The sequence below is a fragment of the Streptomyces sp. NPDC054047 genome, from assembly GCF_055585065.1.
Genome location: NZ_JBVJKV010000002.1, coordinates 601216 through 715672, shown reverse-complemented (window position 1 = coordinate 715672; position 114457 = coordinate 601216). Strand labels below are relative to the sequence as shown.

Annotated in this window: 93 protein-coding genes and 1 tRNA gene (2 of these 94 running past the window's edge); 42 read left to right on the top strand and 52 right to left on the bottom strand. The window is 71.4% G+C overall.

Annotated elements, in window-relative coordinates; translation table 11 throughout:
• The 6 genes in view from ACZ6ZP_RS09785 to ACZ6ZP_RS09760 are tightly spaced (at most 5 nt apart) and all read left to right on the top strand, a layout consistent with a single transcriptional unit that may run on beyond the window.
• On the top strand, window positions 1-454 hold the 3' portion of the coding sequence (locus ACZ6ZP_RS09785; RefSeq protein WP_469406257.1) for a hypothetical protein. 362 nt of this gene lie to the left of the window's left edge; the window shows 454 of its 816 coding nt (coding positions 363-816); its start codon lies beyond the left edge, outside the window; it ends in the stop codon at window positions 452-454.
• Window positions 455-459: 5 nt separating this feature from the next.
• The gene (locus tag ACZ6ZP_RS09780) at window positions 460-2316 is read left to right on the top strand and encodes a B12-binding domain-containing radical SAM protein (RefSeq protein ID WP_469406256.1); all 1857 of its coding nucleotides are present in this window, start codon (window positions 460-462) and stop codon (window positions 2314-2316) included.
• On the top strand, window positions 2313-3350 hold the full coding sequence (locus ACZ6ZP_RS09775) for a TauD/TfdA family dioxygenase (protein ID WP_351160823.1): 1038 nt from the start codon (window positions 2313-2315) through the stop codon (window positions 3348-3350). Before ACZ6ZP_RS09780 ends, ACZ6ZP_RS09775 begins: the two co-directional genes overlap by 4 nt.
• The gene (locus ACZ6ZP_RS09770) at window positions 3347-7291 is read left to right on the top strand and encodes a non-ribosomal peptide synthetase (protein ID WP_469406255.1); all 3945 of its coding nucleotides are present in this window, start codon (window positions 3347-3349) and stop codon (window positions 7289-7291) included. The genes ACZ6ZP_RS09775 and ACZ6ZP_RS09770 overlap by 4 nt, the downstream gene beginning before the upstream one ends.
• On the top strand, window positions 7284-9122 hold the full coding sequence (locus tag ACZ6ZP_RS09765) for a non-ribosomal peptide synthetase (RefSeq protein ID WP_361461705.1): 1839 nt from the start codon (window positions 7284-7286) through the stop codon (window positions 9120-9122). The genes ACZ6ZP_RS09770 and ACZ6ZP_RS09765 overlap by 8 nt, the downstream gene beginning before the upstream one ends.
• Complete coding sequence (locus ACZ6ZP_RS09760; RefSeq protein WP_361461708.1) at window positions 9119-9961, top strand: phytanoyl-CoA dioxygenase family protein; 843 nt, start codon at window positions 9119-9121, stop codon at window positions 9959-9961. Before ACZ6ZP_RS09765 ends, ACZ6ZP_RS09760 begins: the two co-directional genes overlap by 4 nt.
• Window positions 9962-10058: 97 nt before the next feature.
• Here the strand turns inward: ACZ6ZP_RS09760 and ACZ6ZP_RS09755 are convergent.
• Window positions 10059-10143: transfer RNA gene (locus ACZ6ZP_RS09755), tRNA-Leu, on the bottom strand.
• 141 nt (window positions 10144-10284) lie between these two features.
• On the opposite strand from ACZ6ZP_RS09755, the gene ACZ6ZP_RS09750 reads away from it, so the two are divergent.
• Entirely contained in the window at window positions 10285-11619 is a 1335-nt protein-coding gene (locus ACZ6ZP_RS09750; protein WP_366462646.1) for a DUF2254 domain-containing protein, read from the top strand.
• Window positions 11620-11678: 59 nt separating this feature from the next.
• Here ACZ6ZP_RS09750 and ACZ6ZP_RS09745 read toward each other — a convergent pair whose 3' ends face one another.
• The 3 genes from ACZ6ZP_RS09745 to sucC all read right to left on the bottom strand — a co-directional run bounded on the left by ACZ6ZP_RS09745 (window position 11679) and on the right by sucC (window position 15427).
• The gene (locus ACZ6ZP_RS09745) at window positions 11679-13247 is read right to left on the bottom strand and encodes an aldehyde dehydrogenase family protein (protein ID WP_469406253.1); all 1569 of its coding nucleotides are present in this window, start codon (window positions 13245-13247) and stop codon (window positions 11679-11681) included.
• A gap of 117 nt (window positions 13248-13364) precedes the next feature.
• A complete protein-coding gene (sucD, locus tag ACZ6ZP_RS09740; RefSeq protein ID WP_469406252.1) occupies window positions 13365-14276 on the bottom strand; it encodes a succinate--CoA ligase subunit alpha in 912 nt (303 codons plus the stop codon).
• An 11-nt stretch (window positions 14277-14287) separates the two neighbouring features.
• Window positions 14288-15427 (bottom strand): ADP-forming succinate--CoA ligase subunit beta, encoded by a 1140-nt coding sequence (gene sucC / locus ACZ6ZP_RS09735; protein WP_469406250.1) that lies wholly within the window; start codon window positions 15425-15427, stop codon window positions 14288-14290.
• A 210-nt stretch (window positions 15428-15637) separates the two neighbouring features.
• Between sucC and ACZ6ZP_RS09730 the strand changes: the two genes are divergently transcribed.
• From ACZ6ZP_RS09730 to ACZ6ZP_RS09710, 5 genes are all read left to right on the top strand, one after another.
• Window positions 15638-17332: a thiamine pyrophosphate-binding protein gene (locus ACZ6ZP_RS09730; RefSeq protein ID WP_399974361.1), complete on the top strand. Its 1695-nt coding sequence runs from the start codon at window positions 15638-15640 to the stop codon at window positions 17330-17332.
• Between the two features lie 12 nt (window positions 17333-17344).
• Window positions 17345-18577 (top strand): formyl-CoA transferase, encoded by a 1233-nt coding sequence (frc, locus tag ACZ6ZP_RS09725; RefSeq protein ID WP_351160803.1) that lies wholly within the window; start codon window positions 17345-17347, stop codon window positions 18575-18577.
• A gap of 3 nt (window positions 18578-18580) precedes the next feature.
• Window positions 18581-20725 (top strand): acetate--CoA ligase family protein, encoded by a 2145-nt coding sequence (locus ACZ6ZP_RS09720; protein ID WP_361461725.1) that lies wholly within the window; start codon window positions 18581-18583, stop codon window positions 20723-20725.
• 125 nt (window positions 20726-20850) lie between these two features.
• The gene (locus ACZ6ZP_RS09715) at window positions 20851-22239 is read left to right on the top strand and encodes an OFA family MFS transporter (RefSeq protein WP_361461728.1); all 1389 of its coding nucleotides are present in this window, start codon (window positions 20851-20853) and stop codon (window positions 22237-22239) included.
• Between the two features lies 1 nt (window position 22240).
• Window positions 22241-23617 carry an OFA family MFS transporter gene (locus ACZ6ZP_RS09710; RefSeq protein ID WP_469406247.1) on the top strand — a complete coding sequence of 459 codons (1377 nt, stop codon included), beginning with the start codon at window positions 22241-22243 and terminating at the stop codon, window positions 23615-23617.
• An 87-nt stretch (window positions 23618-23704) separates the two neighbouring features.
• Here ACZ6ZP_RS09710 and ACZ6ZP_RS09705 read toward each other — a convergent pair whose 3' ends face one another.
• The 20 genes from ACZ6ZP_RS09705 to ACZ6ZP_RS09610 form a co-directional block, all read right to left on the bottom strand.
• Window positions 23705-24874, bottom strand: a complete 1170-nt coding sequence (locus tag ACZ6ZP_RS09705; RefSeq protein ID WP_351160792.1) for a sugar phosphate isomerase/epimerase family protein — start codon at window positions 24872-24874, stop codon at window positions 23705-23707.
• A 118-nt stretch (window positions 24875-24992) separates the two neighbouring features.
• Window positions 24993-26369 carry a nucleotide pyrophosphatase/phosphodiesterase family protein gene (locus ACZ6ZP_RS09700; RefSeq protein ID WP_469406245.1) on the bottom strand — a complete coding sequence of 459 codons (1377 nt, stop codon included), beginning with the start codon at window positions 26367-26369 and terminating at the stop codon, window positions 24993-24995.
• Window positions 26366-27535 (bottom strand): metabolite traffic protein EboE, encoded by a 1170-nt coding sequence (gene eboE / locus ACZ6ZP_RS09695; RefSeq protein ID WP_351160787.1) that lies wholly within the window; start codon window positions 27533-27535, stop codon window positions 26366-26368. Before eboE ends, ACZ6ZP_RS09700 begins: the two co-directional genes overlap by 4 nt.
• 3 nt (window positions 27536-27538) lie before the next feature.
• Window positions 27539-28387, bottom strand: a complete 849-nt coding sequence (locus ACZ6ZP_RS09690) for a TatD family hydrolase (RefSeq protein ID WP_351160784.1) — start codon at window positions 28385-28387, stop codon at window positions 27539-27541.
• Window positions 28387-29070 (bottom strand): EboA domain-containing protein, encoded by a 684-nt coding sequence (locus ACZ6ZP_RS09685; RefSeq protein ID WP_351160782.1) that lies wholly within the window; start codon window positions 29068-29070, stop codon window positions 28387-28389. The genes ACZ6ZP_RS09690 and ACZ6ZP_RS09685 overlap by 1 nt, the downstream gene beginning before the upstream one ends.
• Window positions 29067-30005, bottom strand: a complete 939-nt coding sequence (locus ACZ6ZP_RS09680; protein WP_351161659.1) for a sugar phosphate isomerase/epimerase family protein — start codon at window positions 30003-30005, stop codon at window positions 29067-29069. Before ACZ6ZP_RS09680 ends, ACZ6ZP_RS09685 begins: the two co-directional genes overlap by 4 nt.
• 203 nt (window positions 30006-30208) lie before the next feature.
• Window positions 30209-31270 carry an SCO3242 family prenyltransferase gene (locus ACZ6ZP_RS09675; protein WP_469406242.1) on the bottom strand — a complete coding sequence of 354 codons (1062 nt, stop codon included), beginning with the start codon at window positions 31268-31270 and terminating at the stop codon, window positions 30209-30211.
• 308 nt (window positions 31271-31578) lie between these two features.
• Window positions 31579-32682, bottom strand: a complete 1104-nt coding sequence (locus ACZ6ZP_RS09670; protein WP_351160779.1) for an inositol-3-phosphate synthase — start codon at window positions 32680-32682, stop codon at window positions 31579-31581.
• A 169-nt stretch (window positions 32683-32851) separates the two neighbouring features.
• Entirely contained in the window at window positions 32852-34222 is a 1371-nt protein-coding gene (locus ACZ6ZP_RS09665) for a ThuA domain-containing protein (protein ID WP_361461742.1), read from the bottom strand.
• Window positions 34223-34235: 13 nt separating this feature from the next.
• The gene (locus ACZ6ZP_RS09660) at window positions 34236-36731 is read right to left on the bottom strand and encodes a PQQ-dependent sugar dehydrogenase (protein ID WP_469406240.1); all 2496 of its coding nucleotides are present in this window, start codon (window positions 36729-36731) and stop codon (window positions 34236-34238) included.
• 215 nt (window positions 36732-36946) lie between these two features.
• A complete protein-coding gene (locus ACZ6ZP_RS09655) occupies window positions 36947-37948 on the bottom strand; it encodes a sugar phosphate isomerase/epimerase family protein (RefSeq protein ID WP_351160772.1) in 1002 nt (333 codons plus the stop codon).
• Between the two features lie 12 nt (window positions 37949-37960).
• A complete protein-coding gene (locus tag ACZ6ZP_RS09650; RefSeq protein WP_469406237.1) occupies window positions 37961-39178 on the bottom strand; it encodes a Gfo/Idh/MocA family protein in 1218 nt (405 codons plus the stop codon).
• A 48-nt stretch (window positions 39179-39226) separates the two neighbouring features.
• Window positions 39227-40276 carry a substrate-binding domain-containing protein gene (locus ACZ6ZP_RS09645; protein WP_351160768.1) on the bottom strand — a complete coding sequence of 350 codons (1050 nt, stop codon included), beginning with the start codon at window positions 40274-40276 and terminating at the stop codon, window positions 39227-39229.
• Window positions 40277-40303: 27 nt separating this feature from the next.
• Complete coding sequence (locus tag ACZ6ZP_RS09640) at window positions 40304-41323, bottom strand: ABC transporter permease (protein WP_351160765.1); 1020 nt, start codon at window positions 41321-41323, stop codon at window positions 40304-40306.
• On the bottom strand, window positions 41320-42837 hold the full coding sequence (locus ACZ6ZP_RS09635; RefSeq protein WP_383817818.1) for a sugar ABC transporter ATP-binding protein: 1518 nt from the start codon (window positions 42835-42837) through the stop codon (window positions 41320-41322). The genes ACZ6ZP_RS09640 and ACZ6ZP_RS09635 overlap by 4 nt, the downstream gene beginning before the upstream one ends.
• 192 nt (window positions 42838-43029) lie before the next feature.
• On the bottom strand, window positions 43030-44211 hold the full coding sequence (locus ACZ6ZP_RS09630) for an ROK family transcriptional regulator (RefSeq protein WP_351160760.1): 1182 nt from the start codon (window positions 44209-44211) through the stop codon (window positions 43030-43032).
• Between the two features lie 298 nt (window positions 44212-44509).
• A complete protein-coding gene (locus ACZ6ZP_RS09625) occupies window positions 44510-45190 on the bottom strand; it encodes a GntR family transcriptional regulator (RefSeq protein ID WP_351159310.1) in 681 nt (226 codons plus the stop codon).
• 99 nt (window positions 45191-45289) lie between these two features.
• A complete protein-coding gene (locus ACZ6ZP_RS09620; RefSeq protein WP_351159308.1) occupies window positions 45290-46237 on the bottom strand; it encodes a beta-ketoacyl-ACP synthase III in 948 nt (315 codons plus the stop codon).
• Window positions 46238-46359: 122 nt separating this feature from the next.
• Window positions 46360-46503 (bottom strand): MFS transporter small subunit, encoded by a 144-nt coding sequence (locus tag ACZ6ZP_RS09615; protein WP_454429241.1) that lies wholly within the window; start codon window positions 46501-46503, stop codon window positions 46360-46362.
• Window positions 46472-47806 carry an OFA family MFS transporter gene (locus ACZ6ZP_RS09610; protein ID WP_351159305.1) on the bottom strand — a complete coding sequence of 445 codons (1335 nt, stop codon included), beginning with the start codon at window positions 47804-47806 and terminating at the stop codon, window positions 46472-46474. The genes ACZ6ZP_RS09615 and ACZ6ZP_RS09610 overlap by 32 nt, the downstream gene beginning before the upstream one ends.
• Before the next feature lie 216 nt (window positions 47807-48022).
• Here ACZ6ZP_RS09610 and ACZ6ZP_RS09605 point away from each other — a divergent pair, with 216 nt between their 5' ends.
• The 7 genes from ACZ6ZP_RS09605 (at window position 48023) to ACZ6ZP_RS09575 (ending at window position 58167) form a co-directional block, all read left to right on the top strand.
• Window positions 48023-49000, top strand: a complete 978-nt coding sequence (locus tag ACZ6ZP_RS09605; RefSeq protein ID WP_351159302.1) for a 2-dehydropantoate 2-reductase — start codon at window positions 48023-48025, stop codon at window positions 48998-49000.
• A 22-nt stretch (window positions 49001-49022) separates the two neighbouring features.
• The gene (locus ACZ6ZP_RS09600) at window positions 49023-50957 is read left to right on the top strand and encodes a molybdopterin oxidoreductase family protein (protein WP_399973641.1); all 1935 of its coding nucleotides are present in this window, start codon (window positions 49023-49025) and stop codon (window positions 50955-50957) included.
• A gap of 14 nt (window positions 50958-50971) precedes the next feature.
• Window positions 50972-53038 carry an NADH-ubiquinone oxidoreductase-F iron-sulfur binding region domain-containing protein gene (locus ACZ6ZP_RS09595; protein ID WP_469406231.1) on the top strand — a complete coding sequence of 689 codons (2067 nt, stop codon included), beginning with the start codon at window positions 50972-50974 and terminating at the stop codon, window positions 53036-53038.
• The gene (locus ACZ6ZP_RS09590) at window positions 53035-53895 is read left to right on the top strand and encodes a 2Fe-2S iron-sulfur cluster-binding protein (protein WP_351159294.1); all 861 of its coding nucleotides are present in this window, start codon (window positions 53035-53037) and stop codon (window positions 53893-53895) included. The genes ACZ6ZP_RS09595 and ACZ6ZP_RS09590 overlap by 4 nt, the downstream gene beginning before the upstream one ends.
• 5 nt (window positions 53896-53900) lie before the next feature.
• Window positions 53901-54764: a formate dehydrogenase accessory sulfurtransferase FdhD gene (gene fdhD, locus ACZ6ZP_RS09585; RefSeq protein WP_351159291.1), complete on the top strand. Its 864-nt coding sequence runs from the start codon at window positions 53901-53903 to the stop codon at window positions 54762-54764.
• Window positions 54765-54992: 228 nt separating this feature from the next.
• Window positions 54993-56897 (top strand): sialidase family protein, encoded by a 1905-nt coding sequence (locus ACZ6ZP_RS09580; protein WP_366461798.1) that lies wholly within the window; start codon window positions 54993-54995, stop codon window positions 56895-56897.
• Window positions 56898-56907: 10 nt separating this feature from the next.
• The gene (locus ACZ6ZP_RS09575) at window positions 56908-58167 is read left to right on the top strand and encodes a DUF4185 domain-containing protein (RefSeq protein WP_366461799.1); all 1260 of its coding nucleotides are present in this window, start codon (window positions 56908-56910) and stop codon (window positions 58165-58167) included.
• Here ACZ6ZP_RS09575 and ACZ6ZP_RS09570 read toward each other — a convergent pair.
• A complete protein-coding gene (locus ACZ6ZP_RS09570; RefSeq protein WP_399973631.1) occupies window positions 58103-59170 on the bottom strand; it encodes a bile acid:sodium symporter family protein in 1068 nt (355 codons plus the stop codon). The two genes, ACZ6ZP_RS09575 and ACZ6ZP_RS09570, sit on opposite strands and share 65 nt — an antisense overlap.
• A gap of 116 nt (window positions 59171-59286) precedes the next feature.
• Between ACZ6ZP_RS09570 and ACZ6ZP_RS09565 the strand changes: the two genes are divergently transcribed.
• On the top strand, window positions 59287-60162 hold the full coding sequence (locus tag ACZ6ZP_RS09565; RefSeq protein ID WP_469406230.1) for a LysR substrate-binding domain-containing protein: 876 nt from the start codon (window positions 59287-59289) through the stop codon (window positions 60160-60162).
• Window positions 60163-60185: 23 nt separating this feature from the next.
• Here the strand turns inward: ACZ6ZP_RS09565 and ACZ6ZP_RS09560 are convergent, their stop codons facing one another.
• Window positions 60186-61199, bottom strand: a complete 1014-nt coding sequence (locus ACZ6ZP_RS09560) for an Lrp/AsnC family transcriptional regulator (protein ID WP_469406227.1) — start codon at window positions 61197-61199, stop codon at window positions 60186-60188.
• 123 nt (window positions 61200-61322) lie between these two features.
• Between ACZ6ZP_RS09560 and ACZ6ZP_RS09555 the strand changes: the two genes are divergently transcribed.
• The 5 genes from ACZ6ZP_RS09555 (at window position 61323) to ACZ6ZP_RS09535 (ending at window position 69817) form a co-directional block, all read left to right on the top strand.
• Complete coding sequence (locus tag ACZ6ZP_RS09555; RefSeq protein ID WP_361461778.1) at window positions 61323-62828, top strand: MFS transporter; 1506 nt, start codon at window positions 61323-61325, stop codon at window positions 62826-62828.
• Between the two features lie 204 nt (window positions 62829-63032).
• Window positions 63033-64856, top strand: coding sequence for an AMP-dependent synthetase/ligase (locus ACZ6ZP_RS09550; protein WP_361461781.1), 1824 nt, complete (start codon window positions 63033-63035; stop codon window positions 64854-64856).
• 111 nt (window positions 64857-64967) lie between these two features.
• Window positions 64968-66230, top strand: a complete 1263-nt coding sequence (locus tag ACZ6ZP_RS09545; RefSeq protein ID WP_351159271.1) for an ABC transporter substrate-binding protein — start codon at window positions 64968-64970, stop codon at window positions 66228-66230.
• A gap of 18 nt (window positions 66231-66248) precedes the next feature.
• Window positions 66249-69038 carry an ABC transporter permease subunit gene (locus ACZ6ZP_RS09540; RefSeq protein WP_469406226.1) on the top strand — a complete coding sequence of 930 codons (2790 nt, stop codon included), beginning with the start codon at window positions 66249-66251 and terminating at the stop codon, window positions 69036-69038.
• Window positions 69035-69817, top strand: a complete 783-nt coding sequence (locus ACZ6ZP_RS09535; protein WP_469406224.1) for an ABC transporter ATP-binding protein — start codon at window positions 69035-69037, stop codon at window positions 69815-69817. The genes ACZ6ZP_RS09540 and ACZ6ZP_RS09535 overlap by 4 nt, the downstream gene beginning before the upstream one ends.
• Here ACZ6ZP_RS09535 and ACZ6ZP_RS09530 read toward each other — a convergent pair.
• From ACZ6ZP_RS09530 to pqqA, 7 genes are all read right to left on the bottom strand, one after another.
• The gene (locus tag ACZ6ZP_RS09530) at window positions 69814-70911 is read right to left on the bottom strand and encodes a PQQ-dependent sugar dehydrogenase (RefSeq protein ID WP_469406223.1); all 1098 of its coding nucleotides are present in this window, start codon (window positions 70909-70911) and stop codon (window positions 69814-69816) included. The genes ACZ6ZP_RS09535 and ACZ6ZP_RS09530 overlap by 4 nt on opposite strands.
• 3 nt (window positions 70912-70914) lie before the next feature.
• The gene (locus ACZ6ZP_RS09525; protein WP_469406221.1) at window positions 70915-71958 is read right to left on the bottom strand and encodes a chitinase; all 1044 of its coding nucleotides are present in this window, start codon (window positions 71956-71958) and stop codon (window positions 70915-70917) included.
• A gap of 121 nt (window positions 71959-72079) precedes the next feature.
• Window positions 72080-73225 (bottom strand): pyrroloquinoline quinone biosynthesis protein PqqE, encoded by a 1146-nt coding sequence (gene pqqE, locus ACZ6ZP_RS09520; RefSeq protein WP_469406219.1) that lies wholly within the window; start codon window positions 73223-73225, stop codon window positions 72080-72082.
• Window positions 73222-73494 carry a pyrroloquinoline quinone biosynthesis peptide chaperone PqqD gene (pqqD, locus tag ACZ6ZP_RS09515; RefSeq protein ID WP_366461806.1) on the bottom strand — a complete coding sequence of 91 codons (273 nt, stop codon included), beginning with the start codon at window positions 73492-73494 and terminating at the stop codon, window positions 73222-73224. Before pqqD ends, pqqE begins: the two co-directional genes overlap by 4 nt.
• A 20-nt stretch (window positions 73495-73514) precedes the next feature.
• Window positions 73515-74231, bottom strand: a complete 717-nt coding sequence (gene pqqC, locus ACZ6ZP_RS09510; RefSeq protein ID WP_351159251.1) for a pyrroloquinoline-quinone synthase PqqC — start codon at window positions 74229-74231, stop codon at window positions 73515-73517.
• Window positions 74228-75130 (bottom strand): pyrroloquinoline quinone biosynthesis protein PqqB, encoded by a 903-nt coding sequence (pqqB, locus tag ACZ6ZP_RS09505; protein ID WP_366461807.1) that lies wholly within the window; start codon window positions 75128-75130, stop codon window positions 74228-74230. Before pqqB ends, pqqC begins: the two co-directional genes overlap by 4 nt.
• Window positions 75131-75140: 10 nt before the next feature.
• On the bottom strand, window positions 75141-75266 hold the full coding sequence (gene pqqA / locus ACZ6ZP_RS09500) for a pyrroloquinoline quinone precursor peptide PqqA (RefSeq protein WP_361044163.1): 126 nt from the start codon (window positions 75264-75266) through the stop codon (window positions 75141-75143).
• 325 nt (window positions 75267-75591) lie between these two features.
• On the opposite strand from pqqA, the gene ACZ6ZP_RS09495 reads away from it, so the two are divergent.
• Complete coding sequence (locus ACZ6ZP_RS09495; RefSeq protein WP_351159405.1) at window positions 75592-76383, top strand: aldo/keto reductase; 792 nt, start codon at window positions 75592-75594, stop codon at window positions 76381-76383.
• A 119-nt stretch (window positions 76384-76502) separates the two neighbouring features.
• Here ACZ6ZP_RS09495 and ACZ6ZP_RS09490 read toward each other — a convergent pair whose 3' ends face one another.
• The 3 genes from ACZ6ZP_RS09490 to ACZ6ZP_RS09480 form a co-directional block, all read right to left on the bottom strand.
• Complete coding sequence (locus tag ACZ6ZP_RS09490; protein WP_469406216.1) at window positions 76503-77384, bottom strand: class I SAM-dependent methyltransferase; 882 nt, start codon at window positions 77382-77384, stop codon at window positions 76503-76505.
• Window positions 77385-77515: 131 nt separating this feature from the next.
• Window positions 77516-78259, bottom strand: a complete 744-nt coding sequence (locus ACZ6ZP_RS09485) for a class I SAM-dependent methyltransferase (RefSeq protein ID WP_361461807.1) — start codon at window positions 78257-78259, stop codon at window positions 77516-77518.
• A gap of 6 nt (window positions 78260-78265) precedes the next feature.
• The gene (locus tag ACZ6ZP_RS09480) at window positions 78266-78571 is read right to left on the bottom strand and encodes a 4a-hydroxytetrahydrobiopterin dehydratase (RefSeq protein ID WP_351159237.1); all 306 of its coding nucleotides are present in this window, start codon (window positions 78569-78571) and stop codon (window positions 78266-78268) included.
• 178 nt (window positions 78572-78749) lie between these two features.
• Here ACZ6ZP_RS09480 and ACZ6ZP_RS09475 point away from each other — a divergent pair, with 178 nt between their 5' ends.
• On the top strand, window positions 78750-79571 hold the full coding sequence (locus tag ACZ6ZP_RS09475; protein ID WP_351159235.1) for a helix-turn-helix domain-containing protein: 822 nt from the start codon (window positions 78750-78752) through the stop codon (window positions 79569-79571).
• Window positions 79572-79592: 21 nt separating this feature from the next.
• Window positions 79593-80003 carry a winged helix-turn-helix transcriptional regulator gene (locus ACZ6ZP_RS09470; protein ID WP_351159232.1) on the top strand — a complete coding sequence of 137 codons (411 nt, stop codon included), beginning with the start codon at window positions 79593-79595 and terminating at the stop codon, window positions 80001-80003.
• Here the strand turns inward: ACZ6ZP_RS09470 and ACZ6ZP_RS09465 are convergent.
• Complete coding sequence (locus tag ACZ6ZP_RS09465) at window positions 80000-80425, bottom strand: hypothetical protein (protein WP_351159229.1); 426 nt, start codon at window positions 80423-80425, stop codon at window positions 80000-80002. The two genes, ACZ6ZP_RS09470 and ACZ6ZP_RS09465, sit on opposite strands and share 4 nt — an antisense overlap.
• A gap of 230 nt (window positions 80426-80655) precedes the next feature.
• Between ACZ6ZP_RS09465 and ACZ6ZP_RS09460 the strand changes: the two genes are divergently transcribed.
• Genes ACZ6ZP_RS09460 through narI form a run of 4 tightly spaced genes read left to right on the top strand, consistent with a single transcriptional unit; the run spans window position 80656 to window position 87249 of the window.
• On the top strand, window positions 80656-84348 hold the full coding sequence (locus ACZ6ZP_RS09460; protein ID WP_469406212.1) for a nitrate reductase subunit alpha: 3693 nt from the start codon (window positions 80656-80658) through the stop codon (window positions 84346-84348).
• On the top strand, window positions 84348-85961 hold the full coding sequence (gene narH, locus ACZ6ZP_RS09455) for a nitrate reductase subunit beta (protein WP_351159224.1): 1614 nt from the start codon (window positions 84348-84350) through the stop codon (window positions 85959-85961). The genes ACZ6ZP_RS09460 and narH overlap by 1 nt, the downstream gene beginning before the upstream one ends.
• A complete protein-coding gene (gene narJ / locus ACZ6ZP_RS09450; protein WP_351159221.1) occupies window positions 85958-86527 on the top strand; it encodes a nitrate reductase molybdenum cofactor assembly chaperone in 570 nt (189 codons plus the stop codon). The genes narH and narJ overlap by 4 nt, the downstream gene beginning before the upstream one ends.
• Window positions 86527-87249, top strand: a complete 723-nt coding sequence (gene narI, locus ACZ6ZP_RS09445; RefSeq protein WP_469406209.1) for a respiratory nitrate reductase subunit gamma — start codon at window positions 86527-86529, stop codon at window positions 87247-87249. The genes narJ and narI overlap by 1 nt, the downstream gene beginning before the upstream one ends.
• 18 nt (window positions 87250-87267) lie before the next feature.
• Here narI and dnaK read toward each other — a convergent pair whose 3' ends face one another.
• A complete protein-coding gene (dnaK, locus tag ACZ6ZP_RS09440) occupies window positions 87268-89139 on the bottom strand; it encodes a molecular chaperone DnaK (RefSeq protein WP_351159215.1) in 1872 nt (623 codons plus the stop codon).
• A gap of 150 nt (window positions 89140-89289) precedes the next feature.
• A complete protein-coding gene (locus ACZ6ZP_RS09435) occupies window positions 89290-89715 on the bottom strand; it encodes an OsmC family peroxiredoxin (protein ID WP_361461820.1) in 426 nt (141 codons plus the stop codon).
• A 225-nt stretch (window positions 89716-89940) separates the two neighbouring features.
• On the opposite strand from ACZ6ZP_RS09435, the gene ACZ6ZP_RS09430 reads away from it, so the two are divergent.
• A complete protein-coding gene (locus tag ACZ6ZP_RS09430; protein WP_383817771.1) occupies window positions 89941-91578 on the top strand; it encodes a DUF6345 domain-containing protein in 1638 nt (545 codons plus the stop codon).
• 43 nt (window positions 91579-91621) lie between these two features.
• Here the strand turns inward: ACZ6ZP_RS09430 and ACZ6ZP_RS09425 are convergent, their stop codons facing one another.
• The 3 genes from ACZ6ZP_RS09425 to ACZ6ZP_RS09415 form a co-directional block, all read right to left on the bottom strand.
• Window positions 91622-93034 (bottom strand): amino acid permease, encoded by a 1413-nt coding sequence (locus ACZ6ZP_RS09425; protein WP_399973595.1) that lies wholly within the window; start codon window positions 93032-93034, stop codon window positions 91622-91624.
• Window positions 93035-93116: 82 nt separating this feature from the next.
• Window positions 93117-95294, bottom strand: coding sequence for a phage holin family protein (locus ACZ6ZP_RS09420; protein WP_469406205.1), 2178 nt, complete (start codon window positions 95292-95294; stop codon window positions 93117-93119).
• A 55-nt stretch (window positions 95295-95349) separates the two neighbouring features.
• Complete coding sequence (locus ACZ6ZP_RS09415; RefSeq protein WP_351159403.1) at window positions 95350-95754, bottom strand: hypothetical protein; 405 nt, start codon at window positions 95752-95754, stop codon at window positions 95350-95352.
• 117 nt (window positions 95755-95871) lie between these two features.
• Here ACZ6ZP_RS09415 and ACZ6ZP_RS09410 point away from each other — a divergent pair, with 117 nt between their 5' ends.
• On the top strand, window positions 95872-96660 hold the full coding sequence (locus ACZ6ZP_RS09410) for an MBL fold metallo-hydrolase (RefSeq protein ID WP_351159202.1): 789 nt from the start codon (window positions 95872-95874) through the stop codon (window positions 96658-96660).
• Complete coding sequence (locus ACZ6ZP_RS09405; protein ID WP_383817764.1) at window positions 96657-97274, top strand: DedA family protein; 618 nt, start codon at window positions 96657-96659, stop codon at window positions 97272-97274. The genes ACZ6ZP_RS09410 and ACZ6ZP_RS09405 overlap by 4 nt, the downstream gene beginning before the upstream one ends.
• Here ACZ6ZP_RS09405 and ACZ6ZP_RS09400 read toward each other — a convergent pair.
• The 3 genes from ACZ6ZP_RS09400 to ACZ6ZP_RS09390 form a co-directional block, all read right to left on the bottom strand.
• Entirely contained in the window at window positions 97271-98329 is a 1059-nt protein-coding gene (locus ACZ6ZP_RS09400) for an MBL fold metallo-hydrolase (protein WP_469406203.1), read from the bottom strand. The genes ACZ6ZP_RS09405 and ACZ6ZP_RS09400 overlap by 4 nt on opposite strands.
• The gene (locus ACZ6ZP_RS09395) at window positions 98326-99573 is read right to left on the bottom strand and encodes an aminotransferase class I/II-fold pyridoxal phosphate-dependent enzyme (protein WP_366461816.1); all 1248 of its coding nucleotides are present in this window, start codon (window positions 99571-99573) and stop codon (window positions 98326-98328) included. Before ACZ6ZP_RS09395 ends, ACZ6ZP_RS09400 begins: the two co-directional genes overlap by 4 nt.
• Before the next feature lie 67 nt (window positions 99574-99640).
• Entirely contained in the window at window positions 99641-100354 is a 714-nt protein-coding gene (locus tag ACZ6ZP_RS09390) for an ANTAR domain-containing response regulator (protein ID WP_351159195.1), read from the bottom strand.
• 77 nt (window positions 100355-100431) lie between these two features.
• Between ACZ6ZP_RS09390 and ACZ6ZP_RS09385 the strand changes: the two genes are divergently transcribed.
• Window positions 100432-101589, top strand: coding sequence for a PAS domain-containing protein (locus ACZ6ZP_RS09385; RefSeq protein WP_361461839.1), 1158 nt, complete (start codon window positions 100432-100434; stop codon window positions 101587-101589).
• A 14-nt stretch (window positions 101590-101603) separates the two neighbouring features.
• Here the strand turns inward: ACZ6ZP_RS09385 and ACZ6ZP_RS09380 are convergent, their stop codons facing one another.
• Window positions 101604-102401, bottom strand: coding sequence for an RNA polymerase sigma factor SigF (locus tag ACZ6ZP_RS09380; protein WP_351159190.1), 798 nt, complete (start codon window positions 102399-102401; stop codon window positions 101604-101606).
• 310 nt (window positions 102402-102711) lie between these two features.
• Here ACZ6ZP_RS09380 and ACZ6ZP_RS09375 point away from each other — a divergent pair, with 310 nt between their 5' ends.
• Window positions 102712-103083 carry a CBS domain-containing protein gene (locus ACZ6ZP_RS09375; RefSeq protein WP_351159186.1) on the top strand — a complete coding sequence of 124 codons (372 nt, stop codon included), beginning with the start codon at window positions 102712-102714 and terminating at the stop codon, window positions 103081-103083.
• Between the two features lie 396 nt (window positions 103084-103479).
• On the opposite strand, the gene ACZ6ZP_RS09370 is transcribed toward ACZ6ZP_RS09375, so the two are convergent.
• The 3 genes from ACZ6ZP_RS09370 to ACZ6ZP_RS09360 are packed head-to-tail and all read right to left on the bottom strand — an operon-like array spanning window position 103480 to window position 106778.
• Window positions 103480-104469, bottom strand: coding sequence for an AraC family transcriptional regulator (locus ACZ6ZP_RS09370; protein WP_351159183.1), 990 nt, complete (start codon window positions 104467-104469; stop codon window positions 103480-103482).
• Window positions 104470-104514: 45 nt separating this feature from the next.
• Complete coding sequence (locus tag ACZ6ZP_RS09365) at window positions 104515-105126, bottom strand: TIGR03086 family metal-binding protein (protein WP_351159180.1); 612 nt, start codon at window positions 105124-105126, stop codon at window positions 104515-104517.
• A 32-nt stretch (window positions 105127-105158) separates the two neighbouring features.
• Window positions 105159-106778, bottom strand: a complete 1620-nt coding sequence (locus ACZ6ZP_RS09360) for an ABC-F family ATP-binding cassette domain-containing protein (RefSeq protein ID WP_351159178.1) — start codon at window positions 106776-106778, stop codon at window positions 105159-105161.
• A gap of 72 nt (window positions 106779-106850) precedes the next feature.
• Here ACZ6ZP_RS09360 and ACZ6ZP_RS09355 point away from each other — a divergent pair, with 72 nt between their 5' ends.
• The 3 genes from ACZ6ZP_RS09355 to ACZ6ZP_RS09345 all read left to right on the top strand — a co-directional run bounded on the left by ACZ6ZP_RS09355 (window position 106851) and on the right by ACZ6ZP_RS09345 (window position 109495).
• Window positions 106851-108308, top strand: coding sequence for a bifunctional phosphatase PAP2/diacylglycerol kinase family protein (locus tag ACZ6ZP_RS09355; protein WP_383817756.1), 1458 nt, complete (start codon window positions 106851-106853; stop codon window positions 108306-108308).
• Between the two features lie 104 nt (window positions 108309-108412).
• The gene (locus ACZ6ZP_RS09350) at window positions 108413-109222 is read left to right on the top strand and encodes a class I SAM-dependent methyltransferase (RefSeq protein ID WP_361461847.1); all 810 of its coding nucleotides are present in this window, start codon (window positions 108413-108415) and stop codon (window positions 109220-109222) included.
• Window positions 109223-109324: 102 nt separating this feature from the next.
• A complete protein-coding gene (locus ACZ6ZP_RS09345) occupies window positions 109325-109495 on the top strand; it encodes a hydrophobic protein (RefSeq protein ID WP_190080846.1) in 171 nt (56 codons plus the stop codon).
• Between the two features lie 64 nt (window positions 109496-109559).
• Here the strand turns inward: ACZ6ZP_RS09345 and ACZ6ZP_RS09340 are convergent, their stop codons facing one another.
• Together ACZ6ZP_RS09340 and ligD are read right to left on the bottom strand one after the other, a co-directional pair.
• Window positions 109560-110384 carry a GvpL/GvpF family gas vesicle protein gene (locus ACZ6ZP_RS09340; RefSeq protein WP_469406199.1) on the bottom strand — a complete coding sequence of 275 codons (825 nt, stop codon included), beginning with the start codon at window positions 110382-110384 and terminating at the stop codon, window positions 109560-109562.
• 65 nt (window positions 110385-110449) lie between these two features.
• A complete protein-coding gene (gene ligD / locus ACZ6ZP_RS09335; protein WP_469406197.1) occupies window positions 110450-111418 on the bottom strand; it encodes a non-homologous end-joining DNA ligase in 969 nt (322 codons plus the stop codon).
• Window positions 111419-111655: 237 nt separating this feature from the next.
• On the opposite strand from ligD, the gene ACZ6ZP_RS09330 reads away from it, so the two are divergent.
• Window positions 111656-112114 (top strand): hypothetical protein, encoded by a 459-nt coding sequence (locus ACZ6ZP_RS09330; RefSeq protein WP_469406195.1) that lies wholly within the window; start codon window positions 111656-111658, stop codon window positions 112112-112114.
• A gap of 6 nt (window positions 112115-112120) precedes the next feature.
• Here the strand turns inward: ACZ6ZP_RS09330 and ACZ6ZP_RS09325 are convergent, their stop codons facing one another.
• Complete coding sequence (locus ACZ6ZP_RS09325) at window positions 112121-113968, bottom strand: transketolase (RefSeq protein ID WP_361461859.1); 1848 nt, start codon at window positions 113966-113968, stop codon at window positions 112121-112123.
• Window positions 113969-114284: 316 nt separating this feature from the next.
• On the opposite strand from ACZ6ZP_RS09325, the gene ACZ6ZP_RS09320 reads away from it, so the two are divergent.
• Window positions 114285-114457, top strand: partial view of an enolase C-terminal domain-like protein gene (locus ACZ6ZP_RS09320; RefSeq protein WP_361461862.1) — the beginning only. 928 nt of this gene lie beyond the right edge of the window; 173 of the gene's 1101 nt are visible here — the first part of the coding sequence; its start codon is at window positions 114285-114287; its stop codon lies beyond the right edge, outside the window.

The window sequence follows — 114457 nt, the reverse complement described above, 5'->3', positions numbered from 1 at the left end:
CCTGGGCGAGGACTACCGCACCGCCGTCCGCACGCTCGCCGCCCAGCTCTCCCCGCAGGACCTCGAGACCGCCCTCGCGGCGGCCCTGCCGTGCGACGGCGAACCCGCGGCGACCGGAGCGGACGTTCTGCCGCTCGCCGCGGCGCTGGAAACGGCCTACCAGGAGGCGGTGGCCGCCGCCAGCCGGCGCCTAGACGTCGCCCCCGCGGTGCGGCAGCAACTCGCCGACCGCTTCTCGCACTACCTCGCCTACCTGGCCGCGGCCGCCTGGACGGACGCGCAGCCCCCGCCGCCGGACGCGCCCCCGGCGACGACCGTCCTCTCCGCCACCGGGGGCGTCGGCACCTGCGCCGCCGACCCGCGCGGCACGACCACCGGGTTCACCGTGGACCGGACCCGACTGCTCGCGGACCCCGAGGTCGCCGCGTACGTCTCCCGTGTGATGGGCGGGTGACACCCATGGACCCCGCACCGCTCGCCGTCCCGGAAGCCCTGGCGCGCCGTGTGCGCCAGGCACGCGCGGACCGAATAGACCGTGAGCTGTACGAGGAGGAGAAGCACTGGCGTCTGCGTCCCGGCGACGGCGAGGACCCGCGCACCGTCTCGCAGGAAGCGCTGCTCCGCGAGGCCGCGGTGGAGGAGGAGATCACCGCCCGGCTCGGGCCGGCCACGGCCGGTCCCGAAGACCCGCGTCGCCGGGAAGAACGACGGCGCCTCAAGTACTTTCCGGTGCTCTTCGTCAGCGCCCCGCACATCGAGGAAGGCGCGACGGGTTCGTTCCCCGGCATGCCGACCCCGCTGCTCTACGCGACCTGCGTCCTCGACCGGATGCTGCGCATCGACGAGTTCCCCGGCACGCGGGTCCCCGAGGTCGTCGCCGTCCTCAACCCCCATGCCTACTCCCCCGCCTTCGAGGAGGAGCTCGTCGCCTGCCTGCGCGAGCACCGCCCGGTGGTGGTCGGCATCAGCAACCTCTCCGAGGGCCACCACTTCGCCCTGCGCATAGCGGAGACGGTCAAGAAGGAGTGCCCGCAGGCCCTCGTCCTGCTCGGCGGCCAGCACGAGGACGCCGTGAACCCGGACGCCTACCGCGCGGCCTCGCACCGTGTGGCCAAGATGAGCGGCCGCCGGCAGGAGAGCCACGACGACTTCCGGATCGGCGAGGAGGAACTCGGCCGCCTCACCGCCCTGCAGACGTTCGCCCGCCCCGAGGAACGGGAGTTGATGGACATCGTGTTCGCGGGCGACTCCGCGTTCGCGCTGCCCGAGGTGCTCAAGGTGGTGGCGGACTGCCTGCCGGCCGACACCGAGACCGTCAAGAAGCGCCTGCTCGCCGACCAGGACCGGATCGCCGAACTGCCGGGCGTGGGCAGCCTGTTCCTGTACGACTGGAGCACGCGCCGCATCGAGTCGATGCCGCTCAGCGGCGTGCCGATCGACGGCGACCGGCTCCCGTACATCGACGTGACCCGGCTGACGCACGAGAACCGCTTCCCCGTCTTCGGACACCGCCTCACCGCGCAGGTCATGGCCTGTCTGGGGTGCAAGTACGCGTGCTCCTTCTGCCATGAATCCGCGGACGCGTTCCTCTACGAACAGCCCAAGATCCGCCAGCGGTCCCCGCAGCACGTCATCGGGGAGATCCGGCTGCGCGTCGACCAGGGCTTCGAGGCGGTGTTCTTCGACGACAGCACCTTCACCCAGAATCCTCGCTGGCTCGCCGAGTTCCTGACCCTCCTGGAGGACCTCGCGGCCGAGCACGGCACCTTCGAGTGGGGCTGCCAGACCACCGTCAACGACGTGGACCGCGCCCTCCTGCGGCGCATGGCGGCGGCCGGCTGCAGCTACGTGTACTTCGGCGTCGAATCGGCCGAGCCCGACGCCGTACGCGTCCAGAAGGTCCGGCAACTGCTGCTGGTCTCCGAGAGCGACTGGACCGGACGCTTCCGCAGCGTGGCGCACTGGTGCCGCGAGGCCGGGATCCGGGTCGGCACGTCCTTGCAGTTCGGACTCGGGGAGACGGCCGAGCAGCGGCTGATGACGCTCGACCTCATCGCCGAACTGCACCGGGCGGGCTGCATCCCCGACGGCTGCGTCGCCCTCAACGTCAACAGCCCCTACCCCGGCACCCGCCAGTGGCTCCAGATGCTCCAGTCGGGCGCCACGCTGCCCGACTACCGCGAGAAGCTGGTGCGCCACCCTGCCTTCGAGACGGCGCATCAGTTCTCCTCGATCACCGGCCAGGACGTCGAAGCCCTGTATCTGCTCGCCGCCGACCGCCTCGGCCGGGCCCTGCACCAGGAGGAGCCCGCGTGAACACACCGCGCGGAGGCATGCCGGGCCCCGAGGGCCTCCGGCAGGCCGTTCCCTCCCCCCTCACCTTCACCTCCGACTCGCTCGTCACCCACGCGCCGCTCGCCGCCCCGGGCGAACCGCCCCTGCTCATCCGGCCCACCGCCGCCGGCGTCGATGTCGCGGCCTGGGCCTCCCGTTCGAGGGCGTGGCTCGACGAAGCCCTCGACGACCACGGCGCCGTGCTGCTCAGGGGGTTCTCGGTCACCACCACGAACGACCTGGAACGCCTCGCCGACGCGCTCATCGACCAGTTGTACCGCGACAACGGCGAGCATCCCCGTGCCTCGCTGAGCGGCAGCATCGTCTCCCCGGTGTTCTTTCCGCCCGAGGAGAAGCTGCTGTGGCACACCGAGAACTCCTTCAACGACACCGGGCCCGCCCGCATCATGTTCTGCTGTGCGCGGCCCGCCGCCTCCGGCGGCGAGACCCCGATCGTCGACAGCCGTGAGGTGTTCCGGCGGCTCGACGCGGACCTGCGGGCGGAGTTCCTGGCCAAGGGCGTGATGTACGTCCGGAACTACGGCACCGGGCTCGGTCTCGACTGGCGTGACGTCCTGCGCACCGACGACCGGCACACGGCCGAGGCACGCTGCGCCGAGCAGGGCCTGCGTTCCACCTGGGACGGCGACCGGCTGCGCACCGAGGCGGTACGCCCGGCAGCCGTCCGGCATCCGCGAACCGGCGTGTGGTCCTGGATCTGTCAGGCCCAGCACTGGCACCCTGCCTGCCTGGCCCCCGCGACCCGGGCGGCGCTGGAGGCCACCCACACCCCGGAGACGCTGCCGCGCCAGTGCCACTTCGGCGACGGCTCCGTGATCCCGGACGAGGCCATGGCCGAGATGTGCCGGGTGTACGCCGAGCTCGAAGTCTGCTTCCCCTGGGAGAGGGGCGATGTCCTGGTGCTCGACAACATCCTGGTCGCGCATGCCCGCAACCCCTTCCGCGGCCCACGCGAACTCCTGGTGGCCATGGGCGACATGGTGCGGTTCACATGACGGGGCAGGAGACCGCCGAAGACGGGAACCGGGGCGGGACGGCCGACCGGGTCGAGGGGTTCCGGCTCTCGTTCCAGCAGCAGCGCACCTGGCGGGCGTACGGATTCTCGGACCTCGGAGGGGCGCAGGCGCCGGGAGGGGCACGAGCGCCGGGGTGGGCACAAGCTCCGGGGTGGGCACAGGCGCTTCTCCACGTCGACGGCGCCGTCGACCCGGACCGGCTGGCCGACGCGCTGCGCGCGGTCACCGCCCGCCATGGTGCGCTGCGGGCCCGGTACCGCCGTGTACCGGGGGCGAACACCGCGCTCGCGGACCTCGACGGAGGGAACGGCGGAAGCGTCGAGTGGACGGTGCGGGACCTGCGGGCGTTCGCGCCCGCGGACGTCCCCGCGCAGCTGGACGCCGAGGTACGGGCCGAGCGTCTGCGGCCTGCGGGCATCGACGACGCCGCCCCGCTGCGCGCCCGCCTGCTCAGGCTCACCGACCAACGGCACGCGCTGCTGATCACGGCCTCCGGTCTGTCCGCCGACAGCCGGACCCTGCGCGCACTCCCGGCCGAGCTCGCCCTCGCCCACGACGGCCGTTCACCGGACGCCGAACCCCTGCAGTACATCCAGTACGCGCAATGGCAGCACCAGGTCGACGCCGCCGAGCCGGTGTCCGACGACGCCGCCCATGGCGTCGACACACCGCACCCCGGCCCACTGGCCCTGCCCCTGCGCCGTGCTCCGCGGGCCGGGCAGGACACCGGGACCGACGTCCTGCGCCTGGACCGCACGGTGCCGCCCCTGCTGGCGCGGGCCGTCCGGGCCTGTGCGAAGCAGCACCGCGTCACGCCCGACGTCGTGCTGCTCACCTGCCTGCTGGCTCTCCTGCGCAGGGTCACCGACCGGCCCGACGTCACCGTCGCCGCCGCCCTGCCGGGGCGCCCGTACGACGATCTGAGCGATTGCGCCGGGCCCTTCGCCCACTGGTCGCCCGTACGCACCGGGCCCGGCTCGGCCACCACGTTCTCCGGTCTCCTGGCCCAGGTCCGGAGCGAGCGTTCGCGCGCCGAGCGTGCAGCGGAGCGCCTGCCGGCTGCGTACGCCACCGCCCCGGCCGACCGGACGGCCGCGTTCGAGGCGAAGGAGGAGACACCCGCCGAGCATGCCGACGGCGTCACCTTCACCTTGGTCTGGGACGACGTCGAGGCCGAACCGTGCGCGCTGAAGCTGGAGAGCATCACGGGCTACGACTGCCTGCGGCTGGTGTGGCGCCACCACCAGGGCGAGTTCCCCGCCGACTACGTGCGGAGCATCGCCGGGCAGTACCTGACCCTGCTGGAAGGTGCCGTCGCCGCCCCCTCGGCCCCGCTCGACACCCTCAGCGTGCTCGACGACCACAGCCGTGACCTCGTACGGGCCGCGGTCGACCACGGCCGTGCCACCCGGCAGACGCCCTCGTGCCTGCACCGGATCATCGAGCGGCAGGCCCGGCGGTCACCGGACGCCGTGGCGGTCGTGGACCCCGGCGCCCGGCTGACCTACCGGCAGTTGGACGAACAGGCCGGCCAAGTGGCCCTGATGCTGCGGAAGCACGGGGTCGGGCCGGATCGGCCGGTGGCGGTGTCCATCGGGCACACCCGTCACCTTCTGGTGGCGATGCTGGGCGTGCTCAAGGCGGGCGGCGCGTATCTGCCGCTCGATCCGGAGCTGCCCGCGGCACGGACCGAGGACATGCTGGCGCGCTCGGGGTGTTCCCTGATCCTCACCGCACCGGACACTCCGCAGGACCAGGCGGGCACGATCCGCTGCCTGCGTGCCGACGGACAACCGGCGCCGGAGCAACCGGTCGGACCGCTGCCCGAGGTGACGCCGGAGAACCTCGCCTACATCCTGTTCACCAGCGGCTCCACCGGCGTCCCCAAGGGCGTGATGCTGCCCCACCGGGCCCTGGCCAACTACGTGCTCTGGGCGGCCGGAACCTACGTGCACGAGAACGGCACGGGGGCCATGGTCCACTCCTCCGTGGCCTTCGACATGACGGTGACCAGTCTGTTCGTGCCGCTGGTCAGCGGACGCACGGTGCACCTGGACCCGGCCTGGCGCGACGTCTTCGGCCTCACCGGTGAGCTGGGCCGACGGGCCGGTCTGGACGTGCTCAAGATGACTCCCTCCCATCTGGGCGTGATCAACCACGCGCTCGATCCCGCCGACACGCACGGGGTCGCGCACTCGCTCGTCCTCGGCGGCGAGAACCTCTCCTGGGAGCACATCGCGCCCTGGCGCGAACACGCGGCGACCACACGGATCTTCAACGAGTACGGGCCCACGGAGGCCGCGGTGGGCTGCGCCGTCCACGAGATCACGGCCGACGACCCGGCGGTCGGTGACGTGCCCATCGGCCGGCCCGTGGACGGCGGCGACATCCACGTCCTGGACAGCCGCCTGGACCCGGTGCCGGTCGGAGCGCTCGGGGAGATCTGCGTGGGCGGCATCGGCCTCGCGCGCGGCTACGTCGCCGATCCGGCCGGATCGGCCGAACGCTTCGTACCGCATCCCTTCTCCGATGTGCCGGGCGAACGCCTCTACCGGACCGGTGATGTCGGCTACTACGCCCCTGACGGGTCGCTGCACTGCCTCGGGCGCCGGGACGAGCAGATCAAGGTCCGCGGTGTCCGCGTGGAACCGGCCGAGATCGAGCGGGCGCTGCTCGACCACCCGGCCGTCCGCGACGCGGCGGTGGTGCTCGGGCCCGACGGTGGCGACGGCGGCCTGCTCACCGCGTTCCTCTCGCCGTCGGCCGAAGGCGCGGTCGCGCCTTCCGAACTGCGCGGCCACCTCGGCGGGCGGCTGCCTGCCGTCATGGTCCCCGCCTCGTACGTCTGGCTCGACCGGTTGCCCCTCACGGCGAACGGCAAGACCGATCGCGACGCGCTGCTCGCCGCCGACGCCCCGCGCGACCCCGGCGCACGGACAGCGGTCCGGCCGCCCGGCGACAGCCTGGAGGCGCGTGTCGCGGCCATCTTCGGTGATCTGCTCTCGGTCCCGTCCGTCGGAGCGGACGACGTCTTCTTCGATCTCGGCGGCCACTCGATCCTGGCGGTGCGGCTGATCGCGAGGATCAACGCGGCCTTCTCCGCCGAGCTGCCGGTGTCGGTGCTCTTCGAGGAGACGGCGGCCCTCGACGGACCACCGCTCGACCCCGCGACGCCGAGGGCACTTGCCGCACTGCTCCGAGACGCAGGCGCAGGCACAGGCACAGGCACAGGCGAGCGTCCACGTGACCTCGTCACGCTCCAGACCCGGGGCGAGGGAACCCCGCTGTTCTGCGTCCACCCCGGCGGCGGGGACGCCATCGGCTTCCGGAACCTCACCGATGGGTCCGTGCTCCGGCGCCCGCTGTACGCCCTGCACGACGGCGCCGATGGCTCCGATGGCACCGATGGCGCGCAACAGGGAGACACCGGGCAGGGGCGGACTCCGGAGACCGACGTCGAGGCACTCGCGGAGCGCCACCTCGCGGTGGTCCGCGAGGTCCGGCCGCACGGCCCGTACCTCCTGATGGGCTGGTCCATGGGTGGCCTCGTCGCCTACGAGATGGCCCGGCGGCTCACGCGGCTGGGAGAGCGGGTCGCCATGCTGATCCTCGTCGACAGCTACCTGGGCGGCCAGCTCCCGGCCGACGCCGGATCGGCGCCGGAGGACGCGCACGGGCGCGCGGCCCTGCGCTACCGACCGGCGCCCTACGACGGTCCGACGGCCCTGTTCCAGGCGCAGGAGAGCGATCCACGGGTGCGGGCGGCGGCGGGTGCGGCCTGGGCGGACCTGTGCTCGGCCCTCGCCCCGCCACGGGTCCTGGCCGGTGACCACTACTCCATGCTGGACGAGCCGTTCGTGTCCGGCCTGGCGGCGGAGATGGAGAAGACCCTTCAGGAGGCGGACGTCCCTCATGCCTGACGAGACCCGTGCCACGCCGTCCCCGCCTCAGGGAACAGTGCTGCGGTACTTCGACGACACGCGGCGCGCGTGGCCCGACCTGCCCGCGGTGGAGTACCGGGGGCGCCGGCTGTCGTACGAGGAACTCGGCCGTGCGGCGGACGAGTTGGCCACGCGCCTGCGACGCCTCTCCGTCGCGGGCACGGTCGTCGGCGTCCGCACCGACCGGTCCTTCCGGCTCCCGGTCGCCATCCTGGCCGCGCTGCGCGCCGACGCCGCGTACATGCCTCTGGATCACGCCTACCCGGAGGCCCGGCTCGACTTCATGATGCGGGACAGCGGCATGCGCGTCCTGCTCACGCACCGCACCCCCACGGGGCTGCCGCCCGCGCCCCTCGGAACGGAGGTCGTGCTGCTCGACGACGACCTGGCGACCGGCCCGGACCCGAGCCCGAACCCTCCGGAGGCTCCGGTCTCCACAGCCGGCACCGACGACCTCGCGTACGTCATCTACACGTCGGGGTCCACGGGCACGCCCAAGGGCGTCGCCATGCCGCACGGCCCGCTGCGCAACCTGATCAGCTGGCAGCGCGAGACGTTCACGTGCGGCATCGGCGACCGGACCCTCCAGTTCGCGGCGGCGAGCTTCGACGTGCACTTCGAGGAGATGTTCAGCACCTGGGGCACGGGCGGCTGCCTGGTGCTGATCGACGAGGAGATACGCCGGGACTCCCACCGGCTGCTGCGCTTCCTCGACGAGCAGCGGGTGCACCGCGTGTTCATGCCGTTCGTGGCCCTTCAGTCGCTCGCCCACACCGCACAGGACGTGGGTGGCCATCCGCGCTCGCTCCGCGAGGTCGTCTGCGGCGGTGAGCAGCTCTACGTCACTCCCGCCGTGCGGCAGTTCTTCGGCGCCCTTCCGGATGTCGCGCTGCACAATCAGTACGGACCGTCGGAGACGCACAACGTGACGGCCCTGCGGCTGCCCGGCGAGCCCGCGTCCTGGCCGGAGCGCGCTCCCATCGGCCGGTCCATCGACGCCGCGCGCGTGCGGGTCGTGGACGGGCAGGACAACCCGGTCCCGGCGGGGGTCACCGGTGAGATCGTCATCGGCGGCCCGGTGCTCGCCCGCGGCTACCTCAACCGGCCCGGCCTGTCCGCGGAGCGTTTCACGCCCGATCCGCTGGGGCCCGCGGGATCACGGGTGTACCGGACCGGCGACATGGGCCGGGTCGACGCGCAGGGGCGGATCCACTTCCTCGGCCGCGACGACGGGCAGGTCAAGATCCGCGGCTACCGCGTGGAGCTCGGTGAGATCGAGTCGGCGGTCAGGGCCCTGCCGGAGGCGGCCGACGCCGCGGTCGTGGTGAACGAGAGTCCCACGGCGGGCAAGCGTCTCGTCGCCTACGTCGTGGGAGAGACGCCGCTGCCCGGCGACCTCAGGGACCGGCTCGCCGAGGCCCTGCCCGAGTACATGCTGCCGGTGGCGTTCGTCCCGGTGGACCGGCTGCCGCTCACCCCCAGCGGCAAGCTCGACCGCCAGGCACTGGCCGCGCGCGAGCTGACGGTCACGGGCAGCGGCGCCAGCTCGGCCGAGGACGGCGTACAGCAGGGGCTCAGGCTCCTGTGGGAGCACGTCCTGGATGCGAAGGACATCGCGTACAACGACAACTTCTTCCAGCTGGGCGGCACTTCGCTGCTGGCCGCGGTGCTGATCTCCCGGATCAACGAGCGCTTCGGCGCGTACGCGGATCTGGAGACGTTCGTCTCGCGGCCGACGATCTCCGCGATGGCCGAGTGGATCGGCGAGCGGTCGGACCTGTCCCAACAACCGGTGAGGCTGGATTCGTGATCGACACTGACGACGGACATCTGGCGGACGACGGGCATCTGGCGGACCTGATCGCGGAGTACGAGGCGAAGGGCTGGTGCCGCTCTCCGTACCGTTTCACCGCCCCCTCGGTCGACCTGCTCCGCGACAGCCTGGAGGCCGTCATCGACCGAGGAGGGCCGGAGGTGGTGCACGAGAGGGGCAGCACCGCTGTCCGCGCGGTGCACGGCTGCCACGAGTTCGACGAGGCGTACGCGGCGCTCGTCCGCCACCCCTATCTCCTCGCGCTGGCCGAGGCGCTGACGGGAACGCCCGTCTACGTCTACCAGTTCAAGGTGAACCTGAAGCAGGCCCGTGAGGGCCAGGCATGGCCGTGGCACCAGGACTTCGCCTTCTGGAACGCGGAGGACGGCTTGCCGCGGCCCGCGGCGGTCACCCTCGCCGTCCCGCTGGACGACGTCCACGAGAACAACGGCCCGCTGATCCTCGTACCAGGATCCCATCGTCTGGGGTACCTCGGCCCCGGCAAGATCACGCCGGGCGGCAAGGGGGACTGGCGCAAGAACTTCGAGGCCGATCCCGAGCACACGATGGAGCCCGACCGCGCCCGAGAGCTGGTCACGTCCTTCGGCAGCGAGCGTGCGACGGGCCGGGCGGGCGCGATCCAGGCCTTCCACCCGAACATCGTGCACTCGTCGTCGGACAACGCGTCGGCGGACCGGCGGGCGCTGCTGATGGTGTCGTACAACTCCGTCGACAACGCCCCGCCTCGTCCGACGCGCCCCGAGTTCCTGGTGGGCCGCAAGACGGACCAGCTGAAGCCGAAGTGGGACGACCGTCTCACCCTGGAGACGGGCTGAGGCGGGCCGCCTCGGGGTTGAGCATGGATGCGGGGTTCCGCGAGCACGACAGAACCCCGTGGCCTCTTTGAGACCACGGGGTTCTGGTTGCTACTTGTGTCCGAGGGGGGACTTGAACCCCCACGCCCGATAAAGGGCACTAGCACCTCAAGCTAGCGCGTCTGCCATTCCGCCACCCGGACTAGGTGTCTGCCGTTCGCGGGGTGTTCCCCGCGGCGACATGGACAACAATACCAAGCTTTCGGAGTGCCTTTCACCTGCGTTATCCGTACGTCGGCGGGCGGATGCCCGGCGGCCCTCTCCGCCACATCTACAGTCTCACCATGAGTGACGGGCTGATTACTGGAGTGCTCGGTGACGTGAAGGTGCGGCGGCCTCGGCTGCTGTCCCCGCTGCGCGAGCATCTGCGGGACACCATGTGGTTCGCGCCGACCGCCGGGCTCGTGGGGGCCATGGTGCTGTGGGTGGCCGCGGCGGAGCTGGACAGCCGGATCGTGGCGGCGGCGCAGGACGCCGGGGACTACGACACCGTCGAGAGCCTGATGGGGATCGCCGACGACGCCAAGGCGGTGATCAGCACCATCGGCTCGGCCATGATGACCTTCATCGGTGTCGTCTTCAGCATCTCGCTGGTGGCCGTGCAGATGGCCAGCGGGCAGTTCAGCCCGCGAGTGGTGCGGCTGTACGTCAGGTCGCGGATCACCAAGATCACGCTCACCGTCTTCCTGGCGACGTTCCTGTTCTCCCTGATGACGCTGACGTCCTTCGACAGCGAGACCGATCCGCGGCGGCTGACGAGCGTGCCGCTGGTCGAGTCGGTCCTGGCGATGGCGATGGTGTTCCTGAGTCTGCTGCTGTTCGTCGCGTACGTGAACGGCACGCTCCGCATGATGCGGATCAGCTTCGTCATCGACCGGATCGCCCGGGAGTCGCTGCGGGTGGCCGTGAAGCACCCGACCGAAGGCGCGGTGGACGACGAACGCCTCGGCCCCGTCACCGCCCGGATCACTCACCACGGGCGGGCCGGAGTGCTGCGGGACGTGCACATCGCCCGGGTCGTGCGGGCGGCGAGACGGCACGGTGTGGTGCTGCGGCTGCTGCCGCGCATCGGGGACTTCGTGGTGCCGGGGACCCCGGTGTTCACCGTCCACGGCGGGGCGGCGCCGCCGCCGCGCGCGCTGCGGTACACGGTGTCGGTGAGCGTGGAGCGCACCTTCCACCAGGACCTCGGCTTCGGTCTCCGCCAGCTCGCGGACATCGCCCTGCGGGCCCTGTCCCCCGCGGTGAACGATCCGACCACCGCCGTGCAGGCCCTGGACCGCATCATCCAGTTCCTGGCGTCGGTCGCCGGATATCCGCTGGGCGCCCTGCGCCACCGCGACCGGCGCGGGGCGGTGCGGATGGTGCAGCCCGTGCCGGACTGGACCGCTCTGGTGGATCTCGGGTTCACCGAGATCCGGGGGTGCGCCATCGGCAATCCGCAGGTGACCCGGCGCATGCTGGCCGGCCTCGACGATCTGCTGCGGCTCGCGCCCGAGGAGCGCAGAAAGCCGCTCCTGCGCCACCGGGAGCTGCTCGGGCAGGCGGTGGAACGCACCGTCCCGGAGGCCGCGGACCGCGCGTTCGCCCTGCTGCCCGACCGGCAGGGCATCGGCTAGGGGCCTCTCCCCTGCCGGTCGGTGAAGGAGCTCACACCCAGGAGCTCACGCCGAGGAGCTCACGCCATCAGGTGGTAGCTGGGGAAGTTCCCCGGTGGCCGTTCCGTCGCCGGGCCGTGCGTGACCGCCCGCACAAGCAGCTCACCGCCGACGAACGCGCCGCGCCAGGACGCGCCGAACCCGCCGAACAGCTCGTCCCGGTCGCCGCGCGAGCGGGGCTTGCCGTGGCCCGTCTTGAAGGCGCGGATCTGCGGTGCGAGCCGTTCGTACGTCGCGGTGTCGTCCGTCGAGAGCGTGGCGACCAGCGCGCCGTTCGACGCGTTCATGGCAGCGAGCAGCTCTGCCTCCGTGTCGACCAGGACGATGGTGTCGACCGGGCCGAACGGCTCCGCGTGGTGCAGCGGGGAGGACGGGGGCGGGTTGAGGAGCGTGACGGGGTGGACGTACGCGTCCGTGTCCTGGCCCGGCAGGAAGAGGTCCGCCGACCGGGCGCCGCGGTACAGCGGCACGGCTCCGCGGTCGATCGCCTCCGTCACCTGGTCGCCCAGCTCCTTGGCCTTGGCCGCGTTGATCAGCGGGCCGAAGTCCAGTTGCGGGAACGGGTCTTCGGCGTGCGCGACCGCCAGGGGGTGGCCGACGCGGACGGTGCGTACGGCCGGGAGGTAGGCGGCGAGGAACTCGTCGAAGAGGCTCCGTTGGACGACGAAGCGCGGATACGCCGTGCAGCGCTGCTTGCCGTAGTCGAAGAGCTTGGGGACGACGGCGCCGAGCGCGTCCCAGTCGCTGTAGTTCCAGATGCCCCAGGTGTTGAGTCCTTCCTGTTCGAGGATGTGCCGCTTGCCGAGGTCGGCGACGGCGGTGGCGACGGCGGCGCCGGTGTCACGTCCGCCGACGAAGGAGACGCAGCCGATCTCCGGGGCGCGGACCAGCGCTTCGGACAGCTCTCCCCCGCTGCCGCTGACGAGGGTGACGGGAATCCCTTCGCGGGCGGCCAGGGCGCAGGCCAGGGTCAGACAGGCGACGCCGCCATCGGTCGGGGTCTTGGCGATGACCGCGTTGCCCGCGAGTGCCTGTACCAACACCGCGTGAACGAGCACGCTCATCGGGTAGTTCCAGCTCGCGATGTTGGACACCGGGCCATCCAGCGGGGTCCGGCCTTCGAGCATCGGCTCGATGCCCTCGACGTACCAGCGCACGCCGTCGATGGCCCGGTCGACGTCGGCCTGGGCCAGCCGCCAGGGCTTGCCGATCTCCCAGACGAGGAGGAGGGCGAGCAGTTCGCGGTGTTCGGTGAGGGCGTCGAGGGTGGCGGCGACGCGGGCGCGCCGCTCCTCCAACGGGACGTGGCGCCAGGCGCGGTGCTGGTCGAGCGAGGCGCGTACGGCCTGGTGGGCGGTGGCTGCGTCGAGGCGTGGCGGGCCCGCGATGGGGCTGCCGTCGACGGGGGAGGTGGCGGGCAGGGTCCGGCCGTCCGCGTGCCAGGTCCCGTTCCAGAGGTTCAGGACGCGGTCGTCGCGGAAGGCCTCGGGCGCGACGGCGACGCAGCGTCGCCAGGCCTCGGCCCAGGCCGTACCGGCCTTGAGGACGAGGGGGTTGGTGAGGGCGGGATGGTTGAGGGTGGGTGCCATTCGAGGTTCTCCGCTCACGGTGCACAAGTCGGGGCGGGAGGTGCATGGCTCGCACGGCGCCGCTCGGTTCGCGGTCCGCGCGTATGTGCTGGGGGACGCTAGTGCAGTCGGGGCCTGTCACCTATGAGTGACGTCACGCCCCGAGTCGGTTGAGAATCCGGGCCGGTGGAGAACGAGGCGGGCGGTTTCCGTCGGTGTGGCGCCGACGCGCACCCCGGCGGCCTCCAGGGCCTCCTGTTTCGCGCGGGCGGTGCCGGACGATCCGGAGACGATGGCGCCCGCGTGCCCCATGGTCTTGCCCTCGGGAGCGGTGAAGCCGGCGATGTAGGCGACGACGGGTTTGGTGACGGCGCGTTGGATGTAGGCGGCCGCGCGTTCCTCCGCGTCGCCGCCGATCTCGCCGATGAGGACGATCAGTTCGGTGTCGGGGTCGTCCTCGAAGGCGGCGAGGCAGTCGATGTGCGTGGTGCCGACGACGGGGTCGCCGCCGATGCCGACGCAGGTGGAGAAGCCGAGGTCGCGCAGCTCGTACATGAGTTGGTAGGTGAGGGTGCCGGACTTCGACACCAGGCCGACGCGTCCTGGTTTGGTGATGTCGGCGGGGATGATGCCCGCGTTGGCCTGCCCCGGGGTGATGAGCCCGGGGCAGTTGGGTCCGATGACGCGGGTGCCGCGCTCCTTGGCGTACGCGTGGAAGGCGACGGAGTCGTGCACGGGGATGCCCTCCGTGATGACCACGGCCAGGCCTATCCCGGCGTCGGCCGCCTCGGTGACGGCCGCCTTGCAGAAGGCGGGCGGCACGAAGACCACGGAGACGTCGGCGCCGGTGGCCTCGATGCCGTCACGGACGGAGCCGAAGACGGGGACGGCACGGTCGTCGAAGTCGACGGTGCGGCCCGCCTTGCGGGGGTTGACGCCGCCGACGACGTCCGTGCCCGCCGCGAGCATGCGGCGTGTGTGCTTCATGCCCTCGGCGCCGGTCATGCCCTGGACGAGGACCTTGCTCTCCTTGGTGAGGTAGATCGCCATGTCCCGGCTCCTTAGGCTGCGTTGGTGTGTCCGGCGAGTTCGGCGGCCCGGCGCGCGGCGCCGTCCATGGTGGTGGCCTGCTGGACGAGGGGGTGGGAGCGCTCGTCGAGGATGGCGCGACCGCGCGCGGCGTTGTTGCCGTCGAGGCGGACGACGAGGGGTTTGGTCAACTGGACTGATTCCAGGGCCTGGACGATGCCGTCGGCGACGGCGTCGCACGCAGTGATGCCGCCGAAGACGTTGACGAAGACGGACTTGACGGCGGGGTCGGAGAGGATGACGGAGAGGCCGTCGGCCATGATCTGGGCGGAGGCGCCGCCTCCGATGTCGAGGAAGTTCGCGGGGCGCGCTCCACAGCCCGCGACCACGTCGAGGGTCGACATGACCAGGCCCGCGCCGTTGCCGATGATGCCGACCTCGCCGTCGAGCTTCACGTAGTTGAGGCCCTTGGCGGCGGCGGCCGACTCCAGCGGGTCGTCGTGCGCGGAGTCGTCGGCGCCCCAGCGTGCCTGGCGGAAGCGGGCGTTGTCGTCCAGGGTGACCTTGCCGTCGAGGGCAAGGATCTCTCCCTGGGTGGTGCGGACGAGGGGGTTCACCTCGACCAGGAGCGCGTCCTCGCGGATCAGCACCTGCCAGAGCTTGACCAGTACGTCGGCGGCGGCTTCGGGCAGCCCCGCCGCGGCGGCGATCTCGGCCGCCTTCGCCTCGCCCACTCCTTGCGTCGGGTCGATCTCCACGCGCGCGACGGCCTCGGGGCGGCTCGCCGCCACCTCCTCGATCTCCATGCCGCCCTCGGCGGAGGCGATGGCGAGGAAGCGCCCCGCCGCGCGGTCCAGTACGTACGAGACGTAGAACTCGCTCTCGATGTCGACGGGTTGGGCCAGCATCACCTTGTGCACGGTGTGGCCCTTGATGTCCATGCCGAGGATCTGGCGTGCCGTGATCTCGGCGGCGGCCGGGTCAGCCGCCACCTTCACACCGCCCGCCTTGCCGCGCCCGCCGGTCTTCACCTGAGCCTTGACGACGACGCGGCCGCCCAGGCGTTCGGCGCCCGCGCGTGCCTCCTTCGCCGTGTCGGCGACCTCCGCTTGCGGCACCAAGATGCCGTATTCCTCGAAGAGTTCCCTTGCCTGGTGCTCGAACAGGTCCATTCCGGCTCCTGACGCCTTGTCGTTCCGGGGAGCGAACCCCCCGCCTCCGAAAAGTGCCGCACGCCCCCTGGACACCACTGACCGGATGCGGGATAACAAGCTTCATACAGTATTCGTCGACTGTATGCAATCTACCGCGAGAGCACCTACGAGCAGCGTGTGAGCGTGTGTGAGCGCTCCAACTCCCCTACGAAGGGACAGGACTTCGCCATGCCCGACGGCAGCAGCGACACGAACCAGACCCACATCTCCGGTGGGCACCTGGTCGCCAAGGCACTCAAAGCAGAGGGTGTGGAGGTCATCTACACCTTGTGCGGCGGCCACATCATCGACATCTACGACGGCTGCGTCGACGAGGGGATCGATGTCGTCGACGTGCGCCACGAGCAGGTCGCCGCCCACGCGGCCGACGGCTACGCGCGCCTCACCGGAAAGCCGGGATGCGCCGTGGTGACGGCGGGACCGGGAACCACGGACGCCGTCACGGGCGTCGCGAACGCCTTCCGCGCGGAGTCCCCCATGCTGCTGATCGGCGGCCAGGGAGCGCACACCCAGCACAAGATGGGGTCACTTCAGGACCTCCCGCACGTCGACATGATGACGCCCATCACCAAGTTCGCCGCGACCGTGCCGGACACGGCGCGGGCCGCGGACATGGTGTCGATGGCGTTCCGCGAGTGCTACCACGGCGCTCCGGGGCCGTCCTTCCTGGAGATCCCGCGCGATGTCCTGGACGCCAAGGTGCCGGTGGAGAAGGCGCGGGTGCCGCAGGCCGGGCAGTACCGCGCCTCCACCCGCTCGGCCGGCGACCCCGAGGCCATCGAGAAGCTGGCCGACCTGCTCGTGCACGCCGAGAAGCCCGCGATCCTGCTCGGCAGCCAGGTGTGGACGACACGGGGCACCGCATCCGCCATCGAGCTCGTGCGCACCCTGAACGTGCCCGCCTACATGAACGGCGCCGGCCGCGGCACCCTGCCGCCCGGGGACCCGCACCACTTCCAGCTCTCGCGGCGGTACGCCTTCTCCAACGCCGACCTCATCGTCATCGTGGGCACGCCCTTCGACTTCCGCATGGGCTACGGCAAGCGGCTCTCCCCGGACGCCACCGTCGTACAGATCGACCTCGACTACCGCACCGTCGGCAAGAACAGGGACATCGACCTGGGCATCGTCGGTGACGCGGGGCTGATCCTGAAGTCGGTCACCGAGGCCGCGTCCGGGCGGCTCAACGGCGGTGCCGCCAAGCGCAAGGAGTGGCTCGACGAGCTGCGCGCCGCCGAGCAGACGGCGATCGAGAAGCGGCTGCCGAACCTGAAGTCCGACGCCTCGCCGATCCACCCCTACCGTCTCGTCAGCGAGATCAACGACTTCCTTACCGAAGACTCCATCTACATCGGCGACGGCGGCGACATCGTCACCTTCTCCGGGCAGGTCGTGCAGCCCAAGTCGCCCGGCCACTGGATGGACCCCGGACCGCTCGGCACGCTCGGCGTCGGCGTCCCCTTCGTGCTCGCCGCCAAGCAGGCGCGGCCCGACAAGGAGGTGGTGGCCCTCTTCGGAGACGGCGCCTTCTCGCTGACCGGGTGGGACTTCGAGACGCTCGTCCGCTACAACCTGCCCTTCGTGGGGATCGTCGGCAACAACTCCTCGATGAACCAGATCCGTTACGGCCAGAAGGCCAAGTACGGCGAGGAGCGCCAGCGCATCGGCAACACCCTCGGCGACGTCCACTACGACAAGTTCGCCCAGATGCTGGGCGGTCACGGCGAAGAGGTCCGCGACCCCGCCGACATCGGCCCGGCGCTGCGGCGGGCGCGCGAGTCGGGCAAGCCCTCGCTGATCAACGTATGGGTCGACCCGGACGCGTACGCCCCCGGAACCATGAACCAGACCATGTACAAGTGAGGAGCCCGTGCGATGACGACCAAGGCTCTTGAGGGCGTACGCGTCCTCGACATGACACACGTCCAGTCCGGGCCCTCCGCCACCCAACTGCTCGCCTGGCTCGGTGCGGACGTGGTGAAGCTGGAGGCGCCCTCCGGGGACATCACGCGCAAACAGCTGCGTGATCTTCCGGACGTCGACTCGCTCTATTTCACGATGCTCAACTGCAACAAGCGGAGCATCACCCTCAACACCAAGACCGAGCGCGGCAAGGAGCTCCTCACCGAGCTGATCCGGCGCTCCGACGTGATGGTCGAGAACTTCGGCCCGGGAGCCGTGGACCGGATGGGGTTCACCTGGGAGCGCATCCAGGAGATCAACCCGCGGATCGTCTACGCCTCGATCAAGGGCTTCGGAGAGGGCCCCTACACCAACTTCAAGGCCTACGAAGTGGTGGCACAGGCCATGGGCGGCTCCATGTCGACCACCGGCTTCGAGGACGGTCCGCCGCTCGCCACGGGCGCCCAGATCGGTGACTCCGGGACGGGCATCCACGCCGTCGCCGGGATTCTCGCCGCCCTCTTCCAGAGGGAGAACACCGGCCGCGGGCAGCGCGTGAACGTGGCCATGCAGCACGCGGTGCTCAACCTGTGCCGGGTGAAGCTGCGCGACCAGCAGCGCCTGGCGCACGGGCCGCTCGCCGAGTACCCGAACGACGACTTCGGGGACGAGGTGCCGCGCTCCGGCAACGCGTCCGGCGGCGGACAGCCCGGCTGGGCGGTCAAGTGCGCGCCCGGCGGACCGAACGACTACGTGTACGTCATCGTGCAGCCCGTGGGCTGGCAGCCGCTGACCGAGCTGATCGGCCGGCCCGAACTCGCCCAGGACCCCGAGTGGGCCTCTCCGGAGGCGCGGCTCCCCAAGCTCGGCAAGATGTTCCAGCTGATCGAGGAGTGGTCCGCCACGCTCCCCAAGTGGGAGGTCCTGGAGCGGCTCAACGCCCACAACATCCCCTGCGGCCCGATCCTCTCCACCAAGGAGATCATCGAGGACGCCTCGCTGGCCGCGAATGAGATGGTCGTCGAGGTCGCGCATCCGCAGCGCGGCTCCTTCACGACGGTCGGCTCCCCGCTGAAGCTGTCGGACTCCCCCGTGGACGTGGTCAGTTCGCCGCTCCTGGGCGAGCACAACGCGGAGGTCTTCGTCGGTGAGCTCGGCCTCGGCGACGAGGAACTGCGCCTGCTCAAGTCGAACGGAGTGATCTGATTGATGGCCGAAGACCGCGCACTGACGGTGCGGGCGCTCCTGGACACCGTGCGCGCCGAGGGACGGACCTCGCTGACGGCCCCGGAGGGCAAGATCCTCGCGGACGCCTACGGGATCGCCGTGCCGGGCGAGGAACTGGCGACGGACGTGGACGAGGCGGTGGCGCACGCGGCCCGCTTCGAAGGGCCCGTCGTCATGAAGATCGTCTCCCCCGACATCCTGCACAAGACCGACGCGGGCGGCGTCATCGTCGGCGTGGAGGGCGCCACCGACGTACGGGCCGCCTTCTGCACGATCGTCGAGAACGCGCGGGCGTACGCGCCGACGGCACGCATCGAGGGCGTGCAGGTGCAGGAACTGCTGCCCTCCGGCCAGGAAGTCATCGTCGGGGCGGTGACCGACCCGACGTTCGGGAAAGTCGTCGCCTTCGGGCTCGGCGGCGTGCTCGTCGAGGTCCTCAAGGACGTCACGTTCCGCCTCGCGCCGGTCGACGCGGACGAGGCCGCCTCGATGCTCGACTCGATCCGCGCGGCCGAGATCCTGCGCGGGGTGCGGGGCGCGCCGGCGGTGGACCGGTGGGCCGTCGCCGAGCAGATACGCCGGGTCTCCCAACTGGTCACCGACTTCCCCGAGATCGCGGAGGTGGACCTCAACCCGGTGATCGCCACTCCGGAGGGGGCCATCGCCGCGGACATCCGCGTCATCCTCTCCGAAGGGGTTCAGAAGAAGCGCCGCACGTACACGCGCGAGGAGATGCTCACGTCGATGCGGCGGCTGATGGAGCCGCGCTCGGTCGCCGTGATCGGTGCCTCCAACGAGCAGGGCAAGATCGGCAATTCGGTGATGCGCAACCTCATCGACGGCGGCTTCTCCGGCGAGATCCATCCGGTGAACCCCAAGGCCGATGACATCTTGGGCCGCAAGGCGTACAAGAGTGTCACGGACGTTCCCGGTGAGGTGGATGTGGCGGTCTTCGCGATCCCCGCCAAGTTCGTGGCATCGGCCTTGGAGGAGGTGGGCCGCAAGGGCATCCCCAATGCGGTCCTGATCCCCTCCGGGTTCGCCGAGACCGGTGAACAGGGCCTCCAGGACGAGATCGTGGAGATCGGCGAGCGGCTCGGAGTGCGGCTGCTCGGCCCGAACATCTACGGCTACTACTCGACGTGGCAGGACCTGTGCGCCACGTTCTGCACGCCGTACGACGTCAAGGGCGGGGTCGCCCTGACGAGCCAGTCCGGTGGCATCGGGATGGCCATCCTCGGTTTCGCGCGCACTACGAAGACGGGCGTTTCGGCGATCGTCGGGCTCGGCAACAAGTCCGACCTGGACGAGGACGACCTCCTCACGTGGTTCGGCGAGGACCCCAACACGAAGTGCATCGCCATGCACCTGGAGGACCTCAAGGACGGCCGCGCCTTCGTGGAGGCCGCGCGGGCGACCGTCCCCAAGAAGCCGGTCGTGGTCCTGAAGGCCGGGCGTACGGCCGCCGGGGCGAAGGCCGCCGGATCGCACACGGGGGCCCTGGCGGGCGACGACGCCGTGTACGACGACATCCTCAGGCAGGCGGGCGTCATCAGGGCCCCGGGGCTCAACGAGATGCTGGAGTACGCGCGCGCGTTGCCGGTGCTTCCCACCCCGCAGGGCGACAACATCGTGATCATCACGGGTGCGGGCGGCTCCGGCGTGCTGCTCTCCGACGCGGTGACCGACAACGGGCTGCGCCTGATGGAGATCCCCGACGACCTGGACGCGTCCTTCAAGGCGTTCATCCCGCCCTTCGGGGCGGCGGGCAACCCCGTCGACATCACCGGGGGCGAGCCGCCGTCGACGTACGAGGCGACGATCAGGCTCGGCCTGGAGGACCCGCGCATCCACGCGCTCGTCCTGGGCTACTGGCACACCATCGTCACCCCTCCCATGGTCTTCGCCGAGCTGACGGCCCGGGTGGTCGCGGAGTTCCGTGAGCGCGGCATCGAGAAGCCCGTCGTGGCATCCCTGGCGGGCGACGTCGAGGTGGAGGAGGCCTGCCAGTACCTCTTCGAGCGGGGCGTCGTGGCGTACCCGTACACGACGGAGAAGCCGGTGGCCGCGCTCGGCGCCAAATACCGGTGGGCCCGTGCGGCCGGTCTGTTGGGGGGCGGTCGATGAGGTGACCGGTGTTGGGGCCGGCCGGCGGTGCGCGTCGGCCGGCCCCGGGACCCGTGCGCACACGAAAGGAATTGGACAGGGGGCGCTGGCCAGGATCTTTTCGACGCAAGGGGTGCTAGAGCGACATGACGACAACCGACATACCCACAGCCGTCCCGTACCGGGAGGTGACGGACGCCAACGGCCGGATGTACCGAGTCGGCGAGACCGACATCGACATCATGGGCCGCAGGCGCAAGTGGATGGTCATCCTGCCGTGGATCGGCATGATGGGAATCAGTTCGGCCGAGTACGCGTTCGCGTCGGCCGAGGACACCCTGCACACCGCGCACTCCTGGGGCGACACCCACATCTTCTGGATGCTGGGGGTCTGGGTCTTCTTCCAGGCCGCGGTGGCCTTCCCGGCGGGCAAACTGCGTGAGAGCGGCAGGCTTCCGGCGCGCTGGGCGATGATGTGCGGCGCCGTCGGGACGCTGCTGGGTTATGTGTCACTGGCGTTCGCACCCCATGTCGTCGTCGCCTACGTCGGCTTCGGCATGTTCAGCGGAATGGGCGCCGGCATGGTGTACGCGACCTGCGTGAACATGGTCGGCAAGTGGTACCCCGAACGAAAGGGAGGCAAGACCGGATTCGTCAACGGCGGATTCGCCTACGGGTCGGTTCCGTTCGTGTTCATCTTCACCGGCTTCATGGACCTGACGAACTTCCGCTGGGTGCTCGTGAGCGTCGGCCTCTTCCTGGCGGCGATGGTCGCCGTGGCCGGTTACTTCTTCCAGGACCCGCCGAAGAACTGGTGGCCGGCCGACGTGGACCCGCTGCGGCCGCCGGACGACCCACGGGCCAGGCGCGCGCTCGCGATGAACCCGCCCGCCGTGCGGCAGTACACGCCCAAGGAGGCGTGGCAGACCGGACGGGTCGCGCTGATGTGGTTCTGCCTGCTGTGCACATCGGGCGTGAACATCTTCGGCATCGCCTTCCAGGTGGACATCGGAAAGGAAGCCGGATTCGCCGGCGGAATCGTCGCCACGGCCATGTCCTTGAAGGCGATCGTCAACGGCACCGGCCGAGGCGTCATCGGCTGGCTGTCGGACCTCTACGGACGCAAACGCTGCCTGATATTCGTCTGCATCGTCCTGGGGCTCTCCCAGTACGGCATCCTGTGGGCCGCCGACATCAAGAACCTCCCGCTGTTCCTGATCTTCTCCAGTATTTCCGGCTTCGGAGGCGGCGCCATCTTCCCGATGTTCGCGGCGATGACGGCGGACTACTTCGGCGAGAACAACAACGCCTCCAACTACGGCCTGGTCTACAGCTCCAAGCTGGTGTCCGGGCTCCTCGGCTCCGGAATGGGGGCCGTCGTGGTGGCCAACTGGGGCCACACCGGGGCCTTCACCCTTGCCGGCTCCATTTCCCTGTTCGCGGGCTTCATCGCGCTCTTCCTTTCCCAGCCGGGAAGGCCCAAGGACAAAGGCATCAAACCCAATCCGCAACCCCTCGGTGAGGAGATGGCCTGACATGACGGCGGAGCCCATCGCCGCAAGAGACAAGGCGCCGGAGAGCGGCACCCCCTATCGCGAGATCACCGACGAGCACGGCCGCGTCTATCGCGTGGGCGAGACGGACCGGGACATACTCGGCCACTCCCGCAAGATCATGGTGTACCTGCCGTGGATCGCGATGATGGCCATCAGCGTCTTCGAGTACGCCTTCGGCTCGGCGGAGGACACCCTGTCCCACGCCCACGGCTGGACGCAGTCCAACACCTTCTGGATTCTGAGTGTCTGGGTCTTCTTCCAGGCCGGCATAGCGTTCCCGGCCGGATGGATGCGCGAGAAGGGCGTCCTGACGGCACGGAACGCCATGTACATCGGGTCGTTCATGTGCCTGACCGGATTCCTCGCCCTGTCACACCTGCACAACGTATGGCTCGCGATCATCGGCTTCGGCGTCATCGGCGGCGTGGGCTCCGGCCTCGTCTACGCGACCTGCATCAACATGGTCGCCAAGTGGTTCCCCGAACGGCGCGGCGCGAAGACGGGGTTCGTCAACGGCGGATTCGCCTACGGCTCGCTGCCGTTCATCTTCATCTTCAACTACGCGTTCGACACGGCCAATTACCACCGCGTCCTCGACCTGATCGGCGCGTACATCCTCGTCGTCGTCCTGGCCTGCGCCTTCTTCTTCAAGGACCCGCCGAAGAACTGGTGGCCCTCCGACGTGGACCCGATGGAGAAGTCGGGCGCCTCGAAGGACGCGGCGAGTCTGGCCAAGAACCCGCCCGCCGTGCGTCAGTTCACCCCGAAGGAGGCCATCAGAACGGGGATGCTGCCCCTGATGTGGTTCACGCTCGTCATGACCGCGGGGGTGTCCATCTTCGGGATCTCCTTCCAGGTGGCCTTCGCCAAGGAGGTGGGCTTCGGACCGCTCGTCGCGGCGACGTCGATGGGGCTCATGGCCGTCATCAACGGCATCGGACGCGGAGTGGTCGGCTGGCTCTCCGACCTCTGGGGCCGCAAGGCGACCCTGGTGTTCGTGATCCTGGTCCTCGGGCTCTCCCAGTTCGGTGTGATCTGGGCGGGCGACATCCACAGCGAGTGGCTGTTCCTGGTCTTCGCGTTCCTCTCGGGATTCGGCGGCGGCGCGTTCTACCCGATGTTCGCGGCGCTGACCCCGGACTACTTCGGGGAGAACTACAACGCCACCAACTACGGGCTCGTCTACAGCGGCAAGCTGATCAGCGGCCTGTTCGGCGGCGGACTCGGCTCGATGGTGGTGGCCGCGTGGGGCTACAACGGCGCCTACGCCCTCGCGGGCGGCATCTCCATGCTGGCCGCGGCCGTCGCGCTGCTGCTCCGGCAGCCGGGGCGGGAGCGGGCACCGGCGCCCGCCTGATCCCCGATCCCCGTGACGTCACACAGCTCTCGCCGCGCGGCCTCCGCGCGGCGAGAGCTGTGTGTGCGGGCGGTTCAGCGCCTCCTGTCAGCGCTTCTTGCGCAGGGCGGCCAGGTTGTCGTAGCCGATCTTCGCGAGTTTCAGGGACTGGCCGAGGTCGGTGCCGCTGGGCGCGTTGTCCTGCTCGACCATGGGGTTGTGGTAGTTCTTCTCGCCGACGCGGCTGAAGAAGGTGCGGTAGTCGATGACGCCCTCGCCGAAGGCCACCATGTCGTAGCCCTCACCGCTGGTGTCGTTGCGCGTGCCGTCCTTGGCGTGGAAGAGCGGGTAGCGCTTGTTGTTGCGGCTGACGAGCGCTGCCGGGTCGAAGACCTTCTTGCGCTGGGAGCCGTCGTGCGCGGTGTACGTGTGGAACTTGTACTGCGCGACGTGCGCCCAGTAGATGTCCATCTCCAGCCAGACCGACCTCGGGTCGGTGGCCTTGAGGAAGTACTCCAGCCTGCGGATGCCGGAACTGCGGGTCGGGCGGCCCTGCGCGTCGAGCGGGCCGCCGTCGAGCAGGAAGCCGTACGCCGCGTCGTGGTTGTGGGTGTAGAGCTTGATGCCGGCCTTGCGCGCGATGGCGCCCATGGCGTTCCACTTGTCGGCGGCCACGTCCCAGTCGGCCTTGTACGAGCTGTTGGTGGGGTCGCCACCGGTGCCCATGTGGTCCATGCCGAGGATGTTGGCGATCTCCAGGTGCTTCTTGAACGTGTCGAGGTCGGGCTGCGAGAGCGGCCACGACCCCGGTATGAAGCCGTGGTTGCCCTGGGCGCGCAGGCCGTACTCGTCGAGCCAGGAGCGCAGCAGCTTGGCGCCCGCGACGGACTCCAGACTTGCGCCGCCGGGGGCGTTGGCGTGCTGGCCGTAGCCCGCGAACTCGACCTGCTTGTAGCCGTAACGGGCCAGCTCCTTGAACACCTCGCGGAAGCCGGAGGGCAGGGTGCTCGCGAGCGGGTCGCGGCCCGTGGCGTCACGGACGGTGTAGAGGATGATGCCGCGCTTCTTCGCGGGCACGAGCTCGCGGCCGTGACCGCCGTGGCCGTGGTCGTGTCCGTGGCCCGGCGACTGGGCGAAGGACGGCGCCGCGCCGAACACGGGCGCGGCGATCGCTCCCGCGGCGACGGCGGTGCAGGTGCTGAGGAAGCGGCGGCGTTCGATGCCGAGGCGCTGTCTGAGGGCCTCGTCGGCGGCGGGAGTCTCGTGGATGTCGGTCACGGGTGCCTCTCTTGGGCTCTTGGACGTGCGGGCGGAGGCCACTGGCGCGTTGTCAGTGACGCATGTTTCACTCTTAGTAACTGCTCCTGGTCGGAGGGGTGCTGGGGCGAGGTGCGCCTCAGCCCAGGCCGGCCAGGTCCAGCAGAAGGGATTTCACGGCGGTGGCCGCGATCCGGTCGGGAAGCGCATGGGGGGTGGAGCTGATGATGAGCGGACCGTCGTCGTCGCTCAAGGGAAGGCGGCCGTGGCTGCCGCGAATAGGTGACGGGTCCAGGGGCACGACCGCCATGCGGTAGCGCATGCCGAGCTTCTTGCGGGCCAGCGCCTTCGCCGCCTTGACCTTCACGTACGGGTCGAGCGGGTCCATGAAGAGCTCGACGGGGTCGTAGCCGGGTTTGCGGTGGATCTCGACGAGCTGCGCGAAGTCGGGCGCGCGGGCGTCGTCGAGCCAGTAGTAGTACGTGAACCAGGCATCCGGCTCCGCGACGGCGACGAGTTCGCCCGAGCGCGGGTGGTCGAGGCCGTTTGCCTTCTTGCCCTCGTCGTCCAGGAGTTGCTCGATGCCGGGCAGGTCGGCCAGGGCCTGGCGGGTGACCTCCAGGTCCTCGGGCCTGCGCACGTAGACGTGGGCGATCTGGTGGTCCGCGACGGCGAAGGCGCGGGACGTCATGGGGTCGAGGTACTCCATGCCGTCCTGGGTGTGCACTTCGAGCAGGCCCGCGCGGCGCAGGGCACGGTTGATGTCGACGGGGCGGTCCACGCGGGTGATGCCGTACTCGGACAGGGCGACGACGGTGCGGCCTTCGGCCTTCGCCTCGTCGAGGAGGGGGGCGATGGTCGCGTCGAGTTCGGCGGCGGCCCGGTGGGAGCGCGGGTCGTCGGGGCCGAAGCGCTGTAGGTCGTAGTCGAGATGGGGGAGGTAGCACAGGGCCAGGTCGGGGTGGCGGGTGCTGATGATGTGGCGCGTGGCGTCGGCGATCCAGCGGCTGGAGACGATGTCCGCGCCCGGGCCCCAGAAGTGGAAGAGGGGGAACGTGCCGAGTTTCTCGGTGAGTTCGTCGTGCAGGTCCGGGGGCCGGGTGTAGCAGTCGGGTTCCTTGCGGCCGTCGGCGTAGTACACGGGACGGGGGGTGATGGTGATGTCGGTGTCGGCGCCCATGGCGTACCACCAGCAGATGTTGGCGACGGTGTAGCCGGGGTGCGCGCGACGGGCCGCGTCCCACAGTTTGTCGCCCGCGACGAGGCCGTTGTGCTGGCGCCACAGGAGTACGTCGCCGAGCTCGCGGAAGTACCAGCCGTTGCCGACGATGCCGTGCTCGGCCGGGGTGGTGCCGGTGAGGAAGGTGGACTGGGCGGCGCAGGTGACGGCGGGCATGACGGTGCCCAGCGGGGCCTGGGAGCCGGACCGGCCCAGGGACTTGAGGCGGGGCATGTGGTCCAGGAGACGGGGGGTGAGACCGACGACGTCCAGGACGAGGAGGGGTGTGGGGCTCATGGGAGTTCCTTGAGGCCGAGGTCCGTCAGGAGATCGCGGGCGAGGGTGAGCTCGGCGGCGATGCCGTCGGCGAGCTGGGGGCGGGAGCGGGGGCGCAGTTCGGGCGGCAGCGCCTGCCAGGTGTAGGTCTCGACCTCGAGGTGGCGGGTGCGGGGCTCGGGGCCGCCGACCAGGTGGGCGAGGGTGTCCTTGAGCACGGGGAGCGTGGAGGTGAGGGGCGGCGCGGGAGCCGCGTGCAGGGGTACGTGGAAGTGGGCGCGCCAGGGCCCCGTCTCGGGCAGGACGTCGCCGGCGAGGGATTCGCCGAGGTCGTCGGTGCCGTGCAGTCCGGCGGCGGTGCGGGTGCGGGTCTGGTGCAGGAAGCGGGGTTCGTCGAAGGCGGCGAGGGCCTCGCGGACTCCGGGGAGATGGGGGTGTTCGGCGTGCAGGGCGGCGGAGAGCTGGGACTTGACGACGGGGATGCCCGCGGCGGCGAGCGCGTCGAGCGCGGCCTGCGGGTCCTCGAAGGAGGTGGCGAGGTGACAGGTGTCGACGCAGACGCCGATGCGGTCGTGGCCGATGGCGGTGAGCGGGGCGATGGCGTCGCCCGTGGTCTCCACGGTGCAGCCCGGCTCCGGTTCGAGGCCGATGCGGATCGACTTGCCGGTCAGCTCCGCGAGGGCGTCGAGGCGCTGGGCGAGCGCGGTGAGGGCTGCGCGGGCGGCCTCGGCCCGGGTGGTGTCGAAGGGGGTGCGCCAGGCGAGGGGAAGGGTGGAGATGGTGCCTTCGGTGACGTCGTCCGGGAGGAGCGCGGCAAGGAGGCGGGCCAGATCGGTCGTGTGGGAGAGGCGCTCGGGGTCGGTCCAGTCCGGCTTGTAGACGCGGTACTTGACCTCCTCGGCGCCGAAACCCTCGTACGGGAAGCCGTTGAGGGTGACGACCTCAAGACCGCGCCGGTCGAGTTCGGTGCGCAGGCCGCGCAGCGCGGCCGGGTCGGTGACCAGGGCGTGCGCGGCGTCCTTGGCGAGCCACAGGCCGATGCCCAGGCGGTCCCTGCCGAGCCGTTTGCGTACGGGTTCGCAGTGGTCCCGCAGTTGCGCGAGGACGCCGTCGAGCGTCTCGGCGGGGTGGACGTTGGTGCAGTACGAGAGGTGGACGACGCTGCCGTCGGGGTGCCGGAAGCGCATGGCTCACGCCCCGCCGCGGAGGATGGAATTGCCCTCGTGGGTGGCTTCGGTGTCCGTGACATCGAGCGCGAGTCGGCCACTGAGTCCGTAGAAGGCGACCGGGTTGCGCCACAGCACCAGGTCGACGTCGTCCTCGGTGAACCCGGAGGCGAGCATGGCGTCGGCGACCTTTCGGGTCTTGAGCGGGTCGCTCTTGCCCCAGTCGGCCGCCGAGTTGACCAGGACCCGCTCGGGCCCGTGGTCGCGCAGGATGGCGACCATCCGGTCCTCGTCCATCTTGGTGTCGGGATAGACGGAGAAGCCGAGCCAGCAGCCGCTGTCCTTGGCCTCCTTGACCGTGGTCTCGTTGAGATGGTCGATCAGGACCCGGTCCAGGGGCAGTGCGGATTCCCGGACGACGTCGATGGTGCGGCGCAGTCCGGCGAGCTTGTCGCGGTGCGGGGTGTGGACGAGCGCGGGCAGCTCGTGGTCGGCGGCGAGCTGGAGCTGGGCGGTGAGCGCGGCGTCCTCGGCCGGGGTCATGGAGTCGTAGCCGATCTCACCGACGGCGACGACGTTGTCCTTCATGAGATACCGCGGCAGCTCGTCCAGGACCGGGGTGCAGCGGGGGTCGTTCGCCTCTTTGGGGTTCAGGGCGATGGTGCAGTGGTGGGCGATGCCGTACTGGGCCGCGCGGAAGGGCTCCCAGCCCAGGAGGGAGTCGAAGTAGTCGAAGAACGAGGCGGGTGAGGTGCGGGGCTGGCCCAGCCAGAACGCGGGCTCGACGACGGCACGGACGCCTGCGGCGTACATGGCCTCGTAGTCGTCGGTGGTGCGGGACGTCATGTGGATGTGGGGGTCGAAGATGCGCATCAGGACTCCTGCTCCTCGCCGGTGGAAGGGGTCGCGGGGGCCGGGGGCGTTGCCGCGGCCGAGGGGGCCGCAGGGGCGGCCAGGGCCAGGACGCGGTGCAGATCGCCGGGGACGGTGCGACCGGCGGCGGTGCGTTCGCCGGCGTAGTCGCCGAGCATGCGGGCCAGCTCGGCGTCGGCGCGGGCGCGGCGGTCGAGGTCGGCGACGGCCTCCACGGGCACGCCCGTGAACAGGCACTTGAGCACCGCGTGGCGCCAGTCGTGCGGGGCGAGGTGCCGGGCGGCGTACGGACCGACGGCGGCGGCGACGAGCCGGGTGTCGTTGGTACGCAGGGCGTCCTCGACCAGGGGCAGCGCCTGCGGGCCCTGGACCAGGTGGGGCAGGGCGTGCAGGACGGCGCGGCGCTCGGCCGCGGTGCCTTGTTCGTAGACGCGGGTGAGGGTGGCCGGGTCCGCGTCGGCCGCGTGCAGGAGCAGCACGCGGGCGGCGTCGGCGTGGTCCTGGCCGCAACGGCGTCCGGCTTCGGCGAAGCGCAGCTCCCAGACGGGGGCCGGACGCTGCTCCGGTCGCCCGGGGTGGGCGACGGCCTCCGCGGTGGCCTGGTCCAGCCAGGCGCGGGCGGCCCCGTCGAGGGAGGCTTCCAGACGGGTGCGGAGGTCGTCGATGACGGGGGTGTCGGTCACGGGGTTCCTCCTCTGGCTGCGATGGGGGCGGCCGGGGCGGCGCGGACCGCTTCCGTGGCCGCCTTGTGCAGGAACTCGATGGAGTGGGCGGCCAGTTGGGGGCCCGCGTGGGAGTGGCGGGGCAGTTCGACGACGGTGAGGCCCTGGTAGCCGGTGGAGGCCAGGGCTTCGAGGACGGGCGGGAAGTCGATCTCTCCGTCCCCGAACGGGAGGTGTTCATGGACGCCGCGGCGCATGTCCTCGATCTGGACGTGCCGCAGCCAGGGGGCGGCGGCGCGTACGCAGTCGGCGGGAGACTGCGGTTCGAGGCACTGGCAGTGGCCGATGTCGAGGGTGAGGCCCAGGAGTTGGGGATCGCCCAGGGCGTGACGGAGCCGGTGGAAGTCGGCGAGCGTGGAGAGGAGGTGGCCGGGTTCGGGTTCGATGGCCAGCGGTACGCCGGCGCCGGACGAGGCGTCCAGTACGGGGCCGATGGCCTCGGCGAGGCGCTGCCAGGCGGTGTCCTCGGGGGTGCCTTCGGGGGTGATGCCGCTGAAGCAGTGCACGGCGTGGGCGCCCAGGTCGGCGGCGACCTGGACGGCGCGGACCAGCAGGCGGACTCGGGCGGCGCGCGCGTCCGGGTCGGGGTCAAGGAGCGAGGGGCCGTGCTTGCGGCGCGGGTCGAGCACGTAGCGGGCGCCGGTCTCGATCGTCGCCGTCAGACCGAGCCGCTCCAGCCCACGGGCCACGTGGCGGGTGCGGGCGGCGAGGTCGGGGGCGAGCGGGTCGAGGTGCATGTGGTCGAGGGTGAGTCCGACGCCCGCGTAGCCGAGGTCGGCGAGGAGGCCGAGGGCGTCGTCGAGGCGGAGGTCGGTCAGCCCGTTGGTGCCGTATCCGAAGCGGAAGGGGTGCGGGGGGTCGGCGCCGGGTGCCGTCCCGGGCCGCGCCGTCGACAGCGGCCTGCCCGCCCGGGGGGCTTGGGGTGCTTGGTCCGCTTGGGGTGCTTGGCCTGCTTGGTCCGCTTGGGGTCCTTGGTGCGCTTGGGGCCCGCTGCTTCCGTGGGTCGCGGGGGCGCCTCCTGCTGCGGGGGGCCGCGGGGCGGCCTGCGGCGCGCTGACCGGGCCGCCGTTCGGGGTGTCTCCCCCGTTCGCCGTCTTCGTCACGTGACGCTCACCTTCCTGCCGAACTTGCGGGCTGCCGGGGCCAGGGCGGCGGTCAGCAGGGCGGAGCCCAGAGCGCCCTTGCGGGCGGAGAGTGCGGCCTGGAGCGGGATCATGGCTCGGATGCCGCCGCCGACCGCCCGCTGGGTGAGCTGAGGGGAGGGGTTGAGCGCGGCGTGGAAGAGGGGGCGTGCGGCGGTGGCCGCGTAGGTGGCGGCGAGCGCGGCCTGGACGACCCCGCGGGCGCCGGTCCGCACTCGGCCCGCCCTCCGGCCTACCGGGCGGCCCACCCGACGGCCCACCGTCAGCTCCCCCGAAGTGAAGCCCGGCAGACCGCGGGTGGCTGCGGTCACGCGGCCTGCCGGGAGTCGAGGGGTGCCGGCTTCAGTGCTCGGTGCGGCGCCTGCGCCTGCGCCTGTGCCTGTGCCTGCGCCTGCGCCTGTGCCACCGGCACCGCTTCGGGCGAGCAGTTGCGCGAGCCCTGCTGTAGCCGCGAGGGCGCACAGCGGGGCCACCGTGGAACCCCCTTGCGCCTCGCGGCGCGAGACCGCGGTCACCGCGAGGGTGTGGGCGCCCAGGACCAGAGCGGTGGGCGCCGCCGCGCGAAGGCCGGAGCCAGGGCCGGTCCCGGAAGTGGTCGCGAGCCTCACCGAGGGCTTCGCGGACGACGTCGTCGCCGCCGCCCCCAGGAGCAGGTCCAGGGAGCGGGCCGCGGCCATGGCCGCCGGGCCCGCCGGGGTGTGCTTCAACCCCAGGTCGTACGCCCATACCGTGGCCGCCAGGCCGCTCGCGACCGTCAGCGCGGGGCGACCCGCTGCCGCGGCCAGAGCCAGGCCCCCTGCCGTCAGGACCGCCGCCGCGCCCAGCGCGGCCGACGGGGCGATGCGACCCGACGGCAACGGACGGTGAGGCCGCTCGATCGCGTCCTCCTCCCGGTCCGCCCAGTCGTTGAGGGCCATGCCCGCTTCGTACAGGGAGAGAGAGGCGGCGATGGCGAGGAGGGTGCGGCGGTTGGGCCGCAGCCCCGTCGCCGCGGCGCCGGCGAGGGCGTCGCCGGGCACGGTGAACAGGGCGGAGACACGCAGCAGTTCGGCCCAGTCACGACCGGCGCCCAGGTCACCGAGGGCACCCGGAGCACCCGGGCGAAACCCACCGCGCGGCGCCTCGCCCGTGCCGCCACTGCGAACGGCCGCACGCCCATCACCAGCCGCACGCCCATCTCCAGCACCCGGAGCAGTACCGCCGACAAGACGCAGTCCCCGGGAAGCCTCACTCACGCCGTCCCCCCGGCCGCCCCGCGATCCCTCACCCTCACCAGCCCCGGACCCGGCGCCCTCCGGCACCCCGTCCGACACGCCGTCCGCCCCCCTCATACCGAAGCCCCCCGCAGCCGCGACGCGAACCCCACAAGCGCCGCGTACTGCTCCGCCAGCGCCGACGAGGAGCCGTCGTCCGGGTCCTTGAAGTAGAAGCCAAGATCCCCCAAAGGCCCTGACAGGCCCCGCTCGTGGGCGCGGGCCAGCAGGCGGGCCAGGTCCAGGATCAGAGGTGCCGCCAGGGCCGAGTCGCAGCCCTGCCAGGTCGTCTGCAGGACCATCCGCGCGCCGAGGAAGCCGTCGAACGCGATGTGGTCCCAGGCCGTCTTCCAGTCGCCCAGCGACGGGACGTCGTCGATGTGGACCTCGCCCTCCGGGGCGGAGCCCAGCGTGTCCGCAAGCACCCGTTCCTTGCCCGCGTTCTTCGCCGCCGCCGCGGCCGGGTCGGCGAGGGACGCTCCGTCTCCGCCGCCCAGGAGGTTCGTGCCGGACCAGGCCCGCACGGCGAGCGCACGCTGGGCGAACATCGGCCCGAGGACCGAGCGCAGGAGCGTCTGGCCGGTCTTGCCGTCGCGCCCCGCGTAGGGGAGCCCCGACGCGGTGGCCACCGAGGCGAGTGCCGGGTGGTGCAGGCCCGCCGACGGGGTGAAGTTCACGTACGGGCAGCCCGCCCGCAGCGCCGCCGCCGCGTAGAGGGAGCTGGCGGGCAGCCGCCCCTCGCCCTCCTCCGGCAGGGGTTCCGTCGACGCCACGTTCACCACCACCGCACGGGCGAGCCCCCGGCGGCGTACGAAATCGCGCAGGTCGGCGGCGAAGGACTCGATCAGTTCCTCGTCCGTCCTGGTGTCGAAGCCGCCGCGGCGCGGTCCGCCCATGCGTATCTCCGCGTCGGCAGCGGCCAGTTCCGCGCCCACCGCCGAGGGGACGCCGTGCGGCAGTACGCCCCCGGCCGCCAGCTGCTCCGCCCGCTTGGGCAGCGGGCACTCCACCGTGTCGTGGCCGCCGAAGACGAGCGACGACAACGTTGGCAGACCGCAGTCCGTGAACGGCGGGGTCTCCGTGACCATGCCGGTCGGCGGGTGCAGCCCCGCCGCCACGGCCGCGCACCCCGCGACAGCCGTCGTGGCGACCGAACCGCGTGCCCCGATCAGCCACACCCCGGTGGAACCACCGGCAGACGGGCCACCGGCAGACGGACCACCAACAGAAGGAGAGGTGGAAGAGGGGGAAGGTGAATTGGACACGGCTGCCTCCTGTCGTACGCGCGCGAACGCGCAGGGAAGAAAGACGGCGGGCGGAGGTCCGGCGTCCTCCGCCCGCCGTCGTCTAGCGGCCCCCGCCGGTGGCGGTGCGGGCCGGCAGGTCCTTCACCCGGATGTCGCGGAAGGAGACCTGGTCGTCGGCGCCGTGGTTCTGGATGCCGATGTGACCGTCCTTGAGGCTCCTCGCCGGATCCGTGTTGGTGAAGTCGTTGATCTTCACTCCGTTGAGATAGATCCGAAGGCGTTCGCCCTCGACCCGGAGTTCGTAGGTGTTCCACTCCCCCGCCGGATTCAGCGCCTTGTCGCGCTTCTTCAGGTCGGCGGACTTGAAGCCGTAGACGGAGCCCGTGGTCTTCTCCGGGACGTCGGTGGCGTCGATCTGGATCTCATAGCCGTTGTTCACGGCCGACCAGGGGTCGTCGGAGGGCGGGAAGCCCACGAAGATCCCGGAGTTGTCGTCGCCGTCCATGCGCCAGTCCAGCTTGAGGGAGTAGGAGCCGAGCTCCTTCGCCCCGTCGTACCAGAGCATGCCCATGCCGCCGACGGTCGTCAGGGTCCCGTCGCCCTCGTTCAGCTCGAACGAGCCGGGGCCCGCCTGCTTCCAGGCATCGAGGGACTTCGCCGTGCCGTCGAAGATCGGCGTGTAGCCCTTCTCCGGACGGCAGTCGGCCTGCGCCGCGCCCGCCGCCCAGCGGATTCCGCCGAGCAGATGGGTGCGGTAGGCGGGATCGGCGAAGGACTCCTTGGTGTGACCGCTGCCCGTGTAGAAGGAGCGGCCGCCCTGGTAGTCCTGGCACCAGGCGATGGGATGGTCCCCGGACATCGAGCCGCCCGAGTAGGACGACTCGTCGAGCGAGGCGAGGACGTGGGCGCGGTCCCGGGGATTGGAGCGGTAGTTGTACCACTCGTCGGTCCGGTCCCAGACCCCCGGCAGATGCGCCGTGGACGGGTGCCCGTGGTCCTCGACCTGGACCTTCGCGGGCTGGATCGCGGGGTGCGACTGGAAGTACGCGCCCGCGAGCCCGCCGTAGAAGGGCCAGTCGTACTCGGTGTCGGCGGCGGCGTGCACGCCCACGTACCCGCCGCCCTGCTTGATGTAGCCCTCGAACGCCGCCTGCTGCCTGGCGTCGAGGACGTCACCGGTCGTGGAGAGCCAGATCACGGCGTCGTACCGCGCGAGGTTCTTGGCGGTGAAGGCCTTGGCGTCCTCGGTCGCGTCGACGGTGAAGCCGTTCGCGGCGCCGAGCTCCTTGACGGCCGCGATGCCGTCGGGGATCGAGTCGTGGCGGAAGCCCGCGGTCTTGGAGAAGACCAGGACCTTCTCGCCCGCTTTCGGACCCGAGGGCTCGGGCTTGGAGGCCGCGGGGCCCGACACACAGCCGATGAGTACGGCGGCCGCGGCGCTCGCGGTGGCGATCCGTGCGGATGCGCGCATGGTGACCCCTTCCTCAGCTCGTGGTGAAGGTGAAGTCGTCGACGTCGTACAGGGCTCCGGTGCCCGTGCCCTTGAAGACCAGGAAGAGCGTCGTGGTCGCCCTGGGTGCCTTGCTGAGCGCGGCGGTCACGTCCGCGTACGTCTCCCAACCGCCGGTCGGGGTGACCTTGGCCTTGCCCAGGAGCCTGCCGGTGGCCGATCCGCTGCGGACCTCGAGGGTGCCGCCGGCGCCCGCCGACGCGACGCGCGCGGTCAGCTTGGTGGCGTTGCCGAGGATGTAGGGCTTGAAGGAGATCCAGTCGCCGTTGTTGATGTCGCCGACCGTCTTTCCGCCGTGCGCCGGGGTGTGGTTCACCACGGAGACGCCCTTGGAGTCGTTGAAGTGCTCGCCCTGGCGGTGCTTGGGCTGGACGACGTTCTGGTCGTGGGTGGTCAGCGCGGGCTGGCCGTTGGCGCCCTTGTCGGTGTACTCCGCGTCGAAGACCCCGAAGATGTTGGCGTTCGGGTCGTGCTCGCCGTCCGCCGACGTCTGGAGGGTGCCCTCGCAGCCGTTGGCCGAGGTCACCGGGTGGCCGTGGCTGTCGTGGCCGAGGATGTGCGTGACCTTGACCTTGGTGCAGTCGATCGGGCCGTCTTCCCTGTCGGTCACCTTCACCTTGAAGGGGATCTTGTCGCCGAAGGTGAACAGCTGCCCGTCACCGGGGAGTTCCAGGGTCACCTTGGGGGCGGTGTTGCCGACGGTGACGTGCGCGCTGGCCGAACCGGTGCGCCCGGTGGAGTCCTTGACGGTCACGGTCGCGGTGTAGACGCCGTTCTTCTTGTACGTGTACGAGGGGTTCTGCTGGGTCGACTTGCCGCCGTCGCCGAAGTCCCAGGCGTAGGTCAGCGTGCCGCCGTCGGCGTCCGTGGCCTTCGCGGTGAACTTGGTCTTCAGCGGGGCCTGGCCGCTGGTCACGGATGCGCTCGCCTCGACGACCGGCGAGTGGCCGTCGGTGGCGTTCTCGATGCGGAAGAGTCCGGAGTTCTCGTCGCCGCCGAACCAGGCGGTGCCGTAGTCGAGGACGTACAGCGCGCCGTCGGGGCCGAACTCCATGTCCATGATCTGCGTGCCGGTCCAGGGGAACGGGTTGATCTTGGAGACCGTGCCGTCCGCGCCCTGCTCGATGCGCTTGATCCAGCGCCGTCCGAACTCTCCGGCGAAGAAGTCGCCGTCGTAGGCCTCCGGGAACTTCACCGGGGAGGTGTTGGCCGCGTCATAGCGGTAGACGGGGCCCGCCATCGGGGACTCGGAGCCGGAGCCGAACTCGGGGACGGAACCGCCGTCGTACGGAATCCACGCTTCCTGCGCGGCCGGCAGATCGGTCAGGCCGGTGTTGTGCACGGAGTCGTTCTTGGGGGCTGCGCAGTCGAAGGCGGCGCCCGAGGTCTGCGTGGCGAAGTCGTAGTCGATGTACGCGTCGTTCTTGCCGGTGCAGTACGGCCAGCCGAAGTTGCCCGGCTTGGTCACGCGGGCGAACTCGACCTGGCCCGCGGGGCCGCGCTTGGGGTCGGCCGCGCCCGCGTCGGGACCGTAGTCGCCGACGTACACCGTGCCGGTGGGCTTGTCGACGCTCATGCGGAAGGGGTTGCGGAAGCCCATCGCGTAGATCTCGGGGCGGGTCTTGTCCGTGCCCGGGGCGAAGAGGTTGCCGTCCGGGACGGTGTACGTGCCGTCGTCGGCGACCTTGATGCGCAGGATCTTGCCGCGCAGGTCGTTGCTGTTGCCGGCGCTGCGGCGGGCGTCGAAGGCGGGGTTGCGGTCCGCGCGCTCGTCGATGGGCGTGAAGCCGTCCGAGGCGAAGGGGTTGGAGTCGTCGCCCGTCGAGAGGTAGAGGTTGCCGTCCTTGTCGAAGTCGATGTCGCCGCCGACGTGGCAGCAGATGCCGCGGCTCGCGGGGACGTCGAGGACCTTCTTCTCGCTGGCGTTGTCCAGGGTGCCGTCGGTCTTCAGGACGAAGCGGGAGAGGCGGTTGACGCCGTCGAACTTCTTGAAGTCCGCGGCCGTGCCGGTCTCCGGGGCGTCGCCTGCCGGGGTGTCCAGCGGGGGCGCGTAATAGAGGTAGATCGCGCGGTTCTCGCTGAACTTCGGGTCGAGGCCGATGCCTTGGAGGCCCTCTTCGTCGTGCGTGTAGACCGGTATCTTGCCCGCGATCTTGGTGTTGCCCGCGGCGTCCGTGAGGCGCAGCGTTCCGTCGCGGGAGGTGTGCAGGACCGAGCGGTCGGGCAGGACGGCGAGTGTCATGGGCTCGCCGGTCTCGGTCTCCCCCTTGGCGAGGGTGACCTGCTGGAAGTCCTCGGCCGCGGCGGCCTTGCCCTCGGCCGCCTTTGCCGCCTGCTCCTGGGCGGCGCGGACGACCTCCGGGTCGGCGGCGTTGGCGGTGGGGGCGGTGAGGCTGAGGGTGGCGCCGGCCAGCAGGGTGCCGGTGAAGAGCGCGAGGGTCTTGCGGAGTCTCAGGCGTTTCCTGTGCACGGGGTTCCTCCGGAAGGGGGACGGTCGTACGCGGGTGTGGTGCGGTGAGGGCGCTGGGCGCCGGGGTGCGCCGTCACCCCGGAAGGTTCATGTCCTGTACACATCAGGGACGGTAGCCACGTTTGTCTTGGACGGAAAGCCCTTGCACAGCAATGAAGTTCAGCTTTTTCCTTGGGCAGGACAAAGTGACTCCGCAAGAGGAGAGCGCGTGCGGCTCAGTTCCCGCCGAACGCCGCGTCGAAGGACGCCGTCGGCGGCTCGAAGTCGAACGCCTTCAGGCGCCGCAGCGCCTCCGGCGCTCCTTGGAGGCGGTCCATCCCGGCGTCCTCCCACTCCACCGAGATCGGCCCCTCGTACGCGATCGAGCCCAGCATCCGGAACACGTCCTCCCAGGGGACGTCCCCGTGCCCGGCCGACACGAAGTCCCAGCCGCGGCGCGGGTCGCCCCACGGAAGGTGCGAGCCGAGCCGGCCGTTGCGGCCGTCCAGGCGGCGCCGGGCCTCCTTGCAGTCGACGTGGTAGATCCGGTCCCGGAAGTCGTAGAGGAAGCCGACCGGGTCCAGGTCCTGCCACACGAAGTGCGAGGGGTCGAAGTTGAGCCCGAAGGCCGTGCGGTGGTCGACCGCCTCCAGGGCGCGGTGCGTCGTCCAGTAGTCGTACGCGATCTCCGAGGGGTGCACCTCGTGCGCGAACCGCACGCCCTGTACGTCGAAGACGTCCAGGATCGGGTTCCACCGCTCGGCGAAGTCGTCGTAGCCGCGCTCGATCATCGACTCCGGCACCGGCGGGAACATCGCCACCAGATGCCAGATCGCCGAGCCCGTGAAGCCCACGACCGTGTCGACGCCGAAGGCCGCCGCCGCGCGTGCCGTGTCCTCGATCTCGCGGGCGGCTCGCTGCCGCACGCCCTCCGCGTCGCCGTCGCCCCAGATGCGGGCGGGCAGGATCGCCTGGTGCCGCTCGTCGATGATCGCGTCACAGACGGCCTGCCCCACCAGGTGGTTGGAGATGGCCCAGCACTTGAGGCCGTACTTGTCGAGGAGCTGGCGGCGGGAGTCGAGATAGGAGCTGTCGCTCAGCGCCTTGTCGACCTCGAAGTGATCGCCCCAGCAGGCGAGTTCGAGACCGTCGTAACCGAAGTCGCGGGCGAGGCGGCAGACCTCCTCCAGCGGCAGATCGGCCCACTGGCCGGTGAAGAGCGTGAAGTCGCGGGGCATGGACAGGCCTCCTCAGACCGTGACGGGGGTGGAAGGTACGAGGGTGTAGACCGAGTTCTTCGCCGCGCTCTCCTCCACCGCGGCGAGCACCCGCTGCACCGAAAGGCCCGTGGCGAACGACGGTTCGGGCTGCTCCCCGGTGGCGACGGCGTGCAGCAGGTCGCGGGCCTGGTGCACGAACGTGTGCTCGTAGCCGAGGCCGTGGCCCGGCGGCCACCAGGCCTCCAGGTAGGGGTGGCCTGGTTCGGTCACCAGGATGCGGCGGAAGCCCGACGACGTGGCGGGCTCCGTGTGGTCGTGGAAGGACAGCTCGTTCAGGCGCTCCAGGTCGAAGGCCAACGAGCCGTCGGAGCCGTTGAGTTCGAGCTTGAGGGCGTTCTTGCGGCCCGCCGCGAAACGGGTCGCCTCGAAGGAGGCCAGGGCGCCCGACGGGAAGCGCCCGGTGAAGACCGCCGCGTCGTCCACCGTGACCTGACCGGTCGCGGCGCCGCCCTCCGCCGTGAGCCCGCTCGACGCCCCGTCGAGCAGCGGCCGCTCCCGTACGAACGTCTCGGTCAGCGCCGAGACCCCCGACACCGGCTCCCCCACCAGATACTGCGCGAGGTCCACGATGTGCGCCCCCAGGTCGCCGAGCGCGCCCGAGCCGGCGCGGTCCTTGCGCAGCCGCCACGTCAGCGGGAAGGAGGGGTCGACCAGCCAGTCCTGGAGGTAGGTGAGCCGGACGTGCCGCAGCGTGCCGAGCCGTCCCTCCGCCACCATCTGCCGGGCGAGCGCGAGAGCGGGGACCCGGCGGTAGTTGAAGCCGACCATCGCCACCTGCCCCCGCGCCCGGGCCCGTTCGGCGGCCTCGGCCATCGCCTCGGCCTCCTCCACGGTGTTGGCGAGCGGCTTCTCGCACAGCACGTGCTTGCCGGCGTCGAGCGCGGCGATCGCGATCTCCGCGTGGCTGTCGCCGGGGGTGCAGATGTCGATCAGATCGACGTCGTCACGGGCCACGAGTGCGCGCCAGTCGGTCTCCGCGGCAGCCCATCCGAGCCGGTCCGCCGCGGCGCGGGCCGCGGCGCCGTCACGTCCGCAGATCGCCGAGAGGACCGGCCGCAGCGGCAGATCGAAGACGCGTCCGACGGTGCGCCAGCCCTGGGAGTGGGCGGCGCCCATGAAGGCGTATCCGACCATGCCCACCCCCAACGGCCGCTTACCGGTCTCAGCCTCGTGTTCCGTCTCACGCATGCGGTACTCCTCCTCGTAAGTGCTCGGTGGGGGGTGCGGACGCGCGCATCACTTGAAGCCGGTGGACATGTACTTGCTGATGTTCTCCTTGTCGACCACGGCCGAGTAGAGCGTGATGAAGGCCGGGATCTCGAACTCGGCCATGCCGCTGACGCCCTTGCTCTGGCCGAGCGCGCGGGCCAGGTCGATCGCCGAGGCCGCCATGGACGGCGGGTAGAGCACGGTGGCCTTGAGCACGCTGTCGTCGGACTCGATGGCCTGCATGGCGGAGAGCGCGCCCGCGCCGCCGACCATCAGGAAGTCGTCGCGGCCCGCCTGCTTGATGGCGCGCAGGGCGCCCACGCCCTGGTCGTCGTCGTGGTTCCACAGGGCGTCGAAGTTCTTCTGGGCCTGAAGGAGCTGGGACATCTTCGACTGGCCCGACTCGACGGTGAACTCGGCGGCCTGCCGGGCCACCTTCTCGATGTTCGAGTAGTTCTTGAGGGCGTCGTCGAAGCCCTTCGTGCGCTGCTTGGTGAGTTCGAGGTTGTCGAGGCCCGCGAGCTCGACGACCTTGGCGTTCTTCTTGTCCTTGAGCTTCTCGCCGATGTAGTGACCGGCGCTCAGGCCCATGCCGTAGTTGTCGCCGCCGATCCAGCAGCGGTAGGCCTGCGGCGAGGCGAAGACGCGGTCGAGGTTGACGACGGGGATGCCCGCCCGCATGGCCTTGAGGCCGACCTGGGTGAGCGCCTTGCCGTCGGCCGGCAGGATCACCAGGACGTCGACCTTCTTGTTGATCAGCGTCTCGACCTGGCCGATCTGGGCGGCGGTGTCGTTCGAGCCCTCGGTGGACTCCAGCGTGACGTCCGAGTACTTCTTCGCCCGCTCCTTGGCGTTGTCGTTGATCGCGTTGAGCCAGCCGTGGTCGGCCTGCGGGCCCGCGAAGCCGATGGTGACCTTCTTGCCGGGCTTGTCGTCGGCGACCGGCTGGTCCTTGCTGTCCGAGCCCTCGTCCTTGGACTCGTTGCTGGTGCACCCCGTGATCAGGGCACCGGTGGACAGGGCGGCGGCGCCGAAGAGAAGTCCTCTGCGGCTCGCGAACGGTGATGTCTCTGGCATGGCGGTGAACCCTTCGGGTCTGCGGGGTCAGGTGGTTGAGGACGTACGTCGCTGGACCAGCACCGCGGCGACGATGATCGCGCCCTTGGCGATCTGCTGGACGTCGCTCTGGAGGTTGTTGAGCGCGAAGATGTTGGTGATCGTCATGAAGATCAGGACGCCGAGCACGGAGCCGGTGATGGTGCCCCGGCCGCCGCTGAGCAGGGTGCCGCCGATGATCGCGGCGGCGATGGCGTCGAGCTCGTAGAGGTTGCCGTTGGTGTTCTGGCCCGACCCGGAGAGGATGATCAGCAGGAAGGCCGCGATCCCGCAGCAGAGGCCGGAGAGCAGGTAGAGGTAGAGGCGCTGCCTGCGTACGTCGATGCCGGCCAGGCGCGCCGCTTCCGCGTTGCCGCCGACGGCGACCGAGCGCCGCCCGAAGGTGGTGCGGTTCAGGAGCAGCCAGCCGACGACGGTGACGGCCGCGAAGACGAGCACGAGCGGCGGTATGCCGAGGATGTAGGAGTCGCGCTCGCCGAGCTTCAACACCCCGTCCACGGTGACCATTTGGGTCTTGCCGTCGGTGATCTGCAGGGCGAGGCCGCGGCCCGACGCCAGCATGGCGAGCGTCGCGATGAACGGCACCATCCCGCCGTACGCGATGAGCAGGCCGTTGACGAGGCCGCAGGCCATGCCGACGACCACCGCGGTGAACAGGATGCCCGCGAAGCCGTACTCCTGGGTGGCGACCGTGGTGGCCCACACCGAGGCGAGGGCGACGATCGCGCCGACCGAGAGGTCGATGCCGCCGGAGATGATCACGAACGTCATGCCGACCGTGACGACACCGATGACGGACGCCTGGGTGAGGATCAGCTGGACGTTGTCAGTGTCGAGGAACGAGTCGGGCTGGGTGATGCCGCCGATCAGGATCAGGACGGCGAGCACGCCGAGCAGGGACAGCGTCCGCACGTCGGCACGTGCGGTGAGCGACCGCAACGGGCTTGCGCCGTCCGCCGGTCCACTCTTCGATGTGGCGGGCCGTGGCGGCGATGCGGGCTGCGTCATGACGCCGGGCTCCCTTCGAGTACGAGGTCGAGTACGCGGTGTTCGTCGAGGTCACGGGCGGGCGCCGTATGGATGACGCGCCCCTCGCGCAGGACCAGGACGCGGTCGGCGAGGCCGAGGACTTCGGGCACTTCACTGGAGACCAGCAGGACGGCCAGGCCGTCGTCGGCGAGGCGGCGGATCACGGCGTACAGCTCGGCGCGGGCGCCGACGTCCACGCCGCGGGTCGGCTCGTCGAGCAACAGGACGCGGCAGCCGCGGAGCAGCCAGCGGGCCAGGACGGCCTTTTGCTGGTTGCCGCCGGAGAGCGTGCGCACGGGCGCGGTGGGGTTGTCGGGGCGCAGGGACAGCTCGCGGGTGGCGGTCTGCGCGGCCTTCCGCTCGGCGCCCCGGTCGAGCCAACCGCCCCGCGAGAAGCGGGACATGGAGGAGACCGACACGTTGTTGGTGACGGACTCCAGCATCAGCAGGGCCTGCGCCTTGCGCTCCTCGGGGGCCAGGCCGAGCCCGGCACGGACGGCGGCGCGCACGCTGCCGGGCTTCAACACCCGGCCACCCAGCGTCACTTGACCACTGGTCGCCTTGCGCGCGCCGTAGATGGTCTCCAGGATCTCGGAGCGTCCGGAGCCGACGAGCCCGGCCAGGCCGACGATCTCGCCGGGGCGCAGTTCGAGGTCGAGGGGTTCGAACTCACCGGTGCGGGCGAGGCCCGTGACCTTCAGCACCGCGTCGGTGGTGGGTGGGCCGGCCGGCCGGTCCGGGAAGACGTACTCGACGTTGCGGCCCGTCATCAGGGCGACGACCTCGCGGGTCGGCGTCTCCTTCGCGGGGAGCCCGCCCGCGACCGCGCGGCCGTCCTTGAGGACGGTGACGCGGTCGCCGATGCGGCGGATCTCCTCTAGGCGGTGGGAGATGTAGACGACGGCGACGCCGTCCGCCGTGAGATCGCCGACGATGCGGAAGAGGTTGTCGACCTCGTCCGGGTCCAGGGCGGCCGACGGCTCGTCCATGACGATGAGGCGCACTTCGTGGGAGAGGGCGCGGGCCATGGAGACGATCTGCTGCTGGGCGGCGGAGAGGTCGCCGACGAGCGTTCCCGGGTCGATCTCGCCGTGGCCGAGTCGCTTGAGCAGGGCGGCAGTTGAGGTCTTGGCCTCGCGGCCCTTCACGACGAACCCGGCCGCGGTCGGCTCATGCCCGAGGTGGACGTTCTCGGCGACGGACAGGCCCTCCACCAGGTCGAGCTCCTGGTAGATGGTGGCGATGCCCAGGCGCATGGCGGCGATGGGCGACTTGAGCGTGGTGCGCTCGCCGCGCCAGGTGATCTCGCCGTCGTCGGGCTGGTGGGCCCCGGCGAGGACCTTGATGAGCGTGGACTTCCCGGCGCCGTTCTGGCCGAGGAGGCAGTGCACTTCACCGGCCTGGACCTGGAGGTCGACGCCGTCGAGGGCGCGGACGCCGGGGAACGACTTGGTGATGCCGGACATGGTGAGCAGCGGTGGTTCTGGTGCCATGACGGTTCCCTTGGGCGGGTGCGGCGGGTGCGGCCGGTTTCAGGGCAGGGCGGGGTAGGGCGGTGGCCCCTGCACAGGGGCGGAGACTGTTTCGGAGCAGGGCGAGGCAGCGCGCTGTACTGGGTGAGGTGTGGTGCGTGGCGTCTTACGGGCCGTGCGGGTCGTACATACCGGTCGGGCCGAAGAGGACGGTCAGGCCGGTGAGAACAGGTGGTCGCTGATGAGCCGGGCGCCGCCGATGACTCCGGCGGTCGGCCCCAACTCGCCCAGGACGATGGGGAGGTTGCCGGTCGCCAGGGGCAGCGACTGGCGGTAGACCTGCGTGCGGATGGCGGCGAGCAGCGTATGGCCGAGGCCGGTGACACCGCCGCCGATCACCACGAGGCCGGGGTTGAAGAAGCTGACGAGGCCCGCGATGACCTGGCCGGTGCGGTTGCCGCCCGCGCGGATGAGGTCGAGTGCGGTGGCGTCACCGGCGGCCGCGGCCGCGGAGACGTCGATCGCGCTGAGCTTCCCGGCGGCTTCCAGGCGGGTCGCGAGCTCCTGGGAGAGCCCGGCGCCGACGGCGTCCTCGGCGTCGCGGGCGAGTGCCGCGCCGCTGAAGTACGCCTCCAGGCAGCCCTTGTTGCCGCAGGCGCAGGGCCGCCCGTCGGGCTCGACCTGGATGTGGCCGATGTCGCCCGCGCTGCCGGTCACCCCTCGGTAGACCTCACCGCCGACGACGATCCCGCACCCTATGCCGGTGCCGATCTTGACGCAGAGGAAGTCGCCCACGGAGCGTGCGACGCCCGCGTGCTGCTCCCCCATCGCCATCAGGTTCACGTCGTTGTCGACCATGACGGGGCAGCCCAGGTCCTGACTGATGGCCTCCCGTACGGGAAAGCCGTCCCACCCCGGCATGATCGGCGGGGCGACCGGGACGCCTTCGGGGAAGCGGACGGGACCCGGGACGCCGATCCCGGCGCCGTCGAACCCTTCCGCGAGCCCGGAGGCCTTCAACTTGGCCGCCATGGCGAGGACTTGCTCGAAGACCGCGACCGGTCCTTCGCGCACGTCCATGGGCTGGTTGATGTGGCCGAGGACCTCCAGCTCGGCATTGGTCACCGCTACGTCGACCGAGGTCGCGCCGATGTCCACACCGAGGAAGCGGAGGGCGGGGGCCAGGCGGATGTTGTGGGAGCGGCGGCCGCCGCGCGAGGCGGCGAGTCCGTCGGCGACCACGAGTCCGGTCTCCAGGAGCCGGTCCACCTCGACGGCCAGCTTCGACCGCGAGAGGTCGACCTGATCGCCGAGCTGGGCACGGGAGTTGGGCCCTCCGTCACGCAGCAGTCGCAGCAGTCGCGCCTGGTGCGCATTGGCGGGTCGAGCCGTCATACGTCTCACGCGCCCCTCCCCGCCTCAGTGGGCAACTCATGTCGTCCAACTCGTCCCGCCGCGGCGGATTTTCGCCGTCGCGTCGGGCTTTCGAGGGGAACGTAGCAGCGCCTGCCGGGAGTGGGAAGAAGTTGCGCACGAATTACCCATGACTTTCTCCAGTCACAGGACAAAGAGGCGGACAGACGTGTCCCACGGGCATGTCCAAGGGGGGCGTACGGACTGAGCCGCGGAGCAGAACCGTACGGCTCAGTCTCCGCGGCTCAGTCCGCGCCGCTCGCTCCGCCCGGCCGACGCGTCAGGCCTCGCGCTCGCGCCGGTGGTAGGTCTCGCGGGTGTGTTCCGTGTGCGCGCGCATGATGTCCGTGGCCGCGCGCTCGTCGCGCTCGGCGATCGCCGCGATCAGCCGGCGGTGCTCGATCCAGGACTGCTTGCCCCGCTGCCTGGCCACCGGCGTGTAGTACCAGCGCACCCGGCGGTCCACCTGCCCGGCCAGCTCGGCCAGGACGACATTGCCCGCGAGCTCCATCACCTTGGCGTGGAAGGCCGCGTTCGTGGTCACCACCAGGTCCACGTCGCCGTCCGCGACGGCCTGCTCGCCCTTGGCGCACAGCTCTTCCAGGGCGGTGATCCCCGCGGTGCCGGTGTTCGCGGCGGCGAGCCGGGCGGCCTCCGCCTCCAGGAGCGTACGGACCGTGAGCAGCTGGTCCGCCTCCTCCTCGGTGGGCTCGTGCACGAACGCGCCCTGTGCGGGGCGCAGATCGACCCAGCCCTCGGTGTTGAGCCGCTGGAGCGCCTCGCGCACCGGCTGCCGCGACACCCCTAGATGCCCGGCGAGTTCGCTCTCCACGAGATGCTGGCCCGGCTGGAGCGCGCGTGTCGTGATGAGTTCGAGCAGCGCTTCGTAGACCCGCTCACGGAGCGGACCTGGGCGTTCCAGCTTGGGCACCGCCCCCTGCGGCAGTCCTGTGGACAACATCGCGGTCCCCTCGTCGACGATTGCCTTTTGTCTACAGTCTACTGAGCACAATGGCCAGCACCAGGGGGAGTCGGTCCGGTCACACGCGCCAGGGGCACGCTAGGGGCAGCGGATGACCTGGCCCGCGTACGACAGGTTCCCGCCGAAGCCGAAGAGCAGCACCGGATCCCCGTGGACGATCTCGCCGCGCTCCACCAGCTTGGACAGGGCGAGCGGGATGCTGCCCGCCGAGGTGTTGCCGGAGTTCACTACGTCGCGTGCGACGACCGCGTTGACCGCGCCGATCCGCTCGGCGAGCGGCTCGATGATGCGCAGGTTGGCCTGGTGCAGGACGACGGCGGCCAGGTCCTCGGGGGTGAGACCGGCGCGCTCGCAGGCCTTGCGGGCGAGCGGCGGCAGCTGTGTCGTCGCCCAGCGGTAGACGCTCTGGCCCTCCTGGGCGAACCGCGGGGGCGTGCCCTCGATGCGGACGGCGTTGCCCATCTCGGGCACCGAGCCCCAGAGCACGGGGCCGATGCCGGGCACCTCGCCGGGCGCGCAGGCCTCGACGACGGCCGCGCCCGCCCCGTCCCCGACCAGGACGCAGGTGGTGCGGTCCGTCCAGTCGGCCACCTCGGACATCTTGTCCGCGCCGATCACCAGCGCGCGGGTGGCGCCGCCGGCCCGCACGGCGTGGTCGGCGGTGGCGAGCGCGTGCGTGAAGCCCGCGCAGACGACGTTGATGTCCATGGCGGCCGGTGAGGGGATGCCCAGGCGGGCCGCCACCCGCGCCGCCATGTTCGGCGAGCGGTCGATCGCGGTGGAGGTGGCGACCAGGACGAGGTCGATGGCGTCGGGCGCCAGGCCGGCGGCGGCGACGGCCTTGGCCCCGGCCTGCGCGGCGAGCTCGTCGACCGGCTCCTCGGGGCCCGCGATGTGGCGGGTGCGGATGCCCACGCGGGAGCGGATCCACTCGTCGCTGGTGTCGACCAGGCCCGCCAGGTCCTCGTTGGTGAGGATCTTGGCGGGCTGGTAGTGGCCGACGGCGGCGATGCGTGAGCCGTGCATGTACGGGTCCCCCTTGTTGCCGGAGATGCGGGACCGTCCAGTCTGGTCAGCGACTCACCGGTAACAGGACACGTAATGCGACAGGAATCGGTCTCGGGGTTTGGACACTTCTCATCATCGTGTCACCCGGTGAAGAGCTGTGTGGCCTTGTGTACGAGTTCATACACCCCATATCCGAGCGGAACCCCCACCCAGAGCCAGGCACCGACGATCAGCGCCGTGCGGCGGGGCGGACTACTTGGCGGCGTGCTGGTCGGTGCCGTCATGGGCGGCCTCCCTCGGGGCGGGAATGTGGTGGCGGGCGTGGACGGGACGGACGAACTCGTTCGCCACGAACCCGATGACAAGAAGGCCGATCATGATCGTGAGGGAGAGGCCGTAGAGCCCCGCCCCGTGCTTGCCCGCCTCCTCCTGGCGGTCGGCGACCCAGTTGACGATCAGCGGCCCGAGGACACCGGCCGTGGACCAGGCGGTGAGGAGTCGGCCGTGGATCGCGCCGACCTGGTAGGTCCCGAAGAGGTCCTTCAGATACGCGGGGATCGTCGCGAAGCCGCCTCCGTAGAAGGAGAGGATCACCAGCGCGCAGACGACGAAGAGCGGTTTCGAGCTGTCCCCGAACTGGACGATCAGCAGGTACATCAGCGCGCCGACGCCGAGGTAGACGCGGTAGACGTTCTTGCGGCCGATCAGGTCGGACGTGGAGGACCAGCCGATGCGCCCGGCCATGTTCGCGGCGGAGAGCAGCGCGACGAAGCCCGCCGCGGCGGCGGCCGAGACCGGTGTCGAGGTGTCGGAGAAGAAGTCGGTGATCATCGGCGCCGCCTTCTCCAGGATGCCGATGCCCGCGGTCACATTCATGCAGAGCACGATCCACAGGCACCAGAACTGGGGCGTGCGCACGGCGGCCCGCGCGGACACCTGCGGCCCGTCGAGCACGCCGGGGGCGCCGGGGGCCCGCGCCCCTTCCGTACGCGGCACCCGCACCAGGAACACGCCGAGCGCCATGAAGGCGGCGTACGTGAGGCCGTGCACGAGGAAGGCGAGCGCGATGCCGTCGGAGTCGGAGCCGAAGGAGTCCAGCATCTGCGCCGACCAGGGCGACGCGATGAGGGCGCCGCCGCCGAAGCCCATGATCGCGATGCCGGTCGCCATGCCGGGGCGGTCGGGGAACCACTTGATCAGTGTCGACACGGGCGAGATGTAGCCGATGCCCAGACCGATGCCGCCGACGAAGCCGTAGCCGAAGACGATCAGCCAGTACTGACCGATCGCCGCGCCGAGTGCCGCGATCAGGAAGCCGGACGAGAAGCAGACGAGGGCGACCGTCATCGCCCAGCGCGGGCCGTTGCGCTCCACGAGGGTGCCGCCGAAGGCCGCCGAGAGGCCGAGCATCACGATGCCGAGCTGGAAGGGGAGCGCGCTCTGCGTGCCGCTGAGGTGGAGCGCTGATTCCAGCGGGGGCTTGAAGACGCTCCAGGCGTAGGCCTGGCCGATGGAGAGGTGGACGGACAGGGCGGCGGGCGGTACGAGCCAGCGGCTCCATCCCGGAGGTGCGACGGGGGGCCTCATGATCCAGAACAGTAGGAATCAAGTGGGGAGTTGGGAAGAGGCGGAACCGATTCCGTCGACGGTATGCAATCTGCCGCGCGACCCCTTGCTGGGGCAACTTCCATACTGTAGACAATATTCCATCGACTGTTATGGCATGCGATGTAGTCCGTCACGAGCATGCGATGTCGACCCTGAGCCTTCTTCGGATCCCTCAACCGAACGGAGCGCGCCACCGTGAAAGTCGCAGTCCTCGGCGCCGGTGCGATCGGCGCCTATGTCGGAGCCGCGCTGCACCGCGCCGGTGCCGACGTCCATCTCGTCGCCCGTGGACCGCATCTCGCGGCCATGAGGCAGCACGGAGTACGTGTCCACAGCCCGCGCGGCGACTTCACCGCGCGGGCCCACGCCACCGACGACCCGGCCGACATCGGCCCCGTCGACTTCGTCTTCCTGGGCCTGAAGGCCAACTCGTACGCGGCGTGCGGGCCGCTGATCGAGCCGCTCCTGCACGACAGGACGGCGGTGATAGCCGCCCAGAACGGCATCCCCTGGTGGTACTTCCACCGGCACGGCGGCCCGCACGACGGCCACCGCGTCAGCAGCGTGGACCCCGACGGCGCGGTCAGTGCGGTGATCGCGCCCGAGCGGGCCGTCGGATGCGTCGTCTACGCGGCGACGGAGCTGGAAGGGCCGGGAGTCGTCCGGCACCTGGAAGGCACCCGGTTCTCCATCGGGGAGCCCGACCGCTCGCGCTCCGAGCGCTGTCTCGCCTTCAGCGACGCGATGCGGGCGGGCGGCCTGAAGTGCCCCGTCGAACCCGAACTGCGCGGCGACATCTGGATCAAGCTGCTCGGCAACATCTCCTTCAACCCGATCAGCGCGCTGGCCCGCGCCACGATGCGCGAGATGTGCCTGCACGGCGGCACCCGCCGCGTCATCGAGATCATGATGAACGAGACGCTCTCCGTCGCGGCGGCGCTCGGCTGCCGCCCCGACATCTCCGTGGAGCGGCGCCTTGCGGGCGCCGAGCGCGTGGGCGACCACCGCACCTCCACCCTCCAGGACCTGGAGCGCGGCAAACCGCTGGAACTCGACGTGCTGCTCGCGGCCGTCGTGGAACTCGCGGAGATCACCGGAGTCCCGGTGCCGACGCTGCGCACCGTCCACGCCATCTCCGATCTGCTGGCCGACCGCATGAGGAGCGCGGCATGAGCGAGAACATGAGGAGCGCGGCATGAGCAAGAAACGGGACCGGGTGCCCAAGACGTACGCCCGGCTCACCCACCCCCTCGTACGCGACTCGCGCGACGAGCCGCTGCGCCGGGCCACCTGGGACGAGGCGCTGACCCGGACGGCGGCGGGACTACAGGCCGCGCGCGGCGCGTTCGGCATGTTCTCCTGCGCCCGCGCGACCAACGAAATGAACTACGTGGCGCAGAAGTTCGCCCGCGTGGTGATGGGCACGAACAACGTCGACTCCTGCAACCGCACCTGCCACGCTCCGAGCGTCGCGGGCCTCTCCGCAGCCTTCGGTTCAGGCGGCGGCACGTCTTCTTATGAAGAGGTCGAGCACACCGACCTGATCGTGATGTGGGGCTCCAACGCCCGCTTCGCGCACCCGATCTTCTTCCAGCACGTCCTGAAGGGGATCAGGAACGGCGCCCGCATGTACGCCGTCGACCCGCGCCGCACCAAGACCGCCGAGTGGGCGGAGAGCTGGCTCGGCCTGAACGTCGGCACGGACATCCCGATGGCGCACGCGATCGGCCGCGAGATCATCCACGCGGGTCTGGCCAACCGGGCGTTCATCGAGCGCGCCACGTCCGGCTTCGAGGAGTACGCGGCCCTGGTGGAGCCCTGGACGCTCTCGCTCGCCGAGAAGGTGACGGGCGTACCGGCCGCCGCCATCAGGGAGTTGGCGCACGCCTTCGCGCGGGCCGAGCGGGCGCAGCTGTGCTGGACGCTCGGCATCACCGAGCACCACAACGGCACGGACAACGTCCGCGCGCTGATCAACCTCTCGCTCCTGACCGGCCACGTGGGGCGCTACGGCTCGGGCCTCCAGCCCCTGCGCGGGCAGAACAACGTGCAGGGCGGCGGCGACATGGGCGCGATCCCCAACCGCCTGCCCGGCTTCCAGGACATCCTCGACCCCGAGACCCGGCGGAAGTTCGAGACGGCGTGGGGCACGGTCATCCAGCCGCGCTACGGGCTGAACCTGACGGAGATGTTCGAGGCGATGGACGAGGGCGGGCTCAAGGCCGTCTACTGCATCGGCGAGAACCCCGCGCAGTCGGAGGCGGACAGCGAGCAGGCGATGCGCCGGATGCGGGCCCTGGACTTCTTCGTGGTCCAGGACATCTTCCTCACCAAGACCGCCGAGCTGGCCGACGTCGTCCTTCCGGCGACCGCCGCCTGGGCGGAGACCGACGGGACGACGACCAACAGCGAGCGGCGCGTGCAGCGGGTGCGCAAGGCCCTGCGGCCGCCCGGCGAGGCGCGCGAGGACATCGACATCCTCTGCGACCTCGCCGAACGGCTCGGCCACGACTGGAAGTACGCGGACGCGCAGGCCGTCTGGGACGAGCTGCGCTCGGTGTCGCCGGACCACTGGGGCATGACGTACGACCGTCTCGAGTCCCTGCAGGGCATCCAGTGGCCCTGCCCTTCGGAGGACCGGGTCGAACCGACGTACCTGCACGGCCGGTTGTGGGACGCGGACCCCGCGCGGCGCGGCACGCTCGCGCCTTTCGGGCTGGTCGCGCACGATCCGCCGGTGGACCTCACGGACGACTCCTACCCGATCCGGCTGACGACGGGACGGCGGCTCGACTCCTACAACACCGGGGTGCAGAGCGGGAGTTTCGCCTCTCCGCTGCGGCGCGGCGAGTACGTCGAGCTGTGCCCGGAGGACGCGGAGCGGTACGGGGTCGTGGTCGGCGAACAGGTGCGGGTGACCTCGCGGCGCGGTGCGGTGACGGCGCCCGTGTGGGTGGACCCCGGACTCCGCCCCGGTCTGGCCTTCATGACCATGCACTTTCCCGACGAGGTCGACACCAACCAGCTGACGATCGAGGCCAATTGCCCGATCGCGGGCACGGCGGAGTTCAAGGCGTCGGCGATACGTATCGAGAAGCTGATCGACGAGCTGGCCCAGCCAGTCAGGTGAAGTGAGGGTGACGCATGGATCTGCACTTCGGTGACAGCAAGCCGACGGACGAGGAGCGGGCGGCCGTCGACGCGGTCCTCGGGCCGCCCGGGTCCGCCTGGGAGGGGGCCGCCGACCGTAGCGACGCGGACCTGCGGTGGGCGCGGGGAGGCCGTGCGGCGCGGGAGCGGCGGGACGAGCTGTTGCCGGGGCTGCACGCGCTCAACGACCGCGTGGGGTGGGTGAGCGAGGGGGGCCTGGACTACCTCTGCCGGCGGCTGATGGTGCCGCCGGCGGAGGGGTACGGGGTGGCCACGTTCTACTCCATGTTCGCGGTCCGGCCGCGTCCGGCGACGGTGGTTCGGGTGTGTACGGACCTTGCGTGCGGGGGCGGTGCGGAGCTGTGCGGGGCCGTGCAGGCACGCCTTGGGCCGGAGTCGGGGGTGGCCGTGGAGCAGAGCCCCTGCCTGGGGCTGTGCGAGAGGGCTCCGGCTGCGTTGGTGGTGCGGGCGGGTGTGCCTGCGGCGCTTCCTTCCCCAACCCCGCCCCTTCCCGAAAACTCGCCGGCGCGAGGGCCTGGCGTGACCGCCGATCGCCTTGACGGCTCGTCCTCAAACGCCGGACGGGCTGAAAGATCACGGCCGGGAGAAGGAGTTTCAGCCCGTCCGGCGTTTGAGGACGAACTCGGCGGAGCCGGTGATCAACGGCAACCAAGGCCCCCGCGCCAGAGCGGGTTTTCGGGAAGGGGCGGGGTTGGGGAGAAGACTTACGTCACCGCAACCATCGCCCCAGCCGCACCCGACACCCTCACCCAAGCGGCCCTCGCCCCGGAAGCCGCCCCCGCCGAGCCCCCAGCGGCACTCGCCGTCCCCCAGGCAGGACAGGAAGGCCTCCTGCTGCTCAGCAGGATCGGCAAGGTGGACCCCTCCTCCCTGGACGACTACCGCGCCCACGGCGGCTACACCGCCCTGCGCCACGCCTTCGCCATCGGCCCCGCCGCCGTCATCCGCGAAGTGACCGACTCCGGCCTCGTCGGCCGGGGCGGCGCCGCCTTCCCCACGGGTAGGAAGTGGCAGGCCACCGCCGCACAACCCGACCATCCCCACTACCTCGTCTGCAATGCCGACGAGTCCGAGCCCGGCACCTTCAAGGACCGGGTGATCATGGAGGGCGACCCGTACTCGCTCATCGAGTCGATGACCATCGCGGGGTACGCCACCGGCGCCCACCTCGGCTACCTCTATCTCCGCGGCGAGTACCCCCGCGCCCTGGAGCGGCTCACCCACGCCATCGCGCAGGCCCGCGCGCGCGGGCTTCTCGGGGACGACGTCCTCGGGCAGGGGTACGCCTTCGACATCGAGATCCGGCGCGGCGCGGGCGCCTACATCTGCGGGGAGGAGACCGCCCTCTTCAACTCCATCGAGGGGTATCGGGGAGAGCCGCGCTCCAAGCCGCCCTTCCCGGTCGAGAAGGGGCTCTTCGGCAAACCCACCGCCGAGAACAACGTCGAGACCCTCGTCAACGTGCTGCCCGTCCTCAGCATGGGCGCACAGGCCTACGCCGCCATCGGCACCGCCAAGTCCACCGGGCCCAAGCTCTTCTGCGTCTCCGGCAGTGTCGAGCGCCCCGGCATCTACGAGCTTCCCTTCGGCGCCACTCTCCGCGAGCTCCTCACCCTCTCCGGGATGCCGGACAACCTCCGCGCCGTCCTCCTGGGCGGCGCGGCCGGAGGCTTCGTACGACCCGACGAGCTCGACATCCCGCTCACCTTCGAAGGGACCAGGGACGCGGGCACCACCCTCGGCTCCGGGGTGGTCCTCGCCCTGGACGACACCGTGCCGCTCCCCCGCGTCCTGCTGCGCATCGCCGAGTTCTTCCGCGACGAGTCCTGCGGGCAGTGCGTGCCCTGCCGGGTCGGCACCGTCCGGCAGGAGGAGGCCCTGCACCGCATCGTCGAGCGGACCGGGGCGGAGGCCGCCGGGGACATCGCGCTCCTGCGCGAGGTGGGGCGGACCATGCGGGACGCCTCCATCTGCGGGCTCGGCCAGACCGCGTGGAACGCCGTGGAATCCGCCATCGACCGTCTGGGGGCGTACAAGTGACCGCCGTACCGCTGGGAATCCCGCGCCGTCTCGTCGAGTTCACGCTGGACGGGCAGGACGCCAGAGTGCCCGAGGGGGCGACCATCCTGGAGGCCTGCCGGGCCGCGGGCAAGGATGTCCCGACCCTCTGCGAGGGCGACACGCTGACCCCGAAGAACGCCTGCCGGGTGTGTGTCGTCGAGGTCGAGGGCGCCCGTACCCTCGCCCCGGCCTGCTCGCGCCTGGCCGAGCCGGGCATGACCGTGCTCACCGACACCGAGCGCACCCGGCACAGCAGGAAGGTGGTCCTTGAGCTGCTCGCCTCGTCCGTCGACATGTCGACCACGCCGAAGGTCGCGGGCTGGCTCAAGGAGTACGACGCCAAGCCCGACCGCTTCGGCCCGGACGCCGCGCGGCTCAACGAGGAGCCCCGTATCGACAACGACCTCTACGTGCGCGACTACGACAAGTGCATCCTCTGCTACAAGTGCGTCGACGCCTGCGGCGACCAGTGGCAGAACACGTTCGCCATCTCCGTGGTGGGCCGCGGCTTCGACGCCCGGATCGCCGTCGAGCACGACGGTCCGCTGACCGAATCCGCGTGCGTGTACTGCGGCAACTGCATCGAGGTCTGTCCGACCGGGGCCCTCAGTTTCAAGTCCGAGTTCGACATGCGGGCGGCGGGGACCTGGGACGAGGAGCGGCAGACGGAGACGACGACGGTGTGCGCGTACTGCGGAGTCGGCTGCAACCTGACCCTGCACGTGCAGGACAATGACATCGTGAAGGTCACCTCACCGCACGACAATCCGGTGACCCACGGCAACCTCTGCATCAAGGGCCGTTTCGGCTACCAGCACGTACAGAACCGGGACTGATCGACATGGGACGAGTCACGGAGCGCCGTCGCGTCATCCGCATCAGGGACGGGGCCGTCACCGAGCGGCCGGACACCCTGGTCGCGGAGGAGCCGCTGGAGATCCGGCTGAACGGGAAGCCGCTCGCCATCACGATGCGCACGCCGGGTGACGACTTCGCGCTCGCGGCGGGCTTCCTGGTGAGCGAGGGGGTGCTCGGCTCGGCGGACGAGCTCCAGTCCATCGTCTACTGCGCCGGGGCCACGGCGGACGGCGTGAACACGTACAACGTGGTCGACGTGAAGACCGCTCCGGGGCTCGTCCTGCCCGACATCACCCTCGAACGCAACGTCTACACCACCTCGTCCTGCGGCCTGTGCGGCAAGGCGAGCCTGGACGCGGTCCGCACGACGGCCCGCTGGGCGATCGACGACACGGACGGCGGCGCCACTGCCCCGGTCCGGCTCGGGACCGAGCTGCTCGCGTGCCTCCCCGACCGGCTGCGGGCGGCGCAGCGGGTCTTCGACCGGACCGGGGGCCTGCACGCGGCGGCCCTCTTCTCCGAGGACGGCGAACTGCTCGACGTACGGGAGGACGTGGGGCGGCACAACGCGGTCGACAAGCTCGTCGGGCGCGCCCTCCAGGACGACCGCCTGCCGCTGTCGCGCTCCGTGCTGCTCGTGTCGGGGCGCGCCTCGTTCGAGCTGGCGCAGAAGGCGGTGATGGCGGGCATTCCGGTGCTCGCCGCCGTCTCCGCGCCCTCCTCCCTCGCCGTCGATCTGGCCGCCGAGACGGGCCTGACCCTGGTCGGCTTCCTGCGCGGCTCCTCCATGAACGTGTACGCGGGCGAGCACCGGATCGCCGTGCGGGCCTCGGCCTCCCAGGGCTGACCGGCCGCTCCCCGCTGCACGGCGGCGGGACCCCGACCGGCGGGGAGCGCCCCCTGCGCCGGCGGGGTCCCGGGCCCGCTCCGCGGGTCCGGCCTCCTGACCTGGCTGCGTCCATTCGTGCCACGCACGCTTCTTGTGGGGTGTCGAGCCTCCCAAGTAGCGTCTGTGGCGCGAACGTTGGACGTGGGATGTCAGGATGTCCAGTCACCTTGAAGGGTGGGCCGCGCCATGCCATCAGCTCTCCGTTTACGCCTCAGATCCCTGCGCACCGCCACGGCCGCGCTGACCGTCGTCGCCGTCGGGGCGCTGCTCCCCGGGCCCACGGCGCAGGCCGCGCCGGACGACGCCCGTGCGGCGGGGTTCGAGCAGCAGGTGCTCTTCAAGGCCTCGCAGGACCCCGGGTACGCCTGCTATCGCATCCCCGCCGTGGTCAAGACGGTCAAGGGCACGCTCCTCGCGTTCGCCGAGGGGCGGGTGAACGACTGCAGTGACGCGGGCGACATAGACATCGTGCTCAAGCGCTCGCACGACGGCGGACGCACCTGGAGTCCGCTCCAGGTCGTCAACGAGGGCGCGGGCGACACGCACGGCAACCCCGCCCCGATCGTGGACCGCAGGACCGGCCGCGTCCTCCTGGCGGAGACGTACAACACCGGCCGCACGGACGGCGGGAACTGCGCCGTCCCCTGCGACCGCACCCCGCACCTCCAGTACAGCGACGACGACGGCCGCAGCTGGTCGGCGCCGCGCGACCTGAGCGACCAGATCCTGCCCGAGGACTGGAACTCCTGGTACGCGACCGGCCCCGTGCACGGCCTCCAGCTGACCCGCGGCCGGCACGCCGGGCGGCTCGTCTTCACCGCCAACACCGAGACCTGGGACGGCAGCCGGGTCACCGCGAACCACGCGGCACTGATCGTCAGCGACGACGGCGGCGACAACTGGCGGATCGGCGCCAAGGACTCGTACCCGATAGCGGCCGCCGACGGCACCTTCCGGCAGAAGCCGTCGGAGATGACCATCACGGAGCGCCCGGACGGGGCGGTATACGTCAGCGGGCGCGAGCAGGACGGCACCGACCTGGGGCATCGCACGCACACGGTCAGCCGGGACGGGGGCGACAGCTTCGCCGCGCCGTTCAAGGCCATCCCCGATCTCTACACGCCCCAAGTGCAGGGCTCCACGCTCCAGTTCGGCAAACGGATGCTGCTCGCCTGCCCCGGTGACCCCGACCGCCGCCGCACGATGCAGATCCGCTCCTCCTACGACGGCGGCCGCACCTGGGACAGCGTGGACCGCGGCACGACGGTGACCACGGACTGGTCGGGCTACTCGGACATGGTGCGGGCCGACGGCGAGCACGTGGGCCTGATGTACGAGGGCGGCGCGGTCGACGCCCGCGACGAGATCCGCTTCGCGCGCTTCACCGAGGACTGGCTCCAGCCGCGCCGCGGCCCGGACCCGAAGACCGCCGACCGCGCTCCGCACGCGAAGCCCGCGGCCGTCCTCGGCGGGGCGTCCACGACCGACGGCCGGTTCGGCGGGGCCATCGCCTTCGACGGCACGAACGACGCCGTGCGCCTGCCCTTCCGCAGCCAGCTCCCGCTCGGCACGAAGGACTTCACGGCATCGCTGTGGTTCCGCTACTCCGCGACCAGCGGTGAGCAGCCACTGCTGTGGATGGGCGGCATCGGGACCAACCAGCCGCAGGTGTGGCTGCGCGGCGAGCCCGCGAGCAACCGCGTCACGGGCCTGATCACCACGCGCGACGGCTCCACTCCTCCGAGGTCCGCGTCCGTGCGCACCACGGGTGCCTACAACGACGGCCAGTGGCACCACATCGCGCTGCGCAGGGGCGGCGGGCAGCTCACCCTGTCCGTCGACGGCACCCGGATCACCACCGCCGACGTCCCGGGCACGGTCACCCGCACCTCGGGGTACGGATTCCACGTCGGCCAGCGGGTCGACAGCCGCGCCCACTTCACGGGTGCGATCGACGAGGTACGCGTCTACGACCGGGCCTTGAGCGACGCGGAACTCACCGGGCTCGGCACCGACGGCGGCGCCAAGGCCCCTGTGACGCGGGACACCGTGGCACGGCTCCCCATGGACCACATCCGCCCGAGCAACTAACGTCCCGCACGTGTCCGCCGACCAAGGTCCACGCCCGGGTCGGAGCGCGCGCAGGACGTGGATCGTCCTGCTGCTCGCCCTCGCCTGCGCGGCCGTGCTGCTCACCGCCCTCCCGGACGACGACCGGGAGGGCGGCGACGCATGCGAGGCGCGCACCGTCTCGTCCTGGGCCGCCGACGACAAGGTCACCGGGGCGTTCGAGCGCTACGGCGACGACACGGCGCGGGCGGACGACTGGACCGGCGGCGACGGCACGCATTCGGTGCGGCTGCCGGACGGGCGGCTGCTGTGGCTGTTCTCCGACACGTTCCTGGGCCAGGTGCACGCGCCGCCCAACCCGGTGGGCCAGCCCCACACCTGGCGGGACTCCACCGCGCCCATGGTCCGCAACTCGGCCGTGGTCATGTCGCGTTCGGGCACCCTGCAGCGCACCTTGCCCGCCCCGCTCTTCCCCGACCCGGCGCCGCAGCAGTGGCGCTGGCCGGTCGCCGCGAAGGTGGAGCCCCGCTCCCCCGGCTCGTCCGACAAGGTCGTACGCGTCCTGCTGTGGTCCCGCGCCACCGGCACGGGCCCGTGGATCTACGGCGTGCCGAACGCCACCGAGGTCGCCACGCTCTCCCTGCCCGATCTGCGCGTCGAGGGCATCGTGAAGGTCTCCGACCAGAGTTCCGTGCCCGACCCGGAGAAGCGCGTCCTGTACGGCACGACGACGGTCGACGACGGCGACTGGACGTACGTCTTCGGCGGCAACGACGGCCAGGCCGCCTCCCGCTCCGCCTCGCACGCCTACGTGGCACGCGTCCCCAAGGGCCGGCTGGCGGAGCCCGGCGCGTGGCGTTACTGGAACGGCGACGGCTGGACGGAGACCGGCAAGCCGCGACCGGTCCTCGGGGACGGCGAACGCAAGGGTGTGGGCAGCGCGTTCACGGTGGTGCGCGTGAAGGGGACATACGTCCTGTTCACGATGGCCGCGGGCGCCGAGGGCCTGACCACGGTCACGTCCTACTGGGCGTGCTCGCCCACCGGTCCCTGGCACGGGCCCGCGAAGGGCTTCTCGCCGCCCCTGCCGAAGGACGGCTCGGCCGAGCAGGACATGGCCGCCTACAACCCGCAGGCCCATCCGGCGCTCAGCGGGAACGGACGGCTGCTGCTCAGCTACGACGTCAACTGGCTGGACGCGGCGCCCGCGAGCGCGCAGGCCAACGTCAGCCGGAACGTGTCCCTGTACCGACCGCGGTTCGTTTCTCTTCGGCTCGCGACGGCTCGCTGACGGCTTCCTCGGCGCCTTCGGCACCCTCGAAGTCCTCGATGTCGCGCGAGCGCCGCTTGGCGATCACCGCGCAGACCATCAGCTGCATCTGGTGGAAGAGCATCAGCGGCAGCACGGCGAGCGAGGCCTGGGCCCCGAACAGGACGCTGGCCATGGGCAGTCCGGCGGCGAGGGACTTCTTCGACCCGGCGAACTGGATGGCGATGCGGTCGCCGCGGCCGAACCCGAGCCGCTTGGCCCCGTACCAGGTGAGGGCGAGCATCACGGCGAGCAGCACCGCCTCCACGCCGAGCAGCGCGCCGAGCCGCAGCGGCGTCACCTGGTGCCAGATGCCCTGCACCATGCCCTCGCTGAACGCGGTGTAGACGACGAGCAGGATGGAACCGCGGTCGACGAGGCCGAGCACCTTCTTGTTCCGTGCGATGAAGCCGCCGATCCACCGGCGCAGGAGCTGTCCGGCGAGGAACGGCACCAGGAGCTGGAGCACGATCTTGAGGACGGAGTCCGCGGAGAACCCGCCCCCGCTGTTGCCGAGCAGGGCGGCGGCGAGCAGCGGCGTGAGGACGATGCCGGCGAGCGAGGAGAAGGAGCCCGCGCAGATCGCCGCGGGGACGTTGCCGCGCGCCATGGAGGTGAAGGCGATCGACGACTGGATCGTGGAGGGCACGAGCGTCAGGAAGAGGAACCCGCTGTAGAGGGCGGGTGTCAGGACGTACGGAACGAGTCCCTTGGCCGCGAGCCCGAGCAGCGGGAAGGCGATGAACGTACAGGCGAGGACGGTGACATGGAGCCGCCAGTGCTTGAGCCCGTCCAGTGCCTCGCGGGTGGATAGCCGGGCTCCGTAGAGGAAGAACAGGAGCGCCACGGCCCCGGTCGACGCCCCGCCCGCGATGTCGGCGCCGATGCCGCGCGCGGGCAGCAGCGCGGCGACACCTACTGTGCCGAGCAACGCCAGGATGTAGGGGTCGATCGGCATCCAGGTGGGCCAGCTCGGGCGTTTCACTTCGCTCCATCGGTTTGGTTCGCATCGTGCCCTCTTGATGATCCTCCTGATCACCGCAATCGGGAATCCCGGATACCGCTCTGACTGTCATCACGTTCCGCGATAACCTGGTGAGCATGTACGACCCCGCCCAGCTCCGTACGTTCCTCGCCGTGGCCCAGACGTTGAGCTTCACGCAGGCCGCCCGGCGCCTGGGTCTGCGCCAGTCCACGGTGAGCCAGCACGTGCGCCGCCTGGAGGACGCCACCGGGCGCCAGCTCTTCGCGCGCGACACGCACTCCGTGGAACTGACCGAGGACGGCGAGGCGATGCTCGGCTTCGCGCGGCGGATCCTGGAGGTGCACGAGCAGGCGTCGGCGTTCTTCACCGGGACGCGGCTCGGCGGGCGGCTGCGGTTCGGCGCGTCGGAGGACTTCGTCCTGACCCGGCTCACCGACATCCTCGAGTCGTTCCGGCACGACCACCCGGACGTCGACCTGGAGCTGACGGTCGAACTGTCCGGCACGCTGCACGAGAAGCTGGACGCGGGCAAGCTCGACCTGGTCCTGGCCAAGCGGCGCCCCGAGGACCCGCGCGGCGAGCTGGTCTGGCACGACGAGCTGGTCTGGATCGGTGCCGCGCGGCTGCGCCTGGACCCCGACGAGCCGGTGCCGCTCGTCGTGTTCCCACCCCCCGGCATCAGCCGCGCGCTCGCCCTGGAAGCCCTGGAGCGGCGCGGCCGTGCCTGGCGGATCGCGTGCACCAGCGGCAGCCTGAACGGCCTGGTCGCCGCGGCCCGCGCGGGACTCGGCGTGATGGCGCACTCCCACGGCCTGATCCCGCCGGGCCTGGTCCGCGTCCCGGAGCGGGCCGGCCTCCCGGAGCTGGGCGCGGTCGACTTCGTGCTCCTGCACGGGGAGCGGCGGGCCTCGGCGCAGGGCGCTGCGGACGCGCTCGCCGCGTCGATCCTGGCGGGCGGCGACCGGCTGCACCGGCGGCGTCAGCGGGGATAGGGCGTTCAGCGGGGACAGGCCGTTCAGCGCGGGTAGGGCCGGTACGTGAGCTGCTTGACCCGGCGCATGAACGGCGCCGTCTCGACGTGCTGGACGCCGTCCAGCTGGCCCAGTTTCCCGCTGAGGTAGGCGTAGAGCGCGGGGATGTCGCGGGCCACGGCGGTGGCCATGATGTTCGAGGGGCCTGCCACGGCGGTGGCGTGGGCGATCTCGGCGTGGGAGGCGAGGGCCCTGCCCACCGAGTCCATGGCCCAGGGCGCGGTGGTGATCCAGAGCATCGCCCCGACGTGCAGGCCGATGAGTGCGTTGGCGTACTCGATGTCGATGTAGATCGCGCCGGACGCGACCAGCGCGCCGAGCCGGCGTTTGACGGCCGACTCCGAACGCCCGGTGGCCCGCTGGAGCTCCGGATAGGTCGCGCGGCCGTCCTCTTCGAGCGCGGCCACCAGCGGTTCGTCCTCGGGCTCGATCCGCAGGGGCAGATCGGCTGCGCGGGCGGCGGCCGGGGCAGCCGCGCCGCGCAGGGCCGCGATCTGGTCATCGCCGAGCGGCCCGTGCTTCATCAGCCAGCCGTCCGGGCCGCCGAAGAAGCGGTGCAGCATCTGCTGGGCGCGGATGTCGACGATGTGCGGGGTGCGCGGCAGCTTGGCGAGCAGCAACTCGTCCTGGTCGGTGCGGGTGCGGGGCCGGGTGCAGCAGACGACTTCGGTGCCGCCGGAGGTGAGGCCGATCCATGAGGTGTCGGGGCGGCGCGCCAGGGCGGTGGCGATGGCGTCGGCGCCCTCGGGGGCGCAGCGCAGCCGCAGCATCCACTGGTCCTGGCCGAGCTTCTCGTGGTCCCGGACGGCGACGATCCGCAGGCTTCCTTCGGAGACCAGCCTGCGGTAGCGGCGGGCGACGGTCTGGTCGGAGACGCCCAGGACGGCGGCGATCTTGCTGAAGGGCGCGCGTCCGTCGATCTCCAGGGCCTGGAGGAGCCTGACGTCGAGCGAGCCCCGCACGGATGAAGTGGCGGATTCCGTTGATGCGGTGCTCATCGGTGTCGGATTCCTTCGATCTTCCCTGGCTGGCGACTTGGATCGTCCGGGCGGACTCCATCGTACGAGGCACGCACACGCGTCGTGAAACGCGTCGTAAGAGTCGTACGAGGAGAGTTGACAATGCGTACATGGGGGCCGCTCACAGCGGTGTGCCTGGGGACGTTCATGCTGCTGCTGGACGTGACCATCGTGGTCGTGGCACTGCCCGACATGGCGAGAGCGCTGAACGCCTCGCTGAGTGATCTGCAATGGGTGATCGACGGTTACGCTCTCGCGCTCGCCGCGCTGCTGCTCGGGGTCGGGGCCGCGGCGGACGTGCTCGGCAGGCGGCGGCTGAACGTGGCGGGCACCGCGCTCTTCGCGCTCGCCTCGCTCGGCTGCGGGCTCGCCACGAACGCGGAGCTTTTGGTGGCCGCCCGCGCCCTGCAGGGGCTCGGCGCCGCCGCGATGTTCGCGACGACCCTGCCGCTGCTCGGCGCCGCCTACCAGGGGCGGGACCGGTCGGTCGCGCTCGGCGTCTGGGGAGCGGTCAGCGGGGCCGCGGCGGCGATGGGGCCGATCGTCGGCGGGCTGCTCACCGAGGGGCCGGGCTGGCGGTGGATCTTCTTCGTGAACCTGCCGGTGAGCGTCGCCTCGATGTGGCTGACGCTGCGCGTGGTGCCGGAGTCGAAGGGACAAGCGGGGCGCAAGGTCGACTGGGCGGGCACGGTGACGTTCGCGCTCTTCGCGGGGGCGCTGACGTACGGAGTGGTGCGGGCGGGTTCGGAGGGCTGGACGTCGGCGCCCACCGTGGCGACCCTCGCGGTGTCGGTGCTCGCGCTCGCCGCCTTCGTGGCCGTCGAACGCCGCGTCGCGCACCCGCTGCTCGACCTGAGGCTCCTGCGCATGCCCGCCTTCACGGGCGTACTGGTCGGCGCGATCGGCTACAACGCGGCCGCGTTCGGCCTGATGCCCTACCTCTCGATCTGGCTGCAGACCGTGCTCGGCATGAGCCCGGTGACCGGCAGCCTCGTCATGCTGCCGCTGGCCGCGACCTCGTTCGTCGTGGCCGCGATCGGCGGACGGCTGCTGCACGGGGTGCCCGCGCGGCTGACCATCGGCATCGGGCTGCTCCTGATCGGGGGCGGCGGGGTCGCCCTCGCGGTGCTCGACGCGGGGTCGTCCTGGGGCTCGCTCGTCCCCGGGCTCACGCTCGCGGGCATCGGCACCGGCCTGGTATCTCCGGCCCTGGGGGGCGCGGCCCTCGCGGCGGTGCCGCCGGAGAACTCGGGGATGGCGGGCGGCGCGGTCAACACGTTCCGGCAGCTCGGATACGCACTGGGGGTCGCCGTCTTCGGCACGGTGCTGACCTCGCGCATGCAGGACACCCTCGGCCATGACGCGGCTCACACCGTCGCGGGCGGCGGTGCGTCGGCGGTGCGTGGGACGCTCTCCGAGCACGCCGTGCGGACGGCGTTCGCCTCCGGCCTGAACGCGGCGGCGGTCGTCGCGGGCGTGGTGGGTCTGGTGGCGGGGGCCGCGGTCCTCGTCATGGTGCGCTCCGCGCGCACGGCGCCGGGCACCACACCGGAGGCGAAGATTCCGGCACCCGTCGAGCGGATCTCCGAGAGGCAGCCACAGCCGTAACCGCCGCGTACAGATTCGGTGGAGATTACGCCACCGAAACTTACTGAACCGTAAGTATTCTGTCCCGCCTCTCCCCTTGTGGCCGGATTTCAGCGGCTGACCAGCGTGGATGGTACGTACCGAGGGGTCGGTCACCCCTCTCCCGCCCGGCACCGCGGTGGGGTACCGTCACCGGCGCTGTGCGGAGCGCCACAAGGAGCATCATTGCGCGAGTTCACGAACCCTCCGTTGGCGTCGGCGCCGCTGGTGGGCGGCCTTGCCGACGTCGTGTTCGACCATGCCCTTGAGGATCCGCTCCACATCGCCTTCGGCCGCAAGACGGACGGCGTGTGGCGCGACGTCACATCGGCGGAGTTCCGCGACCAGGTGATGTCGCTCGCCAAGGGTCTGCTCGCGCAAGGGGTGCGTTTCGGCGACCGCGTCGCCATCATGTGCCGCACGCGCTACGAGTGGACGCTCTTCGACTACGCGCTCTGGACGGTCGGCGCCCAGGTGGTGCCCGTCTACCCCACCTCGTCGGCCGAGCAGGTCTTCTGGATGCTGCACGACGCGCAGGTGTCGGCCGCCATGGTCGAGCACGAGGACCACGCGATGACGATCGGCTCGGTGATCGACCGGCTGCCGCAGCTGCGCAGGCTGTGGCAGCTGGACGCCGACGCCGTGGACGAGCTGCACCGTGCGGGCCAGGACGTCGACGACGAGGTGGTCAACCGCCACCGCCGCGCCGTCACCCCGGACTCGATCGCCACGATCATCTACACCTCGGGCACCACAGGCCGCCCCAAGGGCTGCCTGATCTCCCACGCCAACTTCATGTTCGAGGCGGAGACGGTCATCCAGCGCTGGGAGCCGGTGTTCCACTCCCGGCGCGGCGACGAGGCGACGACTCTGCTCTTCCTGCCGCTCGCGCACGTCTTCGGGCGCATGGTGCAGGTCGCGGCGGTGCGCGGCGGGGTCAAGCTGGGCCACCAGCCGAGCCTGAACGCGGCGGCCCTCATCCCGGACCTGGCCGCGTTCCGCCCCTCCTTCATCCTGGCCGTCCCGTACATCTTCGAGAAGGTCTTCAACGCCGCACGGCGCAAGGCCGAGAAGGACGGCAAGACCGGTCCTTTCGACAAGGCCGTGGAGTGCGCCGTGCGGTACGCGGACGCCATGGAGGCCAGGGCGTTCGGCACCGGGCCCGGGCCTTCGGCGGCCCTGCGCATGCAGCACTCGCTCTTCGAGAAGCTCGTCTACGCCAAGGTGCGCGACGCCATGGGCGGCCGCGTGCGCCACGCGATGTCGGGCGGCTCCGGGATGGACCGGCGCCTGGGCCTGTTCTTCGCGGGCGCGGGCGTCGAGATCTACGAGGGCTACGGCCTCACCGAGTCCACGGCCGCCGCCACCGCCAACCCGCCCGAGCGCACCCGCTACGGCACGGTCGGCCAGGCCATCCCCGGCACCACCGTGTACATCGCGGAGGACGGCGAGGTCTGGCTGAACGGCGGCAACGTCTTCCAGGGCTACCTGAACGACCCCAAGGCCACCGACGCGACCCTGCACGACGGCTGGCTGGCCACCGGTGACCTGGGCGCGCTCGACGAGGACGGCTACCTCACGATCACCGGGCGCAAGAAGGAGATCCTGGTGACGTCCGGCGGCAAGAGCGTCTCGCCGGGGCAGCTGGAGGAGCGGGTGCGCGACCATCCGCTGGTCGCGCAGTGCATCGTCGTGGGCAACGACCGCCCCTACATCGCGGCACTCGTCACGCTGGACGGCGAGGCCGTCGAGCACTGGCTGACCATGCGGCGCAAGCCGCCGATGTCCCCGACGGACCTGGTGCGCGATCCGGATCTGGAGACCGAGGTGCGGCGGGCCGTGGTGGCCGCCAACACCCTTGTCTCGCAGGCGGAGTCGATCCGTACGTTCCGGATACTGGCCCACCAGTTCTCGGAGGAGCACGGGTTGCTCACGCCCTCGCTGAAGCTCAAGCGCAAGGCCATCGAGACGGCGTACTCCGCTGAGGTGGAGGCCTTGTACCGGGCGTGAGGTGAGCCGAGCGGGTTTCTGACGGTTCATCAATTACCGACGCGTCTGTTATTGACGGTTCATCAGGTCCCGCACAGAATCAGCCCCACTTCGACGGAGGGGGCTCGAACCGTGTCGCGATCGATCCGCACCATCACCGCCACCGTGGCCGCACTGCTGCTCGCCACTGCCTGCAACTCCGCCTCCAACAGCAGCGATTCGAGCGGCGGCGACAAGGCAGGCGGCTCCGTACGCGGCGTGAGCGCCGACTCCATCAAGGTCGGCGGCATCGTCTCCATGACGACCGCCAGCGGCTACAGCAAGAAGGACACCGACCTCGGCGCCAAGGCCCGCTTCGACCGCGCGAACGCCGCAGGCGGCGTACACGGACGGAAGATCGACTACCTGGGCGCGGAGGACGACGGCCAGGACCCGGGCAAGAATCTCGCGGCGGCGCGCAAACTCGTCCAGCAGGACAAGGTGTTCGCCGTCGCGCCGATGAGCTCGGTGACCTTCTCCGGCGCCGACTTCCTCCAGAAGCAGAAGGTCCCGACGTTCGGCTGGGGCACCATCCCGCCGTTCTGCGGACCGAGTTACATGTACGGCTACGGAGGCTGCATGGTGCCGATGCCGGGCGGCACCATCACGCAGAGCTGGCCCGAGGGACTGAAGAAGGTGACGGACGGCTCGAAGGGCAAGTCCGTGGCCATCCTCGCCAACGACAACGACGCGGGCACCTTCGCCATCCGCACCTACAAGCAGAGTTTCGCGGCGGCCGGCTACAAGGTGACGTACGCCAAGTCGACCGTGCCCGCGACCTCCGTGCCCAGCGACTGGTCGGCGTACACGAAGGAGATCCTGCGCTCGGACGGCGGCGATGCGCCGGACGTGGTCGTCTCCGTGATGCAGACCCCGTACAACATCGGCCTGTTCACGGCCGTCAAGCGCTCCGGATTCAAGGGCGTCATCACGGACCCGACCGACTACGACCCGGGGCTGCTCACCAAGAGCGCGACGAAGAAGGCGCTCGACGGCGTGCACATCCTGCTGGCCTTCCAGCCGTTCGAGCAGAACACCCCGGCGATGAAGCAGTTCAAGGCAGACATCAGGAAGGCGGCGGGCAAGGACGTCCCGCTGAACATGCACATGATGACCGGCTACATGTCGGCCGACCTCTTCCTCTCGATCGCCGAGAAGGCGGGCAAGGACCTGACGGTCGACTCCTTCCAACAGGCGGCGAACGGCTTCTCCGACAAGGACACGATGGTCGGCGACCGCAGTCTGCCCAAGGGGCAGAAGGAGTCGTTCGGCTGCGGCGCCCTCGTCCAGCTGAAGGGCGGGAAGTACTCGGTTTCGTCGCCCTTCACCTGCTACGAACCCATCCCCTTCCAGTAGAAGGGCAGGGCAACACCCATGTCGGACCTGCTGGGATTCGTGCTGAGCGGTCTCGTCTCCGGCGCTCTGTACGCGCTGCTCGCGACGGGCCTCGTCCTGTCCTACTCCGCCTCCGGCCTCTTCAACTTCGCGCACGGCGCGACCGCCTACCTCTGCGCGCTCGCCTTCTACGAACTCCACTCCGGCTTCGGCTGGCCCGCCGTGCCGACCGCGCTGCTCCTCGTCTGTGTCGTGGCGCCCGCCCTCGGCTGGGGACTGGACCGGCTGATGTTCCGCAAGCTGGCGCGGGTGGGCGAGACCGCGCAGATCGTGGCGACGATCGGGCTGCTCGTCGCGCTGCCCGCGCTCGGCCTGTGGGTGGTGGAGCTCTTGGCGGACGCGGGGGCGTCCGTCAAACCGGCCGAGAACCAGTTCGGCCTGCCGGGCGTCGGGCCGAGCCCCGCCGAGAGCTGGCAGCTGATGGACGGCGTCGGCATCGACTCCGACCAGCTGATCACGTGGCTCGCGACGGCCGTGGTCGCGATCGGCCTGTGGGTCCTGATGCGGCACACACCCCTTGGGCTGCGGCTGCGGGCCGCGGTGGACAACCGCTCGCTGGTGGAGCTGCGGGGCATGAGCGCGGACCGGCTCTCGTCGGTGGCGTGGATGCTGTCGTCGGGGCTCGCGGGGTTGGCCGGTGTGCTGGCGACTCCCTTGCTGGGCCTGTCGTCCCACGACTTCACCCTCTTCCTCCTCGTGTCGGCCACGGCCGCGGTCCTCGGGCGCTTCATGTCGATCCCGCTGGCGTTCGCGGGCGGGCTCGGGCTCGGGGTGCTGCAGAATCTGGTCGCCGGGTACGCGGATTTCGCGGAGAACATCACCGGGTTCCGCACGGCGGTGCCGTTCCTGATCCTCTTCGCCGGACTGCTCCTGATGACGCGGCGGCAGCGGACGGCGGGCACGGCGGCGGTGGACGCGCCGCCGATCGACTATCTCGCCGGGAAGTCGTGGCTGCGCAGGTGGGGGCCGTGGACGGGTGGCGGCGTGCTGCTCGCGCTGTCCTTCTACACGGTCACCACGCCCTTCTGGAGCGGCATCCTCGCGCAGGGCCTGGCGATCTCGCTGGTCTTCATCTCCTTCACCGTGGTGACGGGCCTGGGCGCGATGGTCTCCCTGGCACAGGCGACCTTCGTGACGGGCGCGGCGCTCGTGGCGGGGCTCCTGATGAGCCATGGGTGGCCGTTCATCGCGGCCGCCCTCGTGGGGACGTGCGGGGCGGCGGTGCTCGGCGCCCTTGTCGCGCTGCCCGCGCTGCGTCTGGGCGGCCGGTCGCTGGCGCTTGCCACGCTCGCCCTCGCCTTCCTCGCCGATCAAGTCCTCTTCCAGATGGGGTGGTTGCGGAACGGAGACACCGGGTGGGAGATACCGCGCGCCGTCTTCGGCCCGGTCGACCTGAGCGACGACCGCGCGATGGGCGTGGCGATGGTCGTCCTGGTGGCGGCGGCCGTGGCCGCGCTGAGCGCGCTGCGGGGGTCGGCGACGGGGCGGGCGATGCTGGCCGTGCGGTCCGCACCGGCGGCGGCGATGGCCTCCGGGGTCTCGGTGGTGCGGACGAAGCTGCTGGTGTTCACGTTGTCGGCGGGGCTCGCGGGGTTCGGCGGTGTGATGTACGCGTCGTTCAACACCCGGATCACGGCCACGGACTTCACCGCGATGACGGGGCTCGTGTGGCTGGCGGTGGTGGTGGCCGCGGGGGTGCGCAGGCCGCAGTTCGCGGTGGTGGCGGGGCTCGTCTTCGCGATCGTGCCGCACTTGATCGCCGATTACGTGACGGAGTCCGTGCAGCTGCCGGTGATCCTGTTCGGGTTGGCGGGGTTGGCCCTGGCCAATGATCCGGACGGGTACTGCGCGGCGGTCTCGGTGCGGCTGCATCGGAGGCGGGTGGCGGGGCGCGAGGCTGCCTCAGGCGGTTCGCTCCCCGCTCCCGGGCCGGGTCTTTCAGCCCGTCCGGCGTTGGAGGACGAACTCGGCGAAGCCGGTGATGGCGGCACGCGAGGCTCCCGCGTCAGCGGGTCTTCGGGAAGGGGCGGGCTTGGGGAAAAGGTCCCGCCCTCCCTGGGCCTGCATGACGTCCACGCCGGATACGACGGCGCCCCCGTGCTCCACGGAGTGACCCTCGCCGTCCACCCGGGCGAGATCCTCGCCCTCCTCGGCCCCAACGGGGCGGGCAAGTCGACGACGTGCAAAGTCGCGGCAGGTCTCATCGCCCCCACCCAGGGGAAGATCCACGTCGCCGGGGCGGACGCCACCCGCGCCGGCCCCGTCCACCGCTCCCGAGCGGGCATCGTCCTCGCCCCCGAAGGCCGCGGCATCTTCCCCTCCCTCACCATCGAGGAGAACCTCGCCCTGCACCTCCCGGAGGGGGACGCCCGCGACGCCGTCTACGACCGATTCCCCGGTCTCGCCGCGCGACGGAAGGTCACCGCGGGTTCCCTCTCCGGAGGAGAGCAGCAGATGCTCGCCCTCGCACCCCTCCTCCAGCGGCCGCCCAAGGTACTGATCGCGGACGAGCCGTCCCTGGGCCTCGCACCCCGCGTGGTCGACGAGGTCTTCCGCCTCCTGGCCGAACTCCGCGACGCCGGAACGGGGTTGCTCCTGGTCGAGGAGAAGGCCGCCGAGATCCTCGGCATCGCCGACACCGTCGCGTACCTCGCGCAGGGCCGGGTCTCCTGGTGCGGCCCGCGCTCCGAGGTCCGTGCGGACCAGCTGACCGAGGCCTACCTGGGCATAGCCGCGCAGGACCGCACCGAAGGAGTGGGACAGCCATGAGCGACCGCGTCCTCGAAGCCTCCGGCATCGGCGTCCGCTTCGGCGGCATCCACGCCCTCACGGGCGTGGACCTGAGCCTCCGCCCCGGCGAGGTCTGCGGCCTCATCGGGCCCAACGGGGCAGGAAAGACAACGCTGTTCGACGTCGTCTCCGGCATCCGCCGCCCCGACCGGGGCCGCGTCCTGCTCGACGGCGTGGACGTCACCCGCCGCTCCCCCGTCTGGCGCGCCCGCCACGGCATGCGCCGCACCTTCCAGCGCCAGCAGCTCTTCGGGCAGCTCACGGTCGCCGACAATCTGCTCGTCGCGCAGGAGTGGCGCGGCGGAGGCGGCGGGTTCGGCGCCGATCTGCTGGCGGCGCCCACCCGGCGTACGCAGGAGAGGGAGAGACGCTCCCGCGCGTCAACTGTGCTGCGTGACTGCGGACTTGAGAACCTCGCCGACGACTACGCGGGCGCCCTGCCCGTAGGCCGGGCCCGCATGGTGGAGCTGGCGCGCGCGGTGGCGGACCCGCCCAGGGTGCTGCTCCTGGACGAGCCCGCCTCCGGCATGACGGCCGACGAGCGAGGCCAGCTGTCGGCCGTCATCCGGCACCTCGCGGACGCGGAGGGCTGCGCCGTGCTCCTGGTCGAGCACAACGTGGCCTTCGTGATGGAGCTCTGCGCCCGCGTGGTGGTCCTCGACCTGGGCGCCGTCCTGGCCGAGGGCACGGCGGCCGAGGTGCGCGCGGACCCGAAGGTGCGGGACGCGTACCTCGGGACCACCGCGGCCCAGGCCTAGCCGATGGTCACGCGGAAGATCTCGTCCGAACCGTCCGGCTGCCCGCCGTTGTTGTCGGCGTTCGTCGTGGAGAGCCACAGCTGGTCGGCGCCCGGCACGGCCGTGACCGCGCGCAGCCGCCCGTACTCGCCGACGTAGAACGCCTTCGCCGTCCCGACGTTCTCGTTGTCGGTGTTGATCGGGATGCGCCAGAGCCGCTCGCCCTTCAACGCCGCCATGTAGACCGCGCCGTCGACGACGGCGACACCGCTCGGGGAGGCCTCCGCGACGCCCCAGGTCTTCTTGGGGTTGGTCATGCCGGAGACGTCGCAGGTGCCTTCGCAGGTGGGCCAGCCGTAGTTCTTGCCGGGTTTGATGAGGTTCAGCTCGTCCTTCTTGCTCTGCCCCAGCTCCGCTTCCCACAGCCTCCCTTGGGCATCGAAGGCGATGCCTTGCGGGTTGCGGTGGCCCATGCTGTAGGCGTAGTTGCCGAAGGGGTTGCCGGGGGCCGCCTTCCCGTCCTTGGTGAGCCGCAGGATCTTGCCGTTGAGGGAGTTCTTGTCCTGCGCGAGGGCGCCGTCCTGGGCGTCGCCGGTGGTGGCGTAGAGGAAGCCGTCGGGGCCGAAGGCCAGGCGGCCCCCGTTGTGGTACTTGTTCTTCTTGATGCCCTTGAGCAGCGCCTTGTAGCCGGTCAGCTTCGTCCCGTCGTACGTCATGCGTGCGATGCGATTGCCCTCGGACGAGGTGTGCATGACGTACACGTGGTGGTTCGAGGCCCAGTCCGGGTCGACGGCGACACCCATCAGCCCGCCCTCGCCGCCGGTGGTCTGCGACTCCGGCACGGTGCCGATCTGCTTCTTGTCCCTGCCGTCCTTGGAGACCAGCCAGACGCGGAAGTCGTCGCGCTCGGTCACCAGGGCGGACGCGCCGTCGGGCGTCCAGGACGTGCCCCAGGGGATCGTCCAGCCGGTGGATATCGTCTCGATGTCCTTCGGTTCGCCGAGCGCAGCCTTCGGCCGCTCCGGAGCCGCGGACGCCGACGTGACGTACTGCGTGAGACCGACGACCAGGGCGGCGGCGCCGAGCAGGGCCACCCTCTTCTTGCCGCTGTCCATGTCTCAACCCCCGTACTGCGCGACGATTTTGGTGAAGTCGTACGGTGCCTGCGACACGCCACTGCAGGAGTCCCCGGCGTTTCCGCCGCCCGAGCAGGCGCGGTCGCGGTTGACGGCCCAGAAGGAGAACCGCGCGATGTGGTGCTGCTTCGCGTAGGCGAGGATCTGCTTGAAGTCGTTCGTGGTGACGGTCTCGCCCGCCACGTCGGTCTTGCCGTTCATCGAGGAGACACCGATGCGCTTGTACGCCTCGGCGTCGCTGTAGCCGTAGGCGCTCTTGACCGTGCTCTTCAGGCCTTCCATCGCGCCGACCGAGGCATCGCCCATGGAGCCGCTGTGGCTGCCGAAGTCGAACGGCATGACCACCCAGGCGTTGTTGTCGAGACCGGCCGCGGCGCCCCGCTTGATGAGGTCCTTGCCGGTGGCGTCGGGGCCGCTCGGGGTCGTCCCGATGGTCACGTACGTGACGATCCCCGGGTTCTTCTGCTTCACGATCTTCAGGGCGTCGACGACGCGCTGGCGCACGGTCGCGTTGCCGAACTCGGTGTTCTCGATGTCGATGTCGAACGCCTTGAGCTTGTAGGCGTCGATGACCTTCTGGTACGCCCCGGCGAGCGCGGTGGCGCTGCCGCACTTCTCGCCGAGCTTGGCGCCGCTCCAGCCGCCGACGGAGACGACGATGTCCCCGCCGGCGCCGCGTATGGACTTGATGGCTGACTCGTCGGAGCCGCCCTTCAGGGGGCGGTTGCCGTCCCAGGCCGGGTTGCAGCCGCCGTCGGAGAGGATGAAGGCGAGCGTGAACCACTTGACGCCGGTCGCGGCCATCACGTCGGTGGGCTTCTGCGGACTGCCCCAGCCGAGGTACTCGTACGGGGCGGCGTGGATGGTGCCGGCCGCCTTGGCCGACGGAGCCTTCGCCGTCGCCTTCGGGGGTGCGGCCGAGGACTGTGCGGCCGAGGACTGCGCGGCCAGGGCGAGGGACGCCGTCGTCGCGAGGGCGCAGGCCGCGGCCAGTGCGGTGGCCGTTCTGCGGGGGGTGTGAGACATGGGGGGTGTGTTCTCCTCTGCGTGATGTGTGTGGTTAGGGCGCTGTTAGGAAGGGTTCCTAACGATCTTTGGGCGCGGGAGTGGGGTCACGTCCCGCGGCGAGGGGTGGGGGTGTGCGGGGTTACGTCTTCGGGGAGGCCCGGTAGGCGAAGTCGCCCGCCCTGCCGTCCGTCCCGCCTTCTGTCCTGCTGTCCGTCCTGCCTTCCGTCCCGCCTCCCGCGCCGTCCACGAGGGCGCGGACCGCCCCGTTGTCCGGCGAGCGGTGGCAGGCGGGGTCCGTTCGAGCCGCGTCGCCGGTCAGGGCGTACGCCTGGCAGCGGCAGCCGCCGAAGTCCACGGTCCGCAGTTCGCAGCTGCGGCAGGGCTCGCGCATCCAGCCCTCGCCGCGGTAGCGGTTGAAGGCCGCCGAATCCCGCCAGATCCAGCCCAGCCGGTGGTCCCTGACGTTCGGCGCGTCGGGTCCCAGGAGTTCACCGGCGGCCGGGCACGGAAGCACCGTGCCGTCCGGGGCGACGGTCAGCGAGATGGCACCCCAGCCGCCCATGCAGGGCTTCGCGATGCCGTCCACGTAGTCGGGCGCCACCCACACCAGCTCCATGCGCCCCGCGAGCCGCTCCCGCCACCGCTCGACGCGCTCACGGGCCCGCGCGACCTGGGCGCGGTCCGGGAGCAGCGCGTCCCGGTTGCGCAGCGCCCAGCCGTAGAACTGCGTGTTGGCCAGCTCGATCCGGTCGGCGCCCCAGGCGAGGCCCAGCTCCACGATCCCGTCGAGGGCGTCGAGATTGGCGCGGTGCAGCACGGCGTTGAGCCCGAGCGGAACATCCGCGGCCCGCACGAGTCCGGCCGCTCGCTCCTTCGCCGTGAATGCCCGCGCTCCCGAGATGAGTTGGGCCATCTCCGGGTCGGAGTGCTGCACGGACAGCTGGACACTGCGCAGGCCCGCGTCGACGAGGGAGGCGAGACGGGCCTCGTGCAGGCCGACACCGCTGGTCACCAGCTGCGTGTGGATTCCGGCGGAGTCGGCCGCCGTGACGATCTCGGCGAGGTCGCGGCGCAGGAGGGGCTCACCGCCGGACAGATGCGTCTGGACGACACCGATGTCGGCGGCCTGACGCATGACGTCGCCCCACTGCCCGGCGGTCAACTCAGCTGTCCGTGCGACGAGTTCCGTCGGGTTGGAGCAGTAGAGGCACCGCAGCGGACAGCCGTGCGTGAGCTCGGCGAGCAGGGCCCACGGCGGCTCCACCGGGCGAAGGGACTCCGTCACCGAAGCCACCCCTCCGTCCGCAGCGCGGCGAGGAATCGGGGCACGTCGTCGGCCACCGCGGCACCAGGATGCCGCCGCTCCAACTCCCCCACGATCCCCGTGACTTCGCGCTCGCCGTCGCACAGTCGCAGGATGCTTCCGGCGGACCCGCGCAGCACGACCACGCGCTCGGGCAGCACCAGCAGGTCGACGCCGCGAACCCGGTCGTGCCGCAGGATCACGGAGCGGGCCAACGCGGGCCGCCAGTCGAGGCGTACGTCCTCACTCATACGGCCTCACCCATACGGCCTCACTCATCAGCCACACCCCGCCCCGGCCCTCTGTCGACCGCGTCGAGCAGCGTCCACAGCACGTCGCACTTGAAGCCGAGTGCCGCGACGGCCCGCTCCTGCTCCTCCCGGGTGCGCGCCCACTCCATGACGAGGCCGAGCGCCTCTTGCCCGTCGCGACTGCCCTGCTCCACGCGGGTGCGGAAGTACGCGAGGCCCTCCACCTCGATCCAGGGATAGTGCCGCTCGAAGGCCTCGATCCTGGTCCGCATCAGATCCGGTGCCGACAGCTCGGTGAGCGAGGCGGCGACGGCGTCGAGCGCGGGCCGCAGACGGCAGAAGTTGACGTATCCGTCGACCGCGAGCCGCACTCCGGGCAGCACCCGCGATGCGTCCAGGAGCTCGCCGCGCTCGACCCCGGCGGCCTCGCCGAGCCGCAGCCACCGCTCGATGCCGCCGTCGCCGTCCTTCTCCCCGTCGTGGTCCTGGATCCTGCGCACCCAGCCGCGGCGCAGCGCCGGGTCGTCGAACTTGGCGAGGATCAGGGCGTCCTTGACGGGGATGTGGCGCTGGTAGTGGAACCGGTTGACGATCCAGCGGCGCAACTCCTCGCGGGTGAGGGCGCCTTCATGCATGCGTACGTTGAAGGGGTGCCGGTCGTGATAGCGCTCGGCCGAGACGGCGCGCAGCCGCTCGGTGAACTCGCCGGGTGTCCAGGGAGCCGTCGGAGCCGTCACAGCTCGATCACCATCCGTTCCGCCGCGACTTCGATTCCCCACTCCGCGAGGAGCTTGTGCTGTTCGGCGTGCGGGTTCCCGAGCGGGTTGGTGTTGTTGAGGTGGGTGTAGAGGCAGCGCCCCGGCAGCCGCGCGAGACGGTGCGCCGTGCCGCCGGGCCCGGTGACGGGCAGGTGGCCCATGCCGGTGGCGGTGCGGGTGGAGAAGCCGGAACGCAGGGGTTCCTCGTCGTCCCAGAAGGTGCCGTCGACGAAGACGCAGTCGGCGTCGCGCGCGGCGGCGTCGAAGGCGTCGGACCAGACGGCGAGGGCGGGGGCGTAGAGCAGGGTCCGCCCGGTGCCGGGATCGCGCAGCCGAAGAGCGACGGACCAACTGTCGGTGCTGTCCGGGGAGTTGGCGGCGTACCGCGGCCTCTTGGCCGAAAGGGGCACGGCGCTCACGCTGATGCCGGACGCCCCGTCCAGCGGGCGGTCGCCGCCAAGGGACAGCTCGCGCCAGCGCACCGGCGTGTACGGACCGAGGACGGCATCGAGCCGCAGCCCCTCCCGCACGGCGTCGAGGACGGGCGGGGTCGCCACGACGTCGACGCCGCCCCGCGCCTCGCGGAGCCGGGCGATGCCGAGGGTGTGGTCGAGTTCGGCGTCGGTCAGGACGACGCCCGCGACGGGGGTCTGCCGGGCTCCGGGCCCGGGGTGGAGTTCCGGGGCGTCCTCGATCTGTGCACCGATGTCGGGGGTGGCGTTGACGACGTACCAGCTCCCCTCCCCCGCGCGTACGGCGAGCGAGGCGTGCCGGCGGCGGCGCTCCGGGTGGGCGCGTGCCCCGGTGCACCCGGGACACGCGCAGTTCCACTGGGGAAGACCGCCGCCCGCCGCGGTGCCGAGCACCTGCAGCAGCATGGCGGCGGGGTTACCGGTCGGCGCTGCGGTACGCGGTCACTTCGAGCGCGGTCTCCACGACCTCGTACTCGGGCGTCTGCCATGCGGTGACGGCTTCCGCCACTTCCGGCGTGGTGGGGTTCTGGTCTTCATTCATGGGCGTCTGGCTGCCTTCCTGAAAAGTGGGGGTTCAGGAGTCGCACCGTTCGCAGAGCGGCCGGGTGATGGAGGTAAAGCGGGTGCGGTGGTGCGTTCACCAGGCGTTCACATGAGTGTTCTGCGTTCAGTGACGTGCAATAGAGTTGCCGCATGACGGAACGCGGTCAATGGTGCGGACCAAAAAACGCCGGGACTTCACCCGGGAGTGTTCAAGGAATGCAGCACCGCACCTGATCGTTGACCATGGGAGTACCAACCGACGACACAAGGATCGAGAGCTCGTGAGCAAGGTCCCCCCGATCATCCTGAACAATGGCGTCGAGATGCCGCAGCTCGGCTTCGGCGTCTGGCAGGTACCGGACGACGAGGCCCGGTCGGCCGTCGCGACGGCGCTGGAGGCCGGGTACCGCAGCATCGACACCGCTGCCATCTACGCCAACGAAGAGGGCACCGGAAAGGCCATCGCCGAATCCGGCATCGCCCGCGAGGAACTCTTCGTCACGACGAAGCTCTGGAACGCCGACCAGGGTTACGACTCAACGCTCCGCGCCTTCGACGCCTCCCTCGAAAAGCTCGGGCTCGACCAGGTGGACCTGTATCTCATTCACTGGCCGCTGCCTTCCAAGGGCCTGGCCGTGGACACGTACAAGGCGTTCGAGAAGATCCAGGCCGACGGCCGCGCGAGGTCCATCGGCGTCTCGAACTTCCTGCCCGAGCACCTGGAGAAGCTGATCTCCGAGACGTCGGTCATTCCCGCCGTCAACCAGATCGAACTCCACCCGCACCTCCAGCAGCGCGCCTCCCGCGAGTTCCACGCGGAGCAGGGCATCGCCACGGAGGCCTGGTCCCCGCTCGGCCAGGGCAAGGGCCTCCTGGAGGTCCCGGCGATCATCGCGATCGCCCAGAAGCACGGCCGCACGCCGGCCCAGGTCGTCCTGCGCTGGCACCTCCAGCTGGGCAACGTGGTGATCCCCAAGTCCGTGACGCCGTCGCGGATCAAGGAGAACATCGACGTCTTCGGCTTCGAGCTCGACCCCGAGGACATGGCGGCGATCAGCGCGCTGAACGAGGACCGGCGGCTGGGCCCCGACCCGGTGACGTTCGACGTGGTCTGAGTCTGTCGGACGCACATCATCAGACGCACGCAGTCAGACGCACCCTGAAGGGCGTCGCCCCCGGCCTGTGCCGGAGGGCGACGCCCTTCAGTCCGTCCGTGCGGGAGCCCGCAGCCCGCCTACTCCTTGACCCCCACATGCACCGTCTGCACCGACAGCAGGAACACGTCGGGCCGGTGGTGCAGGCTCTGTTCGTCGTTCGCGTCCAGGAGGCGGTCCACCGTCGCCAGGTCGTCGGCGTCGAGTGTGTCCGCGTGCATCTCGCGGCGGCGGGAGAGCTCGGTGACGAGGTGGGCGCGGGCCGAGTCGGACACCGGGGCCGACAGGTCCAGGAGGAACGAGCGGGTGCCCGCGTGGCGCAGGCCCGCTTCGGTCAGGAGCCGGGGCCAGTCCTCCGTGACCTCCTTCGCGCCCGGCAGCTCCGCGCGCATCTGGGTGAACCACTTCTCGTCCGCCAGGTCGAAGCGGGTCTGGAGTCCCGGTCGGCCGAAGCCGATGTCGCGGGGCAGGCTGCGGGGGCTGAGGCCGCCCTCCAGGAGTGCGATCGCGCCGCCCGGCGCCAGGCGGTCCGCGAGGGCGGCGAGGGCCGCCTCCTGGTCGCCCACGTGGTGCAGGGCACGGCCGATCCAGAGGAGGTCCGCGGGCGGCAACGTGCCGATTCCCTCCGGGAGTTCCGCCTGGAGCGTGCTGACCCTGTCCGTCAGGCCCTCCCGGGCCGCCCGCTCCCGTGCGCGCTCCAGGAGCGGCTCCGCCGGGTCCACGGCGATCACCTCGGCCTTGGGGAAGATCTCGGCGAGGAGGAAGGAGATGCTGCCCGAGCCGCTGCCCACGTCCGCGATCAGGGCCGGTTCCGGCTGCCAGGTGCGCAGCCACGCGGCGATCTCGCGGTTCTGCGGGGCGGCGAGCTGTGCATGCCGCTCCAGCATCGGGCCCATGGTGGCCCAGTCGATGTCCTCGTGGTGGTGGCCGTGCTTGTGGCCGTGCCCGTGGTCGTGAGCCATCGTCTGCCGCCGCCTTCGCATGTCGGGAGTGGGTCCCCCGGGCGGATCTCCGGGAGCCGTACCCAGCCTGCTTCGCGTCTCCCTTCCTCGCCAGTTTCCTTGCGGTTTCGGCAAATGGGGTGGGCTGCGGCTCAACCGGTGGGCGGCCTCCGGAACGACCTGAGGGTGAACCGCGGGTCGGGGCGCGGCACTTCCTGGTCCGGCAGTGCCGCCAGGCCCGCCGCGAGCCGTGCGGCCAGGGGGCCGTCGGGCGGTATCCGGGTGAACCAGCCCCGGTGGAGGTCCTCGACCGTGGAGCGGGGCGTGCGGCCCTGGCCGTGGCCGCGGAACAGGGCCTCGCCCGCCGGTGTCAGGCCCCGCGCGGCCGCGTACGCCTCGACCGCCTGGGCGCGGTCGGCCGCCGGGCGCACCGGGCGCGGGGCGAGCACCGTGTCGATGTCGCTGCCCACGTCGTGCGCGGCGGCCTTGTCGACGGTCGTGACGAACACGCCGCCGGGCCGCAGCACCCGGGCACATTCGGCGACGACCGTCGCCGCTTCCTCGGCGCCGGACAGCAGGTGCAGCAGCCACACCGCGCTCACGGCGTCGAACGAGGCGTCGGGGAACGGGAGTTGGCGACTGTCACCCAGCACGACGGCGCCCGGGAGCCGTCCCGACGCCATGCGTGCCATGTTGAGGGCCGAATCGACCCCGGTCACCCGCAGGCCCGCGTCGGCCAGCCGCCGGGTGACCAGGCCCGTGCCGCAGGCCACGTCCAGGAGGGTGCGGGCGTGCGGCGGCAGCAGGCCGATGACGGCGGCGGCAGCGGCGTCGGCGCGGGGCTCGCCGCCGCGCGACGCGTCGTAGCGGTCGGCCTCCTTGCCGTAGTCCAGCATCGGCGCTCAGACCGCCCCGTGCGCGACCGCCAGCTCCTCGACCTTGCGGGCCAGGTCGAAGTCGAGGGTGGTGACGGCGCCGCCCGCGCTGTGCGTGTTCACGGACAGGGAGACGGTGTTGTAGCCGAGCGTCAGCTCGGAGTGGTGGCCGAGCTCTTCCTGGACCTGCGCGACGTGGACGACCATCGCGGTCGCCGCGAAGTGCGAGCCGAGCCGGAAGGAGCGGGTGATCCGATCGCCGTCGAGCGACCAGCCGGGCAGCTCGGCGAGCCGCTCCTCGACGTCCTTCTGTGACAACGGTTCGAGTGACATGGCCGCGCCCCTTTCCCGTGTGTACGGCGTTCGTACGGCGTGCGTACAACGTACGGGTGTACGTATATCCCTCAGCCTGCCACAGCGCCTCCCGCAAGGCCCTGATCAGGCCACCGGCCGCCTGGGACGGTGCCGCGGAACCCGGCGGTTCGCGAACGTCTTCGATTACTGTCTGGGTATGACAACTGCCGTGTCCACCAAGGAAAGCACCGGCGTCGGCCCGCTCCTGCGCGGCTGGCGCGAGCGGCGCAGGGTGAGCCAGCTGGAGCTGGCCCTGCGCGCCGACTCCTCCGCACGGCACATCAGCTTCATCGAGACCGGCAGGTCACGCCCGAGCGAGGAGATCGTCCTGCGCCTGGCCGAGCACCTCGACGTACCCGTGCGGGAGCGCAACTCGCTGCTCCTGGCGGCCGGTTACGCGCCCCGCTTCCGGGAGACCCCGCTGGACGACCCCTCGATGGGCGCCCTGCGGGAGGGCCTCGAACAGCTGCTGCGCGGCTACGAGCCCTATCCCGCCCTGGTCGTCGACGCGACGTACGACGTGATCGCGGCGAACCGCGGCATCGCGATGATCCTCGACGGCGTCCCCGAGCACCTCCTGCGACCGCCCCTGAACGCCATGCGGCTCACGCTCCACCCCGAGGGCCTCGCCCCGAAGATCCGCAATCTGCGCGAGTGGCGGGGGCATCTGCTGCACCAGATGGAGCGGCAGATCGCGCTGCAGCGGTCCGACGCGCTGCGCGCGGTGTACGAGGAGGTGGCGGCGTACCCGGTGGAGGACCCTGGTGTCGACGTCTTCGAGGCGGCGGGAGCGCAGAGCGAGGTGCCGTACATCGCGCTGCCCCTGCGCATCGAGCACGACGGGCACCTGCTCTCCTTCGTCTCGTCGATCTCGACCTTCAACACCCCGATGGACGTCACGGTCGCCGAGCTGGCCATCGAGACGCTGCTCCCCGCCGACCCGGCGACGGTCAAGTACCTCCAGTCGTCGGCGTCCTAGCGGCCGGTGAAAGGGAACATCATGCGGACCGAGGAGTTCAGCGGCGGCCGTCACGACGACGCGGACCTGACGCGCGCCGACTCGCTGGCCCGGGAGATCTTCTCGGGCGTGGCCAACAAGTGGGCGCTGCTGATCATCAACGCCCTGGCCGACCGGACGCTGCGCTTCACCGAGGTGCGGACCGCGGTGGACGGCATCAGCCACAAGATGCTCACGCAGACCCTGCGCGGCCTCGAACGCGACGGCGTCGTGCACCGGACGGTGTACGCCACCGTGCCGCCCCGCGTCGAGTACCGCCTGACCGAGGCGGGCCGAGGGCTGCTCGCCACGGTCGACGGCATGTGCGCCTGGACGCACCGGTACCTCGCGGAGATCGAGGCCGCCCGCACCCGCTTCGACGCGCGCGGCGCCGACGCGCCCCCGCGGGCCTAGGGCCGCAGGGCCCGCAGCGCCGCGTACTGCAGGGCGGCGAATCCGCCGACGGTCACGGCCTGGAGCAGGGTCCACACCGCGCCCGCCGTGCTGGGCGAGAGCCAGGCCACCAGCGCGACGACACTGAGCACCGCCCAGGCCGCGTTCGCCTCGATCACCCCGCGGACGGGCAGCGTGGGCGGACTCTTGCGCGAGGCGAGGTAGCCGACGCCCGCGCCGTACGCCGTGAGGAAGACGCCGAGGCCGAGCAGGAGGCCGGCGTCGACGCCGAGGAAGCGCCCGAGCGGGCCCGAGGCGGCAACGTACGCGAGGCCGTTTCCGGTGGTCACGACCGCGTCGAGGGCGAGGAAGCGGCGCAGCATGGTCTTCGGGTCGTTCGTGCGGGCCAGGGCGGTGAGCGGGTGTGCGGAGTACGTCGACATGAGGAACCGGCCTCCATCAGCGGAAGGGAAAGGGGGGGCGGACCCGGGCCGGAGTGCGCCGGACCGGATCCGGTGGGACCACCCTGCCGGGCGCCCGCGCGAGGGTCGATTACCTCAGGGGTAAGGCTGCCGCCCGGGGCCCGCCCCGCAACCCGTACGGCGGTCGCCGCCGTGTGCCCCCGCCGCCCCGCGCCTAGGTTCGTCGAAAGGCAGACTTAGGGAGCTCAAGGGTGACAGAGACGACCGAGCCCGGCGCCGCGCTGCTGCGCGCGGGGAAGTTCTTCCGCCGGGGCACCGCCGCCCCCGACCTGCACAGCATCGGCCTGGTCGGCGGCCGGGACGCGGACGCCTTCTACCGGGACCGGTGGAGCCACGACAAGGTCGTGAACTCGACGCACGGCGTGAACTGCACGGGCTCCTGCCGCTGGAAGGTGTACGTCAAGGACGGCATCATCACCTGGGAGACCCAGCAGACCGACTACCCCTCCGTGGGCCCCGACCGCCCCGAGTACGAGCCCCGCGGCTGCCCCCGAGGCGCCGCCTTCTCCTGGTACACCTACTCGCCGACCCGGGTGCGCTACCCCTACCTGCGCGGCGTGCTCCTTGAGATGTACCGCGAGGCGAAGTCGCGCCTGAAGGACCCGGTCCTGGCCTGGGCCGACATCCAGGGCGACCCGGAGCGGCGCCGGACCTACCAACAGGCTCGCGGCAAGGGCGGGTTGGTGCGGGCGACGTGGGACGAGGCCGTCGAGATCATCGCGGCCGCGCACGTCCACACGATCAAGACGCACGGCCCGGACCGGGTCGCGGGCTTCTCCCCCATCCCCGCGATGTCGATGGTGTCGCACGCGGCGGGCGCCCGCTTCATGTCCCTGATCGGCGCGCCCATGCTGTCCTTCTACGACTGGTACGCGGACCTGCCGGTCGCCTCGCCGCAGGTCTTCGGCGACCAGACCGACGTACCGGAGTCGGGCGACTGGTGGGACGCCGCGTATCTGATGATGTGGGGCTCGAACGTCCCGGTCACGCGGACGCCGGACGCGCACTGGATGGCCGAGGCGCGCTACCGCGGCCAGAAGGTCGTGGTCGTCGCGCCCGACTACGCCGACAACGCCAAGTTCGCCGACGAGTGGCTGCACCCGCACCCGGGCACGGACGGGGCCCTGGCCATCGCGATGGGGCACGTCATCCTCAAGGAGTTCTTCGTCGACCGGCAGACGGACTTCTTCACCGACTACGTCCGCAGGTTCACCGACCTGCCCTTCCTGGTGACACTGACCGAGCGCGACGGCGCGTACGTCCCCTCGAAGTTCCTGCGCGCCACCGACCTGGGCCAGAGCGGCGAGGGCGGCGACTGGAAGACGGCCGTCCTGGACGAGAACACCGGGCATCCCGCCGTCCCGAACGGCTCGCTGGGCTTTCGCTGGACCGAATCCGGCAAGGGCAAGTGGAACCTGGAGCTCGGCAACATCGAGCCGCAGCTCTCCCTGCACGACTCGGACGTGGCGACGGGCGTCGAGGTGCTGCTCCCCCGCTTCGACACCGAGGGCGGCACGCACGGCCAGGGGCGTGGCGAGATCGTGCGCCGCGGGGTGCCCGCCACGCGGCTCGGCGGCCAGGACGGGCCGCTCGTCACGACGGTCTTCGACCTGCTGCTCGCGCAGTACGGCGTCGGGCGCGAGGGGCTTCCGGGCGAGTGGCCTGCCTCGTACGAGGATGCCGACGCGCCCGGCACCCCGGGCTGGCAGGAGGCGCACACCTCGGTGCCGGCCGCGAAGGCGGTGAAGATCGCGCGGGAGTTCGCGAAGACCGCCGAGCAGTCGCGGGGCCGCTGCATGATCCTCATGGGGGCGGGGACCAACCACTGGTTCCACTCCGAGACGATCTACCGCGCCTTCCTCGCGCTGCTCCAGCTGACCGGCTGCCAGGGCCGCAACGGCGGCGGCTGGGCGCACTACGTCGGGCAGGAGAAGTGCCGTCCGGTGACCGGCTGGGCGACGCTCGCCGGTGCCGGCGACTGGAGCAGGCCGCCGCGGCAGATGATCGGCACCGCGTACTGGTTCCTGAACACCGACCAGTGGCGCTACGACAAGTTCGCGGCCGACGTGCTCGCGTCGCCGCTGGGCGAGGGCCGGTTCGCGGGGATGACGGGCGCCGACTGCCTCGCGCTCTCGGCGCGCACCGGCTGGATGCCCTCCTATCCGACCTTCGACCGCAACTCCCTTGAGCTGGGGGAGACTTCGGGCGCTTCGGGCGACCCGGTCGCCAATGCCGTCGACGAACTCAAGGCGGGCACCCTCAACTTCGCCTGCGAGGACCCGGACGCCCCGGAGAACTGGCCGCGCGTCCTGACCCTGTGGCGCGCCAATCTGCTCGGCTCGTCGGCCAAGGGTGCGGAGTACTTCACCAAGCATCTGCTGGGCACGCACTCCTCGCTGCGGGCCGATGAGGCGTCACCCGATGAGCGGCCCTCGACGGTGACGTGGCGCGAGGAGGCCCCCGAGGGCAAGCTCGACCTGCTCGTCTCGCTGGACTTCCGGCAGACCTCGTCGACGCTGCTCTCGGACGTGGTCCTGCCCGCCGCGACCTGGTACGAGAAGCACGACCTGTCCTCCACGGACATGCACCCCTACGTCCACTCCTTCACGCCCGCCGTCGACCCGCCCTGGCAGGCCCGCACCGACTTCGACGCGTTCAAGGCCATCGCGGAGCGGCTCAGCGAGCTGGCCGTGGACCATCTCGGCGTACGCAAGGACCTCGTCGCCACCGCGCTCCAGCACGACACCCCCGGCGAGACGGCGCAGCCCGGCGGTGTCGTCCTGGACTGGCGCAAGGGCGAGTGCGAGGCGATCCCGGGCAAGACCATGCCGGGCCTGACGGTGGTGGAGCGGGACTACACCGCGATCGGCGCGAAGTTCGCGGCGCTCGGCCCCCTCGCGGAGAAGCTGGGCCTGCCCGCGAAGGGCATCGCGCTGCGGCCCGACCAGGAGGTCGACGAGCTGCGCGAGCGCAACGGCGTCGTACGCGGCGGGCCCGCCGACGGGCGCCCCGCCCTGGACACGGCGATCAAGGCGGCGAACACCATCCTCGCCCTGTCCGGCACGACCAACGGCCGCCTCGCCACGCAGGGCTTCCACACCCTGGAGGCGCGCACGGGCCAGGAGATGGCGCATCTGGCCGCCGAGCACGAGGGCAAGCGCATCACGTACGCGGACACGCAGGCGGCGCCCGTCCCCGTGATCACCTCGCCCGAGTGGTCGGGAAGCGAGTCGGGCGGGCGCCGCTACACGGCGTTCACGCTCAACACCGAGCACCTCAAGCCCTGGCACACGCTCACCGGGCGCCAGCACTTCTTCCTCGACCACGACTGGATCCACGAGCTGGGCGAGGCGATGCCCGTCTACCGGCCGCCCCTGGACATGAACCGCCTGTTCGGGGAGCCGCGCCTGGGGCCGGACGGCGAGAGGGAGGTGACGGTCCGCTATCTCACCCCGCACAACAAGTGGTCCATCCACTCCGAGTACCAGGACAACCTCTTCATGCTGTCGCTCTCCCGGGGCGGACAGTGCGTCTGGATGGCGCCGCAGGACGCGGACGCGATCGGCGTGAAGGACAACGACTGGATCGAGGCGGTCAACCGCAACGGCGTGGTCGTCGCGCGGGCGGTCGTCTCGCACCGGATGCCGGCCGGCACGGTCTACATGCACCACGCGCAGGAGCGCACGGTGAACGTCCCCAAGGCGGAGACCACCGGCAAGCGCGGCGGCATCCACAACTCCCTGACCCGCCTGATCCTCAAGCCGTCCCATCTCATCGGCGGCTACGCCCAGTTGTCGTGGGCCTTCAACTACCTGGGCCCGACGGGCAACCAGCGCGACGAGGTGACGGTCATCCGCCGTCGCAACCAGGAGGTCACGTACTGATGCGCGTCATGGCACAGATCGCGATGGTGATGAACCTCGACAAGTGCATCGGCTGCCACACCTGCTCCGTCACCTGCAAGCAGGCGTGGACCAACCGCGACGGCATGGAGTACGTCTGGTTCAACAACGTCGAGACCCGTCCGGGCCAGGGCTATCCGCGCCGCTACGAGGACCAGGAGAAGTGGCGCGGCGGCTGGGAGCTGAACAAGCGCGGCGCCCTGAAGCTCAAGAACGGCGGGCGGATCAAGGCCCTCCTGGAGATCTTCTCCAACCCGAAGCTGCCGGAGATCAAGGACTACTACGAGCCCTGGACGTACGAGTACAAGAACCTCACCGACGCCCCCCTCGGCGACGACTACCCGGTCGCCGAGCCGCGCTCGCTGATCAGCGGCAAGCCCATGAAGATCGAGTGGTCGTCGAACTGGGACGACAACCTGGGCGGCGCCACCGAGTACGGCGATCTCGACCCGATGGTGGCCAAGACCCGCGAGAAGGCGGCCGAGAAGGTGAGGTTCGCCTTCGAGCAGACCTTCATGTTCTATCTGCCGCGCATCTGCGAGCACTGTCTGAACCCGGCGTGCGTGGCGTCCTGCCCGTCCGGCGCGATGTACAAGCGCGAGGAGGACGGCATCGTCCTCGTCGACCAGGACAGCTGCCGCGGCTGGCGCAAGTGCGTGACGGGCTGCCCGTACAAGAAGGTGTACTTCAACCACCGCACCGGCAAGGCCGAGAAGTGCACGATGTGCTACCCGCGCCTTGAGGTGGGCCTGCCCACGGTCTGCTCGGAGACGTGCGTGGGGCGGCTGCGGTATCTGGGCGTGATCCTCTACGACGCCGACAAGGTGACCGAGGCCGCGTCGGTCAAGGACGACAAGGCGCTGTACGAGGCCCAGTTGGGGGTCTTCCTCGATCCGGAGGACCCCGAGGTACGGCGCGAGGCCGAGCGGGCCGGGATCGGGCACGACTGGGTGGAGGCGGCGCGCCGCTCCCCCGTGCACGCGCTGATCAGCAAGTACAAGGTGGCGCTCCCGCTGCATCCGGAGTACCGGACGATGCCGATGGTCTGGTACATCCCGCCGCTGTCCCCGGTCGTGGACGCGCTGAGCGAGACCGGGCACGACGGCGAGGACCTGGACAACCTCTTCGGCGCGATCGACACCCTGCGCATTCCCCTGGAGTACCTGGCGGAGATCTTCACCGCCGGTGACGTGGGTCCGGTGCGCTCCTCCCTGGAGAAGCTGGCGGCGATGCGGGCGCACATGCGGGCCATCAACCTCGGTGACCGGCCGGACAGTTCGGTCGCCGACGCCGTGGGGATGTCCGGCCAGGAGATCGAGGAGATGTACCGGCTCCTGGCCATCGCCAAGTACGAGGACCGCTACGTCATCCCGACCGCCGCCGTCGGGGACGCGCAGCGCCTGGAGGAGTCGGCACTGCCCGACTCGTGCAGCCTCGACTTCGAGGACGGTCCGGGGATGGGCGGGGACGGCCCGTTCGGTCAGGACTCGGGCCGCAAGCAGCTGCCGCTGGTGACCATCGAGAACTTCCACGCACTGCGGGACCGGCAGACCGCCGACGAGCAGCCCTCCGCCACCGACAAGGACACCCTGTGAGCGACCATGCCGTGCTCTACCAGGCAGCCGCGCACTGCCTGTCCTACCCGGACGACGAGTTCCGCGCACTGCTGCCCCAACTGAGCGCCGCCGCACCGCAGTTGGGGAGCTTTCTGACGCACGCGGCGGCGGCCGACCCGTCCGAGCTCGCCGCGCACTACGTCCAGGTCTTCGACTTCAAGAACCGCCACAGCCTCTACCTCAGCTGGTGGCGCGACGGCGACACACGGCGGCGCGGGATGGCCCTGGTGCGCTTCAAGGAGGTCTACCGCGAGCACGGCATGGAGTTCACCGGCGAGGAGCTGCCGGACTTCCTGCCCGCGGTCCTGGAGTTCTCCGCGCACGCGGGCCCGGTCCTCCTGGAGGAGCACCGGCCGGGTCTGGAACTGCTGCGGCTGGCCCTCACCGATTTCGGCACGCCGTACGCGCCCGTGCTCGAAGCGGTGTGCGCGACGCTGCCGGGGCCTTCGCCGAAGGACCGGGCCGAGGCGCAGGCGCTCGCCCGGTCGGGGCCGCCGCGGGAGGACGTCGGCCTTGAACCCTTCGCACTGATCGGGGAGCACTGATGAGAACGCTGCTGTGGGGCGTCATCCCGTACGTGGCCGTCGTCCTCCTGGCGGCGGGCCTCTTCTGGCGCTACCGCTACGACAAGTTCGGCTGGACGACGCGCTCCTCGCAGGTCTACGAGTCCAAGCTCCTGAACATCGCATCGCCGATGTTCCACTACGGGATTCTGTTCGTCCTGGTCGGGCACCTGCTGGGCCTCTTCGTCCCGGAGTCGTGGACGGAGAAGGTGGGCGTGAAGGAGCACACGTACCACCTGTTCTCGCTGTACGGCGGCACGGCGGCGGGCGTCCTGCTGGTCCTCGGCATCCTGCTGCTGCTCTACCGGCGGCGCACGAACGCGCCGGTGTTCCGGGCGACGACCGCCAACGACAAGCTGATGTATCTGGTGCTGTTCGCGGCGATCGTGCTCGGCATGGTGGCGAAACTGACGCACGCCTCGGGCGACGGCTACAACTACCGCGAGTCCATCGCCCCTTGGGCGCGCAGCCTGTTCACCCTTCAGCCGGACACGGAGCTGATGGCGGGGGTGCCGGTCCTCTACCAGATCCATGCGGTGGTCGGCCTGGCGCTGTTCGCGCTGATTCCGTTCACACGCCTCGTGCACATGTTCAGCGCGCCGGTGCAGTACCTGTTCCGGCCGTACGTCGTGTACCGGAGCAAGGACCCGCGCAGGGTCGGGGCGCGTCCGGAGCGGCGGGGGTGGGAGAAGACGGGGTCCTAGCTCCCACCCCGTCAGGGGCTACCCCTCGGTTCCCTTGCCCTTCTCCCCCGGCTTCTCGTCGTCCACGATCTCCGCGTCGACCACGCCCTCCTCGCCGGAGGGCTCCGGGGCCGGCTGCTCCTGGCCGCCCTCGCCCGACGACGCCGCGTACATCGCCTGGCCCATCCGCTGACTGACCGAGGCCAGCTTCTCGGCGCCCGCGCGCAGGGCCGCCGTGTCGTCGGCCCTGTCCTTCAGGAGGGCCTTCAGCTCCGTCGCGGCGGCCTCCACTTCGGCCTTGGTGTCGGCCGGCACCCGCTCCTCGTTCTCCCGCAGGAACCGTTCCGTCTGGTAGACGAGCTGCTCCGCCTGGTTGCGGGTCTCCGCGGCGTCGCGCCGCTTGCGGTCCTCCTCCGCGTGCTCCTCGGCCTCCCGCACCATGCGGTTGATGTCGTCCTTGGGCAGCGCGGAACCGCCCGTCACCGTCATGCGCTGCTCGCGCCCCGTCGCCTCGTCCTTCGCGGAGACGTGCATGATTCCGTTGGCGTCGATGTCGAAGGTGACCTCGATCTTGGGGACGCCGCGCGGCGCCGGGGGCAGCCCGGTGAGGTCGAAGACACCCAGCTTCTTGTTGTACGCGGCGATCTCCCGCTCCCCCTGGAAGACCTGGATGCCGACCGATGGCTGGTTGTCCTCGGCGGTCGAGAAGGTCTCCGAACGCCGGGTGGGAATGGTCGTGTTGCGTTCGATGAGCTTGGTCATGATGCCGCCCTTGGTCTCGATCCCGAGGGACAGCGGCGTCACGTCCAGGAGCAGGACGTCCTTCACGTCGCCCCGGATCACACCGGCCTGGAGTGCCGCGCCGAGCGCCACCACCTCGTCCGGGTTGACGCCCTTGTGCGGCTCGCTGCCGGTGAGTTCCTTGACCAGTTCCGTCACCGCGGGCATCCGCGTCGAACCGCCCACCAGGATCACGTGGTCGACGGCGGAGAGCTTGATGCCCGCGTCCTTCACCGCCTGGTGGAAGGGGCCGCGGCAGCGTTCAAGGAGGTCCGCCGTCAGCTCCTGGAACTGGGCGCGGGTCAGCTTCTCCGCCAGGTGCAAGGGGCCGTCCGCCGACGCCGTGACGTACGGAAGATTGATGTCGGTCTCGCTCGACGACGACAGCTCGATCTTCGCCTTCTCGGCGCCCTCGCGCAGCCGTTGCAGCGCCATCTTGTCCTTGCCGAGGTCCACGCCGTGCGCGTTCTTGAACTGCCGCACCAGGTACTCGACGATGCGCTGGTCCCAGTCGTCGCCGCCCAGCTTCGTGTCGCCGTTGGTGGCCTTCACCTCGATGACGCCCTCGCCCATCTCCAGGAGCGAGACGTCGAAGGTGCCGCCGCCGAGGTCGAAGACGAGGACCGTCTGGTCGTCGCCCTTGTCGAGGCCGTACGCCAGGGCCGCCGCCGTCGGTTCGTTGATGATGCGGAGCACCTTCAGGCCCGCGATCTCGCCGGCCTCCTTGGTGGCCTGGCGCTGCGCGTCGTCGAAGTACGCGGGGACGGTGACGACCGCGTCCGTGACGTCCTCGCCCAGATAGGACTCGGCGTCGCGCTTGAGCTTCTGCAGGACGCGGGCGGAGAGCTCCTGCGCGGTGTACCGGGTGCCGTCCACGGACCCACCCTCCGGGAAGCGCCAACTCCCGTCGCCCATGTGCCGTTTGACGGAGCGCGCGGTGCGCTCCACATTGGTGACCGCCTGCCGCTTGGCGACCTCTCCGACGAGGACGTCGCCGTTCTTCGCGAAGGCGATGACCGAGGGTGTGGTGCGCGCTCCCTCCGCGTTGGCGACGACCGTGGGATCACCGCCCTCCAGGACGGCCACCACCGAGTTCGTCGTACCGAGGTCGATCCCGACTGCACGTGCCATGTCCAGTCCCCTTCCACCACGAGCCCGTTTCCCGGCGTACTTCGACCTCCATCACAAAACTTGAGCGGCCCGTTGTCAATGCCGCCCATGACGGTGCCGCCGCCCCTGAGGGACGGCGGCACGGTCGGAGAATGGCCGAAAGGCCGTACGTCAGGCGAGCTTCGCCGTCAGCGTGATGGTCGTGCCCGACAGCGCCTGGCTCACGGGGCAGTTCGCCTTGGCGTCCTCGGCGGCGGCGACGAACGCGGCCTCGTCGATGCCCGGCACGGCGCCCTCGACGGTGAGGTGGATGCCGGTGATGCCGGTGCCCGGCTGGAACGTCACGTCGGCGGAGGTCGTCAGGCGGGTGGGCGGGGTGCCCGCGCCCGTCAGACCGTGCGAGAGCGCCATGGAGAAGCAGCTGGAGTGCGCGGCGGCGATCAGCTCTTCGGGGCTGGTCTTGCCGTTGGCCTGCTCGGCGCGGGACGGCCAGGAGACGGCCTGCTCGCCGATCCCGGAGGAGTCGAAGGCGACGATTCCCGAGCCCTCCGTCAGAGAGCCTTCCCAGACCGTGTGCGCGGAGCGCGTGGTAGCCACGATGTAGATCCCTTCAGTGCGGTTCCGTGATGCGTCGCGGAACGTCCGTGCGCCCATCCGATCACATCCGGGCGTTCCGGCCGGTAAACCCGGGGTGTCTGAGGCGGCACGTCAGTTGCGGTGCGTGGTCGCTATGGCCGAAATGCCGCCTGTGCAAGGCGCGTCCGCGGTGACACTTTGAGGCCCCCTCGCACGGGACGAGGAGATCACTCAGGGGGTTTGGCCATGCGCATGAACTACACGGACCGCGGTCCGTCCCCACTGGAAGGGGCGAAGCCCGGAGCCGCCGACACCCGCGACTCGACGTTCGGCTGGTGGGGTGCCTTCAGCATCCAGAAGTTCGTCAACCAGTCGCCTCTCTTCCACACGCACGCCGATGCCACCGGGTGGCTGGCGTACCTCCAGCAGTTCTACGACCGCAACTTCTGGTTCGCGGACGGCGGGGCGCAGGTCTGGGCGTACGAAGAGACGTACGACAACTGGCAGGACCGGTACGGCATGGACGCGGTGGTCGCCGTGTACCACTCGGGCCACGGCGGCATGGACAACAACGGCGTCTTCTTCGCGCCGCTCGGCGCGGTCTGGGACGGCCGCAGCGACGCGGTCTCGAACCGGATGGCGCTGGGCAACGAGAAGGCGAACTACGTCTTCTGGTCGACCTGCACCTCCCTGCGGGTCCTCGGCGGGCACTCCCCGATCCGCACCTGGGCGGGGCCCAACATCGGCTTCCGCATGATCTTCGGGTTCGAGACCGTCAGCATCGACAGCCCGGACTACGGCAAGAAGTTCTGGGAGAAGTGGCGGGCCGGGCAGACGTTCACCGACGCGTGGCTGAACGCCAGCTGGGACATCTACAAGGGCCAGGCGCCCTCGGTCTGCGCGGTCGGCGCCAACCAGGCCGAGGCCACCGCGCGCCTCAACGGCGAGCGCACCCTCTACCGCGAGCACGTGCCGGACAACTGGTACGCATGGCGCTGGTACTACGCCCGCGACAGCCTCAGGGAGCCGCTGACGCAGGCGCCGAGCAGCCCGCAGATCGTGCAGCTCGCGCCGCGCGACCCGGGCGAGGAGCTCACCAAGGCGGGCCGCATCGCCGACTTCCCGTCGGCGGCGCTGCAAGAGGTGCAGGTCGAGCGCCAAGGCGTGCTCAGCGCGACTTCGGGCGACCGGACCGTCTCGACGGCTCCGCACGCCGTCCGCTGGGTCAAGCTCGCCGAGGCCAACCACCGCAACCTGCGGCAGCTTCCCACCGAGCAGGCCGTCGAGGCGGCGCGCACGTTCGCCGAGCGGCACGCCGACGGCGCCGAGCTCGTCGTGGACAGCGTGCACGACCTGATGCAGAACTCCGGGGCGAAGGACGGCTCCGAGCTCGGGGAGCCGGTGTCCCTGGAGACCCATGTGACGTTCCGGCAGGTCTTCGACGGCGTACCGGTCATCACGCCCGACCGCGGTGTCATCCGCGTGGCCCTGGACAACGACGGGACCGTCGTCCAGGCGCAGATCTCCACGCGCGAGGCCACCGGCACGACGCGCGAGCCGAGCACCGACATCGCGCCGCCTCCCGCGGGCGGCCAGACGGCAGCGTCGGCGCCGCGGGCCCGTGACCCGCGCGAGGCGCTCGCCGCGGCCCAGCGGAGGCTGCTCGCCGAGCTCGCCGCCGTCACGGCGGACGAGCAGGGCGGCGGCAAGGGCGCGGCGGCGCAGCAGGAGCCCCAGGTCAGGGACGTGCCGGGCACGTTCGACGTCGGCTATGAGATCGAGGGCAACGAGGCCTACCCGGCCGCCCGCAAGCTGATCGAGATCGGCCCGCCCGACGGCATGTTCACCACCCGCCGCTGGGTGGTCGCGCCGCTGGCCCGGTAGTCCGGCACAGCGGGGAGTTCCCGGGCCGACGGGGGCCGGGGAATCAATGGGTGGCGGTCCGCGCCTTGCGGGCCGCCATCCACGCGTAGCAGAGCACGCCCACGAAGAGGAACAGGACGCCCTGGTAGACGGCCGCGTACCCGGACCCGGCGACGAGCCACATGGAGAACCCGAACGCGATGCCCGCGAGGACGGCGTCCCGCACCAGGCGGGCGCGGTTGACGCGCTCGCCCTGCCCGGAGACGAGGAAGTAGATCTGCGCGGCGGTGGCCAGCAGGTAGGGCACGGTCGCGGTGAACGTGGTGATCAGGACGAGGGACTCGAAGACGCCGCTCGATCCGGCCGCGTAGTTGTAGACGGTGAGCAGCGAGGCGAGGACGACGGTGACCAGGACGCCCACGACCGGCACACCGCGCCTCTTCGTGCCGAAGGCGCCGGGGAAGAGCCCGTCCTTGGCGGCGGCGTACGGCGTCTGGGCGCTCAGCAGGGTCCAGCCGTTGAGGGCGCCGACCATCGAGACGAGCGCGGCGAGGGCCACCGCCGTGCCGCCCCAGGAGCCGCCGAACATGGCGTTGACGGCGTCAGAGAACGGGGCGGTGGAGCCGACGAGCTTGTCGTGGGCGACGGTGCCGAAGACCGCGAGGGTGCCGAGCAGATAGACGAGCGCGGCGCCGAGGGTGCCCAGGATGGTGGCGCGCCCGACGTTGCGGCGCGGGTCGCGCACCTCACCGGCGCTGACGGCGGCCGACTCCACTCCCAGGTAGGAGAAGAGCAGGATCGCGGCGGACGCGGAGATCGCACCGACCGGGCTGTCGTCGCCGGCCTGGAAGGGCCCGAGGTTGGCGCTGTCGAAGAAGAAGAGCCCGCCGATCGCGACCAGGAGCAGGGGCAGGAACTTCAGTACGGTGGCGACGAGTTGGACGGCGCCGACGTAGCGGGTGCCCGCGAGGTTCGCGAGCGCGGGCAGCAACTGAAGGACCAGGGCGGCCAGGCAGGCGGTCCACTTGTGGTCGCCGACCGGTATCAGGACGTCGAGATAGCCGACGGCGGCGACGGCGAGCGCTGCGTTGGACACCCAGGTGGTGGCCCAGTAGGACCAGGCCGCGAGGAACCCGGCGAAGTCCCCGAAGGCCTCGCGTGCGTAGACGTACGGTCCGCCGGTGCGCGGGTCGCGCTGCGCGAGCCGCCCGAAGACGAGGGCGAGGGCGATCGCGCCCGCGGTCAGGAGGCCGAACGCGACGAGGCTGATGGTCCCGAAGGGGGCGACGGAGGCCGGAAGCAGGAAGATGCCGCCGCCGATGATGTTGCCCATGACGAGGCAGGTGGCGATGGGCAGTCCGAAGCGGCGGGCGTGCCTGTCGCTGTGCTCCGCGGGCTGCTGCGGGTACTGCTCTGTCCGCTGTTCTTCCTGGTCGGGGGCCGGAGCCGTCTTGATCGCGGTTCCGGTGTCGTGCATGGGGTGGTGCCTCTCATCGTGCCGGACGCCCGGGATCGCCGGGGCGTCAGACATCGTCGGGCACGGCGCGGACCGCGCAAAATCAGCGGTCTTTCTCCTGCACGGCAGGGTCGGCGACCGCAAAAGCTGATGCGCCGGGGCCCTCCTGCCGGGAATCGTCCGCAGCGGTGGCACCCCCTCCCACCAGCGGAATCTCCGGTCCCTGGTACTCGCCGAGCCAGCGCCGGAGCACGTCGTGGACCCGCTCGGCGCCGACGAGTTCGTGCCCGTCGTCCAGCGGCGCGGAGAGCACGAGGGGCGACAGGAGGAAGGGGTGGGCCTGGGCGCCGCCGAGTCCGCCGTGCGAGCCGATCTGCTCCTCGAAGGCGAGGACTTCGCCGTCCTGGGGGTCGTACCAGGAGTTGACCATGATGTCGGCGACGTGCGGGAAGCCGTCGGTGCGGCGCACGGCGTCGGCCGCTCCTGGCCCGAAGTCGGCGAGCGGCCCGGGGTCGCCGGGCTCCCTGTCCTCCTCGTCGAGGTACACCTCGCCGCCGCGCGCGCCGAGCACGACCGGGCCGCGCTCCTGACTGCGTACGAGGAGGAAGCCGATGCCCGGGTGGTTGGCGAGGGTGGGAAGCAGCGCCGGGTGGCGCAGGTCGATCTCCTCGCGGGTCATGCGGTGCGGGACGTCGGGGAAGGAGACCAGGCCGAGGTTGCCGGACGCGAGCACGATGGGCTCCGCGCGGCGGGCGGGGCGGTGCTGGCCCGCGCCCTCCTCGACGGGGCGGCGCAAAGCGGCGCGGACCGTCGAGCGGGCCTCGGCGCCGCTGTGCGTGCGCTGCGCCTTGCGCGGCACGGGCAGGCCGCAGCCGGCCCGGACGAGGTCGCCGAGGGTGAGGCCGTAGCGGGCGCGGAAGGTCTCGCCGGGGCTCTGGCCGTGGTCGGAGAGGACCACGATGCGGTAGGCGCGGGGGGCGTGTTCGGCGACCTTCGCGATCAGCGCGAGGGACCGGTCGAGGCGCTGGAGCACCTTGTCCACGTCGCTGCCGACGGGCCCCGAGTGGTGGGCCACCTCGTCGTACGCGACGAGGTCGGCGTAGACCGCGCTGCGCCCGGCGAGCATGTCACCGATGACCGCGGCGACGACCACGTCGCGCTCGACGACGGTCGCGAAGGCGCGGATGAAGGGGTAGAGCCCGCCGCGGCCGATGCGCGGGCGCCGCTTCCTGACCCGGGCACGGGTCGACTCGCCGATCTCCCGGCCGACCTCGGCGATGAAGGACAGGGCGGTGCGGACGGCGTTGGCGGGGTCGGAGAAGTAGGCGAAGTACCCGGCGCGAGAGCGGTTCTCCTTGCCGCGGCGTGCGGCCATGGAGAGCACGAGGGCGAGCTGCTCGGCGCCGCCGCTGAAGAGGTTGCCGCGGCTCGCGCCGTCGAGGGTGAGCAGCCCGCCGTCGCCGGTGCGCTCGATGGCGCGGCGCTGGAGCTCGACGGCCGACGCGGGCCGGTTGGAGACCATGACCTCGCCGGTGTCCTTCTCGTACCAGCGGAAGGCGGGCACGTCGTGGTTCGAGCCGTGCAGGATGCCGAGCTGGCTCGCCCCGGTCTGGCTCGACCAGTCGGTGCGCCAGGGCGTGAGGCGGTGGCTGGGCTCGCCCCCGCGCCCGAGCCAGCCCGCGACGGTCGGCATCAGGTCCTTCTCGGCGGCGGCGCGCAGCACGTCGTGGCCGACGCCGTCGAGCTGGATGAAGACGGTGCCGGGCGGTACGGGACCGGTCTGGCCCTCGGCACGGCGGCGGCGCCTGCGGTCCGCCAGGCGGTAGAGGCGGCGGCGGTAGGCGTCGTCGTCGCGGACGGCCAGGGCGCCGCCGGTGGCGGAGGCGACGGCGGACATCACGGCGGCGACGACGACGGCGGTCTCGGCGTTGGCCTCGCCGCGGCCGTCGGGGATCAGGCTGAGGGCGAGCAGGAGCAGCGACCCGTTGAGGAAGAAGGCGAGCAGGCCGAGCACCAGCGCGGGCACGAGCAGCAGGGCCCGCACGAGCAGGGGCCACACCAGTGAGGAGAGCAGTCCGAAGGCGCCGGCGCCCAGGGCGGCCGTGACGGCGATGCGGGTGGCGCTGTCGCCGTTGTCGGACTGCAGCTGGAAGTCGGGCAGGATGCCGGCGAGCGCGAGCATGGTGAGCGTACTGACCAGCCACACCGCGACGGAGCGCCACAGCGCACTGCCGACCGCCCGCCATCGCCCTCGCCCCACGCCCGCCGCCTCACGTTTCATGACAGATCCGGACACCAGCGTGTCACAGGGCGAACAGGTGGGTGGCGGGCACGGGTCAGCGGCCGTCGTACCCCGCCGTCGGCATGGAGAGCCGCCGGTGGACATGGGCCTTCATCACCGCGTCGTACGAGGGTTCCGCGAGGCCCGCCGTCTCGATCCGCACGCCGCGCCGCCCGCACTCCGCGGCGAACTCCTCCGGCGAGCGCAGCGCGCTGTCCAGGACCCGGCGGCTCGGCACGACGAAGAGGTCCACGAGGCCCTCGTCGACGTCCGCCCAGAGCACGGCGTGGTCGGCGGGAAGGCCCCGGACGACGAGCTCCCGGGTGATGACGTAGCCCCGGGCGGCGGCCCACCGCGCGCACATCGCGTGCTGGCTGCGGGAGTCCACCAGGAACGGATCGGCGTCCAGCTCCTCCAGCGGAGTCAGGCTGGCGATCGAGGCGACCCGCACCACGGTCACGCTCGCGGCATCTCCCATCGCGTCCCCCTCACCTCTGGCGTCCTCACCACTGGCGTCAGCCGAAGACCCTACTCCTGGCCGTAGGCTCGTAAACAGTCGCGCGAAGGAGGAACCGGAGTGCCGGTGGAGATCACCTGGTGGGGTCATGCCACCTGCACGGTCGAGGATTCGGGGCTTCGGGTGCTCACCGACCCGCTGTTCGCCCGCCGCCTCGCCCATCTGCGCCGGCGCAGGGGCGCGCTCCCGCCCCCCGACGCGGCCGTCGCCGACGCCGTGCTCCTCTCCCATCTGCACGCCGACCATCTGCATCTGCCCTCCCTGGCGCGGATCGCCCCCGGCACCCGCGTGCTGCTCCCGCGCGGCGCCGGCCGGCAGGTGCCGGGGCTCGCGCGCAGGCTCTCCCATCTGCGCCTCACCGAGGTCGTGCCCGGCGACGAGGTGCGGATCGGCGATCTCGTCGTGCGCGTGGTGACGGCGGCGCACGACGGGCGGCGGCTGCCCGTCGGGCCGCACGGCTCGCCCGCGCTCGGCTTCGTGGTGCGGGGCGAGGCGCGGACGTACTTCGCCGGGGACACCGGGCTCTTCGACGCGATGGCCGAGGAGGTCGGAGAGGTCGACGTGGCGCTGCTTCCGGTCGGCGGCTGGGGGCCGTATCTCGGCCATGGTCATCTCGACGCGGCGCGCGCCGCGGTCGCCCTGGCGCGGATCGCGCCGCGCAGCGCGGTGCCGGTGCACTACGGGACGTACTGGCCGATCGGGATGGACGCCGTGCGGCCGCATGAATTCCACACTCCGGGAGAGGAGTTCGTGCGCCAGGCGGCGCGGCTCGCGCCCCAGGTGGCGGTGCACCGGCTCGGGCACGGCGAGAGCGTACGGCCCGAGGTCACCAAGGGGGACCCTCAGTGATCCTCTCCGCGGCGGCCCAGGTGCCGCCGGAGTCGACGCAGCAGGCGCTCGGCTATCCGTCGCTGTTCCTGCTCATCGTGCTCGGTGCGCTCGTGCCGGTGGTGCCCACGGGCGCCCTGGTCAGCTCGGCGGCCGTGGTGGCCGTGCACCAGGAGGCGCCCTTCGCGCTGCTCCTGGTGTTCGGCGTCTCGGCGTTCGCCGCGTTCCTCGGGGACATGGCGCTGTACTGGCTCGGCCGGCGCGGGATGCACTCGAAGAACGGCTCGCGGTGGCTGGCGGCGATCCGCGACCGGGCGCCCGAGGACCGGCTCGCGCAGGCGCAGGACAAGCTCGCGGACCACGGCGTCCTGGTCCTGGTCCTGTCCCGGCTCGTGCCCGCCGGGCGGATTCCGGTGATGCTGGCCTGTCTGATGGCGAAGATGCCGCTGCGCGAGTTCGCCCGCGGTGACGTGCCCGCGTGCCTCGCCTGGGCCGTGACGTACCAGTTGATCGGCATTCTCGGCGGCTCCCTCTTCAAGGAGCCGTGGGAGGGCGTGGTGGTGGCGGTCGGTCTGACGGTGCTGATCAGCACGGCGCCGACGGTGTGGCGCAAGGTCCGGCGTACGGCGTCCTAGACCCCGTCGCCCTGCTCGAGCACGCGGGAGGCGCCGACGGGCAGGTCCCACAGGTCCGCGCGGGGCAGTCCCGCCTCCTGCCATGCCTCGCGCACCCGGGTCAGCGGTTCCAGGACCGGTTCGCCGGAGAGCAGGAACGTGCCCCAGTGCATCGGTGCGAGGCGCCGCGCGCCGACGTCGGCCGCGGCCCGCACCGCCTCCTCCGGATCGCAGTGGACGTCGCTGAGCCACCACCGCGGGTGGTAGGCGCCGATCGGCAGGAGCGCGAGGTCGATGCCCGGGTAGCGGGCGCCGATCCGCTCGAACCAGTGGCCGTATCCGGTGTCGCCCGCGAAGTAGACGCGCCGTCCGTCGCCGTCGGTGAGGATCCAGCCGCCCCACAGCGTCCGGCAGGTGTCGAGGAGGCTCCGCTTGGACCAGTGGTGGGCGGGCACGAAGTCGAGCCGCAGACCCGCGAGTTCGGCGGCCTCCCACCAGTCGAGCTCGGTGACCCGCCCGAACCGGCGCCGCGTGAACCACCGCCCGAGCCCGGCGGGCACGAACACCGGGGTCTCCCTGGGGAGTCTGGCGAGGGTCGGGGCGTCCAGGTGGTCGTAGTGGTTGTGGCTGATGACGACCGCGTCGACGCGCGGCAGCGCGCTCCAGGCCACGCCAGGGGGCGTGACGCGGGCCGGGGTGCCGAGGATCTTGCGGGACCAGACGGGATCGGTGAGGACGGTGAGCCCGCCGATCCGCACGACCCAGCTGGCGTGCCCGACCCAGGTGACGGCGACGGTGTCCGACCCGACGCACGGCAGCGGCCCCGGCTCGAAGGGCAGCCGCTGAATGTCCGCGAGCCCTTCGGGGGTGGGCCGCAGGGCGCCTTCACGGGCGAACCGCGCGAAGGCCCGCAGCCCCGGCAACGGCGCGGTGAGCCGGTCGGCGAACGACTTCGGCCACCGCCGGGGGGCGGCGGGGCCCGTGGTCGCGGGGCCTGCCGGGCGGTCCGCCCGGCCCGAGCGGTCGTCCTGCCGCGGCTGCGGCTGCGGCTGTTGCGTCTGCGTCTGTTGCGTCACCGAGGAGGCTCCATTCGCCGTGCTGCTGCGCACAGATCGTCGAAGGCCGATCCGAGCATGCTCAACGCCCTTTCCACGTGCGGCAATTCGAGCGCGTCCGGTGCGGTGAGAGACGTCAGGCGCTCCTGTCGGGTTGAGCCGAGCAGCGGGCCCGTGGACAGACGTACGCGCAAAGCCCCCAGCTCGTCGCCGAAACGGTGACCGCCGGGCGCGGGCATCCCCAGGCGCTCGCCGAGGAAGTCCTCCAGGTCCTGGGAGTCGCCGACGCCGCGTGCCACGAGGGCGGGGCGGAAGGGGCCGAGGTCGACGTAGAAGTGGCGGCCCGCCCGTGGAGGGCGGGCGAGCGCGCCCGCCGCGAGCACCGAGCGATGTGCGGCGGCGGCCACGCGCGCGTGCAGGCGCGTCGCGCGGGCGAGGCGGTCGGTCACCTCGTCCGGCTCTCCCAGGGCGTACGCCGCCACCGCGCCGACCGGCGCCGCGACGCTCGCGCCCAGCGCGGTGAGGACGTCCAGGGTGCGGGCCCGCAGCGCGGCACCGCGCGCACCGGCCGGGAAGCGGGCGACCGCGGCGGGCCAGCCCGGCGGCAGGAACGCCCCGGAGAGATCGGTCAGCACGGTCACCCGTTCGGGGGCCATCTCGGCGGGGCCGATGAGCAGGGTGTCGTGCGGCCGGTGCAGGGTGTCGCGCCAGGTCTCGTCGCTGACGATGTGCAGCCCCTCGTCCGCTGCCGCCTCCACGGCTTCGTGCAGCACCTCCGGCGGCGGCACGGTGGCGGTCGGGTCGTCGGCGACGGAGAGCACGAGGAGGCGCGGGGTGCCGCCCTCGGCACGGATGCGGCGGACGGTCTCCAGGAGGGCGTACGGATCGGGGACGCCACCGCATTCGGCGGGCGTCGGCACGTGGTAGACCGACCGGCCGAGCAGCCGCACCTGCGGCGCCCACCAGGCGGGGCAGGGCCGCGGGAGCAGCACGTCGCCGCCGCCGAGCGCGGCGGTCAGGGCGAGCAGCAGGGGCGCGGCTCCGGGTGCGGCGACGACCTGGCCGCGCTCCACCGGCAGGCCGCGGCGGCCCCAGTAGCCGCTCGCGGCGTCCAGGAGGGCGGGGCTGCCGCCGGGCGGTTCGGCGTGGGCGCGGCCCGCCGCGGCGGCGAGCACGGCGGACAGTTCGGGCAGGACCGGGAGGCCCGGCTCCGGCAGGGGAGGTCCGTACCGGACAGGGCCACGGCCTTCGGGTTCCGTCCGCATGGACCAATCGAAGCGTGACGGGGCGCTCGGCGCGCGCGGGGGCCTCCGGCCGAGTGGTCTTTCGCCTTCAGTCTTCGGCGGCCAGCCCCGCCAGCTCCCGCTCCAGGCCCTTGCCCCGGGTCTCCACCACGGCCGCCGCGACATCGGCCAGCTTGCGGTTGGTGGTCTGGGAGATGCGGCGCAGCATCGTGAAGGCCTTGTCCGCGTCGCAGGTCAGGACGTGCATGATGATGCCGCAGGCCTGGTCGACCACGGGGCGGGTGCGCAGGGCCGTGCCGAGGTGGTCGAGTTCGGCGAGGGCCGCGCGGTAGCGGCGGTCACGCACCAGGCCCGTGGTGGCGAGGTCGCCGAGGGCCTGGGCGGGGCCGTGCCGGACGTCGTCCAGGGCGCCGGGGCGGAAGCTGAACAGGGTCAGGGTGACCGTGAGCCCCGAGCGCTGGAAGGGGAGCGTGATGCTGGAGCGCACGCCGGAGTCGAGCGCCAAGGCGCGGTACTGGGGCCACCGCTCGTCCCGCAGCAGGTCCTCGGTCTCCACGGGCGCGCCCCGCTCCTGCGCGTCCGGGATGGGCCCGTCGCCCGAGCGCAGCTGGACGGCGACGAGACCGGCCAGGTCGGGGTGGGTCACCGACGCGGGGTGTTCGCTGCCGCCCTCCGACACGGTGGTGCCGGCGCCACAGCAGGCGGTGGTGCAGCGCACCGCGTGCTCGGCCAGTTCCGAGAGCCTGCGTCCCGGCAGAGCGGATTCCGGTCCTGCCAGGTCCGGTTCGGGAATGAGGGGCATGGTGGTTTCCTCCTCCTACTCCCTCCGCCTTCCCGTGAGTTCCTCCGGAAAACGGCAGCAACGGATACGTTCGACCCATGGGCCAGGCGGAGGAGTTCGGTGAAGATGTCGCGGATTTCGTGCGCCGAGTCGCCGAGTTGAAGTCGGCGCGCTCCGTGCCGACGGACGACCTCGGTACGGTTCTGGACGCGGCGATCTTCGAACTCGACCATGTGGCGCACCAGTTGAGGCCGCTGTACGAACGCCTGGCCGCCGACGGCCAGTTGGGCGGCGGCGCACCCGACCGGGACGAGCAGCGGCTCCTGCGGGCCATCTTCCAGCGCCTGCCCCTGCCCGTCGCCCTGGTCGACCGTGAATCGGTGGTCCGGCGGATGAACTTCGCGGCGACCGGCTTCACGGGCGTACGCGCGGGCTACGCGACCGGCAGACCGCTGACCGGATTGCTGCTGCACGCGGACCGGGTGGCGTTCCGCTCGCAGACCGCGGCGGTCGCTCGCGGCGAGGGCGACCGCAGCCTCACCGTCCACCTCCAGCGCGATCCGCACCTCCCGGTCCGTGCGACGCTCACCGCGCTGCGGCCGGGCGCCGAGCCGCGCACGGCGGTCCTTGTGGTGCTCCAGCCGGGCGCGCGGCCCACCGGCTCGCGCGCGGCGCCGCGGGAGAGCTTCCACGCGCCCGCCCCCGACCTCGGCGAGGCGACGCGGCACACGGCCCGGATGGACCTCGCCGACGCCATGACCACCGCCCTGCTCTCCGCTCCCGCCGGGGACCGCGCGGCCGTACTCGCACGGGCGGCCGGCGTCCTGCACCCGCGGTTCGCGGACTGGGTGATCGCCGACGAAGGGGCCGCGTGCCAGCGGCGCACGACCGTCCTGGGACCCAAGGACGCACCGGTCGAGGACGTCCTCGCACAGGCACCCGCCGCGTGCCCCCTCGTCGCCGAGGCGGCGCGCGGCGGGGCGCCGATGCTGCAGGTCCGTCCGGAGGACCCGGACTCCTTCGGCCGGGACGCGTCCGGCGCCCCCGTCCTCGTACGCGCGCAGGTGACGTCCCTGCTGTGCGTGCCGCTGAGGGGACGCTCGGACGGCCCGGTGGAGGGTGTCCTCACGCTGTTCAGGAGCGGGGCACGGCTCGCCTTCTCGATGGCCGAGGCGCAGACGGTGGACGTGATGTCACGCCACATCGCCCTGGCCATGACCCGCCGCACGAACCGCACGGCCGCCGAGAGGGCCTAGGCCGCCGGGAAGGCTCAGGCCGCGTCCTGCATGACCTGGTCGCGCAGGCGGTCGCAGCAGCGGCTGATCAGGCGCGAGACGTGCATCTGGGAGATGCCGAGCTGCTCCGCGATGCGGCTCTGCGTCATGTCGCCGAAGAACCGCATGTAGAGGATGTCGCGCTCCCGCTCGGGCAGCGCGGCGATGCGCGGTTTGACGGCCTCGCGGTCGATGACGACATCGAGCGCGGGGTCGGGCGCGCCGAGCGCGTCGCGCAGCGCGTATCCGTCCTCGCTGCCCGGCAGTTCGGCGTCCAGGGAGAGCGCGGTGAAGCTGTCGAGCGCCTCCAGTCCGGCGGCCGCGTCCTCCAGGGACAGCTGCGCCTTCTCGGCGATCTCGGCGAGGGTCGGCGCGCGCCCGGGGATGGTCTGGGTCAGGTCCTGGCGGGCGAAGCGCACCCGGTTGCGCAGGTCCTGTACGCGGCGCGGCACATGGAGGGTCCACATGTGGTCACGGAAGTGGCGCTTGATCTCACCGGTGACGGTCGGCACGGCGTAGCTCTCGAAGGCGCTGCCGCGCTCGGGGTCGTACCGGTCGACGGCCTTGACCAGGCCGAGGGCCGCGACCTGACGCAGGTCGTCCAGGGCTTCGCCGCGGTTGCGGAACCGGCCGGCGAGCCGTTCGGCCATCGGCAGCCAGGCCTTGACCAACTCCTGGCGCAGTGCGTCGCGTTCGGGACCGTGCGGCATCTCGGTGAGCCTGCGGAAGGCGGCCGCGGTGTCAGGGGCGTCGTCGTGCGGGTGGCGCTTCGTCTGTCGCGCGTCGGATCGCATGATGCGTCGCAACTCCCTTGTCGGTGCCTTGGGTTGAAGAGTCACCGTGGGATGCGCGCAGTCGCGGACGGGGCACACCCGGGGCGAACGAGATCGCTCCCACGGACGTGCCTCCGGTCCGAAGCACTGTTCACTTCGCCTGCCCCGAGGTCTCGGGGACAAACACACGCCTGCCCCGGGGCCGGCACCCGCGGGCCGGGGCGTCGCCTTGTTCCCGGGTCTCCCCACCGCTTCCGGGCAAACCCGCATGGACCGGCGTCACAGGGGTACTGCGGCGGGACCACTCACCCCCGCAGGAAGGGCCCCAACCATGACTGTTGTCGTAAGGGACGTCATGACACCGGGCGTCATGGCGGTAGGTCCCGATGCCTCACTGGTGGAAGCGGCGCAGCTGATGCGCGCACAGGACATCGGCCATGTCCTGGTGGCCTCGGCGGGCCGTCTGGTCGGCGTGCTCACCGACCGGGACATCACGCTGCGGGCCGTCGCCGACGGCGCCGATCCGCTGACCGTCAGCGCACAGGCCGTGTGCACCACGAACCCGGTGATGGTCGCTCCGGACGACGCGGTGTCGTCGGCGGTCAGCCTGATGCTCGAGAACGCCGTGCGCAGGCTGCCCGTCGTCGAGAACGGAGAGCCGGTGGGCATGGTGACCCTCAGGGATCTCGCCGCGTCGGCCTGAAGCCGGGGCGGGACACTCCCCGGCCGTTCCCGCCACGGCGTGCACCCGCCACAGTGCGGTCCACTGACCCGTTCCTCGGCCGGGCGGGGTCCTGGCCCGGTCTGGAGGGAGCGGGTCCGGTTGCACGGGTGGTGCGGGGGGGAGCGACCGGACCCGCGGCGCGGGCCCGGCCCGGCCTGGGGCCGGGCCGGAACATCCCCGGTGGTCCGTCACGGTCGTGCCCCTGGGGCGGGTTAAGGACCCGTGGACAGCGACCGGCCCAGCCGGTGACAGGTGAAACGATAAATCAGCGACCCTCACGATCACGATCCGCTGAGCGCGGCCACTGTCCGCATAACGCACGGTCCGCACGGCGCGCGGACCGGATGACACGCGGTCCGGATTGTGCGCGCGAGTTCAGCCCCGCAGCGTCTGGGACGGCAGCTCCCCGAACCGGGCGTGGTACTGCTCGGCGAACCTTCCCAGGTGGCTGAATCCCCATCGGTGCGCCACCTCGCTCACGCTCAGCGCGCCGGGCTGCGCCGCCCGCAGCTCGTCGTGCACGCGGGTCAGCCGTACGTCCCGTACGTACGCCATGGGCGACATGCCCACGTAGCGGCGGAAGGCCTCCTGGAGCCAGCGCACCCCGACCCGCGCCTCGACGGCGAGCCCGGCCGGGGTGAACGGATGCTCGGGCCGCTCCTGGACGGCGTCCATCGCCCGCTTCACCGGCGCCGGGCGCAACTTCGCTACCGGAGCCGCCAGTTCGTCACGGAAGGGATGCTCCACGGAGAGCAGCAGCCCGTTCAGGATCGCCTCCTGGAGGGGCGCAGCGACCAGCGGCGACGTGTACAGCGGCGGCCGGCCCGGTGGCGCCCCCGGCTCCTCGCGCAGATCCTCGATGACCGTCGTGACCAGCCGGGCCCAACTGCGGCCCGGACCACGGGCGGTGTCCAGTTCGCGGGCGAGGGCCAGCGGTGCGCGGACGGGCCGGCCAAGAAGCTCCTCCAGGCGCCGGTCGAGCGCCTCGCGGTCCATCTTCACCGCGAGGACGCGGCAGTCGCCGGTCCACCGCTCCACCACCGTGTCGCCGACGGGCTGGAACACTCCGGCCCGCTCCGCCGTCGCGACGGCGGAGCGGCCGCCCTGCCGGAAGCTCATGTGCCCGCCGAGCAGTATGTTCACGTGGTAGGCGCCCAGTTCGCCGAGCCGCATGCGCACGTCGGCGCCGCAGCTGAGTTCGCCGAGGGTGAGCGCGCCGAGCCGTCCGATCTCGAACTCGGCCCTGAAGGCGCTCGGTACGTCGATCACGTCCATGAAGTTGCTGTAGAACGTGGCACCGATCATCTGCCGTGCCTCGTCCACGTCCGCTGTCCTGAAGGACGTCCTCAGCGTCTGCGCACTCACGCGTGACTCACCCGCTCCCCCGACATCCGTCGCGCTCCCCCGCGGCTACACCCGACGCCCCAGCAGACTCAGCAGCCTCGTCTGCTCGTCGGCGTCCTGCGGCGGTTCCACCGCGGGGGCGAAGAGCCCGCTCTTCGTCAAGTCCGCAGCGTACGGCGTGATTTCCCGTACGGAAAAGGCGACCAGATCCTCCGGAAGCGATTCGTCCGCACCGATCGCCCGGGACAGGTCCCAGGCGTGCACGACGAGGTCGGTGATCATCTGCCCGCAGTAGAAGTCCGCGGCGGTCTCGCCGAAGGAGAGCTGGACCGTGCGGTAGAGCGCGCCGGGCTCACCGAAGGCCTCCTGGGCGGCGGCGGCCGCCGTGTCCCAGGAGGTGACCGGGTCGGGGCCCAGCATGTCGCCGTCGAAGGCGTCGCCGACGGATTCGACGGTGGCGCCGTCCCGCAGGAGCGAGGGCACCCAGAGCTGCTCGGCGGTGAGGTGGTTGACGAGGTCGTGCACGGACCAGTCGGTGCACGGTGTGGGCTCGTCCCACTGGTCGGCCCCGACCGCGTGCACGCGGTCGGTGAACAGTTCCAGGGCGGCCGAGTGCCGGGCGAGGAGCAGGTCGCCCGCCCGGTCGGACGCGTCCGCGGTGCCAGTCGTGTCTGCCATACCCGTCATTGTCCTCCTGGCGGCAGGCGGCGCTACCGCTTCCGCTCCACCCGGCGCTCGTCCCACACCGGCTCGGGCGTCTCGCGCACGAGACCGTCGCTGCCGAAGACGAGATAGCGGTCGAAGGAGCGGGCGAACCAGCGGTCGTGCGTCACGGCGAGGACCGTCCCCTCGTACGCCTCAAGCCCCTCCTGGAGCGCCTCGGCCGACTCCAGGTCGAGGTTGTCGGTGGGCTCGTCGAGCAGCAGGGCGGTGGAGCCCTCCAGCTCAAGGAGCAGGATCTGGAAGCGCGCCTGCTGGCCGCCCGAGAGCCGCTCGAAGCGCTGTTCGGCCTGTCCGGTGAGCTCGTAGCGGCGAAGGCGCGACATGGCGGGGCCCTTGGCCTGGGCGTGCTCGCGCCACAGGATGTCCAGGAGCGTGCGGCCGAAGAGCTCCGGGTGGGCGTGGGTCTGCGCGAAGTGGCCCGCCACGACGCGCGCACCGAGCTTCCAGTCGCCGGTGTGCTTGACGTCGCCGCCGGCGAGCAGGCGCAGGAAGTGCGACTTGCCGGAGCCGTTCGAGCCGAGGACGGCCACGCGCTCGCCGTAGAAGACCTCGATGTCGAAGGGCTTCATCAGGCCGGTCAGCTCAAGGCCCTTGCAGGTGATGGCCCGGATGCCGGTGCGCCCGCCGTGCAGCCGCATGGTGATGTCCTGCTCGCGCGGCGGCTCGGGCGGCGGTCCCGCCTCCTCGAACTTGCGCAGGCGGGTCTGCGCGGCTGCGTACCGCGAGGCCAGCTCATGGCTGATCGATGCGGCCTGCCGCAGGCTGAGCACCAGCTTCTTCAGCTGGGCGTGCTTCTCGTCCCAGCGCCTGCGCAGCTCCTCGAAGCGCGCGAACCGCTCGCGCCGTGCCTCGTGGAAGGTGTCGAAGCCGCCGCCGTGCACCCAGGCGTCGGCGCCCGCGGGCCCCGGCTCGACGCTGACGATCTTCTCGGCGGCGCGGGCGAGGAGCTCGCGGTCGTGCGACACGAACAGGACGGTCTTACGCGTCTCCTTGAGCCGCTCCTCAAGCCAGCGCTTTCCGGGGACGTCGAGGTAGTTGTCCGGCTCGTCCAGGAGCAGCACCTCGTCGCCGCCGCGCAGCAGGGCCTCGAGCACCAGGCGCTTCTGCTCGCCGCCGGAGAGGGTGCGGACCTCGCGGAACTGCGCCTTGTCGTACGGGATGCCGAGGGCGGCGGTGGTGCACATGTCCCAGAGGGTCTCGGCCTCGTAGCCGTGCGCCTCGGCCCAGTCGGAGAGCGCCTGGGCGTACTGGAGCTGGGCCGCCTCGTCGTCGACGGTCATGATCAGGTGCTCGGCGACGTCCACGGCCTTCGCGGTCTCGCGGATGCGGGGGTTGGACACGGAGACGAGCAGGTCGCGCACGGTCGTCTCGTCGCGCACCGATCCCACGAACTGCGGCATGACGCCGAGGCCTCCGCTGACGGTGACGGTGCCGCCGTGCGGCTGGATCTCGCCCGAGATCAGCCGGAGCAGGGTGGTCTTGCCCGCGCCGTTCGCCCCGACGAGGGCGACGATGGCGCCCTCTCCGACGCGGAAGGAGACATCGCCGAGCAGGGCTCGGCCGTCCGGCAGGTAGTACTCGATGTGCGCGGCCTCTAGATGTCCCATGCGGGGATTGTCTGTGGGGGGCACCGGTTGTCGCAAATGCGTTTCGTCTCCCGGCCGGGGTACCCGCGCCCCATGCCTCTGCGAACCCGTCTCATCGCCCTGGACCACCGCACCTTCGACGCCGTCGCCACCCGGCACTGGCCGGGCGGCGACCGCTTCCTGCCCCGGCTGAGCCGCAGCGCGAACCACGGGCTGCTGTGGTTCGGGATGGCCGCCGGGATAGCGGCTACCCGTACGCCCCGCGCACGGCGTGCCGCGCTGCGCGGGACCGCGTCGCTCTCGCTGGCCTCCGCCGCCATCAACACCCTCGGCAAGCGCTCGGTGCGCCGGGCCAGGCCGCTGCTCGACGGCGTGCCGCTGATGCGGCAGCTGAAGCGGCAGCCGGTCACCACCTCCTTCCCCTCGGGGCACTCCGCGTCGGCCGCCGCCTTCGCCACCGGGGTCGCGCTGGAGTCGCGAGGCTGGGGCGCCGGTGTCGCGCCGGTCGCGGGCGCCGTCGCGCTGTCCCGCGTCTACACCGGAGTGCACTTTCCCAGCGACGTCCTCGCGGGGGCCGCGCTCGGCGCGGGCGCGGCCTTCGCGGTGCGCGGCATGGTGCCGACCCGGGATCTGCTGCCCCCGCCGGGCAGGCCGCGCGTCGACGCCCCCGCGCTGGCCGGCGGCGAGGGCCTGGTGCTCGTGGTCAACTCCGCCGCCCGCGCCCCTGAGCGTGCTCAGGCGTTACGCGATGCCCTGCCGCTCGCCGAGGTCGTGGAGTGCGAACCGAAGCGGCTGGGCGGGGAGTTGGAGCGGGCCGCCGGGCGGGCGCGGGTGCTCGGGGTGTGCGGCGGGGACGGCAGCGTCAACGCCGCGGTGCCCGTCGCCCTGCGCCACCGGCTGCCGCTCGCGGTACTGCCGGGCGGCACGCTCAACCACTTCGCGTACGACATCGGCGTCGAGGATCCGCGTGATCTGTGCCGTGCCGTCGAGGCGGGCGACGCGGTCGCCGTCGACGTGGGGCGCTTCAGCTCCGGGGGCGGCCTCCAGGGGTACTTCCTCAACACCTTCAGCCTCGGCGTCTACCCCGAGCTGGTGCGGCTGCGCGACCGCTGGGCCCATCGCATCGGCAGCCGGGCCGCGGCCGTCCTCGCCGCCGTCCGGCTGCTGCGCTCCGACCGGCAGCCGCTGAGCGCCGAGTTCCGCGGCAGGCAGCGGGCGTTGTGGCTGCTCTTCGCGGGCAACTGCACCTACCACCGGCTCGGGTTCACCCCCGGGCGCCGGCTCGACCTGGCCGACGGACTGCTCGACGTACGCATCGTGCACGGCGGGCGCAGGCCCGGCACGCGGCTGCTCGCCGCGGCGCTCGCGGGGCCGCTGATGCGCTCGCCCGCGCAGGCCGCGGTGCGGATTCCCCGGCTGCGGGTGGACGCTCTGGAGCCGGGGACCGTGGTGGCGTACGACGGTGAAGTGACCGTCACCGAGGGCGAGTTGCTCGTCGACAAGCTGCCCGAGGCGTTGACCGTATACCGGCCCCTGCCATCCACCCATTGACCACATGGTGATACGCGGGTCTCATTATGCGACATGGCGGCGTAGCGTTCGATCCACCGCAGTGAGCCGCAGTGAGCGGCAGCGAACGTGAAGGAGTTCCCGTCATGCCGGAGGAGACCGCCGTCTACACGCACGGACACCACGAGTCCGTGCTGCGCTCCCACACCTGGCGGACCGCCGCCAACTCGGCCGCCTACCTCATCGGTTCGATCAAGCCGCACATGCGCATCCTGGACATCGGCTGCGGTCCGGGCACCATCACCGCCGACCTGGCCGCGCTCGTCCCCGACGGCCGCGTCACGGGCGTCGACCACGCGCCCGGCATCCTGGACCGCGCCCGTGCGACGGCCTCCGAACGGGGCCTGGAGAACGTGGAGTTCGCCGTCGCCGACGTGCACGCCCTGGACTACCCGGACGACTCGTTCTGCGTCGTCCACGCCCATCAGGTGCTCCAGCACGTCGGCGACCCGGTGCGCGCCCTGAGCGAGATGCGGCGCGTCTGTGCGCCGGGCGGCATCGTGGCCGCCCGCGACGCGGACTACGCGGCGATGACCTGGTACCCGAACTCCCCCGTCATGGACGACTGGCTCGACCTGTACCGCCGTGTGGCCCGTGCCAACGGGGGTGAGCCGGACGCGGGGCGCCGCCTCAGGTCCTGGGCCCTGGAGGCCGGCTTCGAGGACGTCACCGCGAGCGCGAGCACCTGGTGCTACAGCTCGGCACCGGAGCGCGCCTGGTGGAGCGGCCTCTGGGCGGACCGCACGGTCGCCTCCGCCTACGCCGGGCGCGCCGTCGAGGGCGGGCACGCCGACGCCGGTGAACTGCGCGCCGTCGCCGACGCGTGGCGGGAGTGGGGTGCGCGGGACGACGGCTGGTTCGCCGTCCTGCACGGAGAGGTCCTCTGCCGGAAGTGACGCGTGGCGTCCGCCGCAACGCGTGGCATCGCACACAGGTTCCTGATTCCCCGCGTAGACCAGCGGGTTGGGGATACTCGGGGCAGCAGGAGGTAAGACATCATGGTTCCTATTCTGCTCGTCCTTCTGCTTGCCCTGCTTCTCTTCGGCGCGGGGTTCGCCGTGAAGATCCTCTGGTGGATCGCCATCGCCGTGCTCGTCATCTGGCTGGTCGGCTTCCTGATGCGCAGCACCACGGCCTCCGGGACGCGGTCCCGCTGGTACAGGTGGTAGCCGCCACCGGTGGCAGCCGTACTCGGAACCCTGAACGTCCCTGACCGCATCGAGCCCGCGGGCCTCAGCCCGCGGGCTCGACCGGGCCCGGGTCCACGAAGCTGTACGGCGGCAGCGGGCCGCGCACCCGCAGGTCCAAGTGCGGCTGGTCCGCGCGGAGTTCGGCGACCGCGGACAGGAAGCCGACGGCCGCGTCGCGGTGCACGAGGAAGGAGAGGTCGGCCAGCCAGCCCGTCTCCCGGGGCCCCGCGCAGACCGCTTCGGTGGTCGGTTCCAGCGCGCGCCACACATGGTCGGCGTCGCTCGCCTCCCGTGCCCGCACGGTCGCGGCGACCTTCTCGCCCAGCCGCAGCTTCTGTTCCTGACTGCCGCCCCCGGCAAGCTGGTTGACCTCGACCATGGCCCGCAGTTCGGGATTCTCGGCGAGGACCTGGTGCAGGACGGCGCGTTCGTTGTGGGAGACCTTCACGTTGTACTCGACCCTGCTCTCCAGCGCGCGCAGCCGCTCCGCGTAGTGGTCGGCCCGTTCCGCCAGGACGGCCAGGACCGCCTCGTCGTCGGGCGCGAGGCTGCCGAAGCGCATCGGGAGCACGGCGCCCCGTGTACCCGCCTCCGACAGGACGTTCTGGTGCGCGACCAGGTCGCGCTCCTTGGGCTTCAGGTCTCCGGGAGCGTCGCTGACCAGTGCGGCGAGCCGCCCGCGCCGCACGATCCGGACGGGGCGGGGAGGTTCACCGATGCCGTCCATGCCGCTGACGCCGTTCCCGTTGCCGCCGTTCCCGTTGCCGCCGTTCCCGTTGCCGCCGTTGTCGCCGCCGTTGAGGTCTCTCACGCCGTCCGGCAGGCTCGGATGCGGGCTCCCGACGATGCCGTAGATGTACGTGCTCACTGCTCCCTCTCCTCACCTCTCACATCGCGCGGAGTCCGGGTGACCCCGCGCTCCATGGCCAAACCTCAGCCGCGCAGCGCGCGCAGCTTGCGGCGGGCCGGGCCCAGGGCGCGCCCCGAGCGCAGCAGGCCCGCCCACGGGTCGGTGCGGGCCTGCTCGGCGGCGTCCGCGATGGTCCACCGGCGGGCGCCCAGCGCGGGATCGTCGATGGCGTCCCAGGCGACGGGCACGGCCACCGGGGCGCCGGGCCTCGCGCGGACCGAGAAGGGAGCGACGGCGGTCTGCGCGTACGCGTTGCGCTGCACGTCGAGGTAGAGGCGGTCGCCGCGGTCCTTCTTGCGGGCAGCCGTGGTGAGCTGCTCGGGGTGGGCCCGGGCGAGGGTCTCGGCGACGTTCTTGGCGAAGGCGCGTACGTCGTCGAAGTCGTGGCGGCCGTTGAGGGGCACGATGACGTGCAGTCCGCGCGAGCCCGTGGTCATCAGGGCGGACGGCAGCCCGACGTGGTCGAGCAGTTCGCCCAGGAGGCGCGCCGCGTCGCGCACGGGGCCGAAGTCGTCCTTGGCCGGGTCGAGGTCGAAGACGAGCCGGTCGGGATGGGTCACGCCGCCGATGCCGCCGACGCGGGACGTCCAGCGGTGCAGCGTGAGGCAGGCCTGGTCGGCGAGGTAGAGGAGCGTGGCGGTGTCGTCGCACACGGTGTGCGTGACGGTGCCGCCCTCCTTGGCCACCTCGGCGCGGGTGATCCAGTCCGGGTAGTGGTCGGGGGTGTCCTTCTGCATGAAGCGGGGCCCGTCGAGGCCGTCCGGGTGCCGCTCCAGCATCAGGGGGCGGCCGCGCAGGTGGGGCAGCATGAACGGGGCGACGGACCGGTAGTAGTCGGCGAGGTCGCCTTTCGTGTAGCCCGCTTTGCCGCTCCCCTCCGTGCCGCCGTCACCGCCGTCGCCGCCTTCACCGCCGGGCGGGAAGAGGACCTTGTCGGGCCGGTGCAGCTGGACGGTGCGGCGGCCCGCCCGCAGGGTTCGTGCGCTGGTCATAGGGGGTTCCTTTCATGTCGCGTAGGGGTGTTGACAACACCTGAAGAGGGGGGACGGCGGGCGTGCCGCGGTCCGCGCGCACCGGAAGGATTCAGAGAGACGGTTCAGGATGGACCCCAGTGAGCGAGGCGCGCCATGGCGAACGGAACGCAGAGAAGTCCCCGGCACCCGGAGCCCCCGGAGAGCCCTGCCCTGCCGGGGAGCCGACGGCCCCTCCCCGCGCGCGGGAGCGGCCGCGTGTCCGCCGCTCCCCCGCCCGTCCTGGCCGCGTTCGCGCTCTGGATCACCGCGGTCGTGGCGGGCTTCTTCGAGACGGTGCTCATGGTCGGCGGGCTGATGGCGGACGGCGACACGTCCGCCGGGGAGATCGCGGGCGGCCTGCTGCTGCGGATGGCCGTCTTCTCGGCGGCCGTCCTGGTCGCCGTCCAGCTGCGCCGGGGCAGGAACTGGGCCCGCCTGACACTCGCCGTGGGGCTCGGGGTCCTCGGCACGCTGTCCCTGGTGGTCGAGCCCGTCCGGTGGCTGGCCGGCCACCCGCTCGGGGACGCCTTCCGGGATCTGGGGGCGGTGGACGTCCTGTTCGGCGCGAGCCGCGTCCTGCATCTGAGCGCGGTGCTCGCGGCGACGGCCTTGATGTTCCGGCCCACGGCCAACGCCTGGTTCAGGGCGCGGTCCGCGGAGCGCGCGCGGCACTGACCGGCCTCACCGCACGACCGCCTGCTCCACGAGCAGCCGCGCCGCCGCCGCGATGGACTCGGCGTCGATGCCCGCCGCGTGCAGCTGCTCGGCGGGGGTCGCCGAGCCCGGCATCGTGTTCACCGCGAGCCGCACCAGGCGCGGCACCGGGCCTCCGTCGCCGAAGGCCTCGAAGACGGCGTCGCCGATGCCGCCCTCCGGGCGGTGGTCCTCGACGGTGAGCAGACAGCCGGTGCGGGCGGCGGCCTCGCGCAGGGTGGCCCGGTCGACGGGCTTGACCGAGTACAGGTCGATGACCCGCGCCTGGATGCCCTCGCGGTCCAGGAAGTCGGCCGCGGTCAGCGCCTCGTGGACGGTCACGCCCGCCGCGACCAGCGTGAGCCGGTCGGCGTCGGAGGAGCGCAGGACCTTGGAGCCGCCGACGGGGAACTCCTCCCCGGGGCCGTAGATGACGGGCGTGTCCCCCCGCGACGTACGCAGGTACCGCACGCCGTCCAGGCCCGCCATCTGCGCGACGAGCTTGCCCGTCTGGTTGCCGTCGCACGGATACAGGACCGTCGAGCCGTGCACGGCGCGGAACATCGCCAGGTCTTCGAGGCCCATCTGGGACGGGCCGTCCTGGCCGATGGAGACGCCCGCGTGGGAGCCGACCAGGTTGATGCCGGCGCCGCTGATCGACGCCATCCGGATGAAGTCGTGGGCGCGGGTGAAGAAGGCGGCGAACGTCGACGCGTACGGGACCCAGCCGCGGGCCGCCAGCCCCACGGCGGCGGCGACGAGTTGCTGCTCGGCGATGTAGCACTCGAAGTACCGGTCGGGGTGCTCCTTGGCGAAGTACTCGGCCCGGGTGGAGTCGCCGACCTCGCCGTCGAGGGCCACGATGTCGCCGCGCGCGGTGCCGAGCGCGGCGAGCGCCTGGCCGAAGGCGGTGCGGGTGGCGACGGAGTCGCCCACCTCGTGGCGCGGCAGCTCCAGATGGCCGCTGCGCGTGGCGTGCAGCGCCCGTGCGGCGGCGGGCTTGCGCACCTCGACCCGCACGTCCTGTACGCCGCCCAGCTCCTCGACGGCCGCTGCCGCCTCCGGCAGCGGCTTGCCGTGCAGACCCTCGCGGTCCTCGGCGGAGGCGACGCCCTTGCCCTTGACGGTGCGGGCGAGGATCGCCGTGGGCTGCCGGGTGGTGGAGCGGGCCTCCTGGAAGGCGAGGTCGACGTCGTCCAGGTCGTGGCCGTCGACCTCGACGACGTGCCAGCCGAAGGCGGTCAGGCGGCGGGCGTAGGCGTCGAGGTCCCACGCGTGACGGGTGGGGCCGCGCTGCCCGAGGCGGTTGACGTCGATGATGGCCGTCAGGTTGTCCAGGTGTTCGTACCCGGCGTGCTCGACGGCCTCCCACACCGAGCCCTCCGCGAGCTCGCTGTCGCCGCACAGCACCCAGACCCGGTAGGGAATCCGGTCGAGCCGCTTGCCCGAGAGGGCCATGCCGACGCCGACGGGAAGGCCCTGCCCGAGCGAGCCGGTGGCGGTCTCGACCCACGGAATGCGGCGCGGTGTCGGATGCCCTTCGAGGCGGCTGCCCTGGGTGCGGAAGGTGAGGAGCTCGCTGTCGGTGACCACGCCCGCCGCCTTGTACGCCGCGTACAGAAGGGGCGAGGCGTGGCCCTTGGAGAGGATGAAGCGGTCGTTGCCCGGATGGTCTGGCCGGTCGAAGTCGTAGTGCAGATGGCGTCCCAGGAGCACCGCCATCAGGTCGGCGGCGGACATCGACGAGGTGGGGTGGCCCGATCCCGCGGCGTCCGCGGCCCGGACGGAGTCGACCCGCAACTGCCGTGCGAGCGGGGCGAGTTCACTGGTGGTCATGGCGGGTCCTCCTTGAGTGGGGGGCTTTCCGTTCCGGCGGTCCGCCGGTCGCATCGGCCGTCGGTCCGCGGGTCGCGTCGGCCGCCGGTTCCTGGCGCGCGCGACCTCCCGGCGGCACGGGCACGCGGGACCTGTCGGTTGCCCAGGCGGCCCGCCGCCAAACTCCGCCGGACCCGGCGCCCGGACGTGCCCGTGCGCCGTTTGCCCGGCGGGCTTCGGGTTACCCGTACGAGGCGCCGCCGCAGGTGCCGGGGCGCGAGCCGATACCGCGCCTCCCCGCGGCCCCCACCCCCGCACGTGATCCAGGACGGTCCCGATGAAGGACGCAGTGCCCATCGAAAGCCCCGCCATGTCCGCCTACCTGGTGCCCGCGGACGCCCCGGAGGCGGACGGCACCTTCGCCTGGGAGAGCACGACCATCGTGATCGTCGAGGTGACCGCGGGCGACGCGACGGGCACGGGCTGGACCTACGCCCCCGCCTCCACCGT

Coding starts and splice junctions, on each gene's coding strand:
- ACZ6ZP_RS09665 (WP_361461742.1), bottom strand. CDS start 34,222: ATGCGCGCATCCGCACGGATCGCCACCGCGAGCGCCGCGGCCGCCGTA.
- ACZ6ZP_RS09365 (WP_351159180.1), bottom strand. CDS start 105,126: ATGGCAGACACGACTGGCACCGCGGACGCGTCCGACCGGGCGGGCGAC.
- ACZ6ZP_RS09700 (WP_469406245.1), bottom strand. CDS start 26,369: ATGAGCCCCACACCCCTCCTCGTCCTGGACGTCGTCGGTCTCACCCCC.
- ACZ6ZP_RS09655 (WP_351160772.1), bottom strand. CDS start 37,948: ATGCCCCGCGACTTCACGCTCTTCACCGGCCAGTGGGCCGATCTGCCG.
- ACZ6ZP_RS09615 (WP_454429241.1), bottom strand. CDS start 46,503: ATGACGGCACCGACCAGCACGCCGCCAAGTAGTCCGCCCCGCCGCACG.
- ACZ6ZP_RS09635 (WP_383817818.1), bottom strand. CDS start 42,837: ATGGCACCAGAACCACCGCTGCTCACCATGTCCGGCATCACCAAGTCG.
- ACZ6ZP_RS09420 (WP_469406205.1), bottom strand. CDS start 95,294: ATGAAACGTGAGGCGGCGGGCGTGGGGCGAGGGCGATGGCGGGCGGTC.
- ACZ6ZP_RS09385 (WP_361461839.1), top strand. CDS start 100,432: ATGGGCCAGGCGGAGGAGTTCGGTGAAGATGTCGCGGATTTCGTGCGC.
- ACZ6ZP_RS09620 (WP_351159308.1), bottom strand. CDS start 46,237: ATGCACGGCTCACGCATCGCCGCCGTCGGCCACTACCAGCCCGCCAAG.
- ACZ6ZP_RS09640 (WP_351160765.1), bottom strand. CDS start 41,323: ATGACGCAGCCCGCATCGCCGCCACGGCCCGCCACATCGAAGAGTGGA.
- ACZ6ZP_RS09465 (WP_351159229.1), bottom strand. CDS start 80,425: ATGTCGACGTACTCCGCACACCCGCTCACCGCCCTGGCCCGCACGAAC.
- ACZ6ZP_RS09690 (WP_351160784.1), bottom strand. CDS start 28,387: ATGCGCATCTTCGACCCCCACATCCACATGACGTCCCGCACCACCGAC.
- ACZ6ZP_RS09430 (WP_383817771.1), top strand. CDS start 89,941: ATGCGCATGAACTACACGGACCGCGGTCCGTCCCCACTGGAAGGGGCG.
- ACZ6ZP_RS09555 (WP_361461778.1), top strand. CDS start 61,323: ATGCGTACATGGGGGCCGCTCACAGCGGTGTGCCTGGGGACGTTCATG.
- dnaK (WP_351159215.1), bottom strand. CDS start 89,139: ATGGCACGTGCAGTCGGGATCGACCTCGGTACGACGAACTCGGTGGTG.
- pqqD (WP_366461806.1), bottom strand. CDS start 73,494: ATGAGTGAGGACGTACGCCTCGACTGGCGGCCCGCGTTGGCCCGCTCC.
- ACZ6ZP_RS09495 (WP_351159405.1), top strand. CDS start 75,592: ATGCCGCAGCTCGGCTTCGGCGTCTGGCAGGTACCGGACGACGAGGCC.
- sucC (WP_469406250.1), bottom strand. CDS start 15,427: ATGGACCTGTTCGAGCACCAGGCAAGGGAACTCTTCGAGGAATACGGC.
- ACZ6ZP_RS09625 (WP_351159310.1), bottom strand. CDS start 45,190: ATGTTGTCCACAGGACTGCCGCAGGGGGCGGTGCCCAAGCTGGAACGC.
- ACZ6ZP_RS09780 (WP_469406256.1), top strand. CDS start 460: ATGGACCCCGCACCGCTCGCCGTCCCGGAAGCCCTGGCGCGCCGTGTG.
- ACZ6ZP_RS09750 (WP_366462646.1), top strand. CDS start 10,285: ATGAGTGACGGGCTGATTACTGGAGTGCTCGGTGACGTGAAGGTGCGG.
- ACZ6ZP_RS09645 (WP_351160768.1), bottom strand. CDS start 40,276: ATGCCAGAGACATCACCGTTCGCGAGCCGCAGAGGACTTCTCTTCGGC.
- ACZ6ZP_RS09765 (WP_361461705.1), top strand. CDS start 7,284: ATGCCTGACGAGACCCGTGCCACGCCGTCCCCGCCTCAGGGAACAGTG.
- ACZ6ZP_RS09630 (WP_351160760.1), bottom strand. CDS start 44,211: ATGACGGCTCGACCCGCCAATGCGCACCAGGCGCGACTGCTGCGACTG.
- ACZ6ZP_RS09540 (WP_469406226.1), top strand. CDS start 66,249: ATGTCGGACCTGCTGGGATTCGTGCTGAGCGGTCTCGTCTCCGGCGCT.
- ACZ6ZP_RS09710 (WP_469406247.1), top strand. CDS start 22,241: ATGACGGCGGAGCCCATCGCCGCAAGAGACAAGGCGCCGGAGAGCGGC.
- ACZ6ZP_RS09375 (WP_351159186.1), top strand. CDS start 102,712: ATGACTGTTGTCGTAAGGGACGTCATGACACCGGGCGTCATGGCGGTA.
- ACZ6ZP_RS09600 (WP_399973641.1), top strand. CDS start 49,023: ATGAGCAAGAAACGGGACCGGGTGCCCAAGACGTACGCCCGGCTCACC.
- ACZ6ZP_RS09485 (WP_361461807.1), bottom strand. CDS start 78,259: ATGCTGGACTACGGCAAGGAGGCCGACCGCTACGACGCGTCGCGCGGC.
- ACZ6ZP_RS09345 (WP_190080846.1), top strand. CDS start 109,325: ATGGTTCCTATTCTGCTCGTCCTTCTGCTTGCCCTGCTTCTCTTCGGC.
- narI (WP_469406209.1), top strand. CDS start 86,527: ATGAGAACGCTGCTGTGGGGCGTCATCCCGTACGTGGCCGTCGTCCTC.
- ACZ6ZP_RS09535 (WP_469406224.1), top strand. CDS start 69,035: ATGAGCGACCGCGTCCTCGAAGCCTCCGGCATCGGCGTCCGCTTCGGC.
- ACZ6ZP_RS09595 (WP_469406231.1), top strand. CDS start 50,972: ATGGATCTGCACTTCGGTGACAGCAAGCCGACGGACGAGGAGCGGGCG.
- ACZ6ZP_RS09530 (WP_469406223.1), bottom strand. CDS start 70,911: ATGGACAGCGGCAAGAAGAGGGTGGCCCTGCTCGGCGCCGCCGCCCTG.
- narH (WP_351159224.1), top strand. CDS start 84,348: ATGCGCGTCATGGCACAGATCGCGATGGTGATGAACCTCGACAAGTGC.
- ACZ6ZP_RS09380 (WP_351159190.1), bottom strand. CDS start 102,401: ATGCGATCCGACGCGCGACAGACGAAGCGCCACCCGCACGACGACGCC.
- ACZ6ZP_RS09475 (WP_351159235.1), top strand. CDS start 78,750: ATGACAACTGCCGTGTCCACCAAGGAAAGCACCGGCGTCGGCCCGCTC.
- ACZ6ZP_RS09355 (WP_383817756.1), top strand. CDS start 106,851: ATGCCTCTGCGAACCCGTCTCATCGCCCTGGACCACCGCACCTTCGAC.
- eboE (WP_351160787.1), bottom strand. CDS start 27,535: ATGCGCTTCCGGCACCCCGACGGCAGCGTCGTCCACCTCTCGTACTGC.
- ACZ6ZP_RS09425 (WP_399973595.1), bottom strand. CDS start 93,034: ATGCACGACACCGGAACCGCGATCAAGACGGCTCCGGCCCCCGACCAG.
- ACZ6ZP_RS09360 (WP_351159178.1), bottom strand. CDS start 106,778: ATGGGACATCTAGAGGCCGCGCACATCGAGTACTACCTGCCGGACGGC.
- ACZ6ZP_RS09565 (WP_469406230.1), top strand. CDS start 59,287: ATGTACGACCCCGCCCAGCTCCGTACGTTCCTCGCCGTGGCCCAGACG.
- ACZ6ZP_RS09745 (WP_469406253.1), bottom strand. CDS start 13,247: ATGGCACCCACCCTCAACCATCCCGCCCTCACCAACCCCCTCGTCCTC.
- ACZ6ZP_RS09525 (WP_469406221.1), bottom strand. CDS start 71,958: ATGTCTCACACCCCCCGCAGAACGGCCACCGCACTGGCCGCGGCCTGC.
- pqqB (WP_366461807.1), bottom strand. CDS start 75,130: ATGCTGCTGCAGGTGCTCGGCACCGCGGCGGGCGGCGGTCTTCCCCAG.
- ACZ6ZP_RS09650 (WP_469406237.1), bottom strand. CDS start 39,178: ATGCGTGAGACGGAACACGAGGCTGAGACCGGTAAGCGGCCGTTGGGG.
- ACZ6ZP_RS09560 (WP_469406227.1), bottom strand. CDS start 61,199: ATGAGCACCGCATCAACGGAATCCGCCACTTCATCCGTGCGGGGCTCG.
- ACZ6ZP_RS09720 (WP_361461725.1), top strand. CDS start 18,581: ATGGCCGAAGACCGCGCACTGACGGTGCGGGCGCTCCTGGACACCGTG.
- frc (WP_351160803.1), top strand. CDS start 17,345: ATGACGACCAAGGCTCTTGAGGGCGTACGCGTCCTCGACATGACACAC.
- ACZ6ZP_RS09390 (WP_351159195.1), bottom strand. CDS start 100,354: ATGCCCCTCATTCCCGAACCGGACCTGGCAGGACCGGAATCCGCTCTG.
- ACZ6ZP_RS09730 (WP_399974361.1), top strand. CDS start 15,638: ATGCCCGACGGCAGCAGCGACACGAACCAGACCCACATCTCCGGTGGG.
- sucD (WP_469406252.1), bottom strand. CDS start 14,276: ATGGCGATCTACCTCACCAAGGAGAGCAAGGTCCTCGTCCAGGGCATG.
- ACZ6ZP_RS09770 (WP_469406255.1), top strand. CDS start 3,347: ATGACGGGGCAGGAGACCGCCGAAGACGGGAACCGGGGCGGGACGGCC.
- fdhD (WP_351159291.1), top strand. CDS start 53,901: ATGGGACGAGTCACGGAGCGCCGTCGCGTCATCCGCATCAGGGACGGG.
- ACZ6ZP_RS09490 (WP_469406216.1), bottom strand. CDS start 77,384: ATGGCTCACGACCACGGGCACGGCCACAAGCACGGCCACCACCACGAG.
- ACZ6ZP_RS09480 (WP_351159237.1), bottom strand. CDS start 78,571: ATGTCACTCGAACCGTTGTCACAGAAGGACGTCGAGGAGCGGCTCGCC.
- ACZ6ZP_RS09325 (WP_361461859.1), bottom strand. CDS start 113,968: ATGACCACCAGTGAACTCGCCCCGCTCGCACGGCAGTTGCGGGTCGAC.
- ACZ6ZP_RS09350 (WP_361461847.1), top strand. CDS start 108,413: ATGCCGGAGGAGACCGCCGTCTACACGCACGGACACCACGAGTCCGTG.
- ACZ6ZP_RS09715 (WP_361461728.1), top strand. CDS start 20,851: ATGACGACAACCGACATACCCACAGCCGTCCCGTACCGGGAGGTGACG.
- ligD (WP_469406197.1), bottom strand. CDS start 111,418: ATGACCAGCGCACGAACCCTGCGGGCGGGCCGCCGCACCGTCCAGCTG.
- ACZ6ZP_RS09580 (WP_366461798.1), top strand. CDS start 54,993: ATGCCATCAGCTCTCCGTTTACGCCTCAGATCCCTGCGCACCGCCACG.
- pqqA (WP_361044163.1), bottom strand. CDS start 75,266: ATGAATGAAGACCAGAACCCCACCACGCCGGAAGTGGCGGAAGCCGTC.
- ACZ6ZP_RS09470 (WP_351159232.1), top strand. CDS start 79,593: ATGCGGACCGAGGAGTTCAGCGGCGGCCGTCACGACGACGCGGACCTG.
- ACZ6ZP_RS09610 (WP_351159305.1), bottom strand. CDS start 47,806: ATGAGGCCCCCCGTCGCACCTCCGGGATGGAGCCGCTGGCTCGTACCG.
- ACZ6ZP_RS09395 (WP_366461816.1), bottom strand. CDS start 99,573: ATGCGGACGGAACCCGAAGGCCGTGGCCCTGTCCGGTACGGACCTCCC.